Below are 115,343 nucleotides of genomic sequence, written 5' to 3' on the forward strand. Positions count from 1 at the left end.
GGGAACTGTCGAATACAACCCACCCAGACCTCATCTCTCCGATTCTCCACTAACCCAATCCCGTCTATTATCTTTACCGATGCGGTCCTTCTCTCATTTTCTTCAGCGTTTAACTTATCGGGGAATACGGGCATCAGTAGTGATGATTATCCTGTTCTGGCTCGGTGGAACAGTCTGGCTGACCTCCCGATACGCCTTAGCAGAAGTGCAGTACCGTCAGACGATGTCTGAATCGGATGGAACTCCTGTACAAAAGGCACATCTTATGGCTGCCTTTCAATCGAATCCGAATCGACCAGATATTATCTTATCCCTTGCACGATCTCTAACGGGGCAAGAAGCAGAATCACTCCTTCTGAACAGCCTGTCCCATTCCCCTGTGCACCCTCAGATTTACTTCGAACTGGGGCGACTGGCAGCCCAATTCGGAGAGGGGCAGCGGGCTGGAAAATATTTTAAGCAAGCTATCGCATTGAATCGCTATGATGGCATTGGCCAATCCGCGGCTTTATATTGGATGGAACAGGCAGCGCGGCGGGAATGGGAGGCAGGATTCACGGATCGAGCCCAACAGACTGCCGCCGCTGGTGTACAGATGTATGAACGTTATCGTTTGTTGGTGGAGAAAGTGGAAGCAGGGAACGTTCATAATGATCGTCGTTTTGTAATGGAGGAACATGCTCTTGATTATGGAGAGAACCTGCGCAAGCTTGCTTCCGCTCCATTTACTCCAGAGTTGACCATGCGGAATCATTGAACCGTAGCTGGATCTTAATGGCTTACCTGTTTGCTTTTATCAAATGAACAGATTCAATGCATGAGAATGAAGAGGGTTAACTGTTAAGCCATTTTCATGTACAGGTAGACAACATAAACTTTTTTTCCGCCTACCTACCTCATTGCCCCATATCTACAGACGATACCCGCCAAATGCATGCTGAAATGCATCTTTTAATGGCTCAACATCCACTTCCCATAGCGCAGCGATCTCTGCACTGACATCCGTGTTCCACCACTCACATAATTTTTTGCGGTTGTCGCGATTCTCCCCGATCCAGAGCAGGTTCGCAATCACCTTACGGTAATAACATTCTTCCGCCTCCTTCATTCGTTCGGGGGAGACGTACACCTTCAGCCGTTTGGCTGTGCGGTATAGTTCTTTGCTGCATGCCCGGCGAATTCCCCTGGCGGAAGGAAGGTTTTGACCGGACTGCTTATGTTTGACCGGTGGAGAACCGGGTATTGACTTGTGTGACATCTTTTCACGCTCCTCTCCCCATACCATATGCGAACCGCTGCAAACGGGACACTATCCCAGCCCTGTGAAGTAGCAACGTCCACAGCCCTGTGATAAAATAGGGACGAACATCCATGGTGCGGAGGGGCACCGCCAATCAGGATGGAGAAAGAGGGTTGAGATGGACTTTATTCATAACCTTGTCGGCCAATTGTTCGATTGGATTCAAAGTCTAGGATACTTTGGAATCATGCTTGGATTAATGATGGAAGTCATCCCGAGCGAAATTGTGCTGGCGTATGGAGGTTTTCTCGTTTCACAAGGTAATATCAACTTTTTCGGTGCTATGATTTTCGGAACAGTGGGCGGTGTGATTGCCCAGTTATTTATTTACTGGATTGGCCGTTATGGCGGCAGACCTGTACTTGAACGCTACGGTAAATACATACTCATCCAGAAAAAACACATCGACCATTCCGAAGAGTGGTTCCGCAAGTATGGTACAGGTGTCATTTTCACGGCTCGTTTTGTCCCGGTGGTACGGCATGCAATCTCCATCCCGGCTGGCATCACGAAAATGCACGCAGGCAAATTCATCTTGCTTACTACACTCGCTGTTATACCTTGGACTGCATTGTTTATATATTTAGGGATGATTCTTGGAGATCAATGGAAGCATATTGATGAGAAAGCGGCACCGTATGTTATGCCTATTTTGTTGGTCGCTCTCGCCCTTATGATTGTTTATGTACTTATTAAATGGATGAATGCTCGTAAAAAGAAAGGAAGTGTATAGTTATGGGTAAACCCAACTTGTCTCACAAATTCGGTAAAGGTCTGCCACCAAAGGATTTCATCGAGAGTATGACCAAGAACCAAAGTGAATTTCAGGCCAACTACGATAACTTTACATGGTCGAATGAAGAGGATCGTGAGTTCTTTGAGAGCCTGAACCATCGCGACGATCTGCGTGTGTTAATTCTGGCTGCTGACTGGTGTGGAGATGTTGTACGCAATATTCCGGTTGTGTTCCAGGCGCTTGAAATCTCAGGAATCCCAACAGAAGTTCTGATTATGGAGAACCATCCAGAAGTGATGGATGAGTTTCTGACGATGGGTGGCCGTTCCGTGCCAATCGTTATTTTCGCCGATACAGGTGGCCATGTGTTGGGTCAGTGGGGACCTCGTCCGCAGCATGTACAGGAAGTTATGATTGAATTCAAACGCCTTAATCCGGATCGTGAAGCAGCAGACTATCAAGAAAATTTAGCTGTAGCGCGTCAAGAGATAGGTAAACGTTATGGGAAAGGAACGGAGTCACATGCAGACATTATCCGTGAGTTGCGTGAACTGATTTCGGGTTACTAAGCCGATATGCTTAACATTCGTACGTTTACACTAGGCCCGCTTCAAACCAATGCATATCTGTTACAGGGAGATGATCCGGGTAAAGCAGTCATTATCGATCCGGGCATGAATCCAGGGCCGCTGCTTAAGGTGATCCAAGACTTGGAGATCGAAGCTATTCTCCTGACTCATGCTCACTTTGATCATATGGGTGGGGTAGATGAGATCCGTAAATTAAAGGGATGTCCCGTGTATCTTCATGATTTGGAGAGTGACTGGCTGACAACCCCAAAATTAAATGGATCTTTGAATTGGCCGCAGGCGACACCACCGCTTTCGACAGATCCTGCCGAATATGCCATGGACGAAGGACAGAAGCTGAATCTGATTGGTCATACGTTTAAAGTGTTCCATACACCTGGACACTCACCAGGAAGTGTAAGTCTGCTTTGTGGTAATGACCTGTTTGCCGGTGATGTGCTGTTCCGCATGGGTGTGGGCAGAACGGACCTGACCGGAGGACGTGAACGGGATCTGATCGATTCGATCCAGAACAAGCTTTACACCTTTGCAGATGAAGTGAAAGTGTACCCAGGTCATGGTCCCAAAACGACCATTGGTTATGAGAAACAGAACAATCCTTACGTGTCCGCAAGATAATCCGACAGGATATGTGAAGAAAGTCTGGACAAGTGACAACTTTTTCATTAGAATAGCAATTAGTTGTTACAAGCGTTAAGGCATCATCTAACTGAAGCATTACCAAGAAACACCCAACCTCGCGAAGCACGCAGACTGTGGTCTATACCCGGTTTGCGTTCTTTTTTTATTTTCAGCCGTTTTTTGTCGAAAAATCAGCCAGTTTCACCCTACATAGAGATGCATGACATGTGCTTCATAACAATCCAGTTTGAGACCAATAGCAAGTACGAATTGATTTAGAAATGATGAATTTAAGAAAATAGTATATAAGTTGAACTAATCATTTACACGATAACGGCGATTGGAAGGTTATTCTGTCATCGTAGTGTCAGTGTAAATAATCTTTAGTTCAACTTATATAGATCATGAGAGCGGGGAAATCAGAGTGGAGAAAACAAGAGTCATTCCGTTGGGACAGCGTGTCGAGTATCCGATTATTGAAGAAAACCGTCGCATATTGGATAGTGAAAAAAGAGAAACATGTACTAACCGAGCTTTAATACATAATCCTAGCGTGACTAATGAAGTGATGAAGCCTCAGCAGAATATATGGACAAGCCGTGTCTTAAGAAACGGAGCCCGCAACCAACCGTGGTTCGACAAGCTGCAAGATTACCGGAATCAAGTCTGATTGCCCGGGAAATTGTCGGGTTTAATTTTTTTTTTTGATTCCATTGAACGTTTCTGCAGAGCCTGTCGTATTAACTCCAGATTGAACGGGAAGTAGGTGATTTTCATGATAAAGGCAGCTGAGCTGGAAGAGGTACGCAGAGCAGTATCGGGAGACGATAGCGCACTCGCAGCGTTGTTGCAACGTCACTACACTTTTGTGTATAAGTATCTTGTCAAAGTGACAATGGACGCTAACCTCGCAGAAGAGACAGTGCAGGATACGATGATTCGTTGTATGGAAAATATCCATCGATATGATGGCACGTCTGCCTTTTCATCATGGATGATCACCATTGCGACCCGCATCTATATCGATAAGACAAGACGTAAGAAGAGAGAACAGAACTGGCTTGCTCTCATCCGGGATCAGGCTGTACGTCGATTCCGCTGGCAGCTTGAGACTCGGAATGAGGAATGGACAGATGTCATGGATGCGATGACAAGACTGACACCCGAACATCGTGTAGCAGTGCTACTGAAGCATTATTATGGATACGGGTATGACGAGATCGGGGAAATGCTGGGTATTCCTGCCGGAACGGTGAAGTCACGTACAGCTTATGGTCTCCGTCAGTTAAGAAAGGAGCTGGAATAAGGATGGGCAGATCAGATGATGCACAAGAACAAGAAGTTGTAGAACGATTGCAGCAACACATGAAAGTGCTGGATGATACATTTGAGCCGACAAGTATTCCTTCCTTGGGTTCACTTGAATCCCAAGTCAGGGAACGGAGACAGATTAGACGTCGAGCCAATTGGATCGAGATGATATGTTTCTGGGTGGTTGGATTGCTTGCCATTACGTTCGGGGCATTATTTTTCGTATCTGCTCCAGCTCTATATTTGGGTATCCAGGCTCTTGGTACAGCTATTGCGGTGATTTTGGCTGTGATCTGGGCAGGACGGCGCCGGAAGGAGGTTCGTCATGAATAAAATGCATTATTCATTGGATGAGATTTCTCCACTGTGGCTTATATTGCTTGGCATTTTTCTTCTGGTTCAGGGCACATGGATCTTTCAGGACGCACGCAAACGTGGACGTTTCCCCTGGTTATGGGGATTATGGGGGATCACCGGATTTCCCACGCCGCTCATCATATACTGGTTCGTTGTGATTCGATCACAACGCAAGCCAGGTACACAAAACAAGAAAATATGATCGTTTTAATAGAGGTTGTATAAAAAGTTCGCTACTCCATTTCTAGCTTCATCCCATCTTCACGGTACTGAAAACCGATCTTCTTAAACACATTAGTGCAGAGAAAAAAGATTTTGCACAAATATGTTGTTTAATTTTAGTATTCCTAGACATCGTTATTCTTTTCTAGTAGACTATACAAATAAATATTAATGATAGACTACCAGGAGGTTAGACGATGCTGCGATTAGGAGAGAAGGTTGTCATCGTCGCGGATGCGTTTGAGCAGAATCTTCCTGTGGGGGAATATGGTTTCATCATCGCTTATGACCGGAATCCGGACAATGCGTTCGATTACGTGCTTCGAGTGCCGCAGGTGAACCGGAACTTTTTTGTTCCATCCGGCGACGTCGATCTGGAAGAGGTTCTGCTGAAGCAGGAAGCTGAGCGGGTCGAGCGAGAAGCGTTGATAGATTACGCCCTTGCGACACACAATGAGAAGCTGTTTCATCATCTGATGAACGGAGATTTTCAAGCTGTGGAAGAGGAAGAGGAAACCGCGAACGATGTTATGTCACAGGCGGATTTTATAAAGCAGGTTAATCTGCGTGCATGGATTTAGAATTTTAAGAGTCGGCTGATGCCGGCTCTTTTTTATTTTATAAGTTTGATTTTAGCTTCCCGGAAGCCTGTCAGGTCATTTGCATTGAATTGTCGAACTATCTCACCTATAATGAAAAAAGTTATCTTGAGACTTTAGCCCGTTAAACGAGCGATTCGTTTCAGGTCGTTTCGGGAATCAGAACGAATGAAGGAGGCATCCGCTAATGAGTATTTCGAATAATGACGTTCAGCATGTGGCCAAGCTGGCCCGGCTCAACTTGACTGCTGAAGAAGAACAGACCCTGACAGGTCAGCTGAACGCGATTTTAAAATATGCAGAAAAGCTGAATGAGCTGGATACAGAAGACATTGAACCCACCACTCACGTTCTGCACGTAAGCAATGTCATGCGTGATGATGAGACCAAAGAAAGCCTGTCGATTGAACAGGTGATGCGCAATGCACCGGAAGAAGAAGACGGGCAGTTTAAAGTGCCTGCTGTAATGGAATAACGGATAACCGGAAGGAGGACAAAAACAGTGAGTTTATTTGAACAATCGTTGCCTGAGTTACATAACAAGCTGCATGCCAAAGAGCTGTCGGTCAGCGATCTGGTGGATCAGGCGTATCAGAACATTGGCGCGCATGATGATAAAGTTAAGGCATATTTGGCACTGGATGAAGAACAAGCACGCGCTCGTGCACGTCAACTGGATGACCGTCTGGTTAGCGGCGAGGAGAAAGGTTTGCTTTTCGGCCTGCCTGTAGGCATTAAGGATAACATCGTTACAAACGGACTGCGCACGACGTGCGGTAGCCAGTTTCTTCGTAATTTCGACCCGGTGTATGATGCGACAGTTGTCGAGAAATTGAAAGCTGCGGACACCGTAACTATTGGTAAACTCAACATGGACGAATTCGCCATGGGCGGCTCCAATGAGAATTCAAGTTTCTCCCCTGTACGTAATCCATGGGCACTTGATCGTGTTCCAGGAGGCTCCAGTGGTGGTTCTGCAGCAGCTGTGGCTGCGGGAGAAGCATACTTTACACTCGGATCAGACACAGGTGGCTCCATCAGACAGCCTGCTTCGTATTGCGGTGTTGTTGGATTGAAGCCGACTTATGGACTTGTTTCCCGCTTTGGTCTTGTGGCATTTGCCTCATCCCTGGATCAGATTGGACCTTTGACGAAAAATGTTGAAGATTCTGCCTATGTATTGCAAGCCATTGCTGGTTATGATGCCAAAGATTCGACATCTGCAAAAGTGGAGATCCCCGATTATTTGAGCGGACTGACAGGTGATGTCAAAGGACTTCGTATTGCCGTTCCGAAAGAATACATCGGTGAAGGCGTCGATCCACAAGTGAAAGAGACAGTTCTGTCTGCATTGAAAGTTCTCGAAGGACTCGGGGCAACATGGGAAGAAGTATCCCTTCCGCATACCGAATATGCGGTGGCTACGTATTACCTGCTTGCTTCTTCGGAAGCTTCTTCGAACCTGGCTCGATTTGATGGTGTACGTTATGGCGTGCGTGCAGACAATCCGGACAACTTGTTGGATCTGTATCATCAATCCCGCAGTCAAGGCTTTGGTCCTGAAGTGAAACGACGCATCATGCTTGGAACGTATGCACTCAGCTCGGGTTACTATGATGCTTATTATCTGAAAGCACAGAAAGTTCGTACATTGATCAAACAGGATTTCGACAATGTATTTGCCAAATATGATGTCATTATCGGACCAACTGCGCCAACAACGGCGTTCAAACTGGGTTCACAGGTGGATGATCCACTTACGATGTATCTGAACGATATTCTGACGATTCCGGTCAATCTGGCTGGTGTACCTGCTGTTAGTATTCCATGTGGATTCTCGGAAGGATTGCCAGTAGGCCTGCAGATTATCGGTAAAGCATTTGATGAAACGACCGTATTGCGTGTAGCGCATGCGTTTGAACAAAATACAGAATTCCACAAGCAGCGTCCGCAGCTGTAGACTGCCCGGAACGGAGGAATATAGAAATGTCCGCATCTAAATATGAAACGGTCGTTGGACTTGAGGTCCACGTGGAGTTGCACACGAACTCCAAAATTTTCTGTGGCTGCTCCACAGCTTTTGGAGCTCCGCCGAATACGCATACCTGTCCGGTCTGCCTTGGGCATCCTGGCGTATTGCCTGTACTGAATCGTCAAGCTGTAGACTATGCGATGAAGGCAGCGATGGCCCTGAATTGTACGATTGCTGATGTCAGCAAGTTTGACCGTAAAAACTACTTTTACCCCGATTCACCAAAAGCCTACCAGATCTCGCAATTCGATCAACCAATCGGTGAGAACGGCTGGATTGATATCGAAGTGAATGGTGAAACGAAACGAATCGGCATCACGCGTCTTCACTTGGAAGAAGATGCAGGGAAACTCACACATATCGATGGTGGGTACGCGTCTTTGGTGGACTTCAACCGTGTCGGCACCCCACTCGTGGAGATTGTATCCGAGCCTGAGATTTCTTCTCCGGAAGAGGCACGTGCGTATCTCGAAAAATTGCGTGCGATCATGCAATACTGTGATGTGTCGGATGTGAAGATGGAAGAAGGTTCACTGCGTTGTGACGCCAACATCAGTTTGCGTCCACATGGTCAGGAGAAGCTGGGAACCAGAGCTGAACTGAAAAACATGAACTCCTTCCGGGGTGTGCAGCGTGGTCTGGAATATGAACAGTATCGTCAGGCTGAAATTCTGGATGATGGCGGTGAAGTGGTTCAGGAGACACGTCGTTGGGACGAAGCTCAAGGGAAAACACTATCGATGCGTGGCAAGGAACAGGCGCATGACTACCGTTATTTCCCGGACCCGGATCTCGTGAAGCTGCATATTGATGCAGACTGGAAAGAGCGGATCAAGGCTACCATACCTGAGCTTCCGGACGAACGTAAGGCTCGTTACACGGCTGATTACGGATTGCCTAGTTATGATGCAGAGGTTATTACTTCATCGAAAGCTATTGCTGATCTTTTTGAGGATAGCCTGAAATTCACTGAGGATGCCAAATCCGTATCCAACTGGATTATGGGCGACTTACTGGGTTACCTGAATACGAGCAACCTCGAGGTGACTCAGGTTCCATTAACAGGTCAAGGTTTGGGTGAGATGATCGGACTGCTGGAGAAGGGCACCATTAACAGTAAAATCGCCAAAACGGTATTCAAGGAAATGCTCGAGAGCGGTAAGCTTCCACAACAGATCGTTGAAGAGAAGGGTCTTGTGCAGATTAGTGATGAAGGTGCCATTCTTGCCATCGTGGAGCAGGTTGTGGCGAACAATCCTCAATCTGTGGAAGATTATAAGGCTGGTAAACAGAAAGCCATTGGTTTCCTCGTTGGTCAAGTTATGAAAGAAAGTAAAGGCAAGGCGAATCCCGCCCTCGCCAACCAACTGCTTGCAGATGTACTGAACCGCTAATCCTTCCGGTGAGGCCGGACAGAAAGAGGCTCGTCCCTGTGACAGCCTCTTTTTGTTATGAAAGAGACGAAAGTAATTCAGACGGGGGAACGGATATGAACATTCAATCATTGTCACTGCGTGATCTGGAGACGTTGGGACAGTTATGGAGACTTCAACATGTGGCCTATCGCTTGGAAGCTGAAATCATCGGATTTCAGGAGATTCCTCCTTTGATGGATACGATGGAGACACTTCGGGATTGCGGAGAGCACTTTTATGGTGTCCATGATGACGGAGAACTTATCGGGGCTGTCGCTGTAGCGGAGGAAGAGGAGAACACACTGACTATTACACGAATGATGGTGCACCCGGATCACTTTCGCAAGGGAATCGCTGCATCTTTAATGACGCATGTGTTGGAACAGCATGCGGATCTTCCGCGTTACATCGTCTCCACAGGAACGCTGAATCAACCCGCAGTGAAACTGTACACCAAATTTGGTTTTAAGCCCGTGGAAGTCATACAGATTGCACCTGGAGTGGAATTAACGACTTTTCACAAGAATAAACTTTAATAACCTTAACAACTTGGAGGAGGAATACCGACTTTGGGCGATCCCTGGTTCATTGATGAGTGGCACATTTTATTACGGTTATTACTGGCTATGCTGCTTGGAGGGCTCGTAGGCCTGGAGCGGGAACGGTCCAATCATGCTGCTGGTTTGCGTACTCATATTTTGGTGTGTCTGGGCTCTGCACTGATTATGATGTTGTCTGTTTATGGCTTTAAAGATTTTGCTAATGAATTAAATGTAAGGATCGATCCAGCCCGTCTGGCTACAGCTGTAATTACTGGTGTCGGATTCCTGGGAGCAGGGACAATTCTCTTCACGGGAAAATCCATCACCGGATTGACTACGGCAGCTTCAATCTGGGTTGTTGCAGCCATTGGGCTCGCAGCAGGTGCGGGATTCTTTTTTGCATCGATCGTCTCCACCGTCCTGGTATTGCTTAATCTCTGGGTATTTAACAAACTGGAGCTGAGGTATTTACGAGGGAACAAAATGCATGTCGTTACACTTCATACCTTGTCAGAACCCGGTTTTCTGGAACAACTGTCTTCATGTATGGAGCAGGAGAAGATCAAGATCCGTAAAATTACTGTGAATGAACAAGACCTGGCATATGCAGAGATGATATCGGTTGAACGCAAAATTGAGATTGTGCTGCATGTTCAGGTACCGCATGATTTCGAAACAGTAGGGCTGGTATCCAAGTTGAGACAGTGGGAACACGTGACCAAAGTTTCGATCGAATAAATGAATGACAACCCTCCACAGGCCAGCAGTGCCGGAGGGTTTTTGGTCATATCCATATTTCTTCCAGTTACTCTCCTTGCTCTTTAGGGTACTATCTAACCAAATGCATGAAGAGCGGAAGGTCAGATCAGAAGAGAGGAGTATGTTATGAAGCGGAGACGTCGATTGAACAAAAAGACCCGTATAGTTCAGGCCAAACCGGTCAGAAATCGGACTCACAAGTTTATTGCGGGATTATTGAGTGCCATTATTCCTGGACTCGGTCATATATATCTGAGATTGTACATGCGAGGTTTGACCTTTATGCTGTTGGTTTTGCTTGATCTATCAGCAGTGCTGTACTTCTCATCCATTGGAATACAGATCAATGTGCCATTGCTCATTTTGCTTGCTTTGTGTATCCCGGTTATTTACTTTTACAATGTATATGATGTGCTGCAATCTGCAGATTGGGTCATGATGCGCAGACGGAGAGCGGTAACCCAGGGAACTTTGGACAAGCCGGTATCCAATGAACGTTCTACAAGAGATGCCATGATGGTCTGGGAGAGAGGCATATCATTTGGATTGCTCCTGATTGTGGGAGGGTCTTTGATGGTACTGTTTTTCCGTAAACCACGCTGGTTCCAGGAGATCCTTGCCATGTATGGCGGATATTCATTCGCGATTCTCATGATTGTAGGAGGTTTGCTTCTGTTCGGGCGTGAGTTTTGGGTTATGTTGAACAAGAAAAAATTGTAGCCGATACGATAAAGGGGGGAACCTGATGAACCGTAAAGTCCGGGTTGGCCGCTATACGGCTGCCGCCTTAATCATAGCGGTCGGTGTGCTGTTGATTTTGGATAAACGGTGGGGAACAGACTATGTATATGAGATGGTGGACTGGTGGCCATTTTTACTCGTTGTTTTAGGCGTGGAATATATTGTGCTGTTCTTGTGGACACGTAGAAGAAAAAAAGTGCAATCCGTTAATTCAGACAATCCTGATGAACCCATAAAAGTACGTTTCAGACCCGATGCCAAAGGCATTCTGACCTCGTTGATTTTGGCGGCTTCTGTATTTATTGTTACGGAACAGGATCACTACATGCACTTATGGAATAGAGTGAGTCTAAATCTTGGAGCGGCTTCCATGGACTACAGTCAAGCTGCAGGATATATGGAGGATAAGGGCACGATCCGTGTACCTGTTGGTATGGATACTTCAGATCTGGTGGTTGAAGGTGTGAACGGAGATATCTCGGTACAACGGGGAGACACAGAGGAGATTGAAGTACGAACGGTTATCTGGGTAGATCAGACGACGGAGGTGCAGGCGAAGGCCGTAGCGGATGCCTCTTTTGTGGAGACCGATGGTACGAAAGTAATTCATATCAAGGCTACAGGCAAGACGTATGGAGAAAATGAAAAAACACAGCCACGGATGAATATGACTATTACGATACCGGACGATCGTCGCTTTAATCTGGATATTCGAACTTCCAATGGAGCCATATTATTAAATCGTCCGGAAGCGATCAGTACCATATTTGCTGAAACGGGGAACGGACGAATCCGGATTACCAATGCCGTGGGAGATATCTCGGGGAAAACGTTGAACGGAGATGTCATTGTAGCTAACGCCATTGGCAATGTAGATCTGGACAGTAACCGTGGAGATATGAAGGCTCGCGGCGTTTCAGGAGATGTCGATCTGACCACACAAGTGGGAAGTATCAGTATCGCAGACTCCGTTGGCGAATTCACGGCAGAGACACGTAACGGCAATATTACACTGGATGGTGCCAACCTGGGAATCAAGGCTCAATCGCTCAATGGCAGTATTAACATCGTATCTGCCAAAGTCGGAGGAGACTGGGATGTGTACAGTGCTGTAGGTGCCATTAACGTGCTACTCCCTGATCGGGGAGATTATAGTCTTTCTGGTTCCAGCAGTTATGGAGATTTAAGCACTGATTTGCCTTTCAAAGTCCAGAACAAAACCATAGAAGGCCAGCTCGGTGAGGGTGAGTACAGGGTGAAAATTGAAGGCAACAGTGATCTCACCATTCAGAGCAACCCGGCCGTGTCTACGCCTGAAATAGTTACACCGGAGTCTGAAGATGGGGCTGAAAATCTGGAACAGACAACCGAAGACGGAGCAAATTCCCAGGAGGATTCTACGGAGGTTCCTTGACCGCCGCGTTGACAATAAACTTGTAATCGCCGTACAATAAATGTACACTGGCAAGATTACACGACACGATAGATCGGGTGTCGTTGTTAATGGCCGGGAATTAACTCTGTACGAGGAGACAGTAACTCACTCTTCATCAGAGAACGAATGAAAGGTAAGGCGGTGGGTTTTATGGCAACACGTGTCCAACATGCGTTGGAGCATCTGAAAACGACCGGTGTCCGTATTACACCCCAGCGTCATGCCATATTGAACTATCTGATGGAATCCATGGGGCACCCGACAGCCGATGAAATTTACCGAGCGCTTGAACCCCAATTTCCCAGTATGAGCGTGGCGACGGTATATAACAATTTGAAGATGTTTCTGGAAGCTGGCATGGTCCGGGAATTGACATACGGAGATAATTCAAGCCGCTTCGATGCCAATGTGACGGATCATTATCATGTTATTTGTGATCAATGCGGCAAGATTGAAGACTTCAGCTATCCTTCACTCAAAAGTGTAGAACTTCAAGCGGAGTCTAGTACGGGTTTTGAAGTACATGGTCACCGATTGGAAGTATATGGCGTATGTAAAAGTTGCAGGGATTAAGAGAGTTGAATTACAATATTAACGTGTAGAATTCAGAGTATGGATTCTACACGTTTTTTTTATAACAACTTATGCGCACATCCTTATGATTCAGCATAATTAACGGAGGTAGACGTTTGGGTAGAAAAAGCAGATATACACGTCAGAAGCGACGTTCATTTTGGCCCGGTTTTCTCGGGGCTTGTCTGATCGCCGGGGGAGCCTACTGGCTTATAACGAATGTATGGTTGAACCAGACCTATGAAGACCCGGATTGGGTGGGAAGAAACCAGCCTATTTTTGTGGATGGACAACTGATGGACGGAGACGCTTCGGGTACGGGAGATCAACTCAAGTTGCCTGTAAAGGTGCTGCAAGAAGCAATTGATGAGGGTATACGTTATGAACCTGAGTCGGGAGATATCATTATTGCCTCCCCTCAGCGTGTCCTTCATATGAAGGAGAGCAGCACACAAGCAGAACTTAATCATAAGGACTATCCTATGACGGTTAAGCCGGAGGTTAAGGACGGAGACGCATACATTCCGCTCAAACCATTGAAAGAAGTATACGGCATAACCATACAGGAAGATGCGGTAACGGGTGCTGTGCTGCTGATGCGTGGAGGAGACACGATACAATATGCAGAGATTGATACGTTGTCATCCAAGGAAGACAAGACAGTACCGCTATACAAACGCGGGGGAGAATCTTCACCAATCATTGCTGATATGGAAAAGAATGCACGGGTACGTGTATGGCAGACGGGTGATGACCAGAGTTTTGTTCAACTCGATAATGGTTATGCCGGATATGTAGATAATGATCATATTGCGCTCACCGAGAAAAAGAAGGTGGACATGCCCAAGCATACGCTAACTGCAGCTGAGAAGAAATGGCAGAATAAACCGGTCAACCTGGTTTGGGAAGCCGTGTACAATCGTCAGCCTGATGTGAGCTCTATTGGTAAAATGCCGGGTGTAAATGTGGTCAGCCCCACATGGTTCCACATTACAGATGGACAGGGTACTGTGAAAAGTAAGGGAAACCAGGCTTATGTAAACTGGGCTCATCGTTCCGGCATGGAAGTATGGGGGTTAATGGATAACAGCTTTGATCCCGACATTACAAAAGAAGCCGTCGCTTCTTACAAGACACGCACTCATATTATCGAGCAGATGTTAGAGTATGCACAGACATATCAATTGGATGGTATCAACATCGACTTTGAGAACGTGTATACAGATGACGGGCCGAATATTACGCAATTTGTACGCGAGATCAAGGCGATGGCACGCATACATGGATTAATGTTATCAATTGATGTAACACCAAAATCGAACAGCGAGATGTGGTCAGCCTTTCTGGATCGCCGCGCTTTAGGTTCTTTTGCAGACTATGTTATTGTGATGGCTTATGATGAACATTGGGCGGCCAGTCCCAAGGCAGGTTCTGTAGCGTCTCTGCCGTGGACCGAGGCTTCCATGAGACGCATACTTGAGGAGGATGAAGTGTCTTCTAACAAGTTGATTATGGCGGTTCCACTCTATACACGAATCTGGACGGAAGAGACGGATGATCAAGGTGAGGTTAAGGTATCTTCCAAAGCGGTGGGCATGAATACGATTGTGGAACTGATCCAAGAAAAGAAACTCAAACCCGAACTGGATCAGGCAAGTGGACAGAACTATGTGGAATATGAGGAAGACGGAGCAACCAAGAAAATATGGATCGAAGATGCCGTGTCCCTGCAGGCGCGTGTGGATTTGATTGCTTCGTTGAAACTGGGCGGAGTAGCTGCGTGGAATCGGAGTTTTGCCAATGCTTCTGCATGGGAGGTATTAAAGCAGGCCGGTTACCAGAAATAAGTTTCCTTTACTCTGGTACTGTCGCATCACTTCTCTTGTTTTGCTTCGCAGAGCCAAAAGTTGCTTCCGTTCGATACCGATTACATGCAATCTTTCATTTTATTAGCCGTAGGACTTATAAATCAACTAAGTATTTTAGCTAGTCATAACAGTTATGTATAAAGCCAAGTCAAAAAGGTCCGGTAGATATACCGGGCCTTTTTATGTTCTTCAATGAAATTAAGATGTAAGACATCTGGCGATTGAAGATCAATTTGGACTATCCATCTGTGGGGGGAGCTGTTGTAGAAGGCGCTTTCAGTTGTTGACTGGTCATATTAGCCTTATTCGGATCAAGGGTGAGGATGGTATGACAGAACATGCATCGATCCGTTTTGCCAAGCATTTTGGTTAACTTCCCGCATTCCGGGCAGTCGACTTGTACTGCACTGGTGGAGAGCATACCAGCCCAGAAATAGATGGCCAGACTGGCCATCATGGCAATCAGTCCGATGACGAGTCCAACGGCTGCGAATACCTTGCCTGCATGTCCCCAGAATACAATCCCGGCTGTCCCAAGTATCATTAAGCCCATACCTAGCATGGTCAGCAGTAATCCCCAAGTGCGAAAAGCATTAATTTTTGCTGATTTAAAAATCATGAAAAATGCTCCTATCGTATGAGTAGTATCGGACCTGGAAAAGAAGGAAACTTCAGTCTGGATGTAGAATTACATTATAACTGACTTGGCGCTTATCTGCCATGAATTGTATGGAGGGAATCGTGGAATTAAAGAACCTTGCTTTTTTGTCCGAACAGTCGGAAGAGACGGGGGCAGTTGGGGCTATCGCCTATTCCCACCCGGGAGAGCGATTCCACGGCTCCCTAGTTCAAGATTTCGAATTATTAGTACTTATTGTTCATAATGACGACCAATTGATATCGACGGTGGGACATTACAGATATGGTGATCTTCGTTATCAAATGATCTATGCCAGCCGTCATGAAGTACAGAGCAGTGTAATTACCGGTAATCACAATAACCTCACCCAGTGTCTGATTGAAGGTGAGATCATCTGGGAAGCAGACAGCGCATTAAGTGATTTGCGAGAAGAACTGTCTGCTTTTGGTACGGAATTGCGTGAGCAGAAGCTTCTGCACGAATTCACCAGTTTCTTGAGAATGTATGTCGAGGCCAAGCGTCACATCCAGGAAGGTCATGTTGTAGACGCGTACTACAATGTATTAGAGGCTCTGGGGAACTGGGCACGAATAGTGTTGATTGAACAGGGGATATACCCGGATCATGCGGTATGGACACATGTGCAGAATCTGGACCGCGCTTTATGGAAGCTATATCAGGAGCTTACCGTAAGCGCGGAGACGCTAGAGCAGCGAGTAGAGCTTGTATTGCTTGCCTGTGAGTTCTCCGTAATGTCCAAAATGAGTGAATGTTCAGAGCTTCTCCTCCGTGTGTTAAGAAGTCGCAAGGAGCCGTGGAGCATGAATGAACTTGTTCATCATCCCCAGTTAAGATTTGTTCGAGAGGATCTGCCGTTGGTTCTGCGCAAGCTGGTCTTTCGTTCTATTGTAAAAGAATCGGCAGGATGGCCATCAATTGGAGGAGAGGGCCGGGACATTCGGTATTGGATTGAAGCATAATCTTCTCTAGAAGACTGATACTATATTCATCACATAAGGGAGGGGAAACCTTCCTTTTTTGTTTGTTTAATAATTTATAAAAAAATGTTGACTCTCATTCGCGATATGTGATACATTATATTTCGTTCCTCAAACGAGCTTATCGCCAACAAACGATAAAATCTTTAGAGGGAAAGTGAAGAACTAAAGCTTCAAAAAAAGAAATTAAAAAAAGTTCTTGACGAAAACAAACGAAATGTGTTACATTATTTAAGTCGCCGCCGAAACTTGGTTTAGACGAAAACAAGTGATACAAATCATGTTTGATCTTTGAAAACTGAACAACGAGTGAGTAAACATTCTGCTTGCAGAATGAATGCGAAAGTTGGAGACAAGCCTTGGCTTGGATCGACTGGAGCACAAATGAGATTTTTAATCTCGTCAGATTCAAAATGAGCTTATCGCTCTTTTCAAATACTTGAGATGATTTTCATAGCGTTTAACCACGCTACTGAAATTCATCTTTATTGGAGAGTTTGATCCTGGCTCAGGACGAACGCTGGCGGCATGCCTAATACATGCAAGTCGAGCGGAGTATCAAGGAAGCTTGCTTCCTGGATACTTAGCGGCGGACGGGTGAGTAACACGTAGGCAACCTGCCCTCAAGTTTGGGACAACTACCGGAAACGGTAGCTAATACCGAATAGTTGTTTTCTTCGCCTGAAGAGAACTGGAAAGACGGAGCAATCTGTCACTTGGGGATGGGCCTGCGGCGCATTAGCTAGTTGGTGAGGTAACGGCTCACCAAGGCGACGATGCGTAGCCGACCTGAGAGGGTGATCGGCCACACTGGGACTGAGACACGGCCCAGACTCCTACGGGAGGCAGCAGTAGGGAATCTTCCGCAATGGGCGAAAGCCTGACGGAGCAATGCCGCGTGAGTGATGAAGGTTTTCGGATCGTAAAGCTCTGTTGCCAGGGAAGAACGCTTGGGAGAGTAACTGCTCTCAAGGTGACGGTACCTGAGAAGAAAGCCCTGGCTAACTACGTGCCAGCAGCCGCGGTAATACGTAGGGGGCAAGCGTTGTCCGGAATTATTGGGCGTAAAGCGCGCGCAGGCGGTCATTTAAGTCTGGTGTTTAATCCCGGGGCTCAACCCCGGATCGCACTGGAAACTGGGTGACTTGAGTGCAGAAGAGGAGAGTGGAATTCCACGTGTAGCGGTGAAATGCGTAGATATGTGGAGGAACACCAGTGGCGAAGGCGACTCTCTGGGCTGTAACTGACGCTGAGGCGCGAAAGCGTGGGGAGCAAACAGGATTAGATACCCTGGTAGTCCACGCCGTAAACGATGAGTGCTAGGTGTTAGGGGTTTCGATACCCTTGGTGCCGAAGTTAACACATTAAGCACTCCGCCTGGGGAGTACGGTCGCAAGACTGAAACTCAAAGGAATTGACGGGGACCCGCACAAGCAGTGGAGTATGTGGTTTAATTCGAAGCAACGCGAAGAACCTTACCAGGTCTTGACATCCCTCTGACCGGTACAGAGATGTATCTTTCCTTCGGGACAGAGGAGACAGGTGGTGCATGGTTGTCGTCAGCTCGTGTCGTGAGATGTTGGGTTAAGTCCCGCAACGAGCGCAACCCTTATATTTAGTTGCCAGCACTTCGGGTGGGCACTCTAGATAGACTGCCGGTGACAAACCGGAGGAAGGTGGGGATGACGTCAAATCATCATGCCCCTTATGACCTGGGCTACACACGTACTACAATGGCCGGTACAACGGGCTGCGAAATCGCGAGATGGAGCCAATCCCAACAAAGCCGGTCTCAGTTCGGATTGCAGGCTGCAACTCGCCTGCATGAAGTCGGAATTGCTAGTAATCGCGGATCAGCATGCCGCGGTGAATACGTTCCCGGGTCTTGTACACACCGCCCGTCACACCACGAGAGTTTATAACACCCGAAGTCGGTGGGGTAACCGCAAGGAGCCAGCCGCCGAAGGTGGGATAGATGATTGGGGTGAAGTCGTAACAAGGTAGCCGTATCGGAAGGTGCGGCTGGATCACCTCCTTTCTATGGAGAATCGTTTCCCGCGTGGAAACATTCAAATAAGCAGGTTCTTAGAACCTGCGACCGCAATTCATTTCGGTCCTTCACCTTGGTGTGGATGAAATGAAGAGCAAAACACTCACTCGTTGCTCAGTTTTGAGAGCTCAAACTCTCAAACAGCTTGCTTTTGCATGGAGCTTGTTCTTTGAAAACTAGATATCGAAACGAAAGTAAATGCGAATTAGAACATTCCTTTTTAGCTGAACTTGTGTAAACAAGTTTCAATAAAAATGGTAGTTAATTGCTTTTGCGATGGTATTGAATGGGAGTGACTTTTGGCTTTGCGTAAGCAAAACAAGGGAAGCGAGCGGCCAATACCGGAGCACGAGGTTAAGCTACTAAGAGCACACGGAGGATGCCTAGGCGCTAGGAGCCGATGAAGGACGTGGCGAACAACGAAACTGCCTCGGGGAGCTGTAAGCAAGCTTTGATCCGGGGGTGTCCGAATGGGGAAACCCAGCTGGGGTAATTTCCAGTTACTCACAACTGAATACATAGGTTGTGCAGAGGCATACCAGGGGAACTGAAACATCTAAGTACCCTGAGGAAGAGAAAACAATAGTGATTCCGTCAGTAGCGGCGAGCGAACGCGGAGAAGCCCAAACCAGAGAGCTTGCTCTTTGGGGTTGTGGGACGTCTCACATGGAGTTACAAAGGAACCGGTTAAGCGAAGAGGTCTGGAAAGGCCCGCCAAAGAAGGTAAAAGCCCTGTAATTGAAAGTCTGTTCCCTCCGAGACGGATCCCGAGTAGTGCGGGGCACGTGAAACCCCGTATGAATCCGGCAGGACCATCTGCCAAGGCTAAATACTTCCTAGCGACCGATAGTGAAGCAGTACCGTGAGGGAAAGGTGAAAAGCACCCCGGAAGGGGAGTGAAATAGAACCTGAAACCGTGTGCTTACAAAAAGTCAGAGCCCGTTTTAGGGGTGATGGCGTGCCTTTTGTAGAATGAACCGGCGAGTTACGTTCCCGTGCAAGGTTAAGGTGAAGAGCCGGAGCCGCAGCGAAAGCGAGTCTGAATAGGGCGACATAGTACGTGGACGTAGACCCGAAACCGGGTGATCTACCCCTGTCCAGGGTGAAGGTGCGGTAACACGCACTGGAGGCCCGAACCCACGCATGTTGAAAAATGCGGGGATGAGGTGGGGGTAGCGGAGAAATTCCAATCGAACTCGGAGATAGCTGGTTCTCCCCGAAATAGCTTTAGGGCTAGCCTCGGAAAACAGAGTCGTGGAGGTAGAGCACTGATTGGGTGCGGGGCCCGCAAGGGTTACCAAGCTCAGTCAAACTCCGAATGCCATAGACTTACTTCCGGGAGTCAGACAGTGAGTGCTAAGATCCATTGTCAAAAGGGAAACAGCCCAGACCATCAGCTAAGGTCCCCAAGTGTGTGTTAAGTGGGAAAGGATGTGGAGTTGCACAGACAACCAGGATGTTGGCTTAGAAGCAGCCATCATTTAAAGAGTGCGTAATAGCTCACTGGTCGAGTGACTCTGCGCCGAAAATGTAACGGGGCTAAACACACCACCGAAGCTATGGCTTGATGCTTTGCATCAGGGGTAGGGGAGCGTTGTATAAGGGTTGAAGGTGTACCGTAAGGAGCGCTGGACATTATACAAGTGAGAATGCCGGTATGAGTAACGAAAAGATCAGTGAGAATCTGATCCGCCGAAAGCCTAAGGGTTCCTGAGGAAGGCTCGTCCGCTCAGGGTAAGTCGGGACCTAAGGCGAGGCCGAAAGGCGTAGTCGAAGGACAACAGGTCGAAATTCCTGTACCACCGTAAGCCGTTATGAGCAATGGGGGGACGCAGTAGGGTAGTGACGCGGACTGATGGATGTCCGTCTAAGCAGTAAGGCTGATGTGTAGGCAAATCCGCACATTGTAAGGCTGAGCTGTGATGGGGAGTGAAAATTACAGTAGCGAAGGTCATGATCTCACACTGCCAAGAAAAGCCTCTAGCCAGGTGATGGTGCCCGTACCGCAAACCGACACAGGTAGGCGAGAAGAGTATTCTAAGGCGCGCGGAAGAACTCTCGTTAAGGAACTCGGCAAAATGACCCCGTAACTTCGGGAGAAGGGGTGCCCCGGTAGTGTGAATAGCACGAGGGGGCCGCAGTGAAAAGGCCCAAGCGACTGTTTAGCAAAAACACAGGTCTGTGCGAAGCCGTAAGGCGAAGTATACGGGCTGACGCCTGCCCGGTGCTGGAAGGTTAAGGGGAGTGGTTAGGGAGCAATCCCGAAGCTGTGAACCGAAGCCCCAGTAAACGGCGGCCGTAACTATAACGGTCCTAAGGTAGCGAAATTCCTTGTCAGGTAAATTCTGACCCGCACGAATGGCGTAACGACTTGGGCGCTGTCTCAACGAGAGATCCGGTGAAATTTTAATACCTGTGAAGATGCAGGTTACCCGCGACAAGACGGAAAGACCCCATGGAGCTTTACTGCAGCTTGATATTGAATTTGGGTACGATCTGTACAGGATAGGTGGGAGCCTTTGAAGCATGAGCGCCAGCTTGTGTGGAGGCAACGTTGGGATACCACCCTGATCGTATCTAGGTTCTAACCTGGTACCGTAATCCGGTGCGGGGACAGTGTCAGGTGGGCAGTTTGACTGGGGCGGTCGCCTCCTAAAGAGTAACGGAGGCGCCCAAAGGTTCCCTCAGAATGGTTGGAAATCATTCGAAGAGTGCAAAGGCATAAGGGAGCTTGACTGCGAGACCTACAAGTCGAGCAGGGACGAAAGTCGGGCTTAGTGATCCGGTGGTACCGCATGGAAGGGCCATCGCTCAACGGATAAAAGCTACCCTGGGGATAACAGGCTTATCTCCCCCAAGAGTCCACATCGACGGGGAGGTTTGGCACCTCGATGTCGGCTCATCGCATCCTGGGGCTGAAGTAGGTCCCAAGGGTTGGGCTGTTCGCCCATTAAAGCGGTACGCGAGCTGGGTTCAGAACGTCGTGAGACAGTTCGGTCCCTATCTGTCGTGGGCGTAGGAAATTTGAGAGGAGCTGTCCTTAGTACGAGAGGACCGGGATGGACGTACCGCTGGTGTACCAGTTGTTCCGCCAGGAGCACCGCTGGGTAGCTATGTACGGAAGGGATAAACGCTGAAAGCATCTAAGCGTGAAGCCCCCCTCAAGATGAGATTTCCCAGTATGTAAGACCCCTTGAAGACGACGAGGTAGATAGGCTGGGGGTGGAAGTGCAGCAATGCATGGAGCTGACCAGTACTAATCGGTCGAGGGCTTATCCAATAGCAAGTTCTAAATCGCATGTTTCGTTTCGAATCTAGTTTTCAGAGAACGATCTCTGAAGCATATTCCCTGATAGCTCAGTTGGTAGAGCACTCGACTGTTAATCGAGTTGTCACAGGTTCGAGCCCTGTTCGGGGAGCCATATGGAGAGGTGTCCGAGCTGGCCGAAGGAGCACGATTGGAAATCGTGTAGGCGTCACAAGCGTCTCGAGGGTTCGAATCCCTCTCTCTCCGCCATAATATTAAGGCCCGTTGGTCAAGGGGTTAAGACACCTCCCTTTCACGGAGGTAACAGGGGTTCGAATCCCCTACGGGTCATATTAACTTCAAAAAAGAAGTTGATTTTTACAATAAGATTATGGTAAGATCATAAATGTGTTGTTCGGAGGCTTAGCTCAGCTGGGAGAGCATCTGCCTTACAAGCAGAGGGTCGGGGGTTCGATCCCCTCAGCCTCCACCATATAACTTTTATAACGACGCGGGGTGGAGCAGCCCGGTAGCTCGTCGGGCTCATAACCCGAAGGCCGCAGGTTCAAATCCTGCCCCCGCAATTATACTTTCCTTTGAGAAAGTGATCTGGAACCGTGGTGTAGTTGGCCTAACATGCCTGCCTGTCACGCAGGAGATCGCGGGTTCGAATCCCGTCGGTTCCGCCATTTAATCTTTACATGAGGCAAACTGTTCACTACATCTGCTGTATGGCACTGATGCCCTATATAAAGTGTTAGGAAATGAGATTAGACTTTATTATGGCTCGGTAGCTCAGTCGGTAGAGCAGAGGACTGAAAATCCTCGTGTCGGCGGTTCGATTCCGTCCCGAGCCACCATTTATAAAACAATTTAATATGCCGGTGTAGCTCAACTGGTAGAGCAACTGACTTGTAATCAGTAGGTTGGGGGTTCAAGTCCTCTCGCCGGCACCATGTAATCCTGGAGGATTAGCGAAGTGGCCAAACGCATCAGACTGTAAATCTGCTCCCGTACGGGTTCGGTGGTTCGAATCCATCATCCTCCACCAGTTTTAGGGGCATAGTTTAAAGGTAGAACAACGGTCTCCAAAACCGTTGGTGTGGGTTCAATTCCTGCTGCCCCTGCCAATTAACTTTTTAGAAAATTAACTTTTTGTGGCGATCGTGGCGAAGTGGTTAACGCACCGGTTTGTGGATCCGGCATTCGGGGGTTCAATTCCCCTCGATCGCCCATTTGTTTTTTCATTTTTTATTGGGGATTAGCCAAGCGGTAAGGCAACGGACTTTGACTCCGTCATGCATAGGTTCAAATCCTATATCCCCAGCCATTATGCGGACGTGGCTCAGCGGTAGAGCATCGCCTTGCCAAGGCGAGGGTCGCGGGTTCGATTCCCGTCGTCCGCTCCAAAATATGGCGCCATAGCCAAGTGGTAAGGCACAGCTCTGCAAAAGCTTTATCCCCAGTTCGAATCTGGGTGGCGCCTCCAGTATATGCCGGCGTGGCGGAATGGCAGACGCGCTCGACTCAAAATCGAGTGGGAAACCGTGGAGGTTCGAGTCCTCTCGCCGGTATATTGAATAGCCCTGCAAATTGCTTATGCAATCTGCGGGGCTATTTTTATTTTATATGAAGTGATTGTTTTATAGTAAGGAAAGTTGGACGTTAATAAAGATTGACGTATGATTATATTCAGTATATTGTAGATAAGTGAAGTCTTTAATATGAGGGAGTGAAATAAAGTGACTACTAAAAAAATTATACCGGACACTGACCTGTTATTTAACCTTTCTGTATGGGAAGAGGCTTGGAAGAATCGTCCGAGAAGTTCAAAATATAAGAAGAAAAGTGCACCATTTAATACAGAAGAAGCGTTTGAGCGGTGGGCCAGAGATTATCATGCACAATCATTTACGGTAGAAGGAATACAGCGGTCTGAGCGCATTATGGGCTGGATTGAAAACCAGGGAGTAGAGTTCGCGGGCTTGTCCATTCTAGACATTGGAGCGGCCTCAGGCATATTTACCATTCCTTTTGCTGAAAAGGGAGCAAGTGTAACCGCTGTTGAGCCTTCTGAGTTGCTTGTCTCACTCATGAAGGAAACGATACCCTCAGAGCTGGAATCTAATATTGAAATCGTGAAAGAGCGATTTGAGGAAATCTCCATCGAGGATAAAGGCTGGGAGAAGAAATATGATTTTGTATTTGCTTCCATGTGTCCGGCTATGTCGGATTGGGAAACGATTGAGATGGCGATTAACTGTGCTCGTAAGTATGTGTATATAAGCACTATAGCGGGACAGAAGGAACACACACTAATGGATGAACTTAAGGATGTACTTGGGATCAGTTCTTCATACAAGGCTGGTGATATGGGATATATCCAACAGTTGCTGTATTTGAAGGGTTATTCATACACGATGATCATTACAAGAGAAGTTAACTCATTTGAAGTACCGGTGGAAGAGATTATTGAGAAGCTGCCAGAATGGCTTAATACGTATGAGTTACCAACAGATGAGGATTCCCTCAGACTGGCTGAGAAGTACATCCGCGATACATATAAGGATAGTACGGTGACCTTCTCACGTGGAGCAAGGTTTGGTAAAATTCTGATCCAACTTGAACAACCCAATATGAAAACAGTCCGTACCAAGGATAAACGACAAATCGTATAAGCTTGGTATGTGTTATGAGGATCAGGAATCGAGACGCACAACGCATATTCTAACGTCTAAGATGACGCTAGGAAGCATCAGATCGCTGCGCAAAAAGGTGAACGTATGAAACATATGAAGTTAAGATTGTAGAAGCGAAGTTGTAAGTGAAGGGAGCAGAATATGTGCTCCCTCTTTTTTTTGAAGCGAATAATTAATTGACTGCACTAAACAAAATCCTCGGTTACTTGAAGATGTTCGAGACAACGAAAAAACAAAACACATATCTAGTTTTCAGAGAATGATCTCTAAAGCATATTCCCTGATAGCTGAGTTGGTAGAGCACTCGACTATTAATCGAGTTGTCGCAGGTTCGATCCTTGTTCGGGGAGCCATATGGAGAGGTGTCCGAGCTGGACGAAGGAGCACGATTTTAAATCGTGCTCCTTTTCTAATTGTTGTTCGACACTTCTGCTTTTTGTTTCCGCTCCCGATACTGACCGGGAGTGATTCCTTCCCATTTACGAAATGATCGGATAAAGTTTTGCGGATTGTTGTAACGAAGCCGTGCTGCGATATCTTTAACCGTTAGATCACTTTCGTCCAGCCATTTTTTAGCGATGTTAAATCGGTACTTGGTCAGGTATTCACTAAATGCACAGCCGGTCTCTTTGCGAAAAACGCTACTTAAGTAGTTGGCATTATAGTGAAGCTTAACAGCACATTCCTCAAGCGTCAGATCCTTATCGTAATCTTGATGAATCAGAGCAATCATCTTCTCTGATATATGTTGATACTGGGCATACTGTCTCCCTTTAAAAACCTGGATGATGGGCAAGATGACTTGATGGTTAAACCACTCCTCAACTTCAGCGCCGTACTGCAAACCATGAAGTTCATGAAACATCGATCCATTGCCTTGAGAGATCTGTCCGAGTCGTATACCGGATTCCTGAGTCATTTGCAAAATATGCGTCAGCAGCCTCGTAAAGGCCACCTGATATTCCTCCGGCGTACACTCCATACCAAAGATCACTTCCAAGACCTGATGCAGAAGAGCAGAGGCCTGAACTTCATCCGCACTTTGAATAGCTTGGATCAACGAGTATTCCAATGATTCCGGGTAGGTCATGGACCAAGCTGGCGCATAATGATCTATGTTCTCATATTGCAAGATAATACCTGTCCCCAGCTTCATTCGATGCTTCAAAGCCTCCATAGCTTCTGTGTAAGCCTGAGGGATGTGGTATAGGGAGCTATGCGGCTGGCTGAAGCCTATACTGACCTGAAGAGCCAGAATCCCATCAATCTGTTGTTGTAACTGGTCTGTTAATACATATAGCTGCTGTGAAAAAGCAAATTGATCCTGTTCAACGGTGCCAATCACCGTGACAACCGTATGTTCCAGCACGATAGGAAGCAGTTGTTGGTTATGCACAACCGTTTCCTCCAATATATTTTGAACAGCGAATAACAGGAGGTCACGATCATTGGCATTGTATTTTCTGTGATTAACGAGATCGGCCTGTAGTGCAATAACAGCAATTTGTTGCCATTCCCGAACCTGACGTGTGTAGCCATATTCATTCAGGGTGTCATATAGAGTGTGAACAGGGCTCTTGCCCTGGAAGAGATTCATCATAAAATGAGTGCGAATCTGCAACAGATGCATATTTAGTGTGTTCTCCAGTTGGGAGCGAGATGCAGATAATTGTGAGACACCTGCTCTAATCTGTTCGAACTCATCAGACAGCTCTGGTGATTGCTGAGTCATAGTGCCGCCATCTTTGGACAGGTGGTTGTCACCAAGTTGGGTTAAAAGTTTACGAATTGGAATATGCATTCGTTTGGAGCCGAGCCATGCGAGCAATAATGAAAGCAAAAGCAAGAAGATACTGATATATAAGGTGTGTAATCCGATATCGATATATTCTTGTGTCAGAATGTTGGTGGGTGAGAGTAGTATATAAGTCCAACCTTTTAAGGTAGAAGGGCTATACGTCAGAGAATAGTGTGTATCGGCGATCTTGACTTCTCGTTCTTCAAAGCCTGTTGAAAATGTGATGGGAGATAGTCTGATTATGCTGGCTTCCGTCTCACGATCTTGTAATCCAACTGCAGACAGCGGTTGTCCAATATATACGGGATCGGGATGTACCATGATACGTTGTTCCCGATTTAAAATGATCAGTCCTGAGGCAGCATTGCCCATGGAGGCTTCACCTAGCGTATTTTGTAAAGAGCATGCAGGAATTCCGGCAATTAAGGCTACATCGGAAGACGCATTCAGATTCGGAATAGATCTCGCAAGGGCAATATGATAGATACAGCCTGTACCGGGCGAACGCTCATCATTACTGAACACCGATGAAGGGGAGAGCTGCCATCCGGAGGTTAGCGTATCCGATATCAAATCCTTCATGGGAAGTGCCAGTGGGAAATCAGTATTACGATATAATCCGGCATGGTCAATAAGCCAATTCTGGGATTGATTCACCAATGTGATATCCAGCAAAGGTTCCCACGACCTCATATTCTGAAACTCGCTCTGCAGCTTATCGGCAAGTAATGGTCCTTTCCTTTGAAGTGAAGAAGAAGCAGACAGGGAACGAAGGGTTACTGGAGATCGAACGGCCTGGTCAAGCATATAACTGACTGTAGCAAGTTTGTGTTCTACGTTGGATTGCATTTGTTCCAGCAACTGCCTGTTAGCTTGTGTACGATGCAGTTCAGTTTGGTTTGATGAATAGATAAACGCGGCAATCCCCGTTAACAAAATGGGCAGGGTGCTTAGCAGGATTCCGAAGATGATCATTTTATGGAGATAGCTGATTGGTCGCACAGTTTAAGTTTCACCCCTGACATTAGAAATAGTAACACTAACACTTCCTATTTTAGTAAACGCTTACATATAGAACAATCTAAATTTTGTTTATTTGGATAAATAAGTAATTTTATTTCGAGGCAAAAGAGCTTGGCACGGGATGGAAACGAAAGTGAAGGGTGAACGTAAATAGAGATATGGACATCATTCTATCTACCGGACGATATCGGGTGAAGCAGAGCCTGAACAGGGGGAATAGAAGGTAACTGGAAGCTATTCAGCTTAGGTGGAACGATGGTCTTATACCGGGACAGTCCAAGGTCCAACTAGATCCCCGACCTGAGTCTAGGATGAAAAACCGTCCACGGTCTGTTTTGAAAAGTCTCAGAATCCCCTAGAATAAGGACATAAGGTTAAACAAGAAACATGGAAACAAAAAAACAAGAAACAAACGAACAAATGACTTAACCAATTAAAATGAACGAACGGAAAGGGCGGTGAACAACAATTATGAGATTAAATAAGGGAAATGGCTGGGCGATTGTACTGATTGCACTGGGTGCACTACTCCTCTTCGGAAAGTTAACTCCTCTTCTTGGACACTTAATGGGTTATCTGATTCCGGTCCTGATGATTGCACTGGGATATTACGGAGTTAAACGAGGGAATGTGATGCTTGGCTGGATTGTTCTCATCATCGGTATCATCTCACTGATGGGTAAGCTGGCATGGCTGATCGGACCGATCATCGCGATCGGGTTAATCATCTTTGGTATCTCAATGCTAAGCAATAACCGCAGTCGTCGTGGTCGTTACTAAGCTTTCAGGATTATGAAAAGGAGGGAAAGAACATAATGAGTGTATTTCGTCGAATGCGGGATATTACCGTAGCCAATCTGAACGAACATTTGGAGCAAAGTCAGGATCCAGTCAAACTGATTGATCAGTTCCTGGTCTCGACCCGCCAAGACATCGGTGAAGCCGAGAAACTTCGTCATCAATATGCAAGCCATACCAGACAAATGAAACAACAAGCCGATCAGGCAGCAGGTATGGTGAACAAACGGGAAGAACAGGCTTCCATGGCTCTGAAAGCAGGGGAAGAGCATCTCGCTAAGTTGGCCTTGCAGGAGAAAATCCTCCATGAGGAAAAAATGGAACAGTACAATGAACTGTATGCACAAAGCTATGCAGCATTACAGGAGCTGGATGAACAGATCGACCAGCTGAAGGTTGAATATCAGAATGTATACAGCAAACGCCAATATTACTACGCTCGTATGCAGACGATTCAGTTACAACAACGTATGAACCAGAGAGGGAATCACAACGGTCAGAATGTACCCCGTATGTTTAACCGATTGGATGACCAAGTCTCTGATCTCGAATATGAAGCACAAAGTCTCCGGGATATCCGGCGGATGAGCCAAGACGGTTCAGGAGCGACTGGCAGCATGTCATCCTCTGCGCTGGATAAGGAACTGGAGCGCTTAAAACAGAAGTTGAACAATGACAGGAAGGAGTAGTCACATGAGTAAATTATACCGCTCGGCGCGTAATCGAATGCTAACAGGTTTGATTGGCGGCATTTCTGAAAATCTCGGATTGAGCACCACGCTGCTACGTATCATCTTCTTCATCAGTATTTTCGCTACGGGAGGTACATCATTGTTGATCTACTTCATCGCTGCATTGGTCGTACCGAAGGAATCCAATCACGTTGATCCATATGCTTATGGTCCCAACGCAAGAGGATATAAGTAAACGAAAGGAGAAAGCACATGAGCAAATTATACCGCTCAACGCGTGACCGGATGCTAACCGGCTTGTGCGGCGGAATTTCCGAAACCATCGGGATGGATTCTACCCTGCTGCGGATCATCTTCGTCATCAGTATCTTCGTAACTGGCGGCACGTCGTTGTTAATATACTTCATTGCAGCACTGGTGGTACCAAAAGAACCGTATCCGCCTTATGATCCATATGGCTACGGCCCAGGCCCTGGCCCTGGCAGAGGATACAACAACTATGATCATCAGGCGCCAAGAGGTCCTTTTCAAAATAACCAAAACCAACAAGGTCCTGGCAACTTCGGTCCTGGCCCAGGATACAACAGCAGACCCCAATCTGGTCCGCGCTCTTATGATAACAACGCCTACGGAGCAGGAGCACCGCAAGAAAGTGAACTTGATTCCATGATGAAAGATATTGAGAAAAAAGCATTGAAAAAAGAAGTTGAAGAGCTTCGCCAAAAATTATCTCGTTACGAGAAGGGAGAAAAGTAAAATGGGAGTATTTAAACGGATTAAGGATATGACGAAAGCATCGGTAAATGATATGTTGGATAAGGTAGAAGACCCGATTGTAATGTTGAACCAGTACTTGCGTGATATGGAGGCTGAGATTCATGAGGCTGAGGTAACTGTTGCCAAACAAATGGCAAATGAGCGCCGCATGAAACAACGTTTGGATGAAGCGGAGCGTACTTCGGTACAACGTGAGTCCCAAGCAGAAGCTGCTCTGTCTAACGGTCAGGAAGAAGTAGCACGCAAATTGCTGGAAGAGAAAATCTACTTTGATCAAAAAATTACGGAGTACAGTGAACTGCATGCACAGTCTGAAGCACAAGCAAAAGATCTGTTGCAACAGTTGCATGATATGAAAGATGAGTTCTACAAAATGCGTAACAAACGTAATGAACTCGTATCCCGTGCACAAATGGCAAAAGCCAAAAAACAAATGTCTTCCATTAACAGCTTGCATTCGATCGAAAGTGGCGGGGCATCACTAGGATTCCACCGCATGGAAGAGAAAATCATGCAACTGGAAGCTGAAGCTGACGTAGCTCGTGCACCATATCGCAACACATCATCCACGTACACGAATCCTGTAGATGTGGAAAAGCAATTCAAAGTGGATCAGCAATTGCAGGCCCTCAAAAACAAAATGGGCAATGGTTCCAAGAATGAAGCGAACGGAACTTCAAAAGAATAACTGTTCGCTCGGTGGACAATATGATATTCTATAAATCGTGTATAATGTACGGTTGGTAGAACAAAAGTTAAGCCATACAGGACTTCATTGCCTGGTATGGCTTTTCCGTTGAATGAAGAGAGATTAACATACAGAGGAGGTGCGGCAGGGATGAATAACAAGAGTAAATGGCTTGCAGTTGTCATTATTATTATCGGCACATTCATGTTATTGAATCAGAATATTAACTTGCTGACCGCTGCCGCACTGATTCTCTTAACCATTGGAATGCTGCAAGTCCGCAAAGGGGATACCCACAAAGGTTATCGGTATCTTGGCATTGGTGCGGCACTGTTACTACTGGATAATTTAATGATTGTATTCTTAATTGTACTGGCTTCCTTAGCTTACTTTTATTCCAAAAACAAAAAGATTCATCTGGACGATGGCGTTATGAAGAAACATAATTTCATGGCTAGGTATTACTGGGATCAACCATCCTGGACGTTACGCAGTATGAGCCTATGGCATGCCATGGGTGAGGTTAATGCAGATCTGTCTCTTTCGATTCCGGAGGAGAAACAAACGATTGTACTGCTGCAAGGGGTTATGGGGAATGTTCGCCTGACGCTGCCGGAAGATTATGGTGTAGAGATTGAAGCATCGGTCCTTTTCGGCCGAATTAATCTTCTTGGAGAACAAGATAGCGGCATGATGAACAAATTAGTATGGAGAACTCCTGGATATGAGTCCAGTGAACATAAAGCAAAATTTGTCATTTCGTATATTGTTGGCGACCTAAGCATTAGTAATCCGTAGTAAAATAGATGAAGAGAAGGAGGAGACCCCGATGAAGACAAAACGACATACCGACATGGTAACCCGAAGTATGGGTGAAGGGATCCTCCTGGTTTTCATTGTGCTCGCTGTTATTTTGTATGTATTGTATACATATGGTTATCTTGCTCCATTTGCAGGCTGGCGGCATCTGATTCAATCGGGTCTGGCTCTATTGCTGCTCCTGATTGCGATCGGTGCGGTCTTTGGTTTCTATCAGAGTTACCGGGTCAAACGCCGGTTGGAGCTGCTGCGGGAAACGCTCCTGCAGTGGGAGAAGGGTTCACTGTCTCGTACTGTACCTGATCTGGGCGTAGATGATGTGGGTCGCTTAAGTGAGCAACTCGGACGAATCGGCAAAAAGTGGGAAGATCAAGTATCCTCGCTCCAGCGATTGTCTACTCATAATGCACAGCTTGCGGAACAAGCCAGAATTACAGCCATTGTGGAAGAGCGGCAGCGGTTGGCACGGGAACTGCATGATGCGGTATCTCAGCAATTGTTTGCGATATCCATGACAGCAACGGCCGTAGGACGAAAGATGGAGAAGGATTTTGAACGTGCTCAGCGGCAGGTGGCCCTGATTGAGGAGATGGCTTCGGTAGCTCAGTCCGAGATGCGTGCGTTATTGTTACATCTGCGGCCAGTCTACCTGGAGGGCAAACATCTCGAACAAGGTCTCCGTGATCTGGTGATGGAACTGAAAACGAAAGTACCCATGGACATTGTGCTTGAAATGGATGAAGACATCGATTTGATTAAAGGCATTGAGAATCATCTGTTCCGGATCGTTCAGGAGGCTATGTCTAATACATTACGGCATGCGAAAGCGGAAAAAATGGAGATACGGATCCAGCGCCGAACAGATGCGATACGGGTACTGATTCGTGATGATGGGCAAGGCTTCGATCTGGATGAGAATAAACAAGCTTCCTACGGTCTGGCTAACATGCGTGAACGTGTTACGGAGATTGGCGGAGCCATACAATTTGTAACAGCGCCTGGTAAGGGAACGCGAATTGAGATTACGATACCTTTGATGAGTGATGAAAGCGAGGAAGAACATGTCAATGGAACCGGAAGTCGAAACGGAGACGGAAACGTCGATCAAAGTATTGCTCGTGGATGATCATGAGATGGTGCGTATTGGTCTTGCAGCGGTATTAGATACCGAAGATGGAATTGAGGTTGTTGGTGAAGCAGGTAGTGGAGAGGAAGGCATTCGGCTTGCACAGGAATATAAGCCTGATGTTGTTCTGATGGACCTGGTCATGGAAGGAATGGATGGCATTGAGGCTACCCGTCAGGTGCTCAAAATGTATCCGGAGTGCAAAGTCATCGTATTGACCAGTTATCTGGATGATGAAAAAATGTATCCTGTCATTGAAGCAGGCGCATTCAGTTATCTGTTAAAAACATCAAGAGCCAATGAAGTGGCAGATGCGATTCGCGCAGCCGCTCGCGGACAATCCGTTCTGGAGTCACAGGTGGCTTCCAAAATGATGAATCGATTCCGGCAGCCACAGGCAGCAGCTCCTTTGCATGATGAATTGACGGATCGAGAAATGGATGTTCTCCGATTGCTCGCCAAAGGCAAATCGAATCAGGACATCGCTGATGATCTGATCATCGGTATCAAGACAGTCAAATTCCATGTCACGAATCTACTGGCAAAATTGGGCGTAGACGACCGCACACAGGCTGCGATCTATGCTTATAAAAACGGACTTGCAGAGTAAGAAGAATCATATGCAATATCATAATTAAGCCAAAGAACCGTGCTTTCATGTGCGGAGGTAATAGATGAGAACATATAGAAAAGTATGAATGGAAAGCCCTGCTCTGCCATGAATGTGGCGGGTGGGGCTTTTTTTTGATGTGTTCAGAAGAAGTATAGCTAATGCGGGAAAGGGGCATGCTGTTGATAGATTCATAGAATGCAAGAAAGAAGTGGGGGATTCGAATGTTAAATCGTTGGATGACAGCTGGCATATTGGCAATAGCGATCATTATACTTATCGGTGTAACACAGGTATACGCAGAGAAGAACGAACCCAAAGCAGCCCAACTGGAACAGTTAATCTATACTGCTGACAGTGTAATTGATCATGTAGATCGCCTGGTGATTAAATGGCAAGGAGAAGGCAAGGGAGATGCACAAGCGCAGGCCGTATTACTGGCTAGTCAATTGGGACTTGAACCACCAATGAAGGTACGTCAGACGGGCCACGATGTGTATCGCAGTGAGCTGGTTGTAGGTGCGGCTAATGGAGGTGCAGGCATGTTGGTCAATGTCGTCGATACAGGAGACAACGGATATTATGCCATCGTGCAGTTATCAGGTGATGCATACACGGATCGGAAGAGATTAGTGGCGTCACATGAGCAGGTGGATCAACTGCTTGTGGACTCGGAGATGAAGGCAAGCTGGAATGTGTCAGTGCAGGGTACGGCAGCTACTGCGATTGAACGTGATGCGAGTCAGCAGCTGGTACTGATTGAAGATACGTTGTCCAGAAAGGTGGATATGGTCTCTGTTGAACGTTATACGGATGTAGCCAGTGCAAGTGTCTCTTATGAGGCGGCTGAGCTGCCCTTGTCGATCAAGAGTGGCTCGCACATGTTGAATATGCAACTCGCAGTCCATCAGGTTGATCGCGAGATCGACAATCGAATTACGATGGGGTTTCCGGTGATTACGATTGAATATTAAGGGATGAATTTCCTATAAAATTTGGACCCAATATTGAGAGTATTTATCAGAAAAATGAGTGCGAAATAGTGCATCCGTTCAGTTGATATGCTAAAATGGCATCACATCCAAGAAGGAACTTGCTGGTAATTGACGGTTGTATGTCGTGCATATATAACACCATTACATAGCTCGGGGAGAGCGTGAAGGTTGTCTTCCCGGAAGAAAGAGGAGCCCATGGTTGAGAAAAAAACGCAAGATGAAGTACTGACACCAGGCGCAGTATTTATCATTTTTGGAGCAACCGGTGACTTGGCCCGCCGGAAGCTGTTTCCGGCCATCTACAGTCTATACCGCGAAGGCAAGCTAGCCGAAAACTTTGCGATTATTGGCGTAGCGCGTCGTCCGAGAACCCCAGAAGAATTCCGGGAGGACATCTATGAATCCATTAAAGAGTTCTGCCGCTATCCAGCGGGGGACCCTGATGAGTGGAACGCTTTCGTCGATCATTTTGAATACAAAACTCTGGATATCAATAATGTAGAAGGGTTCAAAGAGCTGCTTAAGCAGACGGAGCATCTGGAAGCGAAATTTAACACGCCGGGTAATCGGCTGTTCTATCTGGCGCTTGCACCTGAGCTGTTTGGCAGTGTCTCGTACAGTTTACGGGACGGCGGTATGCTGGAAAGTCAGGGTTGGAACCGATTAGTGATCGAAAAACCATTTGGTTATGATCTGCAATCCGCTGAACATCTGAATGAGCAGATTCGTGAGGTATTCCGTGAAGAGGAAATCTATCGGATTGACCATTATCTGGGCAAGGAAATGGTGCAAAATATCGAAGTGATCCGCTTCGGGAATGCTTTTTTCGAACCACTCTGGAACAACAAACATATTGCCAACGTTCAGATAACGCTGGGGGAGACGGTAGGCGTGGAAGAACGTGGCGGTTATTATGATCACTCCGGCGCACTGCGTGACATGGGGCAAAATCATATGCTTCAAATGCTGACGATGATTGCAATGGAGCCACCGAGTCGCCTGTTCCCCGAGGATATTCGGGATGAAAAGGTGAAGGTGTTACGCTCTCTACGGACGTTCACCTCGGATGAGGAAGTGAGCAACAACGTTGTGCGGGGACAGTATGCCGAAGGGGAGTACCGTGGCAAGCAGCTTCCCGGTTACCGCCAGGAAGACAAGGTTGACCCACAGTCGAATACGGAGACGTATTTTGCCGCACGTGTATTTGTTGATAATTTCCGCTGGGCAGGTGTGCCATTCTACATTCGGACAGGCAAACGTCTGCCGGTGAAAACGACCGAGATCGTAGTCGAGTTCAAGTCGATGCCGAATAACGTGTACCTTGGGAAAAAATATAAGCTTGAACCGAATCTGCTGGTCATTCGGGTGAATCCGATGGAAGGCATATATATCAAAATCAATGCCAAGAAACCGGGCTCGGATTCCGAGATTCAGCCACTCGCGATGGATTTCTGTCAGAGCTGCATGATCGGAATCAACTCGCCTGAAGCGTATGAACGTCTGCTGCTCGATGCAGCAGAAGGGGATTCTACGTACTTTACCCGTTGGGACGAAGTGGCAACGGCCTGGTCTTTCGTAGATCGGATCGCTGCAGCCTGGAGCCAGAATCAGGGAGAGCTTCACACGTATCCGGCTGGAACCTGGGGGCCGGAAGCGACAGATAAACTGCTGGAGCAGGATGGATTCCACTGGTGGCCGGTGAATGGTCAGGATGAGGATCGTGTGATCTGGCAAGTCAACAATTAAGGCTAATCGTTCATAAGATGAAATAATTAAGGGGCTTGGAAAGAGCGCGGATGAAGCGAACTTTCCGGGCCTCTTTTTGATGCGAGAAGCTGGAGGGAATGCGACTGGATAAATATATTTAAATTAAGTTGTTGACAAAAAGTAAGTATATAACTTATACTCAACACAAGAGATAAAGAGTTACGCAAATGACCAACTTAACCCGATGAACTTCTCGGATAAGTGCACCATTCATGAGATGAAATGTGAACCAGTTGAAGGGGTTTCGACACCACATCATGAAGAAAAAAAATTAGCATAATATCTTTAATCTAAGAATACTATTTTGTATATATTGAATGGAGGAAAAGAAAATGATGTTGGACTTAGGATTGTTGTTGATTCGTTTGGTGATTGGATTGTCGTTCATGGCGCACGGGGCACAAAAGCTGTTTGGATGGTTCGGAGGTTACGGGATCAAGGGTACAGGCGGCTGGTTTGAATCGATGGGGATGAAGCCAGGTGCATTGGTAGCGTTACTGGCTGGACTCGCTGAGTTCGGTGGTGGACTGCTGCTGGCTCTGGGTCTGCTCACTCCGGTAGGTGGCATTCTGATTGCATTGACAATGGTTATTGCGATTGTGAAAGTCCATGGTGCGAACGGTTACTGGTCCACACAGAACGGATTCGAATATAATCTCGCGATTCTGGTCGTTGGTGTAGCGCTGGCTCTGACGGGTGGCGGACAATACGCGCTGGATGCACTGATTTTCTAAACTCGATAACGAGAAATGAATGAGGAGTACCTGGATGCCATGATTATGGCTGAAGGGTGCTTTTTTTGCAAGGAAAAAGAGAAGAATCTGCTGCAGTAATCGGTTATTTTCGGTACAGATTATGGTACAATAGGAGAGTTGGGTTAAGAAGCAGTTCACGGTATGGATGAAAGCACAGATTTGAGGAGGATGAACTCCATTGTAAATGTGTAAAATTAATCTAGTGAGTAAACATCTCGTATGCAAAATGACCAGTGTACAATCAACCGGCCTCGCCGGATTGCATAAAGATTGAATGATGGACCGGCCATGCCGGATTAACGTGAATGAACGGACGAAAGGGATTAAACCTATGAGCAAAGCTGCAAATGATATTCTTCAACAGGAAGTGGACAAACGCCGGACGTTTGCCATTATCTCTCACCCCGATGCGGGTAAAACCACATTAACCGAGAAACTGTTGCTGTTCGGGGGCGCGATTCGCCTTGCGGGAACGGTAAAAGCTCGGAAAGCCAGCAAGCACGCAACAAGTGACTGGATGGAAATTGAGAAACAACGGGGGATCTCGGTTACCTCTTCCGTAATGCAATTTGATTATCTGGATCATCGCGTCAACATTCTGGATACACCGGGTCACCAGGATTTCAGTGAAGATACGTATCGTACACTGACGGCTGCCGATAGCGCAGTAATGTTGATTGACGTGGCAAAAGGTGTCGAGGCACAAACGATCAAATTGTTCCAGGTGTGTGCGAAGCGTGGGATTCCGATCTTTACGTTTATCAACAAACTCGACCGTGAGGGTAAAAGTCCATTTGACCTGATGGAGGAGCTTGAAAATGTACTGGGTATTCGTTCGGTTCCGATGAACTGGCCTATTGGTACAGGTCGCGAGCTGTGCGGTGTGTACGACCGGATGAAAAATCAGGTGGAATTGTTCCAAGGGGACGATCACTCGACGATTAAAGTACAAAAGGTAGATGGCTATAAAGATCCAATTATCCGTGAGATGGCTGGAGAATATCTGCATGATCAATTGTGTCAGGATCTGGAGTTGCTGGATATCGCGGGCGACCCGTTCGACATGGAGAAAGTTCAACGCGGTGAATTGACCCCTATTTTCTTCGGTAGTGCGATCAACAATTTCGGCGTGCAGACTTTCCTGGAGAATTTCCTGGAACTGGCACCGAAGCCTGAGCCACGTCGCAGTACGGCAGGAGAGATTCAGCCAACGAATGAGAAATTCAGCGGTTATGTATTTAAAATTCAGGCGAACATGAACCCTGCGCACCGGGATCGTATTGCATTCCTGCGTATTGTGTCAGGCAAGTTCCAACGTGGAATGAGTGTGAAGCATACTCGTGTGGGCAAAGAGATCAAGCTGTCACAGCCACAGCAGTTCCTGGCACAAGACCGGGATATTGTAGAAGAGGCGTATGCCGGCGATATTATCGGTCTGTTCGATCCGGGTATCTTCCGGATTGGTGATTCATTGAGCCAAGGCAGCGAAGTTATTTTTGAAGAATTGCCAACGTTCTCGCCAGAGATTTTCGCTAAAGTTACCGTTAAAAATGCGTTGAAACATAAACAGTACCAAAAAGGAATTGACCAGTTGACGGAGGAAGGAACCATTCAGGTATTCCAGACGGCAAGTTTCGACGAGACGATTCTCGGCGTAATTGGTCAACTTCAGTTCGAGGTATTTGAATACCGGATGAAAGGCGAGTATGGGGTAGACGTGCAATTACAGCGTATGCCGTATCAGTTCGCTCGCTGGATCGTGGACGAGAATCTGGACGCAAGTAAATTCCGGATTAACTCTGCGCTTGTAAAAGATAAAAAAGGGAATTATGTAGTGCTCTTCGAAAATGAGTACGCAATGAGAACGGCTATGGATAAAAATCCTACAGCTCAATTCCTGGAGACTGCGCCTTAAGTAAGCTCACGCGATGAGATAGCGCCTGTTAAAAAATAAGATCCCTCCGCCGATTGGCGGGGGGATCTATTGCTATGCACCTTACTTAGAGGCGGGTATGATCCAGCCGAATAAGGGAAAGCTTTCTTTTGCAGACAGAACAAACGTAATGATGGTTACCTTACCCCTCCATGCTCCAATTAACGAAGCGGTTGGACGGGAATGGTGTGCAGATGCTCCTGCGCGATTTGAATCATTTCTTCCTGCTTGGCAGGTTCTGTATTCTTCCAGATCATCTCGAAAATGGCGCCAAGTCCAGGTAATGCAGCTTCCGGTCCATCTACTGAACCTTCAATCATCTCCCGGAGCTGATCATCACTCTTGTCATGAACTTTATGAACAATCGCTTCACGCAGGCTTAATGTAATGGGCATCGCAATTCCCTCCTCGTATATTCGGCTGCTCTTATACTGTTCCCAGGGAAGCGTGAGCGCATTCAAGTTTATCAGGCTTTGTGGTATACTACGAAGGATTATTTACGTTAGCATGGGTATCCGTAATGATGCGTCATGCTGAAGTGCAGCGGGAGGTTAAAGACCTAATGGCCAAGAAACAGTATGCCGTAATTGGCATGGGACGGTTCGGATCAAGTGTTGCCAATGCACTGAGTGGCATGGGATTCGACGTGCTGGCAATTGATGCGGATGAGCAGAGAACTCAGGAGATGTCCAATGTGGTGACCCATGCAGTATCGGCAGATTCAACAGATGAAGAAGCGCTGCGTGCGCTGGGCATACGGAATTTTGACGTTGTCGTTGTGGCGATTGGTGAAGATATTCAGGCAAGTATTCTGACAACCCTGATATTGAAAGATATGGGTGTACCCGTTCTGATCGTAAAAGCTCAAAATGAGCTTCATGGTAAGGTGCTGCAAAAGATTGGCGCAGATAAAGTCATCTATCCTGAGCGGGATATGGGACTGCGCGTAGCCCATCATCTGACCTCGCCTAATATACTGGACTACATCGAGTTGTCTGAGGATTACAGCATTCTGGAGATGAGAGCTTCCGAGGAAATGATCGGTAAGAACCTGATGGAATTAAATATTCGTGCACGTTTCGGATGCAATGTGATGGCGATCCGCAGTGGGAACTCAATGAACATTTCACCGTACGCGGAAGACCGAATCGAAGCTGGAGATGTGCTGATCATTGTGGGTCACAAGGATCATTTGACGAAAATGGAGCTTGCGTATCCGAAGTGATGGATGCAGATGGGAAGGATGGAAAGATGGATATTGTATCACCGCAAAATACCCGTGTAAAAGAATGGGCACAGCTGCTGGAGAAAAAGCATCGTACCCGTCAACATAAATATATTATTGAAGGTATTCATCTTGTCCAGGAGGCATTGCGCGCCGGAGCAGATCTGGAGTGCATCGTGTACGACGGAGAGCAAGGCGTACCGATTGAACTTGCAGGACTTGAGAATCCGCTTCAGCGTGTGGAGTGGGTCAGTGTATCACCTGCGGTTATCGCCAAATGTACGGATACGATGACTCCACAGCCTGTATTTGCAATTGTACGTAAAGGCAGTGAGCCACTGGAAAAACTGATCGCGGGAGCGCGCGGGCTTGTCGTGGTGCTGGATGGAGTGCAAGATCCAGGGAATGTGGGGACGATTATTCGTAGTGCCGATGCAGCTGGAGCAGCGGGAGTCGTGCTCGGCGCTGGCTGTGCTGATGTATATAACCCGAAGACGATTCGCTCGACAATGGGGTCACTGTTTCATTTGCCCATTGTGGAGGGCCAGTTGGAATCCTTGCTTCCCGAAGCGAAGGCTGCAGGTGTGAAACTGGTCAGTACTTCTTTGCAGGCAGAGCATTCATGCTATAGTTATGATTTTACACAATCAGTATGGCTTGTAATTGGCAACGAAGGTAAGGGCATCTCGGATTCTACGGCCCGCTTGGTGGATGATGCGATTACGATTCCGATGCAGGGACAGGCTGAGTCGCTTAACGCGGCAATGGCGGCAACGATTCTGTTGTTTGAGGCGATGAGACAGCGGATGTGAAAAATAACTGTCCAGAGTCAATCGAAGACTGGTAGAAATGCAGCGTATCCAAGCGCACATTTCCCCAGTCTTTTTCTCTCTCTTTTTCTTTTCCTCAAGCGTTTTCTCATTCTTTTTCCCTGATCTTCAGCTTTTGTCTATTAATTGCTCACCTTTTTTGTACAGTAATTAAAGGCCTTGTGGGGAAAGGGATTAGGGAATGTTGGAGGAGGGAAACATTACTCCACTCCAGTAGAGGATTCGATACTTCCATCACGTCTACCTGCGGACATGAACTTTGACAAAGTAATAATGGATTGCATTGAACTTGGCTACCACTCGGTTGTTCTCAATCGTTCATAGGGTGGTAAGTAAAACAAGTCAATCATGACGATTAATCATGTTTAATCACTACATCTGATAATTCTATTTTTCATCAAGCTATAGCTAACACGAAACCTAAGATTTTGCCCAAAAGGGCAATCAAACATACCCATTTAGGCGATGTAGTGAATGGGTTATAGTACTATAATTAGATTGAAACTTTACCCAAGGAGATTTGTAATTTAGGTGTATCATTAAGTAAGTGTATCTTTGCTAATAATAAGTTATGTAAAGAGATTAAGATGATAAAACTTGGACTGGGGTTATTATGGTGACTAATAAGAAGAATAAACTTGAGACTATACATGAATTATTTGAAACAAGAAAGCCCATTCTCATTTGGTTGATCTTTGTATACGCAGGATCTGTTACACTTCAGTTTTTGGATGATCCTAGAGTTATCAGTAGTTTGGTATTTACGGGACTGTTTGTTCTCCACGCCGCGTTGCATTGGATTTCATATCGCGTTAGCCAAAGACATTTTTGGTTTTACTTTGGAATACAAGGGATCTTAATTTACCTGTGCGCTATACTTTTCCCCGGAAGTTATCAGGCAGTGTTGGTGGGGTTGCTCCCCGTATTAATTGCTCAAAGTTTAGGTTTTTCTTTTCGGATTAGTAGGGTGATATTTATAGCTTTGATTAGTATTATCATTTTTTTCGACTCTTCCTTAACAGTTGGAGATACAAAGGAGATGCTGGTATTCATTCCGATTTTTGTGATGATGCTAATTATCGTAATAGCTTATGGAATACTATTTTTCCATCAAGTTCATGAGCGAGTCAAGCTGCAAAAGTTTTTGAATGAACTGCAAGTGGCTCATCAAAAGGTCGAAGAACTTACATTGTCCAATGAACGGCAGCGAATGGCTAGGGACTTACATGATACTCTTGCCCAAGGAGTCGCGGGTTTAATTATGCAATTGGAAGCGTCCAACGCGCACATTATGCAGGGGAATACGGAAAAGGCTCATAACATTATAATTCAATCCATGCAGCAAGCACGTAGAACACTGGCTGAAGCACGCAGGGCAATAGATGACCTTAGAATTAAATCAGCACCTGATGTTGATTTTAAGGAAGCTGTCGAAGATGAAGTAAGGCACTTCAGACATTCAACGGGTATTCAGGTAGACTGCAATATACAATTGAATCAACTACTATCAAGAGTTTTGATGGAACATAGTCTTCATATCGTCAGAGAGGTGTTGACGAATGTTGCGCGCCATGCCAAAGCAAATGTAGTAAAAGTCAGTGTTATCGTCTCGAACAATCAACTTCAGATAGAAATATCAGATAATGGAAAAGGTTTTAATCCAGATGCGATCGTAAAGGAACCTGGTCACTATGGGTTACTTGGAATCCGTGAGCGAGCAAGATTGATTGGTGGACATATCAAGATCGATAGCAGCTCAGAAGGTACAGCCATAACGCTGTCAATGACAATTAATAAAGGAGGTCAACATGAGCCCTTATAAAATTATGTTGGTGGACGATCATTTTGTAGTTCGTGAAGGACTCAAGCTCATATTAGAGACCAGCGAAAAATATCAAGTCGTAGGGGAAGCTGTAAATGGACAGGATGCGCTTGAGAGGGTTGAAGAGCTTGAGCCTGACATCATTCTAATGGATCTGAATATGCCTGTTCTGAGTGGACTCGAAACGATGAAGGAATTCAAGAAGAAAGGCCTTACGATCCCTATTATTATTCTGACCACGTATAACGAGGATGAACTGATGATTAACGGGTTGGCTTTGGGAGCCAAAGGGTATTTGTTAAAAGATACAAGCAGAGAAAGCTTGTTCAGAAGCATTGATTCTGCAATGCAGGGGGAAATGCTCTTATCTGAGGAGATGCTAGAGCGAGTAATGGCTGCTAAATTAAAATCGCTACAAGAAGTCAAGCAAGATGTCAAACTTTTGAGTGATAAAGAAAACTACATTTTGCAATGCGTGGCTAAAGGGTATAAAAGCAAGGAAATAGCATTTGACATGAATATTGGAGAACGAACAGTCAAGGCTCATCTAACGAACATATACAATAAACTTGGGGTAGATTCGCGGTCACAAGCAGTAGCAACTGCACTAGATCGAGGTATTCTGAAACTATAATTATTGATCAACGCCAACTAGCATGCAGGGTACCGACCTGTATGCTTTTTTCGTTGGTATAGATTTGATGACATTCAGTACATATATTGGAGATTAGATCCATAAAAGAGTGATATAGCATTCCCCAAAGGGCAGATTCAAATGCCCATTGGGACGATGTTACTGTCTAAAACTAATTATAAAATAAGAATATATTAGATATAGGAGCAGAGGAGACGATACTGAAATGGCAAAAATGTTATACAGACTGGGATTTTGGTCTGCCAAGAACCGCATTAAGGTAATCATCGGATCAATTATGGTCATGTTGATTACCTCAATGGTGGCAATGGGGATGGGACCGAAGCTTAGTGAAGAAACTACGATACCCGGGTTAGAGTCGATTGAAACGATGGGGCAGATGTATCAGGAGTTTCCGTCAATGATAGATAGCAGTAAAGAAATTCAGCTGGTTCTCAAAGCGCCTGCTAACGAAACATTATCATCTGAAAAGATGCAACAACTGATTGAAACACAACTTCAGAGCATATCGAAAGATCCTGCTGTAACTGAAGTCTCCGGCCCATATGATAATAAATCGATGAACACGGATGGCACAATAGCTTATGCGTCAATCTCTTATAACAAGGCTGATGGTGATGTTAAAGAAACTTCTAAAGAGTACGTAATTCATGCCGCAGAAGCTTTACGGAATGCCGGACTCCAAGCGGAGCTCACTGGATCTGGTTATGTGAAGATGGAGATCGGTGGAGCTACAGAAGGAATTGGTATTCTAATTGCACTTGTTATCCTTTCCATTGCTTTCGGATCCCTACTCACTGGAATCATTCCGATTCTAACAGCAGTCATTGGTCTTGGGACCGGCGTAATGCTGATCATCCTGGGGTCTAATTTCTTAGATACACCTTCATTTGCCTTATCATTGGCGAGTATGATTGGACTTGCAGTAGGTATTGATTACTCACTATTCATTATTTCAAGATACCGTCAAGAGCGTGCGAGAGGTTTTGAGAAAAGAGAAGCTATTGCAATAGCTAATGGTACAGCAGGCAGTGCAGTTGTTTTTGCAGGTGTAACCGTAATTATTGGTCTTGCAGGTATGGCAGTCGTAGGAATTCCTTTCCTTACAGCAATGGGGTTAGCTGCTGCGCTTTGTATTTTTGTAGCTGTTTTAATTGCAATAATCACAGTACCGGCCGTACTTGACGCAATGGGTAGCAAGATCAAGGTTAAGCCGATAAAGGACTCTGGGAGATTGAATCGGACAACATCCCGAGGAAATCTGTGGGGGAGATTAGTGACAGGGCGACCTTGGATCACAGTGGTTCTCGGAGTGGCACTCCTCTCGACATTATCGGTACCATTCTTACACATGGAAACAGGTACTATGGATGATGGATTAAAGTCAACCAGTATGACGGAACGACGAGCATACGATTTGTTGTCTGAAGCATACGGTGTGGGATACCATAACCCTCTGATGATTCTTGCAAAAATGGATGGAAGTGCTGAAGCTGATGTTAATTTGGCGAAAACAGTAGAACAACTTAAAACCTATCCAAACATTGGGATGGTTGCCGATCCGGTTAAAGGAGCATCTGGAAAAGTCTCTTTGATTAACATTATACCGGCTACAGGTCATGCTGATGTGGAAACGGTAGAACTAGTAAAAACGATTCGCAGTCATATTCATGAGATTGAAAGTCAGAACCATGTGCAACTTAAAATAACGGGCAGTACAGCAATCAATATTGATATTTCTCAAAAACTGAACGAAGCATTACCTGAGTTCTGTATCATAATCGTTAGTTTGGCCTTTCTCCTACTTATGATGGTATTTCGTTCCATATTGGTTCCGATTAAAGCAGTGCTCGGTTTTGTTCTCTCGCTTGGAGCAACAATGGGCTTCATTACCTACGTTGTCCAGGATGGATATTTCCAAAATCTCTTCGGCTTCAGCGGACAATCACTTGTGCTTAACTTTTTACCGATAATGGTTGTTGGAATCTTGTTTGGATTGGCTATGGACTATGAGGTATTTCTGGTTAGCCGCATGCGTGAGGACTTCAAAAAGAACGGTGATGCCAAACAATCTGTACTCGCAGGAATTCGGCACAGTGGGGGCGTAGTTACAGCTGCAGGATTGATCATGATATCCGTATTTGCAGGGTTTATGATGACGAATGATCCAAGTATCAAGGTAATGAGTTTTGCACTTCTCTTTGGGGTGTTGTTTGATGCATTTGTTGTCCGTCTATTGATTGTCCCAGGTGTGATGATACTTATGGGGAAATCGGCGTGGTACTTGCCGAAATGGTTAGATCGACTTCTGCCGAACTTGGATGTTGAGGGTGAGAAGGTGATGGAAATCGTTGAAAAACGGCACCAAACACGTACGAATTCACACGATCTCTTTCCAGAACCCATAAATAGAGGATAGACGTAAATTGGTTGTGCCTTGAGAATTATAGATTTCAGAAAATTATAGATAGGTTAAACGCTGTAGGGGATGGAGGAGTTGCTCCTTCTCCTTTTTAATAATTTCAGAGGATGAATGGTATGTACAAAAGAAATGAAGGCGCGGGTAGATTACATCGCCGAGCCTATGAAAATCTGTGTTTATTTAGTTTTATTCTCCTGTTGAAAAGTGTAGTAGCATGGTCTGTTGTATTTCATGATGGAGCCAATTGGGCTATCATTCAAACAGAGCTCCCTTTCTTTATCCTGGTGTTCAGCCTGATTGAATGGTTTGCTGCCAAGAGGAAAGTTTTATACTACATGCTGGTCAATTTCTGCATGACTTTAATTTATTTTGCGGTCATCATGTACTACAAATATTATGGTGTTATCGCTACGTATCATTCACTTAAACAAGCCAAAAGGGTTACTCATGTAGGAGAAAGCGCATTATCTTTGCTTACACCCTATTATCTATTCTTGTTTATTGACATTGTCTTATTCCTAGTTTTAATTATCCAACCTAAGTATGGTTTAATCTGGGAGAAGCCTACTTTACGTATGAGTCACAAGGTGTTAACTTGTACGATCAGCGTATCATTCGCATTATGTTTATTCAATATCTGGCCGGTTCATGCTAGTATGAACGAAATCAATAAAGCGAAGAGTATGGGGATTCTTAACTATGAAGTCTATAAGGTTGTTGCCGATCGTTTAGAGAAGGAAGTACTTATAGCTCCTGGTGATATCTCGCAAGAGGCAATCAATGAAACCAAAGGAACTTCTCCACTTAAAGATGAGCCGAAGTTTCATGGAATCAATAAAGGCATGAATTTAATTCTCGTACAGATGGAATCCTTTCAAAATTTTTTGATTGACCTCAAAATGGATGGTCAAGAGATCACTCCTAATTTAAATCAGTTAATTAAGAACAATACGTATTTCCCTCATTTCTATTCTAATGCTGGACAGGGGACAACCTCGGATGCCGAGTTCGTCGTAAATACATCCTTTTACGTACCTAAGGATGAACCAGCAACTTCATCAAAATATATGGACAAACAACTGCCAAGTCTACCACATTTACTTAAGGAAAATGGATATTTTACAGCGACGTTCCATACCAATAGTGTGGATTTCTGGAATCGCAATAGATTGTATCGTGCAATTGGTTTTGAACGTTATTATGATAGAGCATTTTTCGGAGAAGATGATCCTATTGCTTTTGGCGCATCGGATGAAGTTTTGTACTCCAAAACATCTTCTGAAATGTCTATTTTGGATGACCGGAATCAACCTTTCTATGCAATGGTCATATCCATGAGTGCACATCATCCCTATCACTTGCCTGAAGAAAAGGTTAAAATGGAGCTGCCTGATCGTTTCAAGGATACATTGATCGGTGATTATATTCAGGCTCAAAATTATGCAGATGTTGCGCTGGGTCAGTTTCTTAACGAAATGATAGAATCTGGACTATGGGATAACAGCTTGGTCGTTTTTTATGGAGATCACCAGGGGATTCCAATAACTGGACTTACAGGAGAAGAAAAAGAACTGATGAATCCCTTGTTAGGTCATGACTATGGGTACACAGATATGATGAACATCCCTTTCATTGTGCATTCGCCTTCAGGGCAACTTCCTCCTGTAATAAACACTACCGGTGGACAAATCGATATTCTGCCAACCGTAGCCAATCTGTTGGGAACTCCCTTGGGACATCAACTGGTTTTAGGTGAAGACCTGTTTAATCAAGAGAGTAATTTGATTCCGTTAAGACACTTTCTACCTGATGGTTCTTTTATAAATGATAAAATATTATATATGACAGGTAATAATTATGCCGACGGAGTACATTATAAATTAAGCAATAACAGCATCGTGGAAGGGGGATCTACTCCATCTCAATTCTCGGCCGCCCAGTATTTACTTGACCTTTCCAATAGCTATTTATTACAGTTACCTGATATCTACAGTAATCGGGAGAATGAGAGTCAGAATGAAATGATTGAAGATTAATTATTTCGTCCTTAGGGATACAAGCAAAGGGAGACATCTTTAGTGGATGTCTCCCTTTGCTTGTTGTCTATAAGTGATGTTTCCCATCGTTTGTTCCTCAGATATGAACTAAGCCTTTTGTGTGGTTGATTAGATTGTATCAAATTTTAAATGGACATGAAATGGGATGTAATGAGATATTCAGCAATTGAAGTATATGCCCAAAGGTACAATGCTCTCTGCCCCAAGGTACATTACGCTAATTTCTAATTAAAGATAAAATGGGTACATACCATCTACTAAATTGTTTTAAAGGAGACGTTAAAAATTGATTATACATACAGATATAGGGAAGATAAAGGTTTTAGAGCAGGCGATTACAACAATTGTTTCAGTAGTTGCAAGGTTAGAATCTGGGATTATACTGTTGTCAACAGGAGCCGTAGATAGCTTGATTAAACACGTGAGTGGGAAGAAAATGCATAAAGGAGTATCTGTTACATTCTCAAACTCAAAATTAATCATCGAGCTTAGAATTGTTGTACCTTACGGAGTGAAAATCCAATATGTCAGCCGTGAATTACAGTCCAGCATATTTGAAGCGGTGAATAATATGACGGGTATTTCTCCAGATCAAGTCCACATTCGTGTTGAGGGAATTAAACTGGCCGAAACGAGACAGTCATGAGAACGCAGTTGGAATCTAGGGCGTGGCGTGTCTGTCCTAAAATCATGGTTATTTCGAGAACTACTCCGACAGCATGAGGAGCTGAATACAGTATAATGTTTAGTGATACGTTATTAGAACTTGTTACTCAGTATGGATATGTATTCTTTTTTCTAGCTTTTTCACTAGGTCCGTTTGGCATTCCTGTACCTAACGAAATTATTATTGTATCTGGATCGATATTAAGCCATACAGGTGTCGTCAATTATTGGGCAACTTACAGCTCTATTCTAACAGGCTTATTGACGGCAATCACATTTTCCTATACCATAGGAAGATTTTTTGGTCATAAATTCAAAAAAAGATGGTTAAACAATCGTTACTTCTTAAAAGCGGAATCTATGTTGAAGAGAAAGGGCGATTTAGCCATGTTCATTGGAATGTTCATTCCGGTGGTGCGCTATATCATGCCCTTACTGATAGGAATGAGCGAGATTCATTTCAAGAAATTTGCTATCTTTACGTATTCAAGTGCTGTGACCTGGACAATAACCTATTTTGCTTTAGGCATTTATTTTAAAGAACCTGTTTTATCAATGATGCAAATCTTGGGATATTGATATATGATAAAATTGTTATAATCCGAAAAGCTAGGCTTCCATTTAATTTCTGGAGTTAATGAGTGTATATGCTCTGCCGTATTCAATTCTATGGCGGGGCTTTTGTTCAAAAAACGGAATGCATGCAGTGCTTGTCTGTTCGGACACACTGTTTGGGTTTAAACATCGAAACTATTTTCTTCGTCGATTGAAAGCACTTCTTCTGACCATCATGTTGGTCATTATTATCATATTTAGCTTGTTGGTATATAGCTATAGTAGTCATATTTTGCATTTCGATTTACTTAAAGGAATTAATGAGATAACAAAGCTGTTGTTAGCTATTTTGAGATGGCCTGTAGTTTTAATGTTTTTATTTTTTACAATTAAAATTGTTTATATGGTTACTCCTAGATATCGAATTCCGGGAAAGTATACGAATTTTGGAGCGCTTTCTATAAACGCTTATCATTATCGGATCAAACAAGCAGCTGATTATTGCAATATGAATGAAGTACACTATATTTGGAACAAATGAGCGTGGGATTTAACTGGAATAATTCATTATTTTAGTGATGATCAGAACTACATTCATAAAACATATACGGGAAGCGTCCATTGCTGGATACTTCCCGTAATGTGTTTTCTGCTTGCTGAACAAATCTGAACTTGTAGTCAGCAGTTTCTAATAAGTTTTATTGGTGTTCTCATAAACACCTGGGTCACTTGGTCCAGGATTCAATAACTTTTAAGCTGTTACCCTCCTCGGCAAAGTGTAAAAACTGCATTATGTCGCCAGCAGTTTTTTCCCCTGTTTTCGTGTCCTCATTGGTAATTCTATAGTGAATGGCTGCCCAGTCACCGCTGATAAGCATATTATCAAAACGAATACGCTTTACATCGGTCGATTCCGCATCTTTCTTTACGAAATCCTTATACTCCGGGAGAGTCATTGTCTCTGAATTTGTATGATATTGCAGGTCGCTGTCATAAAACGTATCGGCCCAGTCACTCCAAGCATCAAAGCCCTGATTCCATTTATCAAAGTCGCTCAATATGGTGCTTTGAATTTTCTTAGCCATATCGGTATTAATAGGCGTAGGATAAGTAACAGGATATTTGGTTTCGAGATCTGTGGTATCAGGGATCTTTGCATTGACGATTTCATCCAATGCAGCTTGCTGTGCCGCCTTCGCCTCATCGGTTTGGAAACTTGTCAACCCGTCAAAATCCATCCCCTTTGTACCAGCCCAGCCTTCAACAACCCGAGTTCCCAGCGGATCACCATAGTCCTTGAAATGGACGAACTCCATCACGCTTCCATCGGAAGATTGTTGGCTCCCTCTGGCAGTCGAAGAGATGTCATATCGAATAGCTGCCCAATTGTCATTAATGATCATATTGTTGAAGTTACCCATCTGAATATCGGTAGACTTCAGCTGCGCATTCATGGCAGCTTGATATTCTTTCAAAGTGAGTTTCACGCTGTGGACATTATAGAGGGAGTCCTCTGTATATAGAATGTCGCCCCAGGCTTCCCAGGCTTCATAACCTCGATTCCAGTTCTCAAAGCCGTTTAGGAGTCTATTCTGTATATTCTTTTCCATCTCAGTCTCGATTGGTGTGGGGTTAATGATGGGGAAAGTAGCCGCTAGCTCTTCGGTATTATCGTAAGAGTCAGAAATACTGACCGTAGATTCGCCCGAATTCCAATTCTCCTCAACTTTGGAAGGGTTCGAATTTGTATTACTTGTACAACCCACAGCAACTGTCATAATGGCCAAAGCTGTCAGACTTGCCGTCAACATTCTTATTGTAGTATTCTTCATAATCATTCTCCTCTCAATAGTTGAATAAACATCATGCTTCGCTATACCCAAAACAAAATTAATAGCTTATACATATACTACAACTGAAAAAAAATTGTAACATCGTTCAAAAAGGCAGATTTATTCTGCCCTTTCGGGCATTATGTATAACCTATCCCGAGCAAAGTAAATGAATTCAGGCATGAAAAATAAAATATGGTACTTAATATATAAGGAAAATTGATAAATTAAAAAATGAAGTATTCCATGAACGACGCGTCTTTAAACAAAGCTGTAGGTTTCGGAACAGACCCGAAAGGGAAGGAACATTCGCCCTTATGTACGATGTTGTACATTCGTAAAGAATATAGACTTGAAACATAAAGGAAAGGGAATCTATTGAGAGGGAGCATTCCAGTGATGAAACCAAAAATGATTGTAAACCCCGTTTCAGGGCAGCATACAGCATACAAAACGAAGGCCTCAGTTATAGAGTATATGAAAAAGAAATACGCTTTAAATGATAATGATATCTTCTACACAAGTAAGGAGAATAATGATTTAGGAACTTCATTTTTTGAAGATTGTGATTCACTGGTTATTGCAGGTGGTGACGGAACCCTGCATTACGCAATTAACACCATTAAAAATCTAGGTCTAGATTTACCTCTAGCTTACCTACCGACAGGTACAGTCAATGATTTTGGAAATGCTTTGAAATTACCACGATCATATGGAGGTTTCACTAGAATGCTCGAAAAAGGAATGACCAAGAAGATAGATATCGGATTGGCTGGAAATGAATATTTTCATTACGTTGTGGCTGGTGGTGCAATGAATTCAATCAGTTACACCACCAACCAAACCCTAAAAAAAGTTATAGGGGATAAGGCTTATTATTTGTCCGCTCTACCTAAACTTCCCAAAATATTATCGGGAACACATATTAAGATTGAATGTGATCATTTAGAACAAGAACATGATGCACTTCTTTACTTAGTTTCAAAATCAGCGATTATTGGCGGAATTGAGGGCATTATTCCGGATGCTAAGATGGATGACGGTCAACTTCATGTGCTTGTAATTCAAAAAAAATCATTGTTTAATACCTTTCAACTTCTTTTAGATATAAAAAATGGAACTCATCTTGACCGCTCAGATGTCTTGTATTTTAAGACAAAACGTTTAAGAATTACTCAATATGGTGATAACATAGCAAAAGTGGGGATTGACGGTGAGATGCACACTACTGGGCTAATGGACATTGAAGTTATCCCGCGCGGATTAACTATGATAGTCCCGTGCAGTTCGGATGTGGCGTAGATTGCTGTATCAACATTGAGAACCCGTTTGATTGGATTGTTTATATACTATTTAACTGTGACTGGGCAAGAAAATTTCTCTGGATCGGCTTATTATGTAAGAAGAATTGAAAGTATCTAACCGTTCCCATTATAATAACTGGAAACGGCTACTACTAAGGCTGGATGCTGGTTGACGATTCACCAACCAATTCTCCAGTCTTTTGCTTATTAACACAACTTAAAAATGAAATGTGCGCTAAAAATAATTCTTTACTGTTCGTTCTAGAAATGATATGCTACAGCAAGTTAGATCTAACTTTTTTTTACACATTAAAGAATGATCGTTCTAAAAACTGAAACTACACTAATCTAGAATTTGAGGGAGAGAATATGATGAAATACACGGTAATTACAGGAGCAAGTTCAGGTATTGGATATGAAACGGCATTGGCATTTGCAGCTCGTGGGAAAAACTTGATTTTGGTAGCTAGAAGATTGGATAAACTGGAAGAGCTTAAATCCATCATTCAGGGTATCGATCCTAAAGTAACTGTTGTCGTTCACACAAGCGACCTGTCTGTTACCGCAGAGGCGTACGCGCTGTATAACGATTTGAAAGAATATCAGATTGAGACTTGGATCAATAATGCGGGGCTTGGAGAAGGTTCGTTCATTGCTGAACAGAATTTGGATAAAGTGGAGACCATGCTACGTGTTAACATCGAATCTCTGACCATTCTCTCTACACTGTATGTGCGAGATTATGCAGATGTTGAAGACACACAGTTGATTAACGTCTCTTCCGCACTCGGATATGTCATTGCTGTAGGCAGTGTTGCTTATTCTGCATCAAAATACTACGTTAGTGCCTTCACAGAAGGTCTTGCCAAAGAACTGGAACTGAAAGGTGCAAAACTGAAGGCGAAAGTCCTTGCACCAGCGATCACGGAAACAGAATTTGTACAAAAATCAATAGATGCTGAAGGATTTGATTACAAAGCAAATATGCCTAAGTACCACACGGCCAAAGAAATGGCTGGCTTTATGGTAGATCTCTATGATCATAACGACGTAGTCGTAGGGATTGTAGATCAGAACTATGATTTTCACTTAAGAGGCGCAATCTATCCGGTCATTTCAGAATTGAATTAATACATCTGTAAAATTATTAATGAAGGCCGGAAGAACTTTGGAAGATCTCAACGACTTCAACAAGGTGCGCCACTGAATGAAGCAGATCCGAAAACATTCTTTGGATTGGGAAGTAAGGGCTAAACGGATTATCCTACGTTGGAAGAATTAAAGTCGCAAGAGGGGCTAAACTAGCACAAAGCATATAAGGTGGCGTACAACTGAACATTGTGCGCCATGTTCCTACATAAGTTGAACTAATCATTTACACATTAACGGAGAGGACAGAAAGAACCTGAAAAAGCGAAGCGTTCGCCTTTATCACCGGATTTTCCCTTTAGAAAGGGGATCAAAAAAATCTGGGGATAACAGCGATTGGAAGGTTGTTCTGTCATCGTAGTGTCAGTGTGAATAATCTTTAATTCAACTTATATAGTATATAAGCAAAGGAAGAGGATAAATGATGAGAGCAGCTCAAATACAGAAATACTCCAAAAAAATCCAAGTGGGAATTAATAATATTGAGACACCTCAGATTGATAGCCGTGAGGTCCTTGTTAAAGTGAAAGCTGCGGGTGTAAATCCGCTGGATATATTGAATATGAATGGCAGTGTTCGGATGATTGCCGACTATACGTTACCTTTAACGTTAGGGAATGAATTATCGGGTGTCATTGAAGCCGTTGGTAATGATGTTTTGAATTTTAAAGTTGGGGATTCGGTTTATACAAGGTTACCTCTGAATAAAATTGGTGCTTTTGCTGAATACGCCGCTGTGCATGAGGATGCTTTATCCATAATGCCTGAGAATCTGTCTTTTATCGAAGCTGCTGCAGTACCCCTTACTGCCCTGACCGCGTATCAAGCATTGCATGATGTACTCCAAGCTGAGCCGAATAAAAAGCTGTTTATTCCTGGCGGAACCGGGGGATTCGGTGCAATGGCCATCCCGATTGCCAAGTCCATGGGATTAACGGTTATCACTAGTGGCAGTGAGAGGGGCAGAGCACGTACTCTATCCATTGGAGCAGATCAATTCATTGATTATAAGACCGAGCAGTATGCTGACATTCTGTCCGATATCGATTATGTGATCGACACCTTGGGTGCGGATGAGATCAAAGCTGAACTGAGCATTTTGAAACCACATGGCAAATTAGTTTCTTTGAAGGCTGGACCCAATTATCGCTTTGCAGTGGACAGTCAATTCCCGTTGTGGAAAAGAGCACTGTTTGGTCTCGTAGGTGCGCGCTTGGATTCCATGGCACGTAAGACTCAAACTGAATATCGTTTTTTATTCGTTCACTCCAGTGGAGTTCAATTGCAAGAGATTACAGCTCTTGTAGAAAAAGAAGACATTAAGCCTTCGATCGATTCTACGTATACGTTTGATGACATTGAAAAGGCATTGATCAAAGTATCAACGGGTCACTCCCAGGGCAAAGTCATCGTTACCTTTTAATGACTCGTTAAGATCATGCTCATGCTATTCAATGTTCGTTTTCTGAACAGGAGGGAAGCCAATGGCGAGAAGCAAAGAGTTCGAAGAGTCTGTTGTACTGGATAAAGCGATGAGACTTTTTTGGGAACAAGGCTATGAGAAGACGTCTATGACAGATCTGGTCAATCATATGGGAATTCATCGTAAAAGCTTGTATGACACATTTGGCGATAAACACACCTTGTTTCTGAAGTCAGTAGATCTGTATGATCACAAAATCAGCTCCGCCCTTGCAGCAGGCGTAAAGCATTCCCAAACGGCAACGGAAGCACTTCAGTTTATATTTTTTTCTTTGATTCATAGTGAGGAGCATCCAGCATCAGGCTGCTTCATTGTTAATTCAACGGTCGAATTGGCGGCACGTGATGACGACATGAACAACCGATCGATAGAGATGTTTGCAAATACGGAGAACCTCATCAAGGACATTATTGTGTGGGGACAGCAGGAAGGTGAATTCACAACGGAGTACAACGCCGAAGTATTGGCGGAATATCTGCATAATGTAGGCGTTGGGTTAAGGGTGATGGCCAAGACTTCGATGACCAAAGAAAAACTCTTACGTATAGCGACGCTATCGATGCACTTTATTTAAAGATGATCTATTTTTTTTACTATTATAGAACGTTCGTTCAAATATTGATGTTCCAGGTGAAACATATTTTATAGAAAAGAGAGGCAGGCAACAACATGAGAAAGACAGTTCTAATCACAGGGGTATCGGGTGGGATCGGTAAAGAGTTAGCAGATCGGTTTGCCAAAGGTGGGCATCATATTGTGCTGGTAGCACGAAGCGAGGGTAAAATACAGGATCTAGCTCAGGAGTATCAGAAAAAGTATGGCATTCAGGCGACGGTTATTGCCAAAGATGTAGCGGAACCTGGGGTACCACAGGAGATTTATCATGAGCTGAAGGAAAAGGGCATTGTTGTTGACTATCTTGTCAACAATGCGGGCTTCGGCCTGTTCGGGACATTTATGGAGACGGATCTGGAACAAGAAATCAATATGATTGATGTGAATATTAAGGCTTTAACGGTCATGACCAAGCTGTTCTTACCGGATATGATCCAACGTGGGCACGGCGGAGTGATGAATGTGGCTTCGTTGGTAGGCTTTTTCCCTGGACCAATGATGTCGGTATATTATGCGACGAAAGCGTATGTGCTATCGTTCACTGAAGCTTTGGAGAATGAAGTAAACGGTACTGGTGTTACGGTGACGGCACTGTGTCCAGGTCTGACATCTACCGGATTTGTGGATCGTTCGGGTATGGGTGTCTCGAAGATGCTGCAAGGCCCGATCATGGAAGCGGGACAGGTAGCGGAAGAAGGATATCAAGGCTTCTTGCGTGGCAAGACATTAATTATGCCAGGGGCTCGTAACCGCTTCATTGCATTTATCCCGCGCTTGTTACCGCGTAAGATGATGACTCGCATGATTAGATCCACACAGGACAAGACAGGACATTAAACATTTAAAAAGGAGATGCCGATATGATTTTTTATGATTCCCCTCAAGCAACCGTTACATGGAATAAGGAAGATAAGGTAGTTGTTTTGCAATGGAAGAGCTTTGCGCAAGGTGAACAATATCGTACACCACTAAATAAATTGTTGGAGTTAGCGGTGCAAAAACGCTCGAATAAGGCGTTGTACGATAGCCGTCACTTGGCTGTTATTTCGCCAGATGACCAAGAATGGGTTGCACAAGAGTGGTATCCGAGATCACTCGAAGCAGGACTTAAGTATTCAGCACTGCTTGTTCCTCATAAAGCGATAGCTAAATCGAGTGCAAACCGAATGCTCTCAGGAATGGACATATCCAATCCATCTCAAGAATTCCATGACATAGATGAGGCATTTTATTGGCTGGCAACCGTAAAATGAGAAGGTAAAAACATGTTATGCATAAATCAATTCAGTTCGTTAGCGATACTAAAATCAGGTTTCTCCCAATTCTCTCGTATCACTGTGTCCTTCATCGTCCCTTTTACGACAAATATACACAAAAACAGGAGGGAAGCTGAGGGGCTCGAATTCCATCCCCACAAGAACAGCAAACGTAGAGCTCTTGGAATCAGTAAATACTCTGAGTACAATTTGGAGAAAAGCTTCATCACAGTAGTAACCACCCCTATAAAGTGCTCCTTACATCCGCTTTCGAAAGAAAAAGAAGTAAGTCGATGGAATAATTAAAATCCCAATAAATCTATATATCGTGGCGTAAGCCTCAAAGTCGGTTCTGGCGATTACAAATCCGACAATTAAATTAAGTAAAAGTAAAAGACCAAAGATGATCTTATAACTCAGATGCAAAAGTATGCGGATTCTCAGGGGAATATATATCCAGAGCAGTGGAGTACAGTGGAGCAAGAACGGTACAGCCTTCTTGTAGCTGGGTTGGAACCGTTTTTCGAGAATCTTGAGGTTGTGACCACAGCCTCCCAAAAGGAGCCTATGAATGAGCAACAATTCTGGACGGAACAATTGGCTCAGGCGGAGGAGATGTTCTCCAAAGGGGAGTTTACGGAGTTCAAGTCCGTGTATGAACAAATGAAGAAGTTCGAAGCAATAGTGGTGAACAAGGATGGAAGCATTCATGAGGAACGTTTGTCAGCGGAACAGAAGGATGACTTAAGGCAATTAAGAGAACGGCTTATTCCGTATTTGGAGAAGTTGGAGCTTGATGTACGGTGAGGCAAGTAAAAATGGATTGTACGAGAAGAAGCGGAAAGTGAATTCTTTCGCTTCTTTATGTTATGTGACCGGTTACTTCCTCCCCTGCACATTCAGTCGATACTGATGCGGTGTTGTACCTGTGGCAGTACGGAATACTTTGCAAAAGTAGGATGGGCTGGTCATACCGACACGGTGACCGATTTCGGGAACCGTAAGCGAGGAACGGGTGAGCAGTACGCACGCATGACGAATGCGGGTAGCTTGAGCATAAGCGACAATCGTGGTGCCGGTCGCTTTTTTGAATACATGAGACAGATGATAGGGAGATAGATGAAGTGTATCTGCGATATGCTCCAAACGGAAAGGCTGTGAATAATGCTGTTCGATCCACTGCATGGCAGCTTCGGCATGAGGATGAAGAATCCCTGAATTGAATGCGGTGCCCGCATGTGAAGGACGAGTTGCAACATCTTTCCATAAGTAGCGAAGTTGCGTAAGTGAATCGAGCACAAAGAGACAGGTGTCCTCCCCAGCTTCATGAGGTAGCAGATCTGGATAAGTCTTATCGAATTGTTCCATTCGTTGAATGAGTGGGGAAGTGGCAGCAAGTCGGATGGGCTGAATGGGGGATTGCTCTGCCAGCAGATCCTGTACGAAATGGTGAGTCGCAATAAAATGTGACCAGTGTGCCTTCAAAAGATCAAGTTCAACCATGAGTACATTTCGAATGAAAGGTTGTTGTCGGGATACTTGAATCTGGACGTGGTGCAATTGAAAAGGCCGAAAAATCATGAGCATACCGGGTTCAAGGGAGAACACCTGACCTTCTGTTATCAACTGTCCGTATCCCTGATGTATGTACGTAATCTCCATCTGTGAATGAGCGTGGAACACCTCGCGAAACGTAGTGTTGGATATGCGACGACAGGCCAGATTAAATTGTTCTCCCAGGGTGATGGACATCATGAACTCCTCCCTTAACATGCGCAAGATAGTTTCATTTTATCACAAGATGAACGCATAAAAGCGCTTTATTATTGTGTATTGTGAAGGGACTAAGGGAGGTATGCAATGATGTTAAAAGTGGCGATTATCGGAGCAGGTGCAATTAGTGGAGCGCATATCTCAGCATATTTGGCATTTCCTGAGCGATGTCAGATTGTTGCTGTGGTCGATATGTACGTGGATAAAGCACAGAAGCGAATTAATGAATATGGACTGGAGGGAGCGCTGGCCGTTGCCGACTATAACGAATTATTAAGCGAGCATATTGATTTGGTATCTGTGTGTACGCCGCCGTATACGCATGCTCCAATTGCATGTGATTTCATGCATGCTGGTGCACATGTACTGGTCGAAAAACCAATGGCATCTTCCTTGGAGGAAGCGGATCTGATGCTGAGAGCAGCGCAAGAAAGTGGAAAGCTGTTATCGGTAGTAGCTCAGAATCGGTTTACGACTCCAATGATGAAACTGAAAGGTGTGTTGGACAGCAAAAGGATGGGCCCTATAGTACATGTGCAGGTTGATTCGTTCTGGTGGCGAGGGCACAATTATTATGACCTGTGGTGGCGTGGAACATGGGAAAAAGAAGGAGGGGGTTGTACTCTTAATCATGCGGTGCATCATATTGATGCCATGCTCTGGATGATGGGACCTCCAGTGGAATTACAGGCCATGATGGCAAATACGGCACATGACAATGCCGAAGTCGAGGATGTATCCATGGCGATGCTTCGCTTCCAGGAAGGGGCGCTTGGCATGATTACCAGTTCGGTGGTGCATCACGGAGAGGAGCAGCAGTTAATTTTTCAGGGCAAAGAGGCTCGGGTATCTGCACCTTGGAAAGTGGTTGCTTCTACAGCACGGAGTAACGGATTTCCGGAATCCAATCGGGAGTTGGAACAACAGATTCAGAAGCTCGCTGACGAATTGCCAGATGTTATTCATGTGGGCCATGCTGGGCAAGTTGAGAATGTGTTAAACGCGATTGAGACAGGATCCCCGTTACTGGTGGATGGGAAAAGTGGCCGCAATACGCTTGAACTGATTGTAGGCATTTACAAGTCGGCGAGTACAGGAGAAAAGGTTGTTTTTCCACTAGGGTCGGAAGACGCGTTTTACACAAGAGAAGGAATTATGCAACATGCCGTACACTTTTATGAAAAAAAGACGACGGTGGAGAACTTCGAGGATTCGAGTATTACACTCGGAAGCAAGTTGGATTCGTGATATTCGCATAAAAATCGCATAAAAAGATGCCAACTCACGTCTAGTGACTTTGGCATCTTTTTTCTTTTGAGTGATTAAGAATAACATTCCGCTCCAAAATATTCTATTTCGGAGTCAGTTAATCATCTATTAGAAACAATATTAAAGACATGAATAATATGACGTTTATACGTGTGTTTTGCATCTCCCGTTTGTAATCCCTATTTCGCCTTTAAATTAAGGAATGCTACAGCCACTTATCAGCCCAACGTTCCACGGCGCTTAGCGCTCTCCCCAGTTCCGTGCCTTTTCGTGACAACATATATTCAGTCCGAACTGGACGTTCCGTGACCACATGGCGAACCACAAGTCCTTCTTCCTCCAATTCCTTCATTCGCTCATTTAACACACGTTTGCTCAAGTCAGGGATATAAGCGTGAATCTCACTGAAGCGTTTGGGCTCCTCCATCAATGCATGGATAATGAGGGCTACCCATTTTCGGCCAATGATCTGATAAGATTGTTCCACTTTTGTGCATATTTGCTTGGCATTCTCATCATCGCTCATGATTGTACTCCTTTGATTTAGTATTGCTTGTATTATCATTAGTATACTTATTGTAACCTACTTGTCCACAGGCCATATGTGTAAAATGTCACATACCAATTGTTCTTAATGTTACCACATAAAGCGTTATCATCAAATAAAAACCCTATAAACACTGGAGTTCACAGGTTCGACACGATTGTTGACGAATTGTGACGACAGGTGTAATATGGGTAACGTTAATTCAAATGGTTACAATTTATAACCTAAACACAGGTTGTGGAGAGAAGGAATGTTCCATGGTTGAATTCAGGTGCGTTATATAAACGGAGGCAAGGCGGGGAACACACCCACTTATTCCGTCTTTTGTCATGCTTGGATTTGAACATTTTGTAACATCATATACTATACTGCACAGATCACAGGAGGCAATCCAATGGATGCAATGACATTTGTCCTGTTCGGGGCAACTGGCGATTTAGCCAAACGCAAGATTTACCCTGCATTATATAATTTGTACATGGATCAGAAAATGCCGAAATCCTTCTCCGTTATCGGTTTGGGACGACGTGAATTGTCGGATACGGAATTCCAGGCGAATGTTGAAAAGTCACTGAATGAATTTTCACGTCAGACGCCAGAAGAAGCATCTCAGGTTCATGATTTCATTGGAGCTTTCCGTTATTGTTCTTTAAATAATACGAAGCTTGAAGATTACACCAAACTGTTGGAACTGGTTCAGGAGCGTGAACAAGAGCTTAACATTCCCGAAAATCGCATGTTCTACATGTCGGTGGCACCGGAATTCTTTGAGCCGATCGCATTGAACATTCAAGAAAGTGGCCTGGGTAACACTAAAGGCTGGAAGAAACTGATTATCGAAAAACCATTCGGACACGACCTGCAGTCGGCTCGTGATTTGAACGAAAAATTGAGCAATACCTTTGCGGAAGAAGAAATCTATCGCATTGACCATTTCCTTGGTAAACCGATGGTTCAAAATATTGAGACACTCACTTACGCGAATCCGGTGATTCAAGCGTTGTGGTCTAACCGTTATATTGCCAACGTACAGATTACGGCAAGCGAGACGGTAGGTGTTGAAGAACGTGCCGCATATTACGACCAAAGTGGAGCACTTCGTGACATGTTCCAAAACCATATGCTTCAGTTGCTGATGATGATCGGTTTGCATCTGCCTAAACGTTGCACACCGGAAGAAATTCAATTCAAAAAGCAAAAAATTGCTGAAGCGCTTCGTCCTTTGACGAAAGAAAATATCGCCTCTGAAGTTGTTCGTGCGCAATATGCAGCAGGTGAGCTGCAAGGTACTTCGGTTGTTGGATATCTGGACGAGCCTGGAATTCCAGTCGGATCTCAGAACGAGACCTATGTTGCCGCAAGACTGTGGATCGATGATCCATTCTGGAGCGAAGTTCCATTTTATATCCGTACAGGTAAACGCCTGGCTGAGAAATCCACCAGAATCGTTGTTGAATTCAAGGCACCACTGAAGACAGGTCATGAATCCGAAAATACAACGGAACCGAACCTGCTGACAATTGAAATTGGTCCCGGAGAAAGCATCTCGCTTCAATTAAATGCGAAGAATCCATTGAACCATGGTGAAGTGGAGCCGATGCATATGACCTTCAACTCAGGTAAACGTAACATCCCTGAAGCGTATGAGAATCTGATCTTTGACGCAATGCGTGGCGATTCCACCTTCTTCGCTCACTGGAACGAAGTGGAGCTGGCATGGCAATGGGTACAACCGATTCAGGAGGCATTCGAAGCGGGCAGCGTGCCATTGGATACGTACAGCGCAGGTTCACATGGACCTGAGTCAGCAGATCGTCTGATAGCCGAAGACGGTTATCGTTGGTGGTAAGTGAAACGAAAGAGTGAGCATAATAGGACACAATAGTAAAAAACAACAGTACATTCCATTGTGCTCACACCAATGAACATTTTGATATATCCAAAGAGCATCTTCCAAGTCAGCAGGATCTAAAATGAATTGCTTCTATTTGTCTAGAGCCTGTTCTCAAAAGCGAGTTGGATCGAATGATGCAAAATGCTGATATATACAGTATCTATTATGAATTATACCGTTCCAATTTTGCATAAGCCCTTCCAGTTAGTTTGCCGGAAGGCCGTGAAAATTTTTAATTATAGATTAGCGGTTCAGTTTTGAAAATGGGTTGGCTTTGAACGCTGAGAATGTAGTGTAGGGGACGAAATCGATTCTGAAGAAGTGTAGCGTTCGCCTTTATCCCCGGATTTTCTCCTATATAGGAGATTCAAAAAATCTGGGGATAACAGCGATCAAAAGAACGATTCGTGACCGGAACGGTTACTTCGCCAAACGTTAAGCACTTATTTTTAATTTTGAGCGCACATGAAATTTAAACATTGTTCATAACAGGAGGATTTTGAAATGAAACTTGGACTTATTGGATTAGGAAAAATGGGACTGAACCTGGGTAGAAACCTGATTGATCACAAACATGAAGTGGTTGCTTTTGACCTGAACGCTGAAGCGGTTAATGAAATGAAAGAATACGGCGCTGAAGGCGTATCTTCTTACGCAGAGATGGTCGCTGCGCTCGAATCCCCGCGTGTACTGTGGATCATGGTTCCTCACAACGTCGTTGACGCTGTACTGGCTGAAGTGAGCCCATTGTTGTCCAAAGGTGACATCATTATTGAAGCGGGTAACTCCCACTACAAAGAATCCATCCGTCGTTACGAAGAGATGAAACCTAAAGGCATTCACTACATGGATGCAGGTACATCTGGCGGTATGGAAGGCGCACGTAATGGAGCATGTTATATGATCGGTGGAGACCCGGAAGCTTGGGCAATTGTCGAACCGGCTTTCAAAGATACTTCCGTGGAAAACGGCTACCTGTATGCAGGTAAAGCGGGCAGCGGTCACTTCCTCAAGATGGTTCACAATGGTATCGAGTACGGTATGATGGCATCCATTGGTGAAGGTTTTGACGTATTGGAGAAAAGTGGATTTGACTTCGACTTCGAGCAAGTTGCGCGTGTATGGAACAATGGTTCCGTTATCCGCTCTTGGTTGATGGAGCTGACGGAACGTGCCTTCTCCAAAGATGCGAACCTTGATGAAATTAAAGGCGTAATGCATTCTTCCGGTGAAGGACGTTGGACGGTAGAAACGGCATTTGATCTTCAAACAGCTACACCGGTTATCGCTTTGTCCTTGCTGATGCGTTACCGTTCCCTGGAGACAGACACATTCACAGGTAAAGTGGTAGCAGCACTGCGTAATGAATTTGGCGGTCACGCTGTAGAGAAAAATTAATTTTATATATAACTGTTAACATATGATGAACAACGGGTAATGACTTATATCGTGTTTACAAATTCATCAAGTGGAGGGAACATATCATGAAATTTTTCTTGGATACAGGTAATGTGGAAGAAATCAAACGGATCGAGCGTCTGGGTCTGGTGGATGGAGTCACGACCAACCCGTCTTTGATTGCCAAAGAAGGTCGTGTATTTAAAGAAGTCATTCAGGAGATCTGTGGCATCGTTAAAGGCCCAGTCAGTGCTGAAGTTATCGGTCTCAAAGCCGAGGATATGTTGAAGGAAGCTTATGAAATTGCAGAATGGGCACCGAATGTAGTCATTAAATTACCGATGACCGAAGATGGGCTATATGCTTGTCATGAATTGTCGCAAAAAGGGATCAAAACCAATGTAACGCTGATCTTCTCCGCAGCACAGGGCCTGATGGCGGCGAAAGCCGGTGCGACATACATCAGTCCATTCGTTGGTCGTCTGGATGATATTGCAGTGGACGGTATGAAATTGATTCGTGATCTGCGTCTGATTCTGGACATGTATGATCTGCCTTCCGAGATTATCGCAGCAAGCATACGCAATATCAAACATGTCGAAGATGCAGCCCTTTCCGGTGCGCATATTGCCACCATTCCGGGTTCGCTTCTGCCAACACTTTGGAAACACCCATTGACGGACAGCGGTATTGAACGTTTCCTGAAAGACTGGGAATCTGTTCCGAAATAAAGTGGTAGACAACGCCAGATTCTTTGGGTGTCTAAACATAAAGCCTTTCGCATTGTGGAGTAATCTGCAAGCGGAAGGTTTTTTTATCTTTGTTTTCGTATGCTCCAATTAGTCAGGGGTGACTGCTTGTCTCTTTAATGTTGTTATTACTTTCTGTCCAGTGTCCACGTACTGTCCTTCTTTTTCGGGACAATGGTGCATAAGGTTAACATATAGCCTATAGCTCATCCCGCAGGGGAGGGACACTTCGATGATGAGAAGAAGATGGCGAAGCCGGAGACGTCGTAAGCCACCAAGCGGTAAACGCAAAATGTGGTTAATCATTTTATTGGTGACAGCGTTTTGTTTGATGCAGGGTTTTGCCTATGTGGATAAGAAAATGAAACCCCCGATCATGCATTTGGCCAAGATCAGAGTGAAGCAGATTGCAACCGAAGCGATCAACAAGGCGATTACAGCACAGGTGGCAGATGGCAAAACCAATGAAGGGCTGATTGACTGGAAGACGGATACCGCCGGGAAAGTGTCCGGTTTCATGCTCAACTACAATGAGCATATGCGAATCACCGCAAGTACGATGAATATCGTGCAATCCACGCTTCAGAATGTACACATGTTAAAAGAAAAGATACCACTGGGGCAGGCGCTGGGCAGTCCGGTGTTGGCCTCATTTGGTCCGAGTATACCGGTTCGTATCGAGCCTCAGGGTGCTGTCAAAGTGGACCTGAACACCCGTCAGCAGAATGCAGGTATTAACATGATCTTAGTGGAAGTGTACATCCACATTATTGCTGAGGTTGCAGTAGTGGTTCCCTTCGATATGGAGCCTGAAACGGTCGATACGGAAATTCCGATCTCTTATCTTCTGGTTGTCGGCGATGTGCCAATGTATTATTACGATAATCAGGGCAAGCCGGTAGGGAGTAACGGTAGTCAGGCCCCAGCTATTGCATTGCCATCGGGGCATACGGGGGTATCAAGCGGTGGTGATGGAGTCACTACGAATCCCCCTAGCCAGAACCAGCAACAGGCGCCATCAGACAATGTACATGGGAACGAGCTTAAATTTGAGCCGGATCTGCCAGATATCAATGGGGGATTGCAACCTAATAAGGATACGCAGCCATGATACACACAAATTTGAATTGCAAAGCAAAGAAAGGGGCCTCTAATAAAGAGGTCCCTTTTTCGAATGCTATCGTACGCTGAGCACAGAGAATCGACTTAATCCCGCCAATTTACAGGTTTGGGTCAAGACATGAGGTGTACTCCAAATTGCTTCCACGTACGGAGCATATCCTCGTCTCACTTGTTTTTCGTGTTCTTCTGTTTGCGTTCTTCCTGTTCCCAATGTCTCAGCTGTGGATAAGGATCGAACGACCATTCGTGCAGTCCGCTGTCCCGGTAGATCCCATAGTGCAGATGAGGAGGGAATTTACCCTGTGTCCCAGGTTTACCGTAACCCGAACTGCCAACCCATCCTACAACCTGACCGGGGATAACCACTTCACCGATGCGTGCACTCTTGTCAAAACCCGAGAGGTGAGCGTAGTAATGATAATGGTTGTTTAAGTCGCGAATACCGATGCGCCAGCCGCCAAACGGGTTCCAGCCTTTGATTTCCACGATCCCGTAACAGGTGCTGCGCACAGGTAGTCCATGCGGAGCGAAGATGTCTGTTCCCTCATGAATGCGATAGCCGCCCCAGCTTCGTTTCGTACCCCAGGTGCTGCGGTAGGAGTAGTTGGTTCCGAGCGGCACGGGAAAGGCATGTCCAAATAGATCCAAGTTGTCAAAATGCTCATATAACTTCGCGAATTGTTGTATCCGTTGTACAGCACGGGAGTTGTGATAATATTCCCACAAGGCAATGTTGAAGTCCTCTTGTTTGTGCCCGTAACCCTGAATAACAGAAGCTATGCTGTACAGCACATCCTGATCATTGTTGGCATCTGCCAGGCCATCCCCAGAACCGTCACGTCCATATCCGTTGAAAAAGAGAATGGAGTTCGGGTGTTGATCCGTCTCATCTGGATTTAGCCATCCTCTCCATGCCGGAGGGGTCATGAAAATACCTGTAAGTCGCTCAGGATGCTTGCGATCTTTCGGGTGTGCACGGGTAATCGTTCGTTCATACTGATCAATTGCGGCCAGCCTGTACCAGGGAATCTGAGTCATCTGACCGATGCTCTCATATAAATGGCGACGTGCAGCGAAAATTTCTGCGGGCTTTAGCTCAGCTGCCTGTGGTTTGGGAGCGGCCCCGGCGGGTTCACTGTAAACGTCAACAGGCAAGAATGGGAGAAGCAGAGTACCTGCAAGTAATGTTTTGATCCAAAAGCGGTATGTGTGCCTGAAGGTCAAGCGTTGTTGCACTGGGAAGCAGCCCCTTTCCATTAGAATGATACAAGGTACCCGATGAACCAAGCTAAAGGTTAGCGTTCTTCAAAAGTTCTCATTTTATCCATGTGAGCTGTCGTTATGAATCGATTGAAACAAATTGTCCAGATCAGGCTTGAATGCACAAGATGTGACAAATGGGAGTTTTTCCAGCGCTTTCATGGTATAATATGTTCCGAGCAACAGCCTAACTTCAGTAGAAAGAAGGTTTATGCATTGGCAAAACGTGTTAAAGAACCGAAACCGGATTGGATTCGGATCAAATTGACAACCGGCGATAACTATCAGGAAATGAAAACGATGATGCGTTCCAAAACGCTGCATACGGTATGTGAGGAAGCACGGTGTCCGAATATTTATGAATGCTGGGCCAATCGAACGGCCACTTTTATGATTTTGGGCGACATTTGCACAAGGGCATGCCGTTTTTGCGCGGTGAATACAGGCTTGCCAACGGAGCTTGATTTGCAGGAACCAGAACGTGTGGCGGAAGCAGCAGAGCAGATGAATCTGCAACACTGCGTAATTACAAGTGTAGCCCGTGATGATTTGAAGGACGGGGGAGCTACGATTTTTGCAGAGACGGTAAAGGCCGTGCGGCGGCGCTTGCCATTGTGCAGCGTTGAAGTACTTATTCCAGACTTTCTGGGCGATCGGGAATCTTTGCAGATTGTAATGGATGCCAAACCAGACATTCTGAATCACAATATTGAGACAGTTGAGCGGTTGTCTGACAAAGTGCGTGCCAAGGCGAAGTATAAACGTTCACTAGAATTGCTTGCTCGTGCCAAAGAAATGCAACCTAACATCCCAACGAAATCAAGCATTATGCTTGGTGTAGGTGAGGAATATAATGAAATTTTATTAACGATGGATGATCTTCGTGCGGTGAACTGCGATATTATAACGATTGGTCAATATTTGCAACCATCGGAGAAACATCTGTATGTTGAAAAGTATTATCCGCCAGAGGAGTTCGCTGCATTGAAACAGGAAGGATTGAAACGTGGATTCAGCCATGTCGAATCCGGCCCGATGGTTCGCAGCTCCTACCATGCGCATGAACAGGTGAAATCGGCTACCAAACATGCTGAACAGGCGGCAACACACGCGTGATGGAGGATACCGGATTGGAAGAAGAGAAAATCACAGAACAGATTCAGGAACAACTTCAGGAACAGATCCAAGAGCCGGTTCAGGAGTCAGGTGTTGAATCGGTTGAAGAAAAGCCCAAAGAACCGGTCATTGTACAGATCGGTGGCAAAAATTATGAAATCGTCCAGAACCATAAAGAGGGCTGGAATCCAGAAGTCTTCCGTGATCGTTACAGTGAAGTGCTGGAGCGTTATGATTATATTATCGGGGACTGGGGTTATAGCCAGTTACGGTTAAAAGGTTTTTACCGTGATAACCATCCCAAAGCTACGAAGGATTCCATGATCGCCAGTATGGTGGATTATATCAATGAATATTGTAACTTTGGCTGTGCGTACTTTGTGCTTCAGAAGAGCAAAGATCAACCCCAAGCCAAAGCAAAAAGCGGTTCCTGAGAAGGACCGCTTTTTTGGTGTGTATGTTAGTCCAGAAATGCCGTGCGGACCCGATTCCAGAATGGATAAGGACGGAAACGCGCGAAACTGACCTTGTGATTGGATACCTGACAGCGCACAGATATGAGATCCTCCACCATCACGTTCACATGATCAATCGTCATCAATAACCGCTGATCCTTGCGGGAGAAAATATCACAATGATGATGCTTGGGCAAAATAACCGGTGAACCGAGTGTCCGATAAACTCGGTTATTAATCGAAGCAATCTCCGCAATCTGAATGGCCTCAATGGTTGGATGCACCATGGCACCGCCAAGGGCTTTGTTGTATGCCGTACTGCCTGATGGCGTGGATACACAGATTCCATCCCCACGGAACATCTCAAAAGTCACATCGTTAATATCGACCTGGGCCACGACGGTACCGTCCACACCTTTTAACGTAAATTCATTAAGTGCAATGTAAGAGGAATTCCCCGACTTTTTACGAATCTCAAGCTCCAGGAGTGGATATTGTACAATACGTGGTTTGAGACGCTCCGGATCTCCTTTGCCACTCATCAATCTAACTAATTCACGTAATTCTTCCTTCTTCCAATCGGCGTAAAAGCCGAGATGGCCTGTATGAACCCCAACAAAAGCAATATCCGGAATGCGGTCGATGAAATTGTGAAATGCCTGCAACATCGTACCATCGCCCCCGATGGAGATGACGATCTCCGGCGATTCTGCATCCAGCTTGAACCCTTCTTCCTTCGCCAGCGCATGAAACTGCTGACTGAGATCAATCGATAACTGGTCTCCGCGGTCTTGAACATAGTATCTCAAGATGAAAGCTCCTTTGTGGTCATTATACTACCGATGATAATCAATTCCGCGGAAGAACACAACGTTTGGATGCATATTCAGTTAAATAGTGATGAATGGTAGGCTTATTTTTTGGCTTGTCGTCTAGGTTTGAGAATCGAACTTAAAATCGCTAAGAATAGCAACAACACGATGAGGCTTACAAAAACAATCATTCCGGACAAAAAGATCAGTCCCCAGTCCGGAGTATACGTCGATACTGATGGGATGAAACCGGAATCCATGAGAACAGGGGAAGAAGAACGCCCCATCATGGGTGTCCATAACAGCAGAACGAGCACAGGTGCGATTAGCGCATGAATCGCTCTGGCAAATAGAAAAGGACCGTATCTCATTGGTGTGTTACTGAGGACACTCATAATCTGCGCATGGACGGATAGTCCGCCCCAGGAGAGAACAAAGGCAGCTGCCGCTACTTTATATACGAGTGGAATAGAGGTGCTGGCACCTCCGGCTTCCTTGGCCCCCAGTGTTACTTCAAATAACCCCCCGACCAGGCTAGGAGATAAGGAAGGAGGTAAGCCGGTATGTCGCAGTAATTGCTCTGTTACCTCGTATAATCCGCCAAGCCAACCAGTCTGTACAAGCAACTCCATTATGACCGAGAAGAATACAACCAGCCCTCCTACGATAATAATAAGGCGAAGGGATGAGGAGACTGCCTGGCGCAACAGTTCACCAAATGCCCGTCCGTCAGCTTTTCTTGCTTCATGCATCGCATAGATGGCGCGGATCAGTCTGTTTTGATGCATCTCCTCCGATGAAGCTTTAGAAGAGATGTCTGGGTGTGAGCCTTTTGCTGTACCCCCGTGGAAACGCATGAGCACACCCACCAGAAAAGCAGCAGCATAATGGCTTGCAACCAATACTGGAGCGATGGCGACATTGTGAAAGAACCCAACCGATACAGCTCCGATCATGAAGATCGGATCGGATGATGTGGTGAAGGCAACGAGCCGTTCTCCTTCTTCCCGAGTAACCAATTTTTGTTCCCATAACTGGGCGGTCAGTTTAGCCCCTGTAGGATAACCAGATGCACAACTCACGGCAAATACAAAACCACCGCTTCCGGGAACACGGAACAATGGACGCATTAGTGGATTCAGCAACGTACCGAGAAAATGAACAATCCCGAATCCAAGCAGCAGCTCGGACAGCACTAAAAAAGGAAAAAGGGAGGGAAACAATACGTCCCACCAGATGGACAGTCCGCGTACACCTGCATGCCAGGTTTCCGCTGGGAACAAGACCATTAACACACAAAGGATCAGGAGAGCGAGTGTGATCAGGACATGGGTGAGTCGTTGTGGAGCAGCCATGAATTCTTCTCCTTTATTTTGGAATGGTCGGTGTGCAGCAGTCAGTGGCTCTTTTGCCATCAATATATGAAAAAAAGCGGACAAACAGTACAAAATTATATATAGAAAGCGCTTGCAAAAGTGGCTGTGTTTTTAAGTGATGTGTGCTAAAATGGGAAAAACGCCTGAACGTCACCTAATTGTCTCCAAGGTGGAATTCAATTCGGATGGAGTGATGATCATGAGTCTTGTCACCGGGATCCTGGTCTGTGCTTTTGTATATGTGATACGTGCCTCGCTGGTACGCTCTGAGGAAGAGGATTGGCGGAGTTATTAATGGATATCTAGTGCGCCAACCCATGCGGTTGGCGCTTTTTTTGTTTAATGTGCTGAAGAAGGGCCTATATACAGATAGCTGGTCATGCATTCTGATGATTTCATGTTATATAGGACTTTTTGGTTTTTTTTGATAGAATGGAGATAAAGGCTTTTGTAGCCTGAATATTGTTACTGTTTTCACAATGTTCACGGAACGTGTAATATATGGCAAAATTCGACATCAGAAAGGGGAATCAGACGAATGAATCCCAGTTTGAGTATTTATGACAATCTTGGCGGCGAGAAAGGTGTTCGCGCACTGGTCGAGGCTTTCTATCCGATCGTTCAGCAGAATGAGCAACTGGCTCCACTTTTTCCGGAAGATATTCAGCCGGTCATGGACAAACAGTATATGTTTTTGTCTCAGTTTTTCGGAGGACCAGGGCTGTTTTCCGAGGCTTTTGGACACCCGATGATGCGTGCCCGTCATATGCATTTTGAAGTGACGGTTGAGCGGGCTGAGGCTTGGCTTGCGTGTATGAATCAAGCGTTAACACAGATTGGTGTGGAGGAGCCCTTGCATTCGTTTATCCTGCAGCGTTTATCCGGGCCTGCACATCATTTTGTGAATACGCCATAGTTCCGAATACGAATATAAGCGTACGGGAGAGGAATGGGGAACCGAGTGGAATTAGAGCCGCTGTATAAGGTGAAAGTGACGTGTCATTATTGTGAAACCGAGTATGACACCTCACGGGTAAGACCGAGCTTGAAAAGGCCTTACCGGACAGATTCTGATTTTTGTGCATATTACAAGCTGGAGAATCCGGATTTTTATGTGGTTCGCATCTGTCCGCAATGCGGGTTTGCCTCCACGGAGAACGCAACGGAGCACTTGAATGATGCGCAACGCAAGGCTTTTAAGGAACAGATCGGTAATCGCTGGGTAAAACGTGATTATAGCGGAGCACGGACACTGGAACAGGCGCTGGCTACGTACAAGCTTGCTTTGCTGTGTGCACAGGTTATCCAGGAGAAGGACCGTGTCGTCGCTGGTCTGCTTCATCATATTGCCTGGCTGTATCGTTATATGGAGGATCATGCTCAGGAACATCGTTTTCTTGAATTTAGCCTTGAGGCTTATGTCAAGGTGTTCGAACGTGAAGGAACGGGTGGCAATGAAGCCAAACTGTTATATTTGCTCGGGGAGTTGAACCGCAGGGTAGGACGGTTTAATGAAGCGGTGCAATGGTTCGGCAAGGTCATTCATGACAAGCGGATCACAGATGTGGCCATGATTCGTGCTTCAAGGGAACAGTGGGCCGTGCTGCGCGAACAGATGATTTCAGGTAAGCTGGAACTCCCTGAAGAGATGCTGGAAGCAGAGAAAGAGGCTACGAAACGTAGCCCCTTCTAGGGTTAATCTTGGATTAGTTACGGACAGGACGACTGGATAACAAATAGTCACTGTCGTTGTCGATTACGGTCATGCTGGCACTACAGCAGGGGAAGACCAGTAATTTCTTTTTGCCTTCGCGAATGAGCACAAGCTCTTTCGGTTTAAGGGGGAGCAGCACATTGCTTGCATGACAGTAAGGGCATTGCTGTACATAGATATCTCCCATGACAATATCGTAAGGCCAGCTGTTCTCAAACGGAATCATTCCTGTTCGCCTTCTGTTGCGGCAGGTTTGGATGCTTCTTGTTTGGCGAGTTCCGCAATCTTCTGCATCAGGATATGTTGGGGCATGTGCATCAGGTGCTCCAAAGGTACGCCCAAGGATTCTGCTAATTTGACGGCTGTATCAGCCGATACTTGTAAAGGTTTCATACGTTTACCTCCTGAAGGTTGCTATAAGTATTTCTCTAGTATAGAGATACAGCATACAGAAAACCAGTTTTTAATTCAATCCTAACGATCCAATTTATAGAGAGAGGTGCCTGATTAAATGAAAACGCCATTACACCCCGTATGGGATCTGGAGTCCATTTTTAGTGGAGGTTCTTCCTCCGAATCATTCGCTGCATATCTGATCGAACTGGAAGAGGATGTACGTAAACTGCAACATTTGTTGAACGAAACACCTGCACCGACTTCATTAGAAGAGACGGCTGCATTTGATCCCATTTTGGAACTGCTGCAAAGCTGCTATGTCCGCATATCGGAAGGTTCTGCGTTTGTATCTTGCCTCTCATCACAAAACCAGAAGGACAAGAAAGCAACGCAGCTTCAGGGGGCAATCAGTTCCCTTAGTGCGATGTTGAACGGGAGTAAGTCGAAGTTCGATAATACACTTAGTCAGACATCGGATTCGGTGTGGGACGCGTGGAATGCTCGGGAAGATATTCAGCCTCTGGCATTTGCATTGAACGAGAGTCGCACGTTGGCTCGTGAGAAGCTGTCGCCGGAACTGGAAGGTCTTGCTCTGGATCTGGGTGTTGATGGTTACCATGGTTGGGGCAAATTCTATAACACGATTGTCAGCAAGGTAAACATTCCATTTGAGCAAGATGGGGAAACGGTGATGCTGTCCGCAGGACAGGCTGCCAACAAGCTGAGCGATAGTGATCGGAATGTACGCGAGACGGTATTCGCAAACTGGGAGCAGGCTTGGACCGATGTCGAAGATTTCTGCGCAGATACACTGAACCACCTCGCAGGATTCCGTCTGAAGTTATATGAGAAACGTGGCTGGGATGATATCCTCAAAGAACCTCTGGCCATCAACCGGATGTCACGTCAGACACTGGATACGATGTGGGATGTGATTAACGGGGCTAAACCTGCCCTTGTTCAGTATCTGGAGCGCAAGGCGGAACTGCTGGGGGTAGACAAGCTCAGCTGGAGCGATGTAGACGCACCTGTAGGCCAATCGAGTGGCAAAATCACTTATGATGAGGCAGCGATTAATATTGTTGAACAGTTTGCCAAGTTCAGTCCTAAACTTTCCTCGTTTGCAGAGATGGCTTTTGAGAAACGCTGGATTGAAGCAGAAGATCGTCCTGGCAAGCGCCCAGGAGGGTTCTGTACGTCTCTGCCACTTAGCAAAGCAACCCGAATTTTCATGACCTTCTCCGGGACGCCATCCAATGTGTCGACTCTTGCGCATGAACTTGGTCATGGATATCATCAACACATTATGGAAGAGTTACCTGCACTGAATCAGCGCTATGCGATGAATGTGGCTGAGACGGCTTCCACGTTCGCCGAACTGATTGTAGCAGATGCCCTGGTACAGGCGGCAACAGATGAGCAAGAGAAGCTGGCGTTGCTGGAAGACAAGATACAGCGTAGTGTGGCGTTCTTTATGAATATCCATGCCCGGTTCCTGTTTGAGAATCGTTTCTATGAGCAACGCAAAAAAGGCTTGGTGAATGCGGATGAGTTATCCAAATTAATGGTGGAGGCACAACAGGAAGCGTTCTGCGGTGCGCTTGCATCAGAGCATCCTCATTTCTGGGCATCCAAACTGCATTTCTATCTGACTGGTGTGCCATTCTATAATTTCCCGTACACGTTCGGCTATATGTTCAGTGCGGGAATCTATGCAAGAGCCCAGCAGGAAGGTACAGCATTCGCAGATAAATATGATGATTTATTACGTGATACAGGGCGTATGACGGTCGAAGAACTTGCTCAGAAACATCTGGGTACCGATCTGACGCAACCGGATTTCTGGCAAAATGCTGCGGACTTGGTTATTGCCGATATTGAGCAGTTTCTACAGATGACAGCAAACGATAAATAGGTTGAATATATATGAAATGGCTGCAATCCCGTGTTAACAGACACAGGATTGCAGCTTTTTTTGTTCGAGATCCCGATTTTCAGTTCTCGAATATTTTGTCGCAAATAAGTGAAAAAACTCGGTTTAAGGAAGTGGAATGGCAATTAATTGTGCAAATTATAGTTATAATTACCCAAATTTATCATTCTTTGTTGAATGAGCATATATGTTGTCATATAATGAGTCGTAAGTCCTTGTCGAGTAGGACTATAAGCTTATAGGAGGAGTGTTATTATGAAAATTGAACAGCTTTCATTAGCAAGACAGTTAGATTTGGTATTTAAAGAGCTTGATCATGAATTATCAGGTTTAGATTCAGGAGTAGTTTTTGTGCAAATACGAAACAACGTAATTGGGAAATTTGGAATTCGACATAATCCGATAACCGGACGCGATGGACAGATGGAAATCGAGGATGGAGGATTAAACGATACCCAAAGAACTTCTTTCCGAGCGATGGCTCTGGAAACGTTGAAATTCAAGCGTAATTGGACACATGGAGAAATAGCGTATGACTTCACGGTAAGACAAGGTATGATTTTGGTAGATGCAACGATGGAATCTAATTACAATATGGCCAGCCTTATGATTCGTTACCCTAGAACCAATACATACAACAAGGATTCAGGTATGGAGTCGACCTCATAATTCATTGCGCAAGAGAAAGCGGCACTTCCGAAGAAGGCCGCTTTTGCATTTTTACGCTACTTAAGCAAAAATTACGAGCTTACGAACGACCCGATAATTGCTGCTCAGCGATTTGCACCAGACGTTTAGTGATGTATCCACCCAGAGAACCTGTCTCACGGGAAGTATAGTTACCGTAGTAACCATCTTGTGGAATCGTCACACCCAGCTCTTGTGCAGCTTCCATTTTCAATTGTTGCAATGCTGCATTTGCTTGGGGAACGACCAGGTTGTTGGAGCGGCTACCGCTACCTTGGTTTTGACCTCCGTACATATGTGTCACCTCCTTATGGCTTGGTGATGTTAGTATGGTTAGAGAATACGGAAATATACATGATATGGCGTAAGGAAAAAAGTGGATGATTAATGGTAGATATGTCATATAAAAAAGCCGACCCAGTGCGGGTCGGCAAGTTGTATAAGGATATCAAAATATAGGTTCATATGCGCAAAAAGCAACATAGAGGATGATAAGCTAAGCTCGCTTAGTCTGTAGGAGGTATAACCTCAATACGTGTAAATAGCTCAACAGGTTGTTCCGGTTCCAGGCGAATCAAGCCTGTCTCATCATCCGATAAAGCGAGATTGGGTGCATCCGGGAGCCAAGTATACGGTTCAATGCACAAGAATTGATCGGATTCGCCTTTGGTAAAGAGAACCCAGTGTTTGAAAAATGCTTCATCTGCTGAATATTTCAATGTATATCCATCTTGTCGGCGTAAGTAAGCCGTTGCTGGTTCACCTTCGGTAGCTTTCAACAAAGTATCCCAGTTACGTCCATGCAAGTTGATGCCTTCGTTCAGAGCAGACCATTCACCTAGAGATTCTATTTCACCTGTAGGGAGTTGTTCTTCATTCTGTCCGTATAGTCCGGAAACAGGCACTTGCAATGTCCAGTCGGCAGGTTTGCCGTCTAGCAAAAACCATGTATGATATCCCATTCCGAAAGGAGCGGGTGTTGAGCTCAGATTGGTAACTCGCAGACGCTGGCTAAATACAGCGTTTTGCAATCTGAACGTCATCTCAAGCTTCAGGGGAATCGGGAATTGAGCCATCCAGTGCTCTTCATTTTCAGTTAGTAATTCGGTCGTAATTGCACAGCCGTCTTCATCTTCCTCAATGTCACTGACACACCAGGATTGGGTACGGTGGAGACCGTGTATATGGTTGTCATTCGCCGTATTTTGATCGAACTGGTAACGAACACCTTCATATTCGAATTGTCCCCGATGAATGCGTCCAGGTGGAATCAGAAGAGGAACGCCAAAATGGTACGGCTTCTGCAGATAAAAGGCAAGATCGTCTTCATCCGGACGACGGACGACATCTCTGTCCTGCACTAAATCGCGAATAGAAATAATATTATTTCCAAGACGCGGCAGCAGGGTGATTTCCAATTCACGGCTATGTAGGATATACGTGTCGTAACCATTCCATTGGCCTTTGGTCACTTGTTTCATATCGATGCTCCTTTTCCCACTTGAAATCTTCTGCAAGCAGTTGTGATGACTATACTGCTGCAGGCGTGTCATTGTGTACATGCCAGCTATTTCCTGCTCTACTTCGAGTGAAGTAAACAATAGGATAAGCAATTCCATCATAACAGATTTTGGTGTGCGGGGTAAAAAAGTTCATCTCATTTTGACATTCGCGCCTGTGCGCATTAAGATGGAACTCTGAAAGCATTTAGTTAGAATTAAATGACATGAAATCGATGACAGGGATAAGTAGGCCAAGAGAACCCTCTTCAGAAAGCCGGTGGTTGATGTGAACCGGTGTGAACTCTTTACCGAATGGACCCTTGAGTGTGGATTTGAACAGGCGCAGCCAGCAACGGGCTTGCCCCACTAGAGTCTGCCGTATAATCCACGTTACGGAACAATGAAGGCAATTCTTCGGCATGACTTGATTCAGGGTCAGGAGCAATGGAAGAAAAGCGAATAAGGGTGGCACCACGGTCTCACGTCCCTTGCGGATGTGGGGCCTTTTTGCGTTCGCAGAGAATGGCGGGAGCTTTTTATTTACAATCAGGGAGGCGTTATGTGCAATGAAAACAGTACTTTCAGGTATTCAACCGAGCGGCAAGCTCACATTGGGTAATTATATTGGTGCAATCAAAAATTTTGTAAAACTTCAGCATGACTATCAGTGTCATTTCATGGTGGTTGATCTTCATGCCATCACCGTGGCTCAAGAGCCGGCAGCATTACGTGAACAGTCAGAAGCTGTAGCTGCGCTGTTTATTGCAGCAGGCATTGATCCGTCGAAATCCAACGTATTTCTGCAATCCCATGTACCGCAGCACGCGGAACTGGGCTGGTTGATGACTACGCTGACCTCCATGGGTGAGCTTGAGCGTATGACTCAATTTAAGGATAAATCATCCGGTAAAGACTCCGTTGGTGCCGGACTGTTCGTTTATCCATCATTAATGGCTGCTGATATCTTGTTATACAATGCTGACCTTGTGCCAGTAGGTGAGGACCAGAAGCAGCATTTGGAGCTGACACGTGATCTGGCAGGACGTTTTAACCACCGTTATGGGGAGTACTTTACCATTCCAGATCCGTATATTCCGCAGGTGGGTGCTCGGGTCATGTCACTTGATGATGCATCTTCAAAAATGAGCAAAAGTAACCCTAACGCTGGCAGCTATATCGCTCTACTTGATCCGCCAGATGTTATTCGCAAAAAAATCAGCCGTGCTACAACGGATTCCGGGCGTGAAGTGGTATACGATCCGGCGAACAAACCGGAAGTTAGCAATCTGATGAGTATCTACGCGGAATGTGCCGGTATGACGCTTAAGGAAGTAGCGGAGCGTTATGAAGGCAAGATGTATGGTCCGTTCAAAAAGGAACTGGCTGAAGTGGTTGTATCTGTGATTGAACCGCTGCAACAACGGTATAATGAGATTCGCGAGTCTGGCGAATTGGCCGAAGTCTTGGATACGTCAGCCCGCCGTGCAGAAGAAGTTGCTGCTCAAACGTTGGATGCAGTGAAAGAACGTATGGGGTTTGTTCCTAAACGTAAACTGTAGTGCTGTACAAGATTATCATATTTCACGCAATGAATAGTTAACATGAATAAAGAGGAGCCCTAATGAAGGACTCCTCTTTATTTGTACGTTTATTATTGAATTATAAAATGACCTGTTCAAGAAGTAGGCTCTGAAGCGGTCGAGCGAACTTCCTGACGTTCTTTTTTGGCGCGAATCACAAATCCCCAACCAATGTTGGCAATGGACAGCACAAACAGTAGTCCGGCTAACCAACCAGAGTAGGAGATTGTAATTGCTGTAACCGCTAACAAGATGATCGAAGAGAATGCGAACCATAAGGATAAGCCTTTGCTCATTGGGAAAAACCTCCATCTACAAATTTAGTAAAATTCCGTATAACCTGAAGCGTACGAGCCATAATAATCTTGCAAGCTTGCAATACATTACAGACACAGATTGAAAGGAGATTATAAATTATGGCTCAAGGATCTCGTTCTTCAAACAACTTGGTGGTACCTCAAGCGACTGCAGCACTGCAACAATTGAAAATGGAGGCTGCACAGGAACTGGGTGTAACTATCCCACAAGACGGTTACTATGGTAACTACACTTCCCGTGAAACAGGATCTCTGGGTGGATATATCACCAAACGTCTGGTACAAATCGCTGAGCAGTCTCTGGCTGGGTCTGGCAAATAATTTATCTTAACCAAACAGCAACAAAACAGGATAAACAGAAAGCCCGGGGCGAAACGCTCCGGGCTTTCTCGCGTATCAGTTCCTATGTCTGATTGTGCCTTGCCATGCTCGCTTCGTCAAGGGCGTGCAGATAAAAGTTTTTTCTCCATCTTCTCATCACTTAACCAGCCCACATACGTATCGATTGTTTCGAAATTCCGATCCATCACGACTACAGCGACAAATGGATACTGTTTCCGGTGTCGATAACGTACATCTGCCCAGCGTACCTTGTAACCGGCAGGCAATTCTTCAACCTCGGCCACCGCATAGGAGGTAAAGTAGAGGAAGGCACTGACTTCCGGTGATTTGCGTGAAGCAGCAACGGCCGCATGAGTAGAAGATGAGGCGTGCAGGCTCCATGCCAGATTAGAACCATCCATTTTACCAATCTCATAACTGCCATCTTTAACTTTTTTAACGATATGCCAGCGATTCCAGGATATCGTCGGAATGACGATATATTTAGCTTGCTCTGGGCTGTTATCAAGACGTCTAACCTTTCTAACCGCTTGTGCACGAGCAATCGTCCGCCATACATAATATAAACCAGTCAAGCTATACAACGTAATGAAGATTGGTGCAGGGGCGAACAGATCAAAGGCCCATAACAGAATAGCCACGACGTGCGTGGTGAATAGAAACGGATCAAAAATATGAATGATATTCCAGGCAATCCAGCGTTCCGTAAAAGGCCGGGCAGCTTGAGTTCCATAGGTATTGAACAGATCAGTGAATACATGAAAGCCTACGGCTACAGCGGTCCAAGTGGCAACGTGACCCATAGGGACACCAGGGAATATCAGTGCAATGACGCCAGTGATGAGCAGAACCCATAACAGGAGAAATGGCAGAGAGTGTGACAAGCCCCGATGATTCCGGATGTAAAGCGAATTGCTTTTGAGACGTAACGCAGTATCGATGTCAGGGGCCTGGGAACCGGCGATCGTGCCAACCATTACCGCAGCTGCCAGCATAGGATTTGACGCGACGACCGGATCGACATAAGCCAGACCGGCTAAACCAATCCCCATGACAAAATGTGTAGAGGTATCCATAAACGTCTCCTTTGTGTGGTGTATCGTTCTAAGGCATATTGCTTCTCTATCTAGGTGATACCCATATATAGTGTATAATATCCGCCTGTCAGGATGCAAAACACCCCAAATTTCAAACTGATGACAATAAATGTATTATAACCAATAAATGTACGTGGTTTGTCAAACTATTTCCACATTTCCTATGATAAACTTTATATCGGATACAGAGAGAAATTACGCCAGAGAATGCACAATACAAATCGAATGATGTACAACGTTGAAATAATGTATGGGCATAGTTCCTTCAAACCGTTACAATAATATAGAATCTCATAAAAAGTAGGTTTCTTTGAATACATATGTCACAATGCATGAATTAAGCGTAACGGCCGTGAGGACTTTTTTGATTCACATATGTATGCGTATTCATTAGAGGAGATATAGAAGGGACGAGGAAGATGCTGAAAAAGTACAAATGGACATGGATGTTGCTGGGGCTCGCACTGATTATGGCTGTGTATCTGATGTGGGGCACCGTATTTGCCAGTAAGGAAAAATTACCCGAGATTCGTGAAATCCAATCCTTTTCGATGGAAAATGTAGATGGGAGTACGGTATCCCTGGAGGATACTCAAGGGAAAGTCCGATTGTTCTATTTTTATTTCACCAGTTGTCCAGATGTCTGCCCGATTACGACGTTTACGTTATCCCAGGTGCAGGATCTGTTGAAAGAGGACGACACCTTCGGTAAAGATGTCTCGTTTGTATCCATTTCATTCGACCCGAAAGTCGATACAAGAGAGAAGATTAAGACTTTCGCGGACCGCTTCCATGCGGATTATTCGGGATGGTACTTCTTGCGAGGGGATATGGACAAAACAAAACAGTTCGCCAGGGATTCATTCCAGATCCTGATCGAAGGGGAGAATAAGGACGATTTTGCCCATATGAACATGATTGGGCTGGTGGATGAGAACAACCAGCTGCGCAAGGTATATAATGCCTTTAATACAGAGGACGTTGTGCCTGCTGTAATTGCCGAGGATATTCGCAATCTGATCAACGAATAATGATCTGATCATCATACTATAAATGCTGCCTTCAGGTTGGATATCAACCCAAAGGCAGCATTTTTGTATTTCCATTTTAATAGAGAGGATGTTCAGGGTATTGGATGTATGTCTCTAACCCGGCCTTCTCCAGCTGGGCAATGATATACTCATCAGGCGTTCCTTCTACACCTGCATATCCTCGTCGTGTATACATCTGTACTGCATCCGGGAAAGCATCCCGAAGCACACCTCTAATTTTTTTGCCGGAACTATCATTATCCATAAATAAAAAAACTTCATCATATCCGACCTGTTTGCGCAGGGTCTCCAGCTTGAGTGAATTAAGCGTTCCAAACGTGCATAGAATGTTGATTTCGGGTCCAACCAAACGTTTTAATTTGCTTCGGTCATTCTTACCTTCCACAATGACATGAATAGGCATCTTATTCACCTCTTGTTCGAGAGCTTATGTCGACATTCCCCGGGAAATGTTGCAGCGAAAATCGACTGGATTATATAAAATGGACTGCTTTTCTTTACACTGTTCACTACACGGACAGGAGCACCTCTGATTTCTAAATTCTTTTTCACGTACCTCAGGATTTAATTTCTGATCAGGAGTGGCCGTTACGGTTACGGATCGTTCCTTCGATCGCTGTTGTCTCCAAATTTCTGATTGATTTTTTATAGGTTGAAATATGGAGACAAAGGCGAACGCTACCGCTTCTTCAAAATCGATTCCGTTCCCTTCACTACTTCCAATGATCATCCATACCCAATGACGGTATTTAAGAAAAAGATGAAATCCTAAAGACGGCGCTGATGATCCCTAGGCCGCTCCGTTCGTGTGTAAAACGTCAGTCCGTTGTATATAGTTTAGCTGTAATTGGGGGAATGATGCAAAGCTAATGCAAATACAGGCCTAATTCAATATACTTTTCGGATCCGACAGGGAAGCTTCGCGTCTGGAAGTATAGTATGGAAGCAGTAGCATGCCAATCATTAACAGAACAAAGGCAATGAAATAGGGAGATAACCCGACACGGAGTTGTCCGGCTGTGATGGGGCCGATGAAAGAACCAATGGAGGTGGCGATGGATTGCAGCGAGAAAATGCGCCCCAACTTGCTTCCTCCGCTTAGACGAATAAATAGGGTAGCCATAGCTGGAAAGATAATACCTTTGGACATCCCAAGTACAAACAATGCGGTTGACAACGGAATTTGCGGAATAGCTGCCATCACAAAAAAACATAAGGACATCAGGAGCACACCCGTAACCAGTCGCAGTTTCGGGGAATACCGATTGAGAAATAACATGCTGAGTGTGGAGAGGGCCCCGATACTGATTATGGAGAACAGTAGGCCGGTAGACATCATGGACGAATGTCCGCCTCCCCGCAGGGGTAATTCGAAAAAGAGAATCCCCTGAGCACAGGCGATAACCAGAGGCAAGGCAAAGTATCGCCAGGATACCGGCAGGAATGCACTTGTAGTATCTGCGGGTGCGACGTCAGGTTTCGCAGGTTCCGTTACTTTCTCATGCTGCTTGACAATACCGCGGGGCATGGTCAAAAATGCAATGACACCTGTGAGAATAAGTAGATAACCTAAGCCTGAGAATGTAGCGGAGAATCCCATAGAACCCACAATAATGGCACCAGCTGCTGGAGATACAACCGAAGCGAGCGTATGAACTACCCCGTGACCTGACATATACTTACCCTGTTTTACTGGATCGCTGGATAGCTGTGCAAGCAGGGCGAGACATGCCGGAGACAGAAAGGCCAGCACAAAACCGCTGATGGAACGCAGCGCCAGTAGTTGCCATGGGGTATGGACATGAGCTTGCAAAAGCAGGATGAATCCTGCCCCAAGCAGACTGAAAACAATGTAGCGGCGACTTCCGTGTTTATCAATTTGTGTTCCTGCAATCAGATTGCCAGGAAGATGCGTTAAGGAATAGATGCCCATCATCCAGCCAATGAAGGTAGGGGCGGCTCCAAGCGAGATGGCAAAAGGGGTCAGAATGGGATACTGAGCGTGCAAATCAAATACGGCAAGGAACAAAAATAGGTATAGCCAGATGGCTGTTTTCACATAAGCCCCTCCTTGTTAAGCGATGCATATTCACATTACAGGTCTTGAACGTGTTCCCCGTTCGCTAGCAGAACCTCATGGTACTACTTGTACGCCTGGCGGGACGAACTTAGACCGTTTATTTTTACGAGGGAGGGCTTAGCTGACAGCAGCTTCGGAAATCATGTATAATATTCGGGAAGTGTAACGAATGAATTCTAATACGGAAGGTGTAGTCATGAACATAGAAGTAATGAAAGAGTTTGTGATGCAGAACTGGCTGGTGATCGTGGTTGCGTTGATCATTTTGTTCTTTGTTCTGAATGTGGTCAAAACCGTATTGAAATGGGCGATTGCCATCATCATTATTGCGGCTCTACTGATATACAGCGGCATCTCCATTGATCAGATCAAACAGACAGTGACAGACGTACAATCCAGTACGATGGACACATTGAAGAAGGAAGCGACCAGCATGATGCTTAAGGAAGCTTCCAAAGCAACATACGTCAAAGGACAGGATGGCGCATTCACCATCACAAGTCCCAATGTGGAGATTAAGGGCCGAACACAATCGGATAAAGTCGATGTGACCTTCCGCGGAATTTCACTCGGCGAATGGAAACTCGACAATGAAACCATACGTACGTTTGTCGAACAGGCACAGGAGAACAAAACAGCACCAGCATCGTAGTAAAAGGGGGAATCAGTACGTGCTGCAGAATTGGCTGGACAGCCTGAAGGAGTTTAATGGCATCACCATTATGCTGCTGCTGATTGTGGCTGCTTCATTGTTGCAGGGATGGTCCAGAGGGGCTTCGCGTTCAGCAGGCAGACTCTTCGGGTTCCTGATGGATGGCATTATGGCGGTGATTGGTATTCTTTTGTCGATCGGTTTGACGATGTGGCTTGCGCCATATGTGCAGCAGTGGTTGTCTGCGTATGCTTCAGCCATGCCTAACCGTGAGTTGAATCGGTGGGAACAGATGTATTATACGTTGGTTACAGCGATTGCAGATTTCCCGCTGATGCGGTTCGCTGTATTATTTGTAATTAGCTACGGACTCATCCGATTGGTTCTTGGATTGCTGTCTTCATTTATGTTTAGCAGCAGGCAGGGGCTAGGCGAGGAAAGTGCTCCTAAAGGTATGTTTAGCAGGTTGACAGGTGCATTGATAGGCACGATTATAGGCTCTGTCCGCGGAATGATAGTCATTGCGGTGCTGTTCATGATTGTCAGTCTCTACCCTGGGAGCATGTTCAGCCGATATGTAGAGGCATCTCCCATATATATGCAAGGGGCCAAATCGGTTATCGAACCGTTGTCTGGCACGTTCATCAAGGACAAGCTTCCCGTATTCACGCAGGCTGTGCAGAAGGAACTGGGCGGTATCCTGCAACGCAAATATGAAGTCATTGACCATAATATTCCGACAGACATTAAATCTGCGGCTCGTGAGGTTGTTAAAGGCGAATCGACAGATGAAGCCAAAGCAAGAGCGCTATATGACTGGGTAGGTTCACGTATTCAGTATGACTATGGTAAAGTGGATGACTATGAGCAAAAGGGCATATGGCATGAACAGACTCCGCAGAATACATTTGATACACGCAAAGGCGTATGTATTGATTATGCCCGTCTCTATGCAGTGATGGCCCGTTCACAAGGACTTGAAGTCAAAGTCGTTACAGGACTTGGCTATAACGGCCAGGGAGGATACGGTCCACATGCGTGGAATGAAGTGTATTTGAGTGATTCCGAGAGCTGGGTTCCGCTTGATCCGACATGGGCGATTAGTGGAGATTGGTTTAATCCTCCGAATTTTGCCGACACCCATCTAAAGGATCAATCAGCTTGACAGTACAACGGACATGGGTCCTTCATATGACGACGTTGCCAGGTTATCATGCCGAGAAGAAACAGTTTGAGCGGTATGCATCAAGTCATGAAAGAGGTAGGATGGATGAAAAAGCATTCCAATGAGAAGGATGAACTTACAGACAAACGGCGATTTAGCTACCGAATGAACGTATTTTTCTTCGTTTCCTTTGTTATTTTTAGCGTTATTATTGTACGTTTGGCATTTTTACAATTTGTTGAAGGACCTGAGCTCAGTCAGGAAGAAGCGAGCAACATTACCAAGGATGTGCCGCTGCCTCCCGTGAGAGGCACGATCTATGATTCCACAGGTGAAGTGAAGCTGGCTTATTCCAAGCCCATTCAGTCGCTATACCTGACGCTGTATAAAAACTATGGTGATGTAAACGGCGAGCCGAATCCGAATATAGCTGAAGTACAAGACATCGCAACCCGGTTGCATGACGTGTTTGAACAGTACAAGCTGAAGGATTCAGAGCCACTTACGGTGGAGCAGATCATTGAAGCTATGGACTTGAACTCACGCAAGGCGAATGGTTTCATGCCCCGACTTATCAAGAGTGATCTGTCCGAGGAAGAAGTCGCTTATTTCTTGCAGCATAAGGATGAGTTTAAAGGCATTCAGATTGTCGAGGAAAGTGTACGATTCTATGATCCGGACACGGTAGCGGTTCAGACGATCGGTTATCTGAAGAAGTTCAGAAGCTCGAAAACCTTGAATAAGTACAAAGAGGTGGACGAGGCCAATAAAAAGCAAACGGATCCGGGCCTTGTGTATACGGAGAATGAATTCGTAGGCTTTGACGGACTGGAGCTGCAATATCAGGATGCTCTCCGCGGCAAAAGCGGATATACATCGGTTGATGTTGATTTGCGTAACTTGCCTGAAGGCGTGGCAGGTTCAACCCCGCCGGAGAAAGGGTATGACCTGATTTCCAGCATTAACAAGAACGTTCAGATGAAAACGGAACAGGCTATCCTGGATCAGTTGAGCTGGCTTCACCGGAACCCGGTTTCCGGTCGATTGCATCCGAATGCCAAGACCGGGTTTGCGGTTGCGATGGAAGTGGATACCGGGAAAATCGTATCTGCTGCCAGTATGCCGGACTATGACACCAACATCTGGAGAACGGGCAGTATCACGAATGATCAATATGATGATATTAAATATGTGTATCAAAATGGTACGATTCGTTCATTCCCTCCGGATGACTCTAAAAAGAGAGCCGAATCGATCGTGTTACTCGGCTCCACGATCAAACCGCTTAGTGTCTTGATCGGCTTGAAAGAGGGTTTCTTCACTACGAATACGGTTTATTCGGATAGAGGTTCAACGACCTTTGGTGGAGACAACCGCAGAGTACAGAACTCATCGGGGCATGTATACGGTGCGATGCGTCCGCATGATGCGATTCGTCATTCCTCGAACGTATTCATGATTGATGAGATTGGGAAGAAGTTGTACTCGAAATATGGCGCGAACGGAATTGACAAGTGGGATGAGTACATGAAGCAGTTCGGCCTTGGAGTATCCACAGGGGTTGATCTACCAAATGAGTTCCTGGGCATACGGGATTACATGAACGAAACGGAAAGCTCGCTGACTCGTCTCGTGTATGGTTCCTTTGGACAGCAGGGGAAATACACAACCATGCAGTTAGCACAGTACACCACAATGCTGGCGAACAAAGGAAAGCGGATGGAGCCACAACTGGTTAGAGAGTTCCGGGATTCGGAAGGCAACGTGGTCGAGAAAGTAAAACCGAAGGTACTCAGCACGGTGGAGTTTAACGATGCCTACTGGAATGAAGTACAACGAGGCATGGCAACCGAGGTATCCGCATTTAGCGGATTCCCATACGACTTTGCCAGAAAAACAGGAACATCGACACAGGTAGTAGGCGGTAAACTGGTGGATAACGGGGTGTTTATCGCCTATGCACCACGTAACAATCCAAAGCTTGCTGTCGCTGTGGTTATCCCCGAAGGGGGCTTTGGATCGAGCAGTGCGGCTCCGGTTGCACGTGCGATCTTCGATGCCTATGACGAGGAATTCGGTCTCGACGGTGTACCGAAAAAAGACAAGAATAAAGATTCAGAATCGGAATCAGGCACACAGTGATGTGAGGCATTGGTTACAGAGAGGACCCTTCGTGGGTCCTCTTTTTTGTTTTCACGCGGAGAATGGATCGTGGGGGGAAGGAATTAATTACATTAATGTGTAACCAATTGAGCTATGTCACGTTTATATAAGGGAAGGATGAACGCTTTCTGGAGAACGAGATAACGTTGATATGTCAGTGTTTACATTGAAATCGGTAGATTGGTTAATGTAACGGTTCTGTTTACGAAAATGTAACCAAAATTTGAAAGACGTGACAGCTAACCTTTGGTAGACTTGTATGAGATAGGATCAAAATTAAGAAATTGAACACGTACAGAACGGATTAAAGAATTTATTTTTATAGAGGAACGGGAGAGGCTTAAAAAGATGTTTAACCGATTAAAAAAGAAATCCATGACTGAGGAAGACACACCCGTTAACAAGCCTTCCACCGCAAGGTTGAATGTGTTTTTTTTCGCGGCATTTGTCATATTCAGTATCCTTATTTTCAGGTTGGCCTTTGTGCAATTTGTGGAAGGTCCTGAACTGACGTATATGGAAACGAGTCGTAATACCAAAGACATTCCGCTTGCACCTGTTCGTGGTCCCATCTATGATGCGACAGGGGAAGTGGCGCTCGCCTATTCCGAACCTGTACAGTCCCTCTATGTACTGTTATATGAGGATTATCGGAATGATGAACGCAGGCAGGAAGCGGAGGAACTGGCTCATGATCTGGCCGCTGTGTTTAAGCAGTTTAATCCAGGGGACAAAGAGCAACCGGACGCGGAAGAGATCATCAAACGATTGGATCTCAAATCTCAGAAGGCACATGGGTATACCCCTCGCCTAGTCAAGTCGGATCTAACCACGAAAGAAATTGCTTATTTTATGGAGAAGAAGGCGGAGTATCCAGGTGCCATGGTACTGGAAGAAAACATTCGAAAATATGATCCGGATGGTGTTGCCGTCCAGGTGATTGGATATACAAGAGAGTTCAAAGGTCAACAGGAAAACTTGGATAAATATATAGAAATAAGCAAGGCGGAGGCAACAGAACGTGATCCTGGACTGCGCTATACCCAGCAAGAAAAAGTGGGGGTCGATGGTCTGGAATTACAATATCAGGAAGAGCTTCGTGGACGTAGCGGTTACCAATCCATTGATATTAATTCACGTAATTTGCCAGAGGGGACGATGAAACAAACACCACCGGAGAAAGGCTACAGTCTGGTTTCCACAATCAACAAGGAAATTCAGATGGCCGCACAAGAGGCGATAACGGACGAATTGCGCAGACTTCCGAAGGCGATTACCGGATACGCAGTAGCGATGGAAGTGGATACGGGAAATGTGGTGGCTATGGCGAGTATGCCGGACTATGATCCGAATGATTGGGATTATGACAAAATCAAATATGTGTTCCGGAACGGAACCACCGAGTCATTCCCACCGAATGATGACAAGCCTAGTCGGGCCGAATCCGTTGTACTCCTTGGATCAGTAATCAAGCCGCTAAGTGTCCTTATTGGATTGAAAGAGGGGTTATTTACAGCAGGACAGACCTATCCCGATCAGGGATATGCTATCTTGGGGAAAGACGGACGACAAGTGAGGAACTCACATTCTGCTTATAATGGTTCTATTAATGCGAGAAGGGCAATTGAGAAATCCTCCAATGCCTTCATGATCGATATGGTTGGTAAACGTTTGTTGAGCAAATATGGCTCGGATAAAGGAATTGATATCTGGGACAAACACATGAAGGAATTTGGCTTGGGTGTGTCCACTGGTGTAGATCTGCCTAATGAATTTCTGGGTAGGCTAGAATATACTAATAAAGACGAATCAGCTCTAACACGTTTGGCGTTTGCCTCCTTTGGACAGCAAGCCAAATACACCACGATGCAACTCGCACAATACACGACGATGCTTGCCAATAAAGGCAAACGGATGGAACCACATCTGGTGAAGGAAATCCGTGATGCGGATGGTAATGTGGTGAAGGAAATCAAACCTAAAGTACTCAATGAAGTTGATTTTGCTGATGCGCACTGGAATGAAGTGCATAAAGGAATGGTGACCAAAGTAAGTTCATTTGACGGTTTCCCTTACGATTATGCTCGGAAAACAGGAACTTCAGAGCAGGGGACAGGGCCGAACAAGAAAGAGAATGGTGTGTTTATTGCCTTTGCACCACGGGATAATCCGAAGCTTGCTGTAGCTGTTGTGGTACCCGAAGGTGGTTTCGGGTCAGTCAGTGCTTCGCCAATTGCACGGAAAATTTTTGATGCATATGATGAAGTATATGGTCTCGATGGAACGCCAAAAGGGAAAAAAGACGAAGGAAAAGACAACGAGTAATGTAAAAGAAACGCGGCAGGTGTAGCTCTTTTAACATCATATCTAACAGGTTAATGAAGTGACCAACATATGAATTTGGAAAGGCAGGGGAAATTATCCCTTGCCTTTTTTTTGGGCTTCGGATAAAATTTGCACAAGGGAAACATTATTAGTCTTGATTAAAACTTGATACCTTGTACAACAAAATTAGATATGGACAATTATTTTAGGTGAGGGAAAGGGGACGTTTGAATTGTTAATGGTGAAAATGAGGAGTATTCAGAGGGGATTCATTACACTTGCGGCTCTGGTTCTGGTTGTGGTGCTTACAGCGTGTTCAAGCAATGCAGAGACAGGCAATGGAGGAAAAGTACAGGTAACAGCGACAACGGGTATGATTGCGGATGTAGCACGTGAGGTAGGCGGGGCATATGTTGATGTTACCGGTCTGATGGGTCCGGGCGTTGACCCCCACCTGTACAAGGCATCCCAAGGTGATATTCGCAAGCTGGAGCAAGCGGAAGTCATTTTCTATAATGGATTGCATCTCGAAGGTAAAATGACAGACATTTTGGAGAAAATGTCCTCAGGCAAGCTAGTTACAGCCGTTACAGAGACCATTCCAGTCGAGGAATTGCACTCAGGCAAAGACACAGGCGGTACGGAATATGACCCACACGTCTGGTTTGACGTAAGTCACTGGATGCATGCGGCAGAATCTGTACGCGATACACTGGTGGAGGCAGACCCGGACCATGCTGAAGAATACAAGGCTCAGGCAGAGACGTATTTAGCGAAGCTCGAAGCGCTGGATGCCGAGGTACGTGAGAAGATTCTGGAGATTCCGGAAGCAAGCCGGGTACTGGTTACGGCGCATGATGCGTTTGGATATTTCGGTCAAGCCTATGGAATGAAAGTCATGGGGCTTCAGGGTATCAGCACAGCAGCCGAATATGGTGCAAAAGATGTTAGCGAACTGCGAGATTATCTCGTGGATAACCATATCAAAGCAGTATTTGTTGAATCGAGTGTGCCTGCAAAAGCGATGGAAGCCATCATTGCCGGAGCAGCTCAAAAAGGACATACAGTCAGTATTGGTGGAGAACTGTTCTCGGATGCCATGGGGGCTGAAGGAACGGAAGAAGGCACATACATCGGTATGATTCGCCACAATGTTGAGACGATTGTAGAAGCCCTGAAATAATGATCACATGAAGAGAGGAGTTACAGGATTATGAATGATACAACTTTATCGGAACCAACTCCTACGAAACTGAACAACAGCCACTTGCAGGGAACGCAGCCAACATTGGCTCCTCTTAGTGTGAGGGATCTGGCTGTTGCGTATCATAAAAAACCAGTGCTTAGCAGCGTATCTTTTGATATCCCGGAAGGACAACTCATCGGAATTCTCGGACCTAATGGTGCAGGGAAATCCACCCTGATCAAAGCCGTTCTGGGACTGGTACCGAAGATGCATGGCGAGGTTCGGATATTCGGACAATCGTACCGGGAACAACGTCGTCGTATCGGATATGTGCCACAACGGGAATCGGTCGACTGGGATTTTCCAACGCATGCACTTGATGTAGTTATGATGGGAAGATATGGTCATCTGGGCTGGTTCCGTCGTCCGGGGAAAAAGGAGCGAGACCTGGCAGCACACTGTCTGGAGCAAGTCGGCATGGGCGATTACATGTACCGCCAGATCAGTCAGCTGTCCGGTGGACAACAGCAGCGTGTCTTTCTGGCGCGGGCACTCGTGCAAGACGCGGATCTGTATTTCATGGATGAGCCGTTTGCAGGTGTGGATGCCACCACGGAGAAAGCGATCATTTCGCTTTTGGAACAGTTGAAAAAACAAGGCAAAACAGTACTGGTCGTTCATCATGATCTGGCGACAGTCGAAGAATACTTCGACCATGTGCTGCTGCTCAATGGACGACTGGTGGCAGGCGGACCAACAAGCGAAGTATTTGTACCGGATACACTGCAAGAGACGTACGGAGGCCGGATTGCGATGATCGGAAGCCGGACGGAGAAAGGCCAGGTGTAGTGCATGTGGAACTGGATCATTGCCGTCTTGTCCGACCCCAATACACGTTGGATATTGCTTGGCTGTCTGTTGCTGGGATTCAGTAGCGGAATTATTGGCACCTTCACCTTTCTTCGTAAGCAGAGCCTGATGGGGGACACCCTCGCTCATGCTGCTCTGCCCGGGATCTGTATTGCATTTATGTTGACGGAAACGAAGTCCGTAGGCTTATTCCTGTTCGGTGCTCTGGTGGCCGGTATTGTCGCAACCTTCGGAATCTCGTGGATTACACGCTACTCTCGGATCAAGCAGGATGCGGCGATGGGAATCGTATTAACCGTATTTTTCGGGGTTGGCGTAGTGATGCTGACGCGCATCCAGCATGGGGCGAGCGGAAGCCAAAGCGGACTTGATAAATATTTGTTCGGACAGGCGGCATCGATGGTCATGACGGATGTATATGTCATGGGGGGCGTATGTCTCGTATTACTGATCGCCTGCCTTGCTTGGTTCAAGGAATTCAAACTGGTGAGTTTTGACCCGGGCTTTGCACGAGGCATGGGACTGCCAGTTGCCATGTTGGAGCAGCTCATTTTGCTCTTGACGGTGATCGCAGTAGTTGCCGGGATTCAGGCCGTTGGTGTCGTACTTGTTGCGGCCTTGCTGGTAACTCCGGCAGCAGCGGCACGTTGCTGGACGGACTCACTCGCACTGATGGTGTTGCTCGCAGGCATATTTGGTGCATTGAGCGGAGCAACAGGAACCATCTTCAGCACACTCGTACCTAATCTGCCGACAGGACCTGTAACGGTGCTTGCAGCTACGGTATTGTTTGCCGGATCAGCTTTGCTGGCTCCACGTCGTGGACTGTTAGCTCGACGGTTGCGAAGTATTCAGGCGAAGTCCGCATATATGCGTGAAGAGCGAGCCACACTTCAGACTCTCGCCATACAGCGAAATCAGCAGGAAGGGGGGGAGATGTAATGGCAACGTTTTGGATTATCTTGACGGCTGTATTGGTTTCTTCTGCCTGCGCCATCCTCGGTTGTTTTCTGATACTGAGGCGAATGGCTCTGGTCGGTGATGCGATCAGCCATGCGGTTCTCCCCGGTATTGCGATTGCTTTCCTGTGGAGCGGTTCCAGAGATTCGTTATGGATGCTGCTCGGTGCCACCGTGTTTGGTCTACTGACGGTATTCTTCATCCAGAGTTTGCAGGCGGGTGGTCTATCGTCTGATGCTTCCATCGGAATTGTGTTCACAGCACTCTTCGCAGTAGGGGTCATTCTCATTAGTCTGAACGCCCAGCATATTGATCTGGATCTGGACTGTGTCTTGTTCGGCGAGATCGCTTATGTGCAGTGGGATACGCTAACCCTTGGAGGTACGGATGTCGGGCCGAGGGCGGTCTGGATGCTAGGCATAACTTTGCTGGTCATCCTTGTCGTCATTGGACTATTCTACAAACAGTTCAAGCTGTGTGCGTTCGATCCGGCGTTGGCTGCAGCCTGCGGCATTCCAGTAGTGCTGTTCCACTATTTGCTCATGGGACTCGTTTCCATGACATCCGTAGCTTCATTTGAGAGCGTTGGCTCCATTCTCGTTGTGGGTATGCTGATTGTACCTGCGGCGACGGCTTACCTGCTTACCGATCGTCTGGGAAAAATGATTCTGTATGCTGTTCTAATCGGAGCAGCTTCCTCAGTTGGAGGTTACATCATGGCTTACGCTCTGGATGCTTCCATCGCGGGCTGCATGGTGGCTGTTGCTGGAATTTTGTTTGTTCTCGTACTGCTGCTGTCCCCGAAACATGGCATTGTATTCCGTTACGTTCGTCGCAAATTCGCGGCACGTTAATTCATAGAGATTGTTAGCCGCCTGCTTTGCAGGCGGTTTTTTTTGATTGGACTGTGAACTAACGAAACAGCTATTAAACCTGTAAATAAACGAACTTTTGATGCACAGACTGATACTCATATAAAGGTTAACTAATGTATCAATAGTTCCCCAATCCTAAAGGTAGCAATGAGGTAGATGAATATAACAATCCTTACGGTTTCAAAAGCACCCGATGAACTCCTTGGCTTCCTCCCGGTGCGGTTCCGAGATATACATATTTACCTTGGCTTACGGCTGTGGTGATGCCATACAATGTTCCTTCCGGATCATGCCAACTACTAATAAGGTCTCCTTTTGGTCCATATTCTGCAACCAGTCCGTGTTTCACCGGGGCGCTGGCTCCATTTAACAAGGACTGTGGAACTTTGGACATCGTCGCTGCTAACCAAGGGTGACTATGCATGTAATCGGCAAAAGACAGACGGGTCGTGAATACCCCTACCCAGAAGTGTCCCTGTGCGTCACGGGTGATATTGTCCGGAAACCCAGCCAGATTCTCCGCAAAAATATCCGAGGTGCCTTGTTTTGGGCCCTTCAACCAGTACCGGGTCAACTGATAATGATACGATTCTGCGACAAGCACGAAGTCTTCTTCGGCAGACAGAACGACCCCATTGGCAAAATATAAATCCTTAAGCAGAACGGTCGTCTGCTTGGTCAGTGGATCATATTTCAACAATCGACCATGCGGTTTATTCTCGGCAATTTCTTTGAACATGACTTTGCCATAGTTAGAGGTATCGGAGAAATAAATCGATCCGTCTTGTGCAATGTCCAGCTCGTTCGCCAGGTAGATTGGTCCCCCATCTACTTCAGTGGTTAGTACTTCGATATTTCCGTTCGGGTCAATGGACAGCAGCCCTTTCTGAATATCCGCCACAATCAAATTTCCGGCAGCATCAAATTTCAGGCCGTTAGGTGTTCCGTGGGTATCGGCGAACACCTCGGCTGGCTGTGCCTTGTCCTCGGCGTCAAAGGTCACTCTGTAGATTTTGCCGTCGGAGTCACCCGCATACAGTCGCCCTTCTTTATCAAAAGTGATAAATTCCGGGAACTTCGCGCGGTCTGTAACCAATTCTGCGGAGCTAAGTTTCTTGTTCTCTTTCCAGGGACCCTCCTTCTCAAAAGAAGGAGCAGCAGGTGCAGACCAAGTAGCGGGTTCTACCGGGGCCGGCATCAGCAGAAATACAACGATTCCCAGCACAATTACCCCTAGCAGGGCCAGGCTCCATCTACGAATTTGTTGACCAGTGGATCGTTTGCGTTGTTTTTGTTCTGTTGACATATTAATCCTCCTAATAGTGTTTCTGTTGTCCTTTGTCATAGCGTGCAGTTAACTGCCACTACACGTTCCGGCGTGTCCTTCACGCCGACAGAGGCATCCTCCCCCTGTACCATTCACGTTGAGGGAGCCCATCTCCGTCGAGCTTGGGCACCGGTAGGAAAAGTGCACGCCACGGTTACGATTCCATCCAAAGGAATTACCTTGTTTTTTTAAGAAACAATGTTACCTAAACTCCGAAAAAATAATACAAATTGAGCTAAGACCATTTTTGGTAACACTGTTTCCCATAAGAATCATAGTAACCAAAAGGAAACTATTGTGTCAAATCCTTTTTTTATCATGATGACTTCATTGCAACTTTTCTGCAAATGGTTATAGCACTGCCCAGAAGCAAGGACAGATTTCGGACCAGGAAGAGACCGGGACTCTTGTCAGCACTATATGGGCATCGCTGCACGGTGTAATCCACCTGCATATGGGCGGGTTCCTTGGTGATGTAAAGGCAGCCCATACCGTTTATAAACAAACCATGAATTTGATGTTCCAATCCTTGTTTGCAGTATCCAAGCCAGACAGAGGAGAGGACAGGGGATAATAAGATTTAATCTTGGCTACGGGTTAGGCTGGGAAAACGAGCAGAGTGACAAAGGTTAAGCTAAAAGCGGTTCATCCTGTAGGAGGTGGATCGTTTTTTTATTTAGGAAATTATACATTACATAAAATGTAATAACTTCGATGTTTAATCCTGAGCGGGTTATTTTGTTGCAGGTCGATGATCTGTGGTAAAATGTCGTTAGCTGTGACGTCCGGAGCGTCCGTTTTGCGGATGCCGGGCGATCTTGTCGTGAGAGAATGTTTAAAATTAGATAAACAGAACCTTTAAGTTGAACTGGAGATACATTGGGAAACAGAGAGTGCAGAAAGGACCTAGAGAAGGGAACTACAACTACTCGAAAGCTTTTCTGCCCGCGTAGTGCCTGAATGGATATCCATGAGTTCAATTTGGAGAGAGACAACCTAGGAGGAACTACTGTATGAGTGAATTGAAATACAAATTGCTAGCATTGGATATGGATGGAACATTACTTAACGATAATCATGAAATTACACAGGAGACCGCCAAGTGGATTCAAATTGCCATTCGTCGGGGTGTACATGTGTGCCTTTCCACGGGAAGAGCCGTATTCCACGCGATGCCTTATGCGGTTCAACTTGGACTGGAGACACCAATGGTTACCGTTAACGGTAGTGAGGTCTGGAAAGCTCCGCATGATCTGCATATGCGTCATCTGATGGACCCGGCATTAATTCGCAAAATGCAGGAAATTGGTGAGAAATATAACAGCTGGTACTGGGCATACTCGGTGGAAGAGCTGTTCAACCGTGATCGCTGGACAGATAATATTGAAGGTCTGGAATGGCTCAAGTTCGGCTTCAATACCGAAGTGGATGAAGCTCGTCACCAGATAATGATGGAACTGCAACAATTGGGTGGTCTGCAGATGACGAATTCTTCACCTGTTAATATCGAGATCAACCCTGCTGGAATATCCAAAGCCAGTGGTGTTGCTGAGGTTTGCAAACTGCTGGGTATCGAGATGTCCGAAGTCGTTGCTGTCGGAGACAGTCTGAATGATCTGGCTGTCATTGAGGCTGTGGGTCTGGGTGTAGCGATGGGCAATGCGCAAGAGCAGGTGAAGGAAGCGGCTGATTTGATCGTAGCGAGTAATAATGAAGACGGCATCGTCGAAGTGATCCGTGAACATATTTTGAAGGGGGAGTAACTTTTGCTCGCAACCATTGCCTGGATTTTAATTGTGCTGCTGTTTGTAGTGGGGATGGCTGGAACGGTATATCCCATACTGCCTGGTGCTGTAGCGATTTTCTTCGCGTTTCTGGTCTACGGCTGGTTCTTCAGCTTTGATCCGTTCGGTGTGTGGTTCTGGATCATCCAGATTCTGATTGTTGTTGTGCTATTCGTAGCGGATTATGTTGTCAGCGCATGGGGCGTGAAAAAGTTCGGTGGCTCAAAGCTTTCGACCACGCTCAGTACCATTGGTGTTATCATTGGCCCATTTGTCATTCCGGCATTCGGACTGGTGCTGGGACCATTTATCGGTGCTTTTATCGGGGAACTGATTGGAGGGTCTTCGCCTTCCAAAGCGTCAAAAGTTGGATTTGGTTCTGTGGTGGGGCTATTTACGAGCACCGTAATGAAAATTATTTTGCAGATCGTCATGATTGTTCTCTTTATTATCTGGGTGGTAAGATTCGCCTAAACGTTAGGGATTAGCTTCAACGGGATGCACGTCCGGTGTGGAGGAAAGAAGGGGAATTGGTTTGTCTAAGAAAGAAACATTCATTAGGGGTACGCTCATTCTGGCGGCAGCTGCGCTAATCGCGAGGGTACTCGGATTGGTTCAACGGGTGCCGCTGGAGCATATCCTCGGGGATATCGGTAACGCATCGTTTACCATCTCTAATACGGTATATTTAATGCTGTTAACTGTAGCAACGGCGGGCATACCGAGTACGCTTAGCAAAATGGTGTCGGAACGCTATGCGCTCGGACGCGCGGGTGAAGCACAACAGATCTACCGTGCAGCCCTGATCTTTGCGGCTGTCGCCGGGGTAGTCATGTCTGCTTTATTGTGGTTCGCTGCGCCTTATTATGCTACGTATGTCTCCAAAGTACCGGAATCGGTCAGCGCCATTCGCGCCTTGGCCCCAGCCTTGTTACTCTTCCCAGCCATTGCGATGATGCGTGGATATTTCCAGGGACGCGGCAACATGACAGCAGGCGGTATTTCACAGATTGTGGAACAGTTCGCCCGTGTAGGTACAGCCATTATCGTGGCATATGTCATGCTGCAATTGAATTATGATGATCAGACAATTGCTGCGGGTGCCTCATTTGGTGGGGTATTGGGAAGTGTTGGTGCCTTCGGTGTCATGCTGTACTTTACCTTGAAGCTGCGTCGTAGCGACCGTGCAGCGCAATTGAATTACGAGCGTGCAGAGCAGCTACCGATTCGAGGCATTTACAGTGATATCTTCAAATTGTCTATTCCAATTGTGCTGTCCTCGCTTGCAGTTCCAGCCATTAACTTTATCGATTCATCCCTTGTGGTTCCACTGCTTAGTGGCCAGATCGGACTCGAAGAGGCGACAGGCGTACTTGCGATCCTCGGTGCCAAAGCCCAAAGTATTGCGGGTATACCGCCAATTCTGGCTATCGCTTTGAGTCAGTCGTTGGTGCCTGTCATTTCGGCAGCATTTGCCCGCAAGGATGAAGCTCATCTAAAGAATCAGGTTACACTTGCGTTGCGCATTTCGATTCTGACAGGTATGCCGATTGTTATTGCACTTTGTGCGGCAGCGTATTCGGTTAATGGATTGCTGTTTACCAATCTGGATGGAACGCCGATCATTGCCTTACTGACATTCGGCACCATTTTCCAGATTACAATGATGACCACCAACTCCATTTTACTCGGGGTAGGGAAACCGCGGATTACGATGATCAGTGTCGCAGCAGGTGTTGTGATCAAACTGATCGCAAGTCTGATTCTGGCGCCGATCTTTGGTATTTACGGCATCATTATTGCAACGGCCCTTTGTTTCCTGGTTATCACATACCTGAATCTGCGGGTCCTTCGCAAAATCGTTGATTTCTCCATCATGGGAGACCGCTGGAGAGGGTTTATCATTACAGTGGTGCTTGCAGCAGGTGTAGGATTTGCAGCGAACTGGATTGGAAATATAATCTTTGGACTCTTCCTACCAGCACGCGTATCCTTCTTGCTTACCTGCCTTGTGGTTGGTGCGCTTGTGGTAGTGGTGTATCTGGTTCTCATGGTCGTGCTGCGTGTACTGCGCAAGGACGAGCTGGGCAGTTACCCCCGCATTCTACAAAAAATTCTCCGTCCACTCATGCGTCTCCAACGTGGAGGCGTGCAAAGAGGCTAATCTTATACGAAGCATCTGGTCGCATCATTCGGTCAAAATACCATACAAGCTCTGTCTGCTGTCGAAGCGGACAGGGCTTTTTGTATATTTAACGGTCGTCAGCATTAATGTATGGTCGCTTTGGCATCATGAGCCAGTGCTGTCTTCAACATGCCATATCGGTGTTCATGACTCATCTCAAATAGCCATGGACGGCGCGGTGCCGTCAGATAACCGAGACAATCCCGAGTCTGAAGCCAGTCCTGTCGGGTGATCGGTTCATAAGGCGTGTCTCCCCATACGGCGAGCAGTTCCGGACTATACAATCGTTGCCCTTCGGGTAACCATTCTTCATGGAGCAGCTCCTGAGCGTAAAACGTACGATCACCCACCTTGTCTTCATGATGGGTAAAAAGGCCAGGCCAATACTCGGCTCGCGAACCACGATGGGGAACTGCACGAGCGAATTCCAACACTTGTGTGTGTACTTGCTCTACCCCGAACAGCAGGGCATATAGGCCTTTGCCAAACATAATTCGCTCATCCAGCTTGCCAAAATGTTCAATCACTCGCCCTGCGAGCCCTGCTTCCCGTCCAAGAGGGAAGACGATATGATTCAGACCGGCCAGATTATGCAGATGGAATGCGGGTTTGGTAAGTACTTCTTTTTGAAAATAAGGATGCTGCACCACCCGGCTTTCGATATAGTTCTGCTCATTAATAATTAATGCCACACTTAACAGTGAACTGCACCGTTCCAGCCAAAAGCGTTCCCAAAACGGCGTCATGAACTCCGATACGTGAAAGTGTGATAAGAGATGGAAACAGCTTCGTCCGATCCGGCGACTGTTCATATACAGCAGAAGCTGGGGATATGCATCCTGAAAAATGAGTGCATTGCACCGTTCTAACAGTCGATACATATGCTTACGATCGCTTGGATTCTGTAGATTATGCATCAAGTCACTCTGAAGATCGGTCATGTGATATCCGCCGTTGCGGGAGACCATATGAGCTAATAGAGCCCAATGCAGTTCGGGATATTGCTCATAACATTCCAGATAGGCTGCCGTGCGCGTGATGTTACTCCGATTATGCTCCTGGGTCAGTGTCTTAATCTCTTCCAGAATGATGCAATCTTCTTCGCATACGAGTGCACTTTGAACCTGATCAGTGCGTGCAAAAGACTTGCCGCTGGCAGGTAACAAACGCTCCACCTCAGACTGTAGGGCAGCTGCCGTATCTGTATCCCATTTGATCTCACGCAATGGGTGACGAAGCTGTGCTGAAGCTTGCCATGCAGCTTGTTTGCCACGCCAGATTTCCCGGGCAGCACCCGTAATGGAACGGACTATCTGCAGGAAGGACCCGTGACGGTGTTCGCTGGAAGAATCGGTTCTGGTGGAAGTCATGATATGACATCCTTTCATGATGTTCTGGGTTTAATTTCACAGACCATGTGGTTTATTCTAAGTATGCGCTGATTAGTTGACTTCCACTCCCCAATTTGCTTCACTTAGGGTAAGACAAGGTACAGAAAGGGAGATGAACCGAATGGAACAGATTACTTCCAAACCGGCTTTTGATGTAGCCATCCAATCCCCACGCCTGACGATTGCCGTATTCAAGGCAGACTGGTGTGGTGACTGCAAATACATCGATCCGTTTATGCCTGAAGTTGAAGAGAAATATGCACGTGAACTGACTTTGGTTGAGGTCGACGTGGATCAGGTTGGAACCGTTAGTGAAGAGCAGAATATTCTTGGCATTCCGAGCTTTGTGGCGTATGCCGATGGTCGGGAACTGGTGCGGTACGTGAACAAGCTGCGCAAGTCGAGAGAAGAGATTGAGCAGTTCCTGGATCGCGCAGTTGAGGTGTACAACACGATCCATAAATAATATTATATAAGTTCGATAAATGAATATTTACACAGACACTCCGATGACAGAATAACCTTCCGATCGCTGTTATTTCCGGAGATTGTTCAAGTTGTAAAAGGGTATACTAAAAAGAACGCCATTTCTCTTGAAATAGGGAAATGGCGTTTGTGTGTTCGACACGTTCTACATAAGAAACGTTTCTATACATATCTTTCGATGACCTACGGGTCATTATTTCACCAGACGTTAACATTTTGTCACAAAGCGCGACGTCAATGAACATTTTATCCGGTATAATGAATTTAGTTGTGAAATAAGTGTCAAAGTACCGAAACAAGCGGAGAATATTCTTCGCCATCTTAAACCAACAGCGGGTGAGAAAAATTGAAGCACTTAACTTTGTTTAAATGGTTAACCGTATTAACCTGTCTTGTCATGTTTCTGGCCACATTTGGTGGAGGCATCGTAACCAAAACGGAATCGGGCCTTGGCTGCGGAACGGAATGGCCTTTATGTAACGGAAAACTCGTTCCCGCACATACTGTGGCTTCACTTATTGAATATTCCCACCGCGCTGTAAGCGCACTGGCTGGACTGTTGTCCATTGCCTCGTTTGTTGCTTTTCTGCGGTTCGGCAAGTCACGCCGTGACCTGCAATTGTTTTCTTTCTTAACCCTGATATTTGTTATTGTTCAAGGAATCATGGGGGCTTTTGCCGTCGTTTTCTCCCAATCTTCAGCAGTTATGGCACTTCATTTCGGCTTTGCGCTGATTGCCTTTGCCAGTTCGCTTATGATGGCATTGGGCATAAGGCAGGAAGCAAAAGATGGTGGATTGGAGCGTCTGAATAAATATCCTCGGGTCAGTAAAAAATTCAGAAATCTGGTCTGGTTCTCCACGATCTATACGTATCTCGTGGTATACACAGGCGCATTTGTGAGTCACACGGATTCTGCCGGTGGTTGTTCCGGATTTCCGCTCTGTAACGGGCAGATTATTCCTGAGCTTTCAGGCGGGGTAGCGGTTGCTTTTGCTCACCGTGCAGCAGCTGCGTCTTTAGTGATTGTTATTGCAATTCTGGGTCACTTCGCGTATCGTAATCATCCGGATAACAAGGAAATGCGTACCCTTGGCGTTGTATCTGTTGTTTTGATTCTGATGCAAGTGGTCATCGGTATTTTCATGATGGTGACGATGAGTCGTCCGGAAGTATACATGTTCGTAGCTCTTGCCCATATGCTGGACATCGCCATACTGTTCGGGATCTTAACGTATATGAGTTTCCTGGTGTACAAGCTGCATCGCCCGGTTAATCGTTTCTAGATCCATTTCTTGGTCTTTGGGCTCAATATTGAAAGTCCACCATCCAGTGATGTACATCATTGGACAGGTGGACTTTGTTTGATGTCAGGGGGATCAGGGCAACCTATGGCATGCAGCGTTTACATGTTTACTCGGAATGATTATGTTTATATGATGAACCTTTATGGATCAGCAGAGTGGAAAGAGGAGGTTATATATGCTGCGAACGTTGCTGGGAGAAAAGCCGCGTGTAAACGAAGGTTTGCTGAAAGAAGCAATGGAGTCCATGGCGCATACACTTGAGCTGTTTCAGCGACAAATGCATGTGGACCATGATCCTACTCACGACTATCGGAAACTGTATGTGTGGACCCAGGGGCTTATCTCTTCCCTGGATGAACTGGAGCAAAGCTGCTTCGCTGCTGCTCATTTTCGAGAAAAGGTCGTTGCAGGTTCTACGGACGATATGACGCCAGCCGAGAAAGCTGAGTATGCTCGGTATGTTTATTTTTACAAAGATGGCTTCATTCGCTGCTTTGCCATTCTGGATAAAGTCGGCACCGTATTGAATGAGATATTCCAGCTGAATACTTCAAATACAAAAGCGCATTTTTCTTATTTTACCGTGTTAAGACAGTTCGACTTTGCGAGGGAGCATCATGATCTTGCCCTGCGATTGATTCAGATCAAGGACTCTTATCGTGAGCCGATGAGCAAGCTGCGCAAACGACGTAATATGGAAATCCACTACATGAACTCCGAAATGCACGATGATCTGTGGCAGTTACATCAGACCTTGCAAGGTAAAGTGAAATTGGAGGATCTGAATCAGCATGTGCAGGAAATGCGTAAGGGCGTGGATATGGTCTGTGAAACGTTAACAGCCTCTTATAGCTATATCAATAAAATATGGAAAAGAAATAATTCCCTTTGACAAATCGGAATACTTTGAATATACTGAGTTTCAATCGAATGTTACACGGATATAACTGATAATTCAGAAGTTAGAAGTTACGTTCACATTATAAAGCATAAACTACATGAACTTATAGAATCCTACAACAACATATTTCTTATCGAGAGCGGCGGAGGGACAGGCCCGATGAAGCCCGGCAACCGATTTGTAACGACACGACACATGTGTCATTCGTTATAGATGTTAGGTGCTAATTCCTACAAAATGGTGCAAGACACGATTTTGGCAGATGAGAAGGTATATTCTTTCACGTAAAGAGCCCTCTTTGTATCTGCAAAGGGCTCTTTTTTTGTATGTGTAGGGGAGTTTTCCTTTAGATCGGGTAAAGATACATGTAGGTGGTTGGAAAGGGGCAAGTGCGATTGATTGAATTAAAAGGTTTAACGAAAACGTACGGCAAAGGGGCAAAATCTACAACGGCACTATCCGAGCTGAATTTGAGCATCCAAAAGGGTGAAATCTACGGAGTGATCGGCCATTCTGGAGCGGGAAAAAGTACACTGATCCGTTGCATTAATTTGTTGGAGCGCCCTACGGAGGGTGAAGTATGGGTAGACGGGATCAACCTGACTGAACTGAACAAAACCGAATTGCAGCAACAGAGACGCAAGATCGGGATGATTTTTCAACACTTTAATCTGTTATCCTCGGCAACGGTGTATGATAATGTAGCTTTTCCGTTAAAGCTTGTGAATACGCCCAAGGAAGCAATTGATCGCAAAGTGAAGGAAATGCTCGCTCTGGTTGGTCTGGAGCACCATAGCAGCAAATATCCGGCTCAATTATCGGGTGGACAGAAACAGCGTGTAGGGATTGCAAGAGCACTCGCCAGTGATCCGAATGTACTCCTATGTGATGAGGCCACCTCGGCACTTGATCCGCAGACGACAAATTCGATTCTAAAGTTATTGCTCGACATTAATGAAAAGTACAACCTGACGATTGTGCTGATTACACATGAGATGCACGTCATCCAGAATATCTGTGACAAGGTGGCTGTCATTCATCAAGGCGGCATAGTGGAACAGGGACCTGTAACCGAAGTATTCCTGAAGCCGCAGCATGCCATTACGCGGGACTTTATGATGCGTGATCATGAAGTTGGACTTGCCCTTGAAGAGACTGCTTTGGCTAGTGCAGGTTTGGAATTACAGGCAGGTGCTGCTTCCAAACTTGTGAAGATATCCTTTCTGGGTAACAAAACGTATGAAGCGATTTTGTCCAGAACGGTACGTAAAACGGGAGTGGATTTTGCGATCCTGCAGGGTACGATCTCTACGATCAAACAGGTTCCTTATGGGCAGCTGACCGTTCGGTTCGAAGGCGATACCCATGCGATTGACCGGACGATATCAGAATTAACCGCAGAGGGACTTGATGTGGAGGTGCTACGTTAACATGGATTTTTCTACAGTTCGCTGGGAAGAGGTTGGTAAAGCTTCCATTGAGACACTGCAAATTTTGGGTGTATCAGGCTTGTTTACCGTAATCTTTGGTTTACCACTCGGGGTGCTGCTGTTCATGACAGCCCGATCTGCTTCAACCAAATCACGGGTGGTATACATTATACTGTCCCTGATTGTTAATATTTTGCGATCGATCCCATTTATTATATTGATTGTCGCTCTTATTCCATTCACTCGTTCACTCGTCGGTACAGCTACAGGGGTGCTTGGTGTTATCCCACCTTTAGTTATTTCAGCAGCTCCTTACTTCGCTCGACTGGTAGAGACAACAATGCGTGAAGTGGATCGTGGTGTCATTGAAGCAGCACAGGCGATGGGTGCATCGACCGGACAGATTGTAAGACGGGTACTGTTGCCTGAGGCACTTCCTGGTCTGCTTGCTGGAATAACCATCACTATCGTTACGCTTGTCTCGTATACGGCGATGGCGGGTATGGTTGGTGGTGGAGGCCTGGGAACGCTGGCAATTAACTATGGGTATTATCGGTATCAAAATGAAATTATGATCATATCCGTAGTGTCGATGATTATTCTAGTGCAAATTCTCCAGATGGCTGGAGATCGCTTGGTTACATTTTTCACCAGGAAATAACACATAGATAACATGATGGATATGCATTCTTGCGGACGCCACATGAAAAAAATGATTAGAGAAGGGGTTTTACACATGAAAAAATGGTCTTTTGCTCTACTTAGTCTTATGCTGATTGCGGTTCTTGCCGCGTGCGGAAACAACAAGGACGCCGACAGCGGCGCAGACAATGAAGGAGGAGCTCCGCGTACAGTAGAATTGAAAGTGGGAGCTTCACCTACACCACACGCAGAGATTCTGGAAAGCATCAAGCCTGAGCTGGAAGCACAAGGTATTCGTTTACAAGTGGTTACGTTTAATGATTATGTTCAACCCAACCAGCAACTGGCTGACGAAAAGTTGGATGCAAACTTCTTCCAGCATCAGCCGTACCTGGACACCGAGAATAAAGAACGTGGTTTCAACCTCGTTACTGTAACTCCTGTTCATGTTGAACCTTTTGGTGGATACTCCAAAAAGATTAAGTCTTTGGATGAATTGGCAGATGGCGCAAAAATAGCAATTCCGAATGATCCATCCAATGGTGGACGTGCACTGTTGTTGCTTGCGAAGGAAGGCGTCATTACCCTGAAAGACAACACAAATATTACATCGACGATTCAGGATATCACAGCAAATCCAAAAAACTTGGATATTATCGAGCTGGATGCAGCCATGATGCCTCGTCAATTGGATGAAGCGGATCTGGTATTTATCAACGCTAACTATGCATTGGAAGCCAATCTTAACCCTGAAAAAGATGCTTTGCTTATTGAAGATCTGCAAGGTAACCCCTATGCAAACATCCTCGTTTCCCGTGAGGATAATAAAGATGCAGATGCAATCCAAAAACTGGCTGCTGCACTGCACTCCGAAGAAGTTAAAACATTTATCAAAGAACGTTACCAAGGTGCAGTTGAACCTGCAACTGAATAATATTACGAAACAATATGATATGAAGATCTTACGAAAAAAGCCGAGTGTCTCTCCAAAGAGATACTCGGCTTTTTTGTATTTCCTAGTCTGTGCTGACATAAAAGTCAACAGAAGAAGTTATCGTTTATCAGATTTATCAACGTTAGATGGATGTGCAGATTGGCGGTAGTAGGATAATTCATTTTGATCAGCATATTGCTGTTCATCTGCTTCTTGCAGGTACGTTCTCTCGGTGGGAGAGAGTTTTTCTTCATCTCCATTTGAGCTTTTGATTTTGTATCTGATCCACCCAATCAGACCAAGAACGACAATGAGGATCAAGGCCCACCCTTTTTGGAGCAAAAGCAGAGCACTGAATTTTTGAGAAGCCGTGTACCCAATCCCGCCCATCAGTAGGCTGTTAAGCCCAATGGTGGATGTTTTGTCAGTCGAAGCGTTGTACTCCTCGTACGTATATCCGGCATTGATGCTAAGTTGATTAAGGACCGTTTCCTCGAATGCCTGGCGGCTCTGTTGAAAGTTGGCCGTATCTGTAACCAGAATGGCTGTGATATACCCTTCACGTGTCAGGAGTTTTACATTGTAATTCACCATGGCTTGCTGATAAGCATTCTTGAAACCAAGGGAGTAGACCAACTGATGCTTGGTCTTGTCGTATGCCGGTTCGATTTCCCACCCTGTTATGTACGTTCTATATTCAGGTTCGAGCTCTCTGTTGTCTTCTTCTGTGCCACGGATATAACTGCTTAACAGTTCTTCAGCACTCAGATTTTGATCGTCATCATGAATATGACCTGTCTTCACGTATTCGAACACAACATACCACGAGCCGAATTCGCTATTGCTGGTTAGGCTTCCAATTTCATTCCCATTAGGCTTTCCATCACTGTTAAGTATCGAGCGTTGGGTATTGGCCTTATCCAGATAGGAATGGCTTTCAGGAACTTCCAGGGTGGCCTTACCGTCCAGAGAGACGGACGCTGGTCCAGTAATCCAATCATACTCATCAGGCGCTTGGTCAGTCTCACTTTCCGCGGAAACCTGTAAGGCATTAGAGAATGCTAATAAAATGACCACTACTAGTGTGAGAAATAATATCGATCTTCTGTTTTTCATGTTCATGTAGAGATCCTTTCAAGTTATATCATCGACAGTACCATAGGTGTTTGATTTCAATCAAGATATATTTGGGATTTTAGGTGGATACTTCCTAAGAGAGATGCGAGTTGTAGGGGGAGGATAAATCTTTTATACTGGATAAGTGACTGCTCTTTGAAGAGGGGGATGAACGTGAAGGGAAAGATTGCCCTCATAACGGGAAGTGCCAAAGGTCTTGGTAAAATGACGGCCCTCAGTCTGGCAGATCAGGGGTGTCATATTGCCCTTAACTATGTACACAGCAGAACAGAAGCTGAGGCTTTAAGGGCTCAGATTACAGCCAAGGGTGTGCGGTGCATTGCCATCCAGGCGGATATATCCAAGGTGGAAGATATTGCTTCATTGGTTGAAAAGGTGGAAGACAAGCTGGGCAGCATTGATATTCTGGTGAATAACGCGGGTCCATTTGTTCGTGAACGTCGATTATTTGCGGACTATTCCGAAGATGAGGTCCAGATGCTTGTACAGGGTAACCTGTTAGGACCCATGTTGCTGGATCAACGTGTGTTGCCGGAGATGAGACGCAAGCAGTGGGGTCGCATCATCCATTTTGGCTTCAGTCATGCTGGAGAAGCGAGATCCTGGCCTCATCGTGCAGTGTATGCGGCTGCCAAGGTAGGTCTGGTATCTTTTACGAAGACACTCGCGGTTGAAGAAGCCCCGTATGGAATTACGGTTAACATGGTATGTCCAGGTGACATTCGTGGGGCGAACAAAGAGAAAACGATTGATGAGATGGCAGGCATAACCGACGTAGAGACGCCAAGAGGGCGTCCTGGCAGTGGTGAAGATATTGCGCGAGTCATTACGTATCTGTGTCTGAATCATTCTGATTTTATAACAGGCAACATTATGGATGTATCTGGAGGACTCGATCCGATTCGTCCGATCATACAGCGCGAGGATGCTTAAGGTGAGTTGGAGGAATGTACGTCGAAACTGTTCAGGGTGAAAGTGAAATGAATCTCTCTGCATCTGCACACAAAAAAAGAGCCCTCCGCTTCATGCGAAGCGAAAGGCTCTTGAGGTTTATTTCGTGAAGGATTGATTAGAATACTTGTACGACTTCTTGTACACCCTCAACTTCTTCGAGAAGGGCGCGTTCAATCCCGGCTTTTAAGGTAATGGTGGAGCTTGGGCAACTGCCGCAGGCACCGACCAGTTTCAGCTTAATGATGCCGTCCTCCACGTCGACCAGTTCCACGTCACCGCCATCGCGTTGCAGGAACGGACGAAGTTTGTCAAGCACATCAGATACCTCATCGTACATGGTGCTTTGTGCGTTTTCGCTCATTTTTTTCAACTCCTTTCCTTACTATATTATATTACAAATGGCCATAAATTAAAATGGTCAAACAAAGCAGGTGAACCTACATGAGACCGATTATTGAATTTTGTGCCAATAATATGCATTTTGGTACAGATGAAGTCATGGATCAACTGGAAGAAAATCCAGACTTTGATGTGATTGAATACGGCTGCCTCACCAACTGCGGCCAATGTTCTATGACTCCATTTGCACTGGTGAATGGCGAAGTTGTCATCACGGACAAAGTGGAAGATCTATATAACGCCATTTTGGCCAAAATTGCCGAAGCCGATGCCTGGGACGAGCTCGATCTCGACTAACCGAGATGGCGCTTGGACATCCAGAGCACACCACTTTTCAAAATACGAGGTACACGTCCCATCATGGACGTTTTGCCCATCAGCCCAAACCCAGACTTCTTGCCGAGTGCACCGAGCGTGCCACGAAGCTTGAGTGGATGTGGATTGGGCTGTTCGCCTTTCCAGAGGGCATGCTGAATATGGGCGATCTGCTCACCCTGCACTTCGGCAGCTTGACCGCTAGGTGCATAAGGGACACTCGCACAGTCACCAACGACATATACATCGGTATATTCCGGGATTTGGTAGTATTCATTCAGGACGACACGACCTTGAGGGTCTTTGGTTACGTCCAGATCCTGTACCACTTTTACGGGCTGAATGCCTGCAGTCCACACGACAGCATCCGTTAGGATCTGTTCATCCCGGTTATATATGGCATTCGGTTCAACACGTGAAATAGCGATATGCCCGCGAGTCTCTACCTGATGTTCGTTGAACCATTCATGCACATACACGGACAGACGTTGCGGGAAGGCGGATAATACACGTTCACCACGATCCAGAATGCTGATGTTCAGATCCGGTCTGCTCTCACGAAGTTCGGCTGCCATCTCGACACCACTTAATCCGCCGCCAACGATGTGCACATTACCATAGGCTTTGATCTCATTAAGACGCAGGTAGGTCTCGCGTGTTTTGCTGAAGCTCTGAATGGTACAGCTATAATCTTCGGCACCTGGTGTGTTGTGGAAACGGTCCGTACAACCAAGTCCAATGACAAGCTTGTCGTAAACGAGCGGGTCTTGGCCTTCAAATTCAATCTGACGCTGTTCCAGGTCAATCGAAGTAACTTCTCCATAACGGTAAGTGACTTTATCGCTCACTGGAAATTGGATACGCAGGTCATAATCGGATACGGTTCCTGCTGCGAGTGCGTAATATTCTGTCTTTAATCCCTGAAAGGGGCTGCGGTCCACCAACACAATTTGTGTATCGGCTGGAATTTTACCTTCCAGAAGTTCCTTAATAATGGTGAGGCCGCCATAGCCGCCTCCAAGAATGACGAAATTTTTCATGACTCGGCTTCCTTTCTGCATCAGTCCCACTGAAATGGGGCTGTAACCTGTGGAGCAGCTATGCAATGACATAGCTGCTCCTTCTGTTGGGATTTGAATAATTGAAAAGTAGACATTGAAAATTGAAGATATCATTCAGCAGTTTGCATCACTCGGATTCAAACGTCTCCCTATCATGAAAGTAGCGTTCTGGAGTGATGCGGGTGCAATATTGGCTTTAGATGTTGTTTTATATACTATTCGTACACTTGAATTTCATTGTAGAACGTATCACGTTCTACCGGAATGCGTCCTGCACCTTTAATGAGCCATATGAGCTCTTTGCGGGTGAGGCCTTCAGGTGTTAATGCACCTGCTGCATGACTAATCCGTTCGCGAACAATCGTGCCGTGTGCATCCGAAGCACCGAATCCGAGGGCAACTTGAGCCAGCTGTGGACCGATGTTGATGAAGTAGGCTTTGATATGATCAATGTTATCCAGCATCAAACGGCTGATCGCAATTGTTTTGAGATCCTCATACGCCGAGTTACGACGCATAATGCTCGCGTTTTTACTTTTTGGCTGCATGGAAAGCGGGATGAAGACCATGAATCCATTCGTCTCATCTTGCAATTCACGAATCTGCACCATATGGTTAACGCGGTCCTCATAGGATTCGATCGATCCATACAACATCGTTGTATGTGTACGCATGCCCAGGTTATGAGCTGTACGGTGCACCTCAAGATAACGATCCACGTTCGCTTTGTCTACACGCATTTTTTTGCGATATTCATCCGAAAGAATCTCAGCGCCGCCGCCAGTCAGGGATTGCAGACCTGCTTTTTGCAGCTCCTGCAGAACTTCCTTAATACTGAGTCCACTGATTCGAGTGAAGAAGTCAATCTCGGCTGCCGTGTAGGCTTTCAGCGTAACATCCGGATATTTCTCGTTTAAAGCACGCAGGGAATCGACATAATACTGAAAAGGAACATGGTTGTTATGTCCGCCTACGATATGGAACTCACGTACACCTGGATGAATATGCTGTTCCACATAATCGATCATCTCCTGACCGGATAATGTGTAAGAGCCATCTTCACCCTGGTCTTTGCGGAAATTACAAAAAGCGCAGTGAGCTTCGCATACGTTTGTAAAATAAAGACTCATGTTCTCGATGAAATATACTTTCTTACCATTCTTCCGCAAGTTGACCTCATTGGCCAGTTGGCCCAAAGTCAGCAGATCATCAGTTTCATACAGATATACGCCGTCTTCTACGCTCAGCCTTACGCCGTTCTGCACTTTCTCAACGATTTCAGCCATTCTTTTGTCTGTGAACGGTGTTACCAATGTAGACATATTGTTTCCTCCTGTTCTTAACCGGATTGGAGTTGTGTGTAGGATCTGCATACAGAACTACATAGCAAAGATGCGGTCATCTGCCGCTTCCTTATAAGGACTAAACTCTTATTTACCCGGTGCAGCGTGTGCTGCATATGAAAGCTAAATTTTTTCAAAAAATGGAGTCGGTTGACTCATATATGCATTGGGGACTGCGTGGCAGTCTCGAAATGTGAAAAAAATTACAACTCCAATTATGACCATCGTCTGAATAAGTCATGACAAAATACCGACATTTCAGTGCGACCACCTATTCATTATAAACCTCGTATCCCGGGGGTTCAATACACTGGGAAGAAAAAGGAGTTTAAGGGGAGCGGGGAAAGAGGCAAACATGACTTGAGACCCTTGACGGGGTGGAGTATAATTTAAGAAGAGTTAATGAAAAGGAGAGTGACCTGGCATGATTAATATCAGCGAAACGGCTGCTGACAGATTAAAAGAGATGCTTGCACAGCAAGAGACACCTGGTATGTTCCTGCGTCTTGGCGTAGCACCGGGCGGTTGCACCGGATTTTCGTACGCCATGGGCTTTGACGATAAAGAGTCCGATGAGGACCTGTATATGGATATTCAGAACATGAAGGTTGTAGTCGAGAAGGAAAACCTGAAGTATCTGAATGGACTTGAAATTGATTTTGAAGAGTCCGGCATGACGGGTGGGTTCACCATTCATAACCCTAATGCAGTAGCGACCTGCGGCTGCGGATCATCCTTCCGTACGAAGGAAGATGCAGGGGTTCCGGATAAAGATTGCTAAGATTATAGAAATAAGAATAAATGAGGCGCAGTTTCGGCGGGTAAAACCGTTGAAGCTGCGCTTTTTTATGTGCTTCAAAGTCAGATGGTCTCGGACATTCAAGGTGTTACTACTTTCTGTTACTTGGCGTAATCATTTCAGTCCACATGTTTCTGTTGGTGGTGAATGTCCATAAGATGTTGTTTTCGAAAAGTTCCAGGCGAGATGCCGGTTGTCTTCTTGAATATTCGATTGAAGGAAGTAATGTTCTGGTATCCCACGCGGACACTAATTTCGTTAATCGTCCAGTTCGTCGAAGCCAGCAGTTCACATGCTTTGCGCATGCGGATTTTTTGCAGATGCTCGCTAAAATTGATGCCGGTTTTATCTTTGATATACACGGAGAGATATGTCGTCGACAGATTCAGTTTCTCGGACAGATACTCGAGTGAGATATCCTCCATGTAATGAGAGTTGATAATCTCATAGAACACGACGATGGTGGGTTCTTCCAGTACTGGGAGTCCGCTATCCTGCATGATGGCAATGGATGAGTTAATGATATGCTTAAAAACAATCTCATAGTCTTCCTGCGAATGGCAATCCTGAAGCATACTTTTCCATTCGTGCAGAGATGTATCCGCTCTTTTGTATGACAGATGCTGATCTATAACTTCAATGATATGATTGGTTATGGCTAGAGCCAATTGCCTAAACTGAAGCACACTTGCCTCTTTTTTGACGAATTGGGCGAACGCCTGACGTATCCATTCCATGCAGGTGTCTTCTTCCAGCGAATGGAGTGCCTGATCGAACTCACGCCCCCGTTTTAACAGAGGTTGATCCAGATCGGGCAGGGGACGGGCCTCACTGATCAACTGCGTTTCCTCTAGCAGGCGGGCTTCGGAGGCAAGATCTCGTAATTGCTGGTAGGTTTCACTGAATTTGGTCGGTTGATTCATTGCCGGAAGGGTACAGATGGTCACGACGTAATAATGGCTTTCTTCATCCAGACTTGCTTTAAGTTGCTCTAGCAGAGCTTGAAGCTGGACGGTCGAAGCTCCTTTTAATATGGAGACGATCTCGTTTTTCTCCATTTGGAATGTATGATTGGCATGAAACATCTCTTTGGTTTGCGAATGAATATAATCCAGCAAGTGACGTACTGCCCGCTCCCGGTCAAGGGGCATACTTCCAACTTCCGATATCCGGAAACGGATGTCGTAATACACAATCTGATAACTTCCTCCATCCGCCAAGAAATCATTCCATTCACTCAGGTCTGTATTAATATTCTTCAGTTGATTCATATAGGAGTAATTGGTTAGAATTGCGTTCTGACGGTTAAGCTTGTCCACAATCGTATCCTTTTCTTTCTTCAAATCCTCGATCCTGCTCTGAATCAGATCATATTCCCAGATACGACTATCTCTTGCTCTGACATCACCGGCTTCATAACGTGATGTACGGTCCAGCAGGGAGGATAACATATGCTTGACCGGTGTATGCAGGCGGCGGCTTAAATAAAGGGATACCAGCGTTGCTGCCAGAAGTGAGAATACAAAGATAAGAACCATATAACCGGTCAATCGCTGTAATTGATCTGCAATGCGAGTATCTGCCAAAGAGGTAATATAGGTGAGCCCATCCGCAGCCTCTGCCTTGAAATAATATCTTCCATTCTCTTTGAGTGCAGTTGCTCCATTCTGAAAAACAGGTGTTGCTTCTTCCTCTGCTGATAAGCCCGAGTGGTAAAGGATATTGCTCTGATCATCCGTAATAGTCAAGGTATGTCCAGCTGTGGTGCCGAAAAAGGACTCCACTGCTTTCTCGATATCCACCATTGCAATGATCTGGTAAGCCGTGCCGGGTTTCTTGAACGTGTATGGCAGAAGCCGCCTGCTCTCGGGAGACCCTGCGTTCATATGAAAGGAGGTTGAAGGCGAGATCAGGAAAGTGTGAGGCTGATCCGCGAGTGTCTCCCAATGTTCCAATGGATAGGTATCGCTTTGATACGATGTGTTGAACATGTAATCCGAACTGCCGCTACCTGATTTGCCAAACGCAAAGTGGTCCTTAGGAAAATGCACGATCACATCTTCCAGCAAAAACAAAGAATTGTACACATATCCCCGAATGTCCATCATCACATTTTTGGCCTTCAGATAGTCTGCCTGTTCCAATCCCACTCTTTGCAATTGCCGGTTGAAGGCGACCAGATCCTGATTGTTATACATATGGAACAGCATGATCTGAATTTGTTCCATATGATTGGAGAATCGTTCCGCTGTATTCTTCGTTTCATTGTGACTGTTTTGGACAATTTCCTCCTGCAGACTCGTTTTGAATACATAATAAATCAGAATATAGAATAGGCAGAACAATGAAATGATCGCCAAAAAGCTGACAAATAATTTAAAAAACAGGGTTCGTTTTTTGTTCAACATCCAATTCATAGGCCAACCCCTCATTTTATTCTTCTACAGAGAACAAGTTATTTGGCCCATTCTACGCGTGAACTATTAAGCCGCAGAAAGCAGAGTATGAACGTGGTGTAAAAAGGGGCTATACCTTTTTTGCGAAAATGGCTGTTTTTTCAGGAAAGATCACGAATGATGTAAATTTCATAAGGATCGGACAAGATCTCAAAAACGGTGTATACCCATTGCAGGTAGTAAGCTGTAACATTCAACTTGCAGCTGAGCCAATTGCAAATAGGCAGGCAGAAGGGGGAATTGCTGATTTTGGAACAGATGATATCCGTCAAGGAGCAGGCATACGGAATTCGGGGGAATGGAAGCAGAGCGAAGAAATCCCGATTACGTTCATTTCGTAGAAATTGGGATCTGTATCTGTTATTTTCGCCTGTCCTCATCTACTTCATTGTGTTTCATTATGTACCCATGTATGGCATGCAGATTGCCTTCAAGGACTTTATTGCCAATAAAGGCATAACCGGAAGCCCGTGGGTGGGATTTAAGCATTTTGAACGGTTTTTTGACAGCTTTTACTTTTGGCGAGTTATTAAAAACACGATGGGTATTGGTTTGTATGAATTAATGGTGGGCTTCCCTATTCCTATTCTTCTGGCATTGATGATCCACGAAGTCAGGTCTGGGAAATTCAGAAGATTTGTGCAGACGGTGACCTACATGCCTCATTTTTTATCTACCGTCGTTATGGTGGGTATGATCATGATGTTTTTGTCTCCTGTCAGTGGATTGATTAATTTGGCAATTACGGCTTTGGGTGGAGAAGCCATCTCGTTCATGACAGAACCGGGTTGGTTCAAGAGTATCTTTGTATGGTCAGGTGTCTGGCAGACAATGGGCTGGAGCTCGATCATCTATTTGGCGGCTCTTGCCGGAGTCGATCCACAGCTACATGATGCAGCCAAGGTGGATGGTGCGACCAGACTTCAACGAATCTGGCATGTGAACATCCCGGGGATTGCCCCGACCATGGTTGTGCTGTTAATTCTTAATGTGGGGTCCATTATGGGCGTGGGATTTGAGAAAGTATTCCTCCTGCAAAACGCGTTGAACATGGAAGCATCGGATGTGATCGCAACCAATGTATATCGTAGCGGAATTCTTGGGGCACAGTACAGCTATTCCGCAGCTGTCGGCCTGTTCAACTCGGTTATCAATTTTATATTGCTGCTGACCGTCAACCGGCTCGCCCGCAAAGTCAGCTCCAGCAGTTTATGGTAAGGAAGGTGAGGAGATGGCACAAAGTCGTGGTGACCGGGCAGTCGAATGGATAATCTATGCTGCTCTTGCGGTAGTCTCTGTAGTGGTATTGTATCCCGTATTCTTTGTGGGTATTGCATCGATCAGTAATCCCGAAAACGTCATGCGCGGTGAGGTCTGGCTGTGGCCCAAGGAACTCTCGCTGGTTGGTTATGAACGTCTGTTTGCGAATAGCGAGCTGA

Annotated in this window: 107 protein-coding genes, 16 tRNA genes, 2 rRNA genes, 1 riboswitch and 1 other annotated feature (2 of these 127 cut by a window edge); of the genes, 100 read left to right on the forward strand and 25 right to left on the reverse strand. The window is 45.6% G+C overall.

From position 1 onward, the window contains the following. On the forward strand, positions 1-757 hold the 3' portion of the coding sequence (locus tag AC4G47_RS03955) for an O-antigen ligase family protein (RefSeq protein WP_491104864.1). 692 nt of this gene lie to the left of the window's left edge; only the last 757 of its 1,449 coding nucleotides appear in the window; its start codon lies beyond the left edge, outside the window; its stop codon occupies positions 755-757. A 153-nt stretch (positions 758-910) separates the two neighbouring features. On the opposite strand, the gene AC4G47_RS03960 is transcribed toward AC4G47_RS03955, so the two are convergent. Then, positions 911-1,258, reverse strand: coding sequence for a dehydrogenase (locus AC4G47_RS03960; protein WP_458124086.1), 348 nt, complete (start codon positions 1,256-1,258; stop codon positions 911-913). A gap of 160 nt (positions 1,259-1,418) precedes the next feature. On the opposite strand from AC4G47_RS03960, the gene uptA reads away from it, so the two are divergent. The 16 genes from uptA (at position 1,419) to AC4G47_RS04040 (ending at position 15,080) form a co-directional block, all read left to right on the forward strand. Beyond that, positions 1,419-2,033: an undecaprenyl phosphate transporter UptA gene (gene uptA / locus AC4G47_RS03965; protein WP_145325788.1), complete on the forward strand. Its 615-nt coding sequence runs from the start codon at positions 1,419-1,421 to the stop codon at positions 2,031-2,033. A gap of 2 nt (positions 2,034-2,035) precedes the next feature. Further along, a complete protein-coding gene (locus AC4G47_RS03970; RefSeq protein WP_491104866.1) occupies positions 2,036-2,605 on the forward strand; it encodes a thioredoxin family protein in 570 nt (189 codons plus the stop codon). 6 nt (positions 2,606-2,611) lie between these two features. Beyond that, positions 2,612-3,244, forward strand: a complete 633-nt coding sequence (locus tag AC4G47_RS03975; protein WP_458124084.1) for an MBL fold metallo-hydrolase — start codon at positions 2,612-2,614, stop codon at positions 3,242-3,244. A gap of 778 nt (positions 3,245-4,022) precedes the next feature. Beyond that, positions 4,023-4,553, forward strand: coding sequence for an RNA polymerase sigma factor SigY (sigY, locus tag AC4G47_RS03980; RefSeq protein WP_076212623.1), 531 nt, complete (start codon positions 4,023-4,025; stop codon positions 4,551-4,553). A 2-nt stretch (positions 4,554-4,555) separates the two neighbouring features. Next, positions 4,556-4,891, forward strand: coding sequence for a DUF5345 family protein (locus AC4G47_RS03985; protein ID WP_458124082.1), 336 nt, complete (start codon positions 4,556-4,558; stop codon positions 4,889-4,891). Then, positions 4,884-5,117 carry a sigmaY antisigma factor component gene (locus tag AC4G47_RS03990; RefSeq protein ID WP_491104869.1) on the forward strand — a complete coding sequence of 78 codons (234 nt, stop codon included), beginning with the start codon at positions 4,884-4,886 and terminating at the stop codon, positions 5,115-5,117. The genes AC4G47_RS03985 and AC4G47_RS03990 overlap by 8 nt, the downstream gene beginning before the upstream one ends. 217 nt (positions 5,118-5,334) lie before the next feature. Continuing rightward, positions 5,335-5,718 carry a hypothetical protein gene (locus AC4G47_RS03995; protein ID WP_024631336.1) on the forward strand — a complete coding sequence of 128 codons (384 nt, stop codon included), beginning with the start codon at positions 5,335-5,337 and terminating at the stop codon, positions 5,716-5,718. A gap of 205 nt (positions 5,719-5,923) precedes the next feature. Next, positions 5,924-6,211 (forward strand): Asp-tRNA(Asn)/Glu-tRNA(Gln) amidotransferase subunit GatC, encoded by a 288-nt coding sequence (gatC, locus tag AC4G47_RS04000; protein WP_076333553.1) that lies wholly within the window; start codon positions 5,924-5,926, stop codon positions 6,209-6,211. Positions 6,212-6,238: 27 nt separating this feature from the next. Beyond that, positions 6,239-7,696, forward strand: a complete 1,458-nt coding sequence (gene gatA / locus AC4G47_RS04005) for an Asp-tRNA(Asn)/Glu-tRNA(Gln) amidotransferase subunit GatA (protein ID WP_458124080.1) — start codon at positions 6,239-6,241, stop codon at positions 7,694-7,696. A gap of 26 nt (positions 7,697-7,722) precedes the next feature. Next, positions 7,723-9,162 (forward strand): Asp-tRNA(Asn)/Glu-tRNA(Gln) amidotransferase subunit GatB, encoded by a 1,440-nt coding sequence (gene gatB, locus AC4G47_RS04010; protein WP_145325781.1) that lies wholly within the window; start codon positions 7,723-7,725, stop codon positions 9,160-9,162. A 95-nt stretch (positions 9,163-9,257) separates the two neighbouring features. After that, complete coding sequence (locus AC4G47_RS04015) at positions 9,258-9,719, forward strand: GNAT family N-acetyltransferase (RefSeq protein ID WP_491104871.1); 462 nt, start codon at positions 9,258-9,260, stop codon at positions 9,717-9,719. A 33-nt stretch (positions 9,720-9,752) separates the two neighbouring features. Further along, on the forward strand, positions 9,753-10,463 hold the full coding sequence (locus AC4G47_RS04020; protein ID WP_076212609.1) for an MgtC/SapB family protein: 711 nt from the start codon (positions 9,753-9,755) through the stop codon (positions 10,461-10,463). A gap of 147 nt (positions 10,464-10,610) precedes the next feature. Next, positions 10,611-11,204 (forward strand): hypothetical protein, encoded by a 594-nt coding sequence (locus AC4G47_RS04025; protein WP_458124078.1) that lies wholly within the window; start codon positions 10,611-10,613, stop codon positions 11,202-11,204. A 25-nt stretch (positions 11,205-11,229) separates the two neighbouring features. After that, positions 11,230-12,639 (forward strand): DUF4097 family beta strand repeat-containing protein, encoded by a 1,410-nt coding sequence (locus AC4G47_RS04030; RefSeq protein WP_491104873.1) that lies wholly within the window; start codon positions 11,230-11,232, stop codon positions 12,637-12,639. A 171-nt stretch (positions 12,640-12,810) separates the two neighbouring features. After that, positions 12,811-13,233, forward strand: a complete 423-nt coding sequence (gene perR / locus AC4G47_RS04035) for a peroxide-responsive transcriptional repressor PerR (protein ID WP_026081471.1) — start codon at positions 12,811-12,813, stop codon at positions 13,231-13,233. Between the two features lie 116 nt (positions 13,234-13,349). Continuing rightward, positions 13,350-15,080 (forward strand): glycosyl hydrolase family 18 protein, encoded by a 1,731-nt coding sequence (locus tag AC4G47_RS04040; RefSeq protein WP_491104876.1) that lies wholly within the window; start codon positions 13,350-13,352, stop codon positions 15,078-15,080. A 259-nt stretch (positions 15,081-15,339) separates the two neighbouring features. On the opposite strand, the gene AC4G47_RS04045 is transcribed toward AC4G47_RS04040, so the two are convergent. After that, on the reverse strand, positions 15,340-15,720 hold the full coding sequence (locus AC4G47_RS04045) for a DUF2614 family zinc ribbon-containing protein (RefSeq protein ID WP_458124075.1): 381 nt from the start codon (positions 15,718-15,720) through the stop codon (positions 15,340-15,342). Positions 15,721-15,842: 122 nt separating this feature from the next. Here AC4G47_RS04045 and AC4G47_RS04050 point away from each other — a divergent pair, with 122 nt between their 5' ends. The 20 genes from AC4G47_RS04050 (at position 15,843) to AC4G47_RS04145 (ending at position 25,088) form a co-directional block, all read left to right on the forward strand. Continuing rightward, the gene (locus tag AC4G47_RS04050; protein WP_491104877.1) at positions 15,843-16,721 is read left to right on the forward strand and encodes a nucleotidyltransferase-like protein; all 879 of its coding nucleotides are present in this window, start codon (positions 15,843-15,845) and stop codon (positions 16,719-16,721) included. 503 nt (positions 16,722-17,224) lie between these two features. Beyond that, positions 17,225-18,777, forward strand: a 16S ribosomal RNA gene (locus tag AC4G47_RS04055). Positions 18,778-19,141: 364 nt separating this feature from the next. Continuing rightward, a 23S ribosomal RNA gene (locus tag AC4G47_RS04060) occupies positions 19,142-22,069 on the forward strand. The 16S and 23S rRNA genes sit together here with 15 tRNA genes alongside, the layout of an rRNA operon. 66 nt (positions 22,070-22,135) lie before the next feature. After that, positions 22,136-22,211 (forward strand) — tRNA-Asn (locus AC4G47_RS04065). 3 nt (positions 22,212-22,214) lie between these two features. Next, positions 22,215-22,306 (forward strand) — tRNA-Ser (locus tag AC4G47_RS04070). A 9-nt stretch (positions 22,307-22,315) separates the two neighbouring features. Then, positions 22,316-22,387: transfer RNA gene (locus AC4G47_RS04075), tRNA-Glu, on the forward strand. Positions 22,388-22,453: 66 nt separating this feature from the next. Further along, positions 22,454-22,529 (forward strand) — tRNA-Val (locus tag AC4G47_RS04080). 17 nt (positions 22,530-22,546) lie between these two features. Further along, positions 22,547-22,620, forward strand: a tRNA-Met gene (locus tag AC4G47_RS04085). A 27-nt stretch (positions 22,621-22,647) separates the two neighbouring features. Next, positions 22,648-22,725 (forward strand) — tRNA-Asp (locus AC4G47_RS04090). A gap of 95 nt (positions 22,726-22,820) precedes the next feature. Next, a tRNA-Phe gene (locus AC4G47_RS04095) sits at positions 22,821-22,896 on the forward strand. A gap of 20 nt (positions 22,897-22,916) precedes the next feature. Then, positions 22,917-22,992, forward strand: a tRNA-Thr gene (locus AC4G47_RS04100). A 9-nt stretch (positions 22,993-23,001) separates the two neighbouring features. After that, positions 23,002-23,087 (forward strand) — tRNA-Tyr (locus AC4G47_RS04105). 5 nt (positions 23,088-23,092) lie between these two features. Continuing rightward, a tRNA-Trp gene (locus tag AC4G47_RS04110) sits at positions 23,093-23,166 on the forward strand. 30 nt (positions 23,167-23,196) lie between these two features. After that, positions 23,197-23,269, forward strand: a tRNA-His gene (locus AC4G47_RS04115). A 22-nt stretch (positions 23,270-23,291) separates the two neighbouring features. Then, positions 23,292-23,366 (forward strand) — tRNA-Gln (locus AC4G47_RS04120). 4 nt (positions 23,367-23,370) lie between these two features. Beyond that, a tRNA-Gly gene (locus AC4G47_RS04125) sits at positions 23,371-23,445 on the forward strand. 6 nt (positions 23,446-23,451) lie between these two features. Next, positions 23,452-23,525 (forward strand) — tRNA-Cys (locus AC4G47_RS04130). Positions 23,526-23,531: 6 nt separating this feature from the next. Then, positions 23,532-23,610, forward strand: a tRNA-Leu gene (locus AC4G47_RS04135). 168 nt (positions 23,611-23,778) lie between these two features. After that, entirely contained in the window at positions 23,779-24,714 is a 936-nt protein-coding gene (locus AC4G47_RS04140; RefSeq protein ID WP_491104878.1) for a class I SAM-dependent methyltransferase, read from the forward strand. A gap of 298 nt (positions 24,715-25,012) precedes the next feature. Further along, positions 25,013-25,088: transfer RNA gene (locus AC4G47_RS04145), tRNA-Asn, on the forward strand. Between the two features lie 56 nt (positions 25,089-25,144). On the opposite strand, the gene AC4G47_RS04150 is transcribed toward AC4G47_RS04145, so the two are convergent. Beyond that, positions 25,145-27,535, reverse strand: a complete 2,391-nt coding sequence (locus tag AC4G47_RS04150; RefSeq protein WP_491104880.1) for a helix-turn-helix domain-containing protein — start codon at positions 27,533-27,535, stop codon at positions 25,145-25,147. Between the two features lie 492 nt (positions 27,536-28,027). On the opposite strand from AC4G47_RS04150, the gene AC4G47_RS04155 reads away from it, so the two are divergent. The 12 genes from AC4G47_RS04155 (at position 28,028) to AC4G47_RS04210 (ending at position 38,498) form a co-directional block, all read left to right on the forward strand. Further along, positions 28,028-28,336: a LiaF transmembrane domain-containing protein gene (locus AC4G47_RS04155; RefSeq protein ID WP_017692311.1), complete on the forward strand. Its 309-nt coding sequence runs from the start codon at positions 28,028-28,030 to the stop codon at positions 28,334-28,336. A gap of 35 nt (positions 28,337-28,371) precedes the next feature. Further along, positions 28,372-29,043: a PspA/IM30 family protein gene (locus AC4G47_RS04160; RefSeq protein WP_482071211.1), complete on the forward strand. Its 672-nt coding sequence runs from the start codon at positions 28,372-28,374 to the stop codon at positions 29,041-29,043. Positions 29,044-29,047: 4 nt separating this feature from the next. Next, the gene (locus tag AC4G47_RS04165) at positions 29,048-29,281 is read left to right on the forward strand and encodes a PspC domain-containing protein (RefSeq protein ID WP_458124070.1); all 234 of its coding nucleotides are present in this window, start codon (positions 29,048-29,050) and stop codon (positions 29,279-29,281) included. Between the two features lie 17 nt (positions 29,282-29,298). Continuing rightward, a complete protein-coding gene (locus tag AC4G47_RS04170) occupies positions 29,299-29,802 on the forward strand; it encodes a PspC domain-containing protein (RefSeq protein WP_145325033.1) in 504 nt (167 codons plus the stop codon). A 1-nt stretch (position 29,803) separates the two neighbouring features. Further along, the gene (locus tag AC4G47_RS04175; RefSeq protein ID WP_017692315.1) at positions 29,804-30,511 is read left to right on the forward strand and encodes a PspA/IM30 family protein; all 708 of its coding nucleotides are present in this window, start codon (positions 29,804-29,806) and stop codon (positions 30,509-30,511) included. Between the two features lie 150 nt (positions 30,512-30,661). Continuing rightward, the gene (gene liaF, locus AC4G47_RS04180; protein ID WP_491104881.1) at positions 30,662-31,309 is read left to right on the forward strand and encodes a cell wall-active antibiotics response protein LiaF; all 648 of its coding nucleotides are present in this window, start codon (positions 30,662-30,664) and stop codon (positions 31,307-31,309) included. A 31-nt stretch (positions 31,310-31,340) separates the two neighbouring features. Then, on the forward strand, positions 31,341-32,456 hold the full coding sequence (locus tag AC4G47_RS04185) for a sensor histidine kinase (protein WP_491104883.1): 1,116 nt from the start codon (positions 31,341-31,343) through the stop codon (positions 32,454-32,456). Next, positions 32,398-33,066: a response regulator transcription factor gene (locus AC4G47_RS04190; protein WP_091020933.1), complete on the forward strand. Its 669-nt coding sequence runs from the start codon at positions 32,398-32,400 to the stop codon at positions 33,064-33,066. Before AC4G47_RS04185 ends, AC4G47_RS04190 begins: the two co-directional genes overlap by 59 nt. 224 nt (positions 33,067-33,290) lie before the next feature. After that, positions 33,291-34,040: a YwmB family TATA-box binding protein gene (locus AC4G47_RS04195; RefSeq protein WP_491104885.1), complete on the forward strand. Its 750-nt coding sequence runs from the start codon at positions 33,291-33,293 to the stop codon at positions 34,038-34,040. Between the two features lie 216 nt (positions 34,041-34,256). Further along, entirely contained in the window at positions 34,257-35,807 is a 1,551-nt protein-coding gene (zwf, locus tag AC4G47_RS04200; RefSeq protein ID WP_491104887.1) for a glucose-6-phosphate dehydrogenase, read from the forward strand. A gap of 356 nt (positions 35,808-36,163) precedes the next feature. After that, positions 36,164-36,562: a DoxX family protein gene (locus AC4G47_RS04205; protein ID WP_145325283.1), complete on the forward strand. Its 399-nt coding sequence runs from the start codon at positions 36,164-36,166 to the stop codon at positions 36,560-36,562. Positions 36,563-36,914: 352 nt separating this feature from the next. Further along, positions 36,915-38,498 carry a peptide chain release factor 3 gene (locus AC4G47_RS04210; protein ID WP_336764565.1) on the forward strand — a complete coding sequence of 528 codons (1,584 nt, stop codon included), beginning with the start codon at positions 36,915-36,917 and terminating at the stop codon, positions 38,496-38,498. 179 nt (positions 38,499-38,677) lie between these two features. Here AC4G47_RS04210 and sspI read toward each other — a convergent pair whose 3' ends face one another. Further along, positions 38,678-38,911 (reverse strand): small acid-soluble spore protein SspI, encoded by a 234-nt coding sequence (gene sspI / locus AC4G47_RS04215; RefSeq protein WP_458124064.1) that lies wholly within the window; start codon positions 38,909-38,911, stop codon positions 38,678-38,680. A gap of 128 nt (positions 38,912-39,039) precedes the next feature. Between sspI and AC4G47_RS04220 the strand changes: the two genes are divergently transcribed. The 8 genes from AC4G47_RS04220 (at position 39,040) to AC4G47_RS04255 (ending at position 48,772) form a co-directional block, all read left to right on the forward strand. Continuing rightward, positions 39,040-39,741, forward strand: a complete 702-nt coding sequence (locus tag AC4G47_RS04220; RefSeq protein WP_491106637.1) for a potassium channel family protein — start codon at positions 39,040-39,042, stop codon at positions 39,739-39,741. Between the two features lie 26 nt (positions 39,742-39,767). Beyond that, positions 39,768-40,553: a TrmH family RNA methyltransferase gene (locus tag AC4G47_RS04225; protein ID WP_458124062.1), complete on the forward strand. Its 786-nt coding sequence runs from the start codon at positions 39,768-39,770 to the stop codon at positions 40,551-40,553. A 631-nt stretch (positions 40,554-41,184) separates the two neighbouring features. Continuing rightward, positions 41,185-42,393 carry a sensor histidine kinase gene (locus tag AC4G47_RS04230; protein ID WP_491104890.1) on the forward strand — a complete coding sequence of 403 codons (1,209 nt, stop codon included), beginning with the start codon at positions 41,185-41,187 and terminating at the stop codon, positions 42,391-42,393. Then, entirely contained in the window at positions 42,380-43,027 is a 648-nt protein-coding gene (locus AC4G47_RS04235) for a response regulator (protein ID WP_458124060.1), read from the forward strand. The genes AC4G47_RS04230 and AC4G47_RS04235 overlap by 14 nt, the downstream gene beginning before the upstream one ends. A 226-nt stretch (positions 43,028-43,253) precedes the next feature. After that, positions 43,254-45,467 carry an MMPL family transporter gene (locus AC4G47_RS04240; protein WP_491104892.1) on the forward strand — a complete coding sequence of 738 codons (2,214 nt, stop codon included), beginning with the start codon at positions 43,254-43,256 and terminating at the stop codon, positions 45,465-45,467. A gap of 119 nt (positions 45,468-45,586) precedes the next feature. After that, complete coding sequence (locus AC4G47_RS04245; RefSeq protein ID WP_491104894.1) at positions 45,587-47,506, forward strand: LTA synthase family protein; 1,920 nt, start codon at positions 45,587-45,589, stop codon at positions 47,504-47,506. 307 nt (positions 47,507-47,813) lie between these two features. Next, positions 47,814-48,173 (forward strand): Asp23/Gls24 family envelope stress response protein, encoded by a 360-nt coding sequence (locus AC4G47_RS04250; protein ID WP_491104896.1) that lies wholly within the window; start codon positions 47,814-47,816, stop codon positions 48,171-48,173. 95 nt (positions 48,174-48,268) lie between these two features. Next, positions 48,269-48,772, forward strand: coding sequence for a DedA family protein (locus AC4G47_RS04255; protein ID WP_491104898.1), 504 nt, complete (start codon positions 48,269-48,271; stop codon positions 48,770-48,772). Positions 48,773-49,473: 701 nt separating this feature from the next. Here AC4G47_RS04255 and AC4G47_RS04260 read toward each other — a convergent pair. Next, positions 49,474-50,580, reverse strand: coding sequence for a nuclear transport factor 2 family protein (locus AC4G47_RS04260; protein WP_491104899.1), 1,107 nt, complete (start codon positions 50,578-50,580; stop codon positions 49,474-49,476). A 399-nt stretch (positions 50,581-50,979) separates the two neighbouring features. Between AC4G47_RS04260 and AC4G47_RS04265 the strand changes: the two genes are divergently transcribed. The 7 genes from AC4G47_RS04265 to AC4G47_RS04295 all read left to right on the forward strand — a co-directional run bounded on the left by AC4G47_RS04265 (position 50,980) and on the right by AC4G47_RS04295 (position 57,194). Next, positions 50,980-51,882: a diacylglycerol/lipid kinase family protein gene (locus tag AC4G47_RS04265; protein WP_491104901.1), complete on the forward strand. Its 903-nt coding sequence runs from the start codon at positions 50,980-50,982 to the stop codon at positions 51,880-51,882. A 374-nt stretch (positions 51,883-52,256) separates the two neighbouring features. Next, entirely contained in the window at positions 52,257-53,015 is a 759-nt protein-coding gene (locus tag AC4G47_RS04270; protein WP_491104902.1) for an SDR family NAD(P)-dependent oxidoreductase, read from the forward strand. 442 nt (positions 53,016-53,457) lie between these two features. Next, entirely contained in the window at positions 53,458-54,456 is a 999-nt protein-coding gene (locus AC4G47_RS04275) for an NADP-dependent oxidoreductase (RefSeq protein WP_491106638.1), read from the forward strand. A 61-nt stretch (positions 54,457-54,517) separates the two neighbouring features. Then, positions 54,518-55,090: a TetR/AcrR family transcriptional regulator gene (locus AC4G47_RS04280; protein ID WP_491104903.1), complete on the forward strand. Its 573-nt coding sequence runs from the start codon at positions 54,518-54,520 to the stop codon at positions 55,088-55,090. Positions 55,091-55,185: 95 nt separating this feature from the next. After that, complete coding sequence (locus tag AC4G47_RS04285) at positions 55,186-55,968, forward strand: SDR family NAD(P)-dependent oxidoreductase (protein ID WP_491104905.1); 783 nt, start codon at positions 55,186-55,188, stop codon at positions 55,966-55,968. 23 nt (positions 55,969-55,991) lie between these two features. Further along, positions 55,992-56,384 carry a hypothetical protein gene (locus tag AC4G47_RS04290; RefSeq protein ID WP_491104906.1) on the forward strand — a complete coding sequence of 131 codons (393 nt, stop codon included), beginning with the start codon at positions 55,992-55,994 and terminating at the stop codon, positions 56,382-56,384. A 423-nt stretch (positions 56,385-56,807) separates the two neighbouring features. Next, positions 56,808-57,194 carry a hypothetical protein gene (locus tag AC4G47_RS04295; RefSeq protein ID WP_491104907.1) on the forward strand — a complete coding sequence of 129 codons (387 nt, stop codon included), beginning with the start codon at positions 56,808-56,810 and terminating at the stop codon, positions 57,192-57,194. 72 nt (positions 57,195-57,266) lie between these two features. On the opposite strand, the gene AC4G47_RS04300 is transcribed toward AC4G47_RS04295, so the two are convergent. Then, the gene (locus tag AC4G47_RS04300) at positions 57,267-58,142 is read right to left on the reverse strand and encodes a helix-turn-helix domain-containing protein (RefSeq protein ID WP_491104908.1); all 876 of its coding nucleotides are present in this window, start codon (positions 58,140-58,142) and stop codon (positions 57,267-57,269) included. Between the two features lie 108 nt (positions 58,143-58,250). Here AC4G47_RS04300 and AC4G47_RS04305 point away from each other — a divergent pair, with 108 nt between their 5' ends. Beyond that, entirely contained in the window at positions 58,251-59,408 is a 1,158-nt protein-coding gene (locus AC4G47_RS04305) for a Gfo/Idh/MocA family protein (protein WP_491106639.1), read from the forward strand. A 226-nt stretch (positions 59,409-59,634) separates the two neighbouring features. Here the strand turns inward: AC4G47_RS04305 and AC4G47_RS04310 are convergent, their stop codons facing one another. Continuing rightward, positions 59,635-59,955 carry a winged helix-turn-helix transcriptional regulator gene (locus AC4G47_RS04310; protein ID WP_036605715.1) on the reverse strand — a complete coding sequence of 107 codons (321 nt, stop codon included), beginning with the start codon at positions 59,953-59,955 and terminating at the stop codon, positions 59,635-59,637. 415 nt (positions 59,956-60,370) lie between these two features. Between AC4G47_RS04310 and zwf (AC4G47_RS04315) the strand changes: the two genes are divergently transcribed. The 4 genes from zwf (AC4G47_RS04315) to yunB all read left to right on the forward strand — a co-directional run bounded on the left by zwf (AC4G47_RS04315) (position 60,371) and on the right by yunB (position 65,128). After that, positions 60,371-61,825, forward strand: a complete 1,455-nt coding sequence (gene zwf / locus AC4G47_RS04315) for a glucose-6-phosphate dehydrogenase (RefSeq protein ID WP_491104909.1) — start codon at positions 60,371-60,373, stop codon at positions 61,823-61,825. A 549-nt stretch (positions 61,826-62,374) separates the two neighbouring features. After that, positions 62,375-63,268, forward strand: a complete 894-nt coding sequence (gnd, locus tag AC4G47_RS04320) for a phosphogluconate dehydrogenase (NAD(+)-dependent, decarboxylating) (protein WP_491104910.1) — start codon at positions 62,375-62,377, stop codon at positions 63,266-63,268. A gap of 86 nt (positions 63,269-63,354) precedes the next feature. Continuing rightward, complete coding sequence (gene fsa, locus AC4G47_RS04325; RefSeq protein WP_145325055.1) at positions 63,355-63,999, forward strand: fructose-6-phosphate aldolase; 645 nt, start codon at positions 63,355-63,357, stop codon at positions 63,997-63,999. 250 nt (positions 64,000-64,249) lie between these two features. Further along, positions 64,250-65,128: a sporulation protein YunB gene (gene yunB / locus AC4G47_RS04330; protein ID WP_491104911.1), complete on the forward strand. Its 879-nt coding sequence runs from the start codon at positions 64,250-64,252 to the stop codon at positions 65,126-65,128. A gap of 176 nt (positions 65,129-65,304) precedes the next feature. On the opposite strand, the gene AC4G47_RS04335 is transcribed toward yunB, so the two are convergent. Next, positions 65,305-66,375 (reverse strand): M23 family metallopeptidase, encoded by a 1,071-nt coding sequence (locus AC4G47_RS04335; protein ID WP_491104913.1) that lies wholly within the window; start codon positions 66,373-66,375, stop codon positions 65,305-65,307. A 240-nt stretch (positions 66,376-66,615) separates the two neighbouring features. On the opposite strand from AC4G47_RS04335, the gene lipA reads away from it, so the two are divergent. Both lipA and AC4G47_RS04345 read left to right on the forward strand, forming a co-directional pair. Next, positions 66,616-67,515 carry a lipoyl synthase gene (gene lipA, locus AC4G47_RS04340; RefSeq protein WP_491104914.1) on the forward strand — a complete coding sequence of 300 codons (900 nt, stop codon included), beginning with the start codon at positions 66,616-66,618 and terminating at the stop codon, positions 67,513-67,515. Then, positions 67,515-67,949 carry a YutD family protein gene (locus AC4G47_RS04345; protein WP_491106640.1) on the forward strand — a complete coding sequence of 145 codons (435 nt, stop codon included), beginning with the start codon at positions 67,515-67,517 and terminating at the stop codon, positions 67,947-67,949. The genes lipA and AC4G47_RS04345 overlap by 1 nt, the downstream gene beginning before the upstream one ends. A gap of 26 nt (positions 67,950-67,975) precedes the next feature. Here the strand turns inward: AC4G47_RS04345 and AC4G47_RS04350 are convergent, their stop codons facing one another. Both AC4G47_RS04350 and ylbJ read right to left on the reverse strand, forming a co-directional pair. Then, entirely contained in the window at positions 67,976-68,779 is an 804-nt protein-coding gene (locus tag AC4G47_RS04350; RefSeq protein WP_145325059.1) for an NAD kinase, read from the reverse strand. A gap of 104 nt (positions 68,780-68,883) precedes the next feature. Then, on the reverse strand, positions 68,884-70,137 hold the full coding sequence (ylbJ, locus tag AC4G47_RS04355; RefSeq protein ID WP_491104916.1) for a sporulation integral membrane protein YlbJ: 1,254 nt from the start codon (positions 70,135-70,137) through the stop codon (positions 68,884-68,886). A 559-nt stretch (positions 70,138-70,696) separates the two neighbouring features. Between ylbJ and AC4G47_RS04360 the strand changes: the two genes are divergently transcribed. Together AC4G47_RS04360 and AC4G47_RS04365 are read left to right on the forward strand one after the other, a co-directional pair. Continuing rightward, entirely contained in the window at positions 70,697-71,074 is a 378-nt protein-coding gene (locus AC4G47_RS04360) for a globin domain-containing protein (RefSeq protein WP_458124042.1), read from the forward strand. Positions 71,075-71,119: 45 nt separating this feature from the next. Next, positions 71,120-71,851, forward strand: a complete 732-nt coding sequence (locus AC4G47_RS04365) for a DUF2225 domain-containing protein (protein ID WP_491106641.1) — start codon at positions 71,120-71,122, stop codon at positions 71,849-71,851. 13 nt (positions 71,852-71,864) lie between these two features. On the opposite strand, the gene AC4G47_RS04370 is transcribed toward AC4G47_RS04365, so the two are convergent. Continuing rightward, on the reverse strand, positions 71,865-72,098 hold the full coding sequence (locus AC4G47_RS04370; protein WP_491104917.1) for a hypothetical protein: 234 nt from the start codon (positions 72,096-72,098) through the stop codon (positions 71,865-71,867). After that, positions 72,095-72,265: a YycC family protein gene (locus AC4G47_RS04375; protein WP_105409906.1), complete on the reverse strand. Its 171-nt coding sequence runs from the start codon at positions 72,263-72,265 to the stop codon at positions 72,095-72,097. Before AC4G47_RS04375 ends, AC4G47_RS04370 begins: the two co-directional genes overlap by 4 nt. A 118-nt stretch (positions 72,266-72,383) precedes the next feature. On the opposite strand from AC4G47_RS04375, the gene AC4G47_RS04380 reads away from it, so the two are divergent. Together AC4G47_RS04380 and AC4G47_RS04385 are read left to right on the forward strand one after the other, a co-directional pair. Further along, a complete protein-coding gene (locus AC4G47_RS04380) occupies positions 72,384-74,183 on the forward strand; it encodes a M3 family oligoendopeptidase (protein ID WP_491104919.1) in 1,800 nt (599 codons plus the stop codon). 270 nt (positions 74,184-74,453) lie between these two features. Continuing rightward, positions 74,454-74,870, forward strand: coding sequence for an O-methyltransferase (locus AC4G47_RS04385; RefSeq protein WP_145325063.1), 417 nt, complete (start codon positions 74,454-74,456; stop codon positions 74,868-74,870). A gap of 79 nt (positions 74,871-74,949) precedes the next feature. Here the strand turns inward: AC4G47_RS04385 and AC4G47_RS04390 are convergent, their stop codons facing one another. Together AC4G47_RS04390 and AC4G47_RS04395 are read right to left on the reverse strand one after the other, a co-directional pair. Beyond that, complete coding sequence (locus AC4G47_RS04390; protein ID WP_062324063.1) at positions 74,950-75,183, reverse strand: alpha/beta-type small acid-soluble spore protein; 234 nt, start codon at positions 75,181-75,183, stop codon at positions 74,950-74,952. Between the two features lie 211 nt (positions 75,184-75,394). Next, positions 75,395-76,369 carry an aldose 1-epimerase gene (locus AC4G47_RS04395; RefSeq protein ID WP_491104920.1) on the reverse strand — a complete coding sequence of 325 codons (975 nt, stop codon included), beginning with the start codon at positions 76,367-76,369 and terminating at the stop codon, positions 75,395-75,397. A gap of 245 nt (positions 76,370-76,614) precedes the next feature. Continuing rightward, positions 76,615-76,882 (forward strand) — a binding site (T-box leader). A 74-nt stretch (positions 76,883-76,956) separates the two neighbouring features. On the opposite strand from AC4G47_RS04395, the gene trpS reads away from it, so the two are divergent. Then, positions 76,957-77,949: a tryptophan--tRNA ligase gene (gene trpS, locus AC4G47_RS04400; protein ID WP_145325065.1), complete on the forward strand. Its 993-nt coding sequence runs from the start codon at positions 76,957-76,959 to the stop codon at positions 77,947-77,949. Positions 77,950-78,065: 116 nt separating this feature from the next. On the opposite strand, the gene AC4G47_RS04405 is transcribed toward trpS, so the two are convergent. Beyond that, positions 78,066-78,266: a hypothetical protein gene (locus tag AC4G47_RS04405; protein ID WP_491104922.1), complete on the reverse strand. Its 201-nt coding sequence runs from the start codon at positions 78,264-78,266 to the stop codon at positions 78,066-78,068. Positions 78,267-78,386: 120 nt separating this feature from the next. On the opposite strand from AC4G47_RS04405, the gene AC4G47_RS04410 reads away from it, so the two are divergent. Further along, the gene (locus tag AC4G47_RS04410) at positions 78,387-78,608 is read left to right on the forward strand and encodes an alpha/beta-type small acid-soluble spore protein (RefSeq protein WP_056702318.1); all 222 of its coding nucleotides are present in this window, start codon (positions 78,387-78,389) and stop codon (positions 78,606-78,608) included. A gap of 116 nt (positions 78,609-78,724) precedes the next feature. On the opposite strand, the gene AC4G47_RS04415 is transcribed toward AC4G47_RS04410, so the two are convergent. Continuing rightward, positions 78,725-79,705, reverse strand: a complete 981-nt coding sequence (locus AC4G47_RS04415; RefSeq protein ID WP_491104923.1) for a metal-dependent hydrolase — start codon at positions 79,703-79,705, stop codon at positions 78,725-78,727. Positions 79,706-80,145: 440 nt separating this feature from the next. On the opposite strand from AC4G47_RS04415, the gene AC4G47_RS04420 reads away from it, so the two are divergent. Further along, positions 80,146-80,757, forward strand: coding sequence for an SCO family protein (locus AC4G47_RS04420; RefSeq protein ID WP_091037915.1), 612 nt, complete (start codon positions 80,146-80,148; stop codon positions 80,755-80,757). 76 nt (positions 80,758-80,833) lie between these two features. Here AC4G47_RS04420 and AC4G47_RS04425 read toward each other — a convergent pair whose 3' ends face one another. Then, positions 80,834-81,181, reverse strand: coding sequence for a toprim domain-containing protein (locus AC4G47_RS04425; protein ID WP_458124034.1), 348 nt, complete (start codon positions 81,179-81,181; stop codon positions 80,834-80,836). Positions 81,182-81,661: 480 nt separating this feature from the next. Continuing rightward, positions 81,662-82,837, reverse strand: coding sequence for an MFS transporter (locus tag AC4G47_RS04430; protein ID WP_491104924.1), 1,176 nt, complete (start codon positions 82,835-82,837; stop codon positions 81,662-81,664). A 190-nt stretch (positions 82,838-83,027) separates the two neighbouring features. On the opposite strand from AC4G47_RS04430, the gene AC4G47_RS04435 reads away from it, so the two are divergent. The 8 genes from AC4G47_RS04435 (at position 83,028) to AC4G47_RS04470 (ending at position 93,033) form a co-directional block, all read left to right on the forward strand. After that, positions 83,028-83,510, forward strand: a complete 483-nt coding sequence (locus AC4G47_RS04435) for an ATPase (protein WP_186327914.1) — start codon at positions 83,028-83,030, stop codon at positions 83,508-83,510. 19 nt (positions 83,511-83,529) lie between these two features. Further along, positions 83,530-84,675 carry a transglutaminase domain-containing protein gene (locus AC4G47_RS04440; protein ID WP_491104925.1) on the forward strand — a complete coding sequence of 382 codons (1,146 nt, stop codon included), beginning with the start codon at positions 83,530-83,532 and terminating at the stop codon, positions 84,673-84,675. A gap of 105 nt (positions 84,676-84,780) precedes the next feature. Further along, positions 84,781-86,817 carry a peptidoglycan D,D-transpeptidase FtsI family protein gene (locus AC4G47_RS04445; protein ID WP_491104927.1) on the forward strand — a complete coding sequence of 679 codons (2,037 nt, stop codon included), beginning with the start codon at positions 84,781-84,783 and terminating at the stop codon, positions 86,815-86,817. Between the two features lie 369 nt (positions 86,818-87,186). Beyond that, entirely contained in the window at positions 87,187-89,163 is a 1,977-nt protein-coding gene (locus AC4G47_RS04450) for a peptidoglycan D,D-transpeptidase FtsI family protein (RefSeq protein WP_491104928.1), read from the forward strand. Between the two features lie 238 nt (positions 89,164-89,401). Next, positions 89,402-90,346, forward strand: coding sequence for a metal ABC transporter solute-binding protein, Zn/Mn family (locus AC4G47_RS04455; protein ID WP_491106642.1), 945 nt, complete (start codon positions 89,402-89,404; stop codon positions 90,344-90,346). 30 nt (positions 90,347-90,376) lie between these two features. Beyond that, positions 90,377-91,198 carry a metal ABC transporter ATP-binding protein gene (locus AC4G47_RS04460; RefSeq protein ID WP_491104929.1) on the forward strand — a complete coding sequence of 274 codons (822 nt, stop codon included), beginning with the start codon at positions 90,377-90,379 and terminating at the stop codon, positions 91,196-91,198. Positions 91,199-91,201: 3 nt separating this feature from the next. Beyond that, entirely contained in the window at positions 91,202-92,161 is a 960-nt protein-coding gene (locus tag AC4G47_RS04465) for a metal ABC transporter permease (RefSeq protein WP_491104931.1), read from the forward strand. Then, positions 92,161-93,033, forward strand: a complete 873-nt coding sequence (locus AC4G47_RS04470) for a metal ABC transporter permease (RefSeq protein WP_491104932.1) — start codon at positions 92,161-92,163, stop codon at positions 93,031-93,033. Before AC4G47_RS04465 ends, AC4G47_RS04470 begins: the two co-directional genes overlap by 1 nt. 193 nt (positions 93,034-93,226) lie before the next feature. Here the strand turns inward: AC4G47_RS04470 and AC4G47_RS04475 are convergent, their stop codons facing one another. Next, positions 93,227-94,360, reverse strand: coding sequence for an SMP-30/gluconolactonase/LRE family protein (locus AC4G47_RS04475; protein ID WP_491104933.1), 1,134 nt, complete (start codon positions 94,358-94,360; stop codon positions 93,227-93,229). Between the two features lie 1,034 nt (positions 94,361-95,394). On the opposite strand from AC4G47_RS04475, the gene AC4G47_RS04480 reads away from it, so the two are divergent. The 3 genes from AC4G47_RS04480 (at position 95,395) to AC4G47_RS04490 (ending at position 98,329) form a co-directional block, all read left to right on the forward strand. Continuing rightward, positions 95,395-96,144, forward strand: coding sequence for a Cof-type HAD-IIB family hydrolase (locus AC4G47_RS04480; protein WP_491104934.1), 750 nt, complete (start codon positions 95,395-95,397; stop codon positions 96,142-96,144). Between the two features lie 3 nt (positions 96,145-96,147). Then, positions 96,148-96,639, forward strand: a complete 492-nt coding sequence (locus AC4G47_RS04485) for a DUF456 domain-containing protein (RefSeq protein WP_491104935.1) — start codon at positions 96,148-96,150, stop codon at positions 96,637-96,639. Between the two features lie 61 nt (positions 96,640-96,700). Further along, positions 96,701-98,329: a putative polysaccharide biosynthesis protein gene (locus AC4G47_RS04490; RefSeq protein WP_491104936.1), complete on the forward strand. Its 1,629-nt coding sequence runs from the start codon at positions 96,701-96,703 to the stop codon at positions 98,327-98,329. 104 nt (positions 98,330-98,433) lie between these two features. Here the strand turns inward: AC4G47_RS04490 and AC4G47_RS04495 are convergent, their stop codons facing one another. Next, complete coding sequence (locus tag AC4G47_RS04495; RefSeq protein WP_491104937.1) at positions 98,434-99,720, reverse strand: DUF2515 family protein; 1,287 nt, start codon at positions 99,718-99,720, stop codon at positions 98,434-98,436. 142 nt (positions 99,721-99,862) lie between these two features. On the opposite strand from AC4G47_RS04495, the gene AC4G47_RS04500 reads away from it, so the two are divergent. From AC4G47_RS04500 to AC4G47_RS04525, 6 genes are all read left to right on the forward strand, one after another. Next, complete coding sequence (locus AC4G47_RS04500; RefSeq protein WP_458124025.1) at positions 99,863-100,207, forward strand: thioredoxin family protein; 345 nt, start codon at positions 99,863-99,865, stop codon at positions 100,205-100,207. 366 nt (positions 100,208-100,573) lie between these two features. Next, positions 100,574-101,512 carry a COX15/CtaA family protein gene (locus tag AC4G47_RS04505; protein WP_491104938.1) on the forward strand — a complete coding sequence of 313 codons (939 nt, stop codon included), beginning with the start codon at positions 100,574-100,576 and terminating at the stop codon, positions 101,510-101,512. Between the two features lie 196 nt (positions 101,513-101,708). After that, positions 101,709-102,425 (forward strand): Cthe_2314 family HEPN domain-containing protein, encoded by a 717-nt coding sequence (locus AC4G47_RS04510; RefSeq protein WP_491104939.1) that lies wholly within the window; start codon positions 101,709-101,711, stop codon positions 102,423-102,425. Between the two features lie 136 nt (positions 102,426-102,561). Next, positions 102,562-102,703: riboswitch (SAM riboswitch) on the forward strand. A gap of 126 nt (positions 102,704-102,829) precedes the next feature. Beyond that, entirely contained in the window at positions 102,830-103,864 is a 1,035-nt protein-coding gene (locus AC4G47_RS04515) for a methionine ABC transporter ATP-binding protein (RefSeq protein ID WP_491104940.1), read from the forward strand. Position 103,865: 1 nt separating this feature from the next. Beyond that, the gene (locus AC4G47_RS04520) at positions 103,866-104,525 is read left to right on the forward strand and encodes a methionine ABC transporter permease (protein ID WP_145325084.1); all 660 of its coding nucleotides are present in this window, start codon (positions 103,866-103,868) and stop codon (positions 104,523-104,525) included. Between the two features lie 75 nt (positions 104,526-104,600). Next, the gene (locus AC4G47_RS04525) at positions 104,601-105,440 is read left to right on the forward strand and encodes a MetQ/NlpA family ABC transporter substrate-binding protein (RefSeq protein ID WP_491104942.1); all 840 of its coding nucleotides are present in this window, start codon (positions 104,601-104,603) and stop codon (positions 105,438-105,440) included. Between the two features lie 117 nt (positions 105,441-105,557). Here the strand turns inward: AC4G47_RS04525 and AC4G47_RS04530 are convergent, their stop codons facing one another. After that, complete coding sequence (locus AC4G47_RS04530; RefSeq protein ID WP_491104943.1) at positions 105,558-106,556, reverse strand: DUF2167 domain-containing protein; 999 nt, start codon at positions 106,554-106,556, stop codon at positions 105,558-105,560. A gap of 174 nt (positions 106,557-106,730) precedes the next feature. Here AC4G47_RS04530 and AC4G47_RS04535 point away from each other — a divergent pair, with 174 nt between their 5' ends. Continuing rightward, complete coding sequence (locus AC4G47_RS04535) at positions 106,731-107,510, forward strand: SDR family oxidoreductase (RefSeq protein ID WP_491104944.1); 780 nt, start codon at positions 106,731-106,733, stop codon at positions 107,508-107,510. Between the two features lie 136 nt (positions 107,511-107,646). Here AC4G47_RS04535 and AC4G47_RS04540 read toward each other — a convergent pair whose 3' ends face one another. Continuing rightward, positions 107,647-107,892, reverse strand: a complete 246-nt coding sequence (locus AC4G47_RS04540) for a NifU family protein (protein ID WP_053783253.1) — start codon at positions 107,890-107,892, stop codon at positions 107,647-107,649. 80 nt (positions 107,893-107,972) lie between these two features. On the opposite strand from AC4G47_RS04540, the gene AC4G47_RS04545 reads away from it, so the two are divergent. Beyond that, complete coding sequence (locus AC4G47_RS04545) at positions 107,973-108,227, forward strand: YuzB family protein (protein WP_458124020.1); 255 nt, start codon at positions 107,973-107,975, stop codon at positions 108,225-108,227. Here the strand turns inward: AC4G47_RS04545 and AC4G47_RS04550 are convergent. Continuing rightward, entirely contained in the window at positions 108,224-109,285 is a 1,062-nt protein-coding gene (locus AC4G47_RS04550) for an NAD(P)/FAD-dependent oxidoreductase (RefSeq protein WP_491104946.1), read from the reverse strand. The two genes, AC4G47_RS04545 and AC4G47_RS04550, sit on opposite strands and share 4 nt — an antisense overlap. 236 nt (positions 109,286-109,521) lie before the next feature. After that, positions 109,522-110,628 carry an aminofutalosine synthase MqnE gene (gene mqnE / locus AC4G47_RS04555; protein WP_491104947.1) on the reverse strand — a complete coding sequence of 369 codons (1,107 nt, stop codon included), beginning with the start codon at positions 110,626-110,628 and terminating at the stop codon, positions 109,522-109,524. A 445-nt stretch (positions 110,629-111,073) separates the two neighbouring features. Between mqnE and AC4G47_RS04560 the strand changes: the two genes are divergently transcribed. Next, positions 111,074-111,430, forward strand: coding sequence for a HesB/IscA family protein (locus AC4G47_RS04560; protein WP_062837974.1), 357 nt, complete (start codon positions 111,074-111,076; stop codon positions 111,428-111,430). A gap of 137 nt (positions 111,431-111,567) precedes the next feature. Here AC4G47_RS04560 and AC4G47_RS04565 read toward each other — a convergent pair whose 3' ends face one another. Beyond that, positions 111,568-113,865 carry a helix-turn-helix domain-containing protein gene (locus tag AC4G47_RS04565; RefSeq protein WP_491104949.1) on the reverse strand — a complete coding sequence of 766 codons (2,298 nt, stop codon included), beginning with the start codon at positions 113,863-113,865 and terminating at the stop codon, positions 111,568-111,570. A gap of 297 nt (positions 113,866-114,162) precedes the next feature. Between AC4G47_RS04565 and AC4G47_RS04570 the strand changes: the two genes are divergently transcribed. Together AC4G47_RS04570 and AC4G47_RS04575 are read left to right on the forward strand one after the other, a co-directional pair. Beyond that, positions 114,163-115,122, forward strand: coding sequence for an ABC transporter permease (locus AC4G47_RS04570; protein WP_491106643.1), 960 nt, complete (start codon positions 114,163-114,165; stop codon positions 115,120-115,122). A 13-nt stretch (positions 115,123-115,135) separates the two neighbouring features. Then, positions 115,136-115,343, forward strand: partial view of a carbohydrate ABC transporter permease gene (locus AC4G47_RS04575; protein WP_491104951.1) — the 5' end (the start) only. Its footprint extends 674 nt past the window's final position; the window shows 208 of its 882 coding nt (coding positions 1-208); the start codon lies at positions 115,136-115,138; its stop codon lies beyond the right edge, outside the window.

It is taken from the genome of Paenibacillus sp. Negev47, from assembly GCF_058313655.1.

Coding starts and splice junctions, on each gene's coding strand:
- AC4G47_RS03960 (WP_458124086.1), bottom strand. CDS start 1,258: ATGTCACACAAGTCAATACCCGGTTCTCCACCGGTCAAACATAAGCAG.
- uptA (WP_145325788.1), top strand. CDS start 1,419: ATGGACTTTATTCATAACCTTGTCGGCCAATTGTTCGATTGGATTCAA.
- AC4G47_RS03970 (WP_491104866.1), top strand. CDS start 2,036: ATGGGTAAACCCAACTTGTCTCACAAATTCGGTAAAGGTCTGCCACCA.
- AC4G47_RS03975 (WP_458124084.1), top strand. CDS start 2,612: ATGCTTAACATTCGTACGTTTACACTAGGCCCGCTTCAAACCAATGCA.
- sigY (WP_076212623.1), top strand. CDS start 4,023: ATGATAAAGGCAGCTGAGCTGGAAGAGGTACGCAGAGCAGTATCGGGA.
- AC4G47_RS03985 (WP_458124082.1), top strand. CDS start 4,556: ATGGGCAGATCAGATGATGCACAAGAACAAGAAGTTGTAGAACGATTG.
- AC4G47_RS03990 (WP_491104869.1), top strand. CDS start 4,884: ATGAATAAAATGCATTATTCATTGGATGAGATTTCTCCACTGTGGCTT.
- AC4G47_RS03995 (WP_024631336.1), top strand. CDS start 5,335: ATGCTGCGATTAGGAGAGAAGGTTGTCATCGTCGCGGATGCGTTTGAG.
- gatC (WP_076333553.1), top strand. CDS start 5,924: ATGAGTATTTCGAATAATGACGTTCAGCATGTGGCCAAGCTGGCCCGG.
- gatB (WP_145325781.1), top strand. CDS start 7,723: ATGTCCGCATCTAAATATGAAACGGTCGTTGGACTTGAGGTCCACGTG.
- AC4G47_RS04015 (WP_491104871.1), top strand. CDS start 9,258: ATGAACATTCAATCATTGTCACTGCGTGATCTGGAGACGTTGGGACAG.
- AC4G47_RS04025 (WP_458124078.1), top strand. CDS start 10,611: ATGAAGCGGAGACGTCGATTGAACAAAAAGACCCGTATAGTTCAGGCC.
- AC4G47_RS04030 (WP_491104873.1), top strand. CDS start 11,230: ATGAACCGTAAAGTCCGGGTTGGCCGCTATACGGCTGCCGCCTTAATC.
- perR (WP_026081471.1), top strand. CDS start 12,811: ATGGCAACACGTGTCCAACATGCGTTGGAGCATCTGAAAACGACCGGT.
- AC4G47_RS04045 (WP_458124075.1), bottom strand. CDS start 15,720: ATGATTTTTAAATCAGCAAAAATTAATGCTTTTCGCACTTGGGGATTA.
- AC4G47_RS04155 (WP_017692311.1), top strand. CDS start 28,028: ATGAGATTAAATAAGGGAAATGGCTGGGCGATTGTACTGATTGCACTG.
- AC4G47_RS04160 (WP_482071211.1), top strand. CDS start 28,372: ATGAGTGTATTTCGTCGAATGCGGGATATTACCGTAGCCAATCTGAAC.
- AC4G47_RS04165 (WP_458124070.1), top strand. CDS start 29,048: ATGAGTAAATTATACCGCTCGGCGCGTAATCGAATGCTAACAGGTTTG.
- AC4G47_RS04170 (WP_145325033.1), top strand. CDS start 29,299: ATGAGCAAATTATACCGCTCAACGCGTGACCGGATGCTAACCGGCTTG.
- AC4G47_RS04175 (WP_017692315.1), top strand. CDS start 29,804: ATGGGAGTATTTAAACGGATTAAGGATATGACGAAAGCATCGGTAAAT.
- liaF (WP_491104881.1), top strand. CDS start 30,662: ATGAATAACAAGAGTAAATGGCTTGCAGTTGTCATTATTATTATCGGC.
- AC4G47_RS04185 (WP_491104883.1), top strand. CDS start 31,341: ATGAAGACAAAACGACATACCGACATGGTAACCCGAAGTATGGGTGAA.
- AC4G47_RS04190 (WP_091020933.1), top strand. CDS start 32,398: ATGGAACCGGAAGTCGAAACGGAGACGGAAACGTCGATCAAAGTATTG.
- AC4G47_RS04195 (WP_491104885.1), top strand. CDS start 33,291: ATGTTAAATCGTTGGATGACAGCTGGCATATTGGCAATAGCGATCATT.
- zwf (WP_491104887.1), top strand. CDS start 34,257: ATGGTTGAGAAAAAAACGCAAGATGAAGTACTGACACCAGGCGCAGTA.
- AC4G47_RS04205 (WP_145325283.1), top strand. CDS start 36,164: ATGTTGGACTTAGGATTGTTGTTGATTCGTTTGGTGATTGGATTGTCG.
- AC4G47_RS04210 (WP_336764565.1), top strand. CDS start 36,915: ATGAGCAAAGCTGCAAATGATATTCTTCAACAGGAAGTGGACAAACGC.
- sspI (WP_458124064.1), bottom strand. CDS start 38,911: ATGCCCATTACATTAAGCCTGCGTGAAGCGATTGTTCATAAAGTTCAT.
- AC4G47_RS04220 (WP_491106637.1), top strand. CDS start 39,040: ATGCGTCATGCTGAAGTGCAGCGGGAGGTTAAAGACCTAATGGCCAAG.
- AC4G47_RS04225 (WP_458124062.1), top strand. CDS start 39,768: ATGGATATTGTATCACCGCAAAATACCCGTGTAAAAGAATGGGCACAG.
- AC4G47_RS04230 (WP_491104890.1), top strand. CDS start 41,185: ATGGTGACTAATAAGAAGAATAAACTTGAGACTATACATGAATTATTT.
- AC4G47_RS04235 (WP_458124060.1), top strand. CDS start 42,380: ATGAGCCCTTATAAAATTATGTTGGTGGACGATCATTTTGTAGTTCGT.
- AC4G47_RS04240 (WP_491104892.1), top strand. CDS start 43,254: ATGGCAAAAATGTTATACAGACTGGGATTTTGGTCTGCCAAGAACCGC.
- AC4G47_RS04245 (WP_491104894.1), top strand. CDS start 45,587: ATGTACAAAAGAAATGAAGGCGCGGGTAGATTACATCGCCGAGCCTAT.
- AC4G47_RS04255 (WP_491104898.1), top strand. CDS start 48,269: ATGTTTAGTGATACGTTATTAGAACTTGTTACTCAGTATGGATATGTA.
- AC4G47_RS04260 (WP_491104899.1), bottom strand. CDS start 50,580: ATGAAGAATACTACAATAAGAATGTTGACGGCAAGTCTGACAGCTTTG.
- AC4G47_RS04265 (WP_491104901.1), top strand. CDS start 50,980: ATGAAACCAAAAATGATTGTAAACCCCGTTTCAGGGCAGCATACAGCA.
- AC4G47_RS04270 (WP_491104902.1), top strand. CDS start 52,257: ATGAAATACACGGTAATTACAGGAGCAAGTTCAGGTATTGGATATGAA.
- AC4G47_RS04275 (WP_491106638.1), top strand. CDS start 53,458: ATGAGAGCAGCTCAAATACAGAAATACTCCAAAAAAATCCAAGTGGGA.
- AC4G47_RS04280 (WP_491104903.1), top strand. CDS start 54,518: ATGGCGAGAAGCAAAGAGTTCGAAGAGTCTGTTGTACTGGATAAAGCG.
- AC4G47_RS04285 (WP_491104905.1), top strand. CDS start 55,186: ATGAGAAAGACAGTTCTAATCACAGGGGTATCGGGTGGGATCGGTAAA.
- AC4G47_RS04290 (WP_491104906.1), top strand. CDS start 55,992: ATGATTTTTTATGATTCCCCTCAAGCAACCGTTACATGGAATAAGGAA.
- AC4G47_RS04295 (WP_491104907.1), top strand. CDS start 56,808: ATGCAAAAGTATGCGGATTCTCAGGGGAATATATATCCAGAGCAGTGG.
- AC4G47_RS04300 (WP_491104908.1), bottom strand. CDS start 58,142: ATGATGTCCATCACCCTGGGAGAACAATTTAATCTGGCCTGTCGTCGC.
- AC4G47_RS04305 (WP_491106639.1), top strand. CDS start 58,251: ATGTTAAAAGTGGCGATTATCGGAGCAGGTGCAATTAGTGGAGCGCAT.
- AC4G47_RS04310 (WP_036605715.1), bottom strand. CDS start 59,955: ATGAGCGATGATGAGAATGCCAAGCAAATATGCACAAAAGTGGAACAA.
- zwf (WP_491104909.1), top strand. CDS start 60,371: ATGGATGCAATGACATTTGTCCTGTTCGGGGCAACTGGCGATTTAGCC.
- gnd (WP_491104910.1), top strand. CDS start 62,375: ATGAAACTTGGACTTATTGGATTAGGAAAAATGGGACTGAACCTGGGT.
- fsa (WP_145325055.1), top strand. CDS start 63,355: ATGAAATTTTTCTTGGATACAGGTAATGTGGAAGAAATCAAACGGATC.
- yunB (WP_491104911.1), top strand. CDS start 64,250: ATGATGAGAAGAAGATGGCGAAGCCGGAGACGTCGTAAGCCACCAAGC.
- AC4G47_RS04345 (WP_491106640.1), top strand. CDS start 67,515: ATGGAGGATACCGGATTGGAAGAAGAGAAAATCACAGAACAGATTCAG.
- ylbJ (WP_491104916.1), bottom strand. CDS start 70,137: ATGGCTGCTCCACAACGACTCACCCATGTCCTGATCACACTCGCTCTC.
- AC4G47_RS04360 (WP_458124042.1), top strand. CDS start 70,697: ATGAATCCCAGTTTGAGTATTTATGACAATCTTGGCGGCGAGAAAGGT.
- AC4G47_RS04370 (WP_491104917.1), bottom strand. CDS start 72,098: ATGATTCCGTTTGAGAACAGCTGGCCTTACGATATTGTCATGGGAGAT.
- AC4G47_RS04375 (WP_105409906.1), bottom strand. CDS start 72,265: ATGAAACCTTTACAAGTATCGGCTGATACAGCCGTCAAATTAGCAGAA.
- AC4G47_RS04380 (WP_491104919.1), top strand. CDS start 72,384: ATGAAAACGCCATTACACCCCGTATGGGATCTGGAGTCCATTTTTAGT.
- AC4G47_RS04390 (WP_062324063.1), bottom strand. CDS start 75,183: ATGTACGGAGGTCAAAACCAAGGTAGCGGTAGCCGCTCCAACAACCTG.
- AC4G47_RS04395 (WP_491104920.1), bottom strand. CDS start 76,369: ATGAAACAAGTGACCAAAGGCCAATGGAATGGTTACGACACGTATATC.
- trpS (WP_145325065.1), top strand. CDS start 76,957: ATGAAAACAGTACTTTCAGGTATTCAACCGAGCGGCAAGCTCACATTG.
- AC4G47_RS04405 (WP_491104922.1), bottom strand. CDS start 78,266: ATGAGCAAAGGCTTATCCTTATGGTTCGCATTCTCTTCGATCATCTTG.
- AC4G47_RS04410 (WP_056702318.1), top strand. CDS start 78,387: ATGGCTCAAGGATCTCGTTCTTCAAACAACTTGGTGGTACCTCAAGCG.
- AC4G47_RS04415 (WP_491104923.1), bottom strand. CDS start 79,705: ATGGATACCTCTACACATTTTGTCATGGGGATTGGTTTAGCCGGTCTG.
- AC4G47_RS04420 (WP_091037915.1), top strand. CDS start 80,146: ATGCTGAAAAAGTACAAATGGACATGGATGTTGCTGGGGCTCGCACTG.
- AC4G47_RS04425 (WP_458124034.1), bottom strand. CDS start 81,181: ATGCCTATTCATGTCATTGTGGAAGGTAAGAATGACCGAAGCAAATTA.
- AC4G47_RS04435 (WP_186327914.1), top strand. CDS start 83,028: ATGAATTCTAATACGGAAGGTGTAGTCATGAACATAGAAGTAATGAAA.
- AC4G47_RS04445 (WP_491104927.1), top strand. CDS start 84,781: ATGAAAAAGCATTCCAATGAGAAGGATGAACTTACAGACAAACGGCGA.
- AC4G47_RS04450 (WP_491104928.1), top strand. CDS start 87,187: ATGTTTAACCGATTAAAAAAGAAATCCATGACTGAGGAAGACACACCC.
- AC4G47_RS04455 (WP_491106642.1), top strand. CDS start 89,402: ATGGTGAAAATGAGGAGTATTCAGAGGGGATTCATTACACTTGCGGCT.
- AC4G47_RS04460 (WP_491104929.1), top strand. CDS start 90,377: ATGAATGATACAACTTTATCGGAACCAACTCCTACGAAACTGAACAAC.
- AC4G47_RS04465 (WP_491104931.1), top strand. CDS start 91,202: ATGTGGAACTGGATCATTGCCGTCTTGTCCGACCCCAATACACGTTGG.
- AC4G47_RS04470 (WP_491104932.1), top strand. CDS start 92,161: ATGGCAACGTTTTGGATTATCTTGACGGCTGTATTGGTTTCTTCTGCC.
- AC4G47_RS04475 (WP_491104933.1), bottom strand. CDS start 94,360: ATGTCAACAGAACAAAAACAACGCAAACGATCCACTGGTCAACAAATT.
- AC4G47_RS04480 (WP_491104934.1), top strand. CDS start 95,395: ATGAGTGAATTGAAATACAAATTGCTAGCATTGGATATGGATGGAACA.
- AC4G47_RS04495 (WP_491104937.1), bottom strand. CDS start 99,720: ATGACTTCCACCAGAACCGATTCTTCCAGCGAACACCGTCACGGGTCC.
- AC4G47_RS04500 (WP_458124025.1), top strand. CDS start 99,863: ATGGAACAGATTACTTCCAAACCGGCTTTTGATGTAGCCATCCAATCC.
- AC4G47_RS04510 (WP_491104939.1), top strand. CDS start 101,709: ATGCTGCGAACGTTGCTGGGAGAAAAGCCGCGTGTAAACGAAGGTTTG.
- AC4G47_RS04520 (WP_145325084.1), top strand. CDS start 103,866: ATGGATTTTTCTACAGTTCGCTGGGAAGAGGTTGGTAAAGCTTCCATT.
- AC4G47_RS04525 (WP_491104942.1), top strand. CDS start 104,601: ATGAAAAAATGGTCTTTTGCTCTACTTAGTCTTATGCTGATTGCGGTT.
- AC4G47_RS04530 (WP_491104943.1), bottom strand. CDS start 106,556: ATGAAAAACAGAAGATCGATATTATTTCTCACACTAGTAGTGGTCATT.
- AC4G47_RS04540 (WP_053783253.1), bottom strand. CDS start 107,892: ATGAGCGAAAACGCACAAAGCACCATGTACGATGAGGTATCTGATGTG.
- AC4G47_RS04545 (WP_458124020.1), top strand. CDS start 107,973: ATGAGACCGATTATTGAATTTTGTGCCAATAATATGCATTTTGGTACA.
- AC4G47_RS04550 (WP_491104946.1), bottom strand. CDS start 109,285: ATGAAAAATTTCGTCATTCTTGGAGGCGGCTATGGCGGCCTCACCATT.
- mqnE (WP_491104947.1), bottom strand. CDS start 110,628: ATGTCTACATTGGTAACACCGTTCACAGACAAAAGAATGGCTGAAATC.
- AC4G47_RS04560 (WP_062837974.1), top strand. CDS start 111,074: ATGATTAATATCAGCGAAACGGCTGCTGACAGATTAAAAGAGATGCTT.
- AC4G47_RS04565 (WP_491104949.1), bottom strand. CDS start 113,865: ATGAATTGGATGTTGAACAAAAAACGAACCCTGTTTTTTAAATTATTT.
- AC4G47_RS04570 (WP_491106643.1), top strand. CDS start 114,163: ATGATATCCGTCAAGGAGCAGGCATACGGAATTCGGGGGAATGGAAGC.